The organism is Pseudomonas sp. PS01300 (assembly GCF_029960155.1).
Taxonomy (GTDB): domain Bacteria; phylum Pseudomonadota; class Gammaproteobacteria; order Pseudomonadales; family Pseudomonadaceae; genus Aquipseudomonas; species Aquipseudomonas palmensis.
Map to the genome: position 1 here is coordinate 1 of NZ_JASCPN010000017.1, position 84,475 is coordinate 84,475.

The window sequence follows — 84,475 nt, forward strand, 5'->3', positions numbered from 1 at the left end:
GGCAACAGTCGAGCGCAGCGTTTGGCCCATCGCGGGTTAAGCTCGCTCCCACAGTGTGTTCGCTGGCCCTTGTGGGAGCGGGCTTGACCCGCGATGGGGGCTTCAGGCCGGCAACAGAATCCCGAAGGTATTGGCCCCCGCCTGGCTGCGGGCAAACACGCTGCCGCCATGCATCAGCGCAATCGCCTTGACGATCGCCAGCCCCAGCCCATGGTTGCCCACGGCGCTGTTGCTGCGCGCGGCATCCACCCGGTAGAAGCGCTCGAACAGGCGAGGCAGGTGCACGGCCTCGATGGCCGGGCCCGGGTTGCTCACGGCAATGCATACCTGCTCGCCCTGACGCTCGATATGCACCTGGATCACCTGCTGGCGGGCCGTGTGCTGCACCGCATTGTTGAGCAGGTTGATCAGCGCCCGGCGCAACTGCGCCTTCTCGATGCGCGCCCGTGCATCGCCGCTGACCTGCACCCGTACCTGGGCGTCCTCGAGGATGTAGTCCAGGTAGTCCAGGGTGGTCGCCACTTCCTCGGCCAGCGAGCTGCTGGTCAGCGCGGTGGCCTTGTTGCCCTGGTCGGCACTGGCCAGGAACAGCATGTCGTTGACGATGCTGCGCAGCCGCTCCAGTTCCTCCAGGTTCGATTGCAGTACCTCGAAGTAATGTTCGGCGCTGCGACCGCGGGTCAGCGCCACCTGGGTCTGGCCGATCAGGTTGGTCAGGGGCGAGCGCAGCTCATGGGCCACGTCGGCATTGAACCCCTCCAGGCGTGAATAGGCCTGCTCGACCCGCTCCAGGGTGGCATTGAAGGTGCCGGCGAACTGTTGCAGCTCTGGCGGCAGGTCGGCCGCATACAGGCGTGCGCTCAGGTGCGGTGGCGCCAGTTGCTGGGCCTCGGCCGAGAGCGCCCGCAGCGGGCGCAGGCCGATACGCGCGGCCCAGTAGCCCAGGGCCGAGGCCAGCAGCACGCCGATCACCGCCAGGCTGATCAATGCCCCCAGCAGGGTGTGCTGGGTGTGCCAGAAGGTTTCGGTATCGATGCCGAGCAGAAAGCGCAGGGCAGGGCGCCGGTCCAGCGCCGGCAGCTCGCTCACCAGCACCTTGTACGGGTACGGCCGACCCTCCAGCTGCAGGTCGCGCATGCCCAGCGGGCCGGCGGCAAAGTCGCGTAGCGCGGCGTCGGGCTGGCCGTACTCGTAGTGCGCGTCGCCACTCACCACCCAGAAGCGGATACGCCGGTCTTCCTCGCTCAGCAGGTTGAGCTTGTTGGTGATCTTGGCCCAGTGCTCCCGGGTGCCATAGCGGGTCAGCGCCGATTCCAGCACGCTGTAGCGGGCGTCCAGCTCGGCCTCCGGCAGCAGGTCGAGGCTGCGGTCGACCTGTTTGTACAGGGCACCGCCGATCAACAGGAACACGCCCAGCGCCACCAGGCTGAACAGCAGGCTCAGGCGCAGGGCGATGGAGTTAGTGCGCACGGCTTTCCAGTACATAGCCCATGCCTCGGATGGTGTGCAGCAGCTTGGTCTCGAACGGGCCGTCGAGCTTGGCGCGCAGGCGCTTGATGGCGACTTCCACCACGTTGGCGTCGCTGTCGAAGTTGATGTCCCACACCAGCTCGGCAATCGCGGTCTTGGACAGGATCTCGCCCTGGCGGCGCGCCAGCACGTTGAGCAGCGAGAACTCCTTGGCGGTCAGTTCCAGGCGCTGGCCGGCGCGGCTGGCCTTGCGGCTGATCAGGTCCACCCACAGGTCCGCGACCTGGATCTGCACCGGCTCGTGCCCGCCGCTGCGGCGGGTCAGCGCCTGCAGGCGCGCCACCAGTTCGAGGAACGAGAACGGCTTGCCCAGGTAGTCGTCGGCGCCTTCGCGCAGGCCGCGGATGCGGTCTTCGACGCGCTCGCGGGCGGTGAGCATGATCACCGGCGTCTGCTTGCGTGCACGCAGGGCGCGCAGTACGCCGTAGCCATCCAGGCCCGGCAGCATCACGTCGAGCACGATCACCGAGTAGTCGCCCTCGAGGGCCAGGTGCAGGCCCTCGATGCCGTCCGGGGCGAGGTCCACGGTAAAGCCTTGTTCGGTGAGGCCGCGATGCAGGTAGTCGGCGGTCTTCTGTTCGTCTTCGATAATCAGCACGCGCATGGTCGGCTCTCAGTTCTCGATCGGCCGGGCCGCCGGCAGGTCGTTGCGGCGGCGGTGGAACAGGCGCTCCAGGGCCAAGTATATGACCGGCGTGGTGAACAGTGTCAGCGCCTGGCTGACCAGCAGCCCGCCCACCACCGCGATGCCCAGCGGCTGGCGCAGCTCGGCCCCGGCCCCGGCGCCGAGCATCAGTGGCACCGCGCCCAGCAGGGCGGCCAGGGTGGTCATGATGATCGGACGAAAGCGCGTCAGGCACGCCTCGTGGATCGCCGCCTCTGGCGCAAGCCCGCGCTGGCGCTGGGCTTCCAGGGCAAAGTCGATGAGCAGGATGCCGTTCTTCTTGACGATGCCGATCAGCAGCACCACGCCGATCAGGCCCATGATGGTGAAGTCCTGGCCCATCAGCCACAGCAGCGCCAGTGCGCCAAGGCCCGCCGAAGGCAGGGTGGAGATGATGGTCAGCGGGTGCACGAAGCTCTCGTAGAGCACCCCCAGAATGATGTACACCGCCACCAGCGCGGCCAGGATCAGCCACGGCTGGCTCGACAGCGAACTCTGGAAGGCCTGGGCCGCGCCCTGGAAGGTGCCGATGATCGAGGCCGGCATGCCCAGCTCGCGCTGGGTGCGTTCGAGGATGCTCACCGCATCGCCCAGGGCCACCCCCGGTGCCAGGTTGAACGACAGGTTGGCGGCCGGGAACAGCCCGTCGTGGCTGATCGACAGCGGCCCGGTGCTGGGCGCCGCGACCTTGGCCAGCGCTGCCAGCGGCACCATCTCGCCACTGAGGGGCGAGCGCAGGTAGAAGTAGGCCAGGCTCTCGGCCTTGCCACGCTGGCGTGCATCGATTTCCAGGATCACCTTGTACTGGTTGGTCTCGGTCTGGAACTCGCTGATCTGACGCTGGCCGAAGGCGTCGTACAGCGCCTGGTCGACGTCGGCGGTGGTCAGGCCGAAACGCGCGGCGGCCTGGCGGTCGATGTCGATGCGGGTCACGCTGGCGCCCAGCTGCAGGTCGTTGGACAGGTCGCGGAACGCCGGGTTGGCGTGCAGGCGTTCGGTCAGGCGCTGGGTCCACAGGTTGAGCGCCGGGCCGTCGTTGCTCTTGAGCACGTACTGGTACTGGCTGCGGCTGGGCCCAGAGCTGAGGTTGATGTCCTGCCCGGCCCGCAGGTACAGCACCAGGCCCGGCACCTGGGCGGCCTTGGGGCGCAGCCGGTCGATGAACTCACTGGCCGACACGTCGCGCTGGGCAGGGTCCTTGAGGGCGATCCAGAAGCGCCCGTTGGCGATGGTCTGGTTGCTGCCGGTAACCCCCACCGAGTGCGAGAACGCGCGTACCGCAGGGTCGGCCTCGATGATCTTCGCCAGCGCCTGGTGCTTGCGCACCATGTCCGGGTACGACACGTCGGCCGCGGCCTCGGTGGTGCCGAGGATGAAGCCGGTGTCCTGCACCGGAAAGAAGCCCTTGGGAATGGCCACGTAGCCGCCGATGGCCAGGGCCAGGGTCACGAAGAACAGCCCGAGCATCAGCCGCTGGTGCGCCAGGGCCCTGACCAGCAGCCGATCGTAACCGGCCACCAGGCGTTCGCCGAAGGTCGGCGCGGCGTGCTCGGGGTGTTGCGGGCGGCGCATGAACAGCGCGCACAGGGTCGGCGCCAGGGTCAGCGAGACCACCACCGAAATCAGGATGGTGGAGGTGGCGGTGAGGGCGAACTCCTTGAACAGCCGCCCCACCACGCCCCCCATGAACAGCAGCGGGATGAACGCGGCCACCAGCGAGAAGCTGATCGAGACCACGGTGAAGCCGATTTCGCCGGCGCCCTTGAGGGCAGCCGTGCGGCTGTCGTCGCCGGCCTCCAGGTGCCGGTGGATGTTTTCCACCACCACGATGGCATCGTCCACCACAAACCCCACGGCGATGACGATGGCCACCAGGGTCAGGTTGTTCAGGCTGAAGCCGAACAGGTACATCAGCGCGAAGCTGGCCACCAGCGATACCCCCAGCACGCTGGAGACGATCAGCGTGGCCGACCACTGGCGCAGGAACAGCGCCATGACCGCGATCACCAGCAGCACGGCGATCAGCAGGGTGATCTCCACCTCGTGCAGCGAGGCGCGGATGGTCTGGGTGCGGTCGCTGAGCACCGACACCTGCACCGATGCCGGGAGCATTTCCTCCAGGTGCGGCAGCGCCTGCATGACCCGGTCCACGGTGTCGACGATGTTGGCCCCGGGCTGGCGGAACACCACCAGGTTGAGGCCTTCCTGGTCGCCGGACCAGGCTTTGACATAGGCGTTTTCGGCGCCGTTGATGACCGTGGCCACGTCCTTGAGGTGCACCGGGGCGCCGTCGCGGTAGGCGACGATGAGCTGGGCGTATTCATCGGGGTGGAACAACTGGTCGTTGGTGGCCAGGGTCGACACGCTGCTGTCGCCGTACAGCGCGCCCTTGGCCAGGTTGAGGCTGGTCTGCTGGATGGCCTGGCGCAGGTCGGCCAGGGTCAGGCCGATGGCGGCGAGTTTTTCCGGCTGGGCCTGCACGCGAATCGCCGGGCGCTGCTGGCCGGTGATGTTGACCAGCCCGACCCCGTCGATCTGGCTCAGCTGGCGTGCCAGCAGGGTTTCGGCGTAGTCGCTCAGTTCGTTGGCCGGCATCTGCGCGGAGCTGACGGTCATGATCAGCACCGGGCTGTCGGCCGGGTTGACCTTGCGCCAGGTGGGCAGGCTCGGCATGTCCTGGGGCAGGCGCGAGGAGGCGGTGTTGATCGCGGCCTGGACTTCCTGGGCGGCGGTGTCGATGTTCTTGTCGAGGGTGAACTGCAGGATCAGGCTGGTGGAGCCCAGTGCGCTGCTGGAGGTCATCTGGGTCATGCCGGGGATGGCGCTGAACTGCACCTCCAGCGGGGTGGCCACCGACGAGGCCATGGTCTCGGGGCTGGCGCCGGGCAGCTGCGCGCTGACCTGAATGGTGGGGAAGTCCGCCTCGGGCAGCGGTGCCACCGGCAACTGCGGGAACGCCACCACGCCCAGCAGCACCAGGGCGAAGGTCAGCAGCAGGGTGGCCACCGGGCGGTCGATGCACCACGCACTGATCGAGCTGCGCCCGCTCATGGCTGCACACCGCTGCCGGCAACATCGTCGCCGACGGGCGCGGCGGGCGGGGCTGCCAGCACCTCGACCCGGGCGCCGGGCCTGAGCCGCGACTGCCCGTCGGCCACCAGCGTGTCGTTGACCGCTACGCCGCTGATCACGTTGAGGTTGCTGTCCTGATACAGCACCTTGACCGGCACCACCGCGACCTTGTCGCCCTCGACGCGGTACACGAAGTGCTGGTCGATGCCCCGCTGCACCACGCCGGGGGGCACCACCAGCGCATCGCGCTGGATGCTGGTCTGGATCTTCAGGCTCACCAGTTGCCCCGGCCACAGGCGGGCCTGGGCATTGTCGAACGCGGCCTTGGCGCGCAGGGTGCCGGTGTTGGCGGCGATCTGGTTGTCGATCAGGCTCAGGTGCCCTTCACCCAGCAGCAGGCCGCCGCTGTCGCCGTTGCCTTCGAGGTAGGCACGGATCGGCGCCGGGGGTTCGGCGGCCACCAGCCCCTGCAGGGTCGGCAGCCATTGCTGCGGCACGGCGAACTCCACCGCAATGGGGTCGATCTGGGTCACGCTGAACAGGCCCTGGGCGTCGCTGGTGCGCACCAGGTTGCCTTCGTCGATGTTGCGAATGCCCACCCGTCCGGTGACCGGCGAGCGGATCTGGGTGTACGACAACTGCACCTTGGCCGCTGCGATCGCTGCCTGGTTGCCGAGGATGCTTGCCTTGAGCTGGTTGACCAGCGCCTGCTGCTGGTCGAGGGTCTGGCGCGAGATGCCGTTGTCTTCGCTGAGCAGGCGGTAGCGCCTGAGGTCGACCTCGGCCACCTGCTGCTGGGCCTGGCTCTGGCCCAGTTGCGCCTGGGCCTGCTCGAGGCTGGCGCGGATGCTGCGGTCATCCAGGGTGGCCAGCAGGTCACCGGCCTGCACCGGCTGGCCCTCCTTGACCAGGATCCGGGTCAGCACGCCCTCCACCTGGGGGCGGATCTGCACGCTGTGCAGCGACTGCACCGCGCCGATGGCGCTGAGGTAGTGCGGCACATCCTGCTGCTGCACCTGGATCACACTGACCGGGGTGGCCACGGGCATGGCCGGTGGGCTGGCCGTGTGGCGACCGAAAGTCAGGTACAGCGCCAGGCCCAGCAGCAACGCTATCAGGCCGAAAAAAAACACTCGAGAGCTGGAAATTCGCATGCGTGCACGGCGCCAGGGCAGAAAAAGGAGGGCTGTCAGTAGGTTATAGCTGCTACTGGGGGTCAGCAGTGTGACGCCCACCTGTCAGCGCTGTCAGCTGGCAGATGGCCAAGTGCCAATAGTCTGCGCTGGATCAAGGTTTTACTAAATGTTGCCCCGTAGAGTCTCTCGCCCTGCCGCCCCTCCACCTATAAAAACGCGAGCGCTTTCGATGAAGAGCAATCTGCCTGTGACCGGCCGCAATGTAGATTACCCCGGTGACGCGAATATCCTTTCCACCACCGATCTGACCAGCGCCATTACCTATGCCAACGAGGATTTTCTCAAGGTCAGCGGGTTCGAGCGCGACGAGCTGATTGGCCAGTTGCACCATGTGGTACGCCATCCCGACATGCCTTCCCAGGCCTTTGCGCAGATGTGGCAGACCCTCAAGGCCGGCCGCTCGTGGATGGGGCTGGTGAAGAACCGCTGCAAGAATGGCGACCATTACTGGGTCAGCGCATTCGTGTCGCCGGTCACCAGCCAGGGCCAGACGGTGGAGTACCAGTCGGTGCGCACCAAGCCCACCCCGGCGCAGGTGGAGGCCGCCGAAAGTTGCTATGCACGCTTGCGCCAGCAGCGCCCGTTGCCCTGGTGGCAACGCCTGCCGCGCCCTGGCCTGGCGTTGCAGCTGGGGCTGGGCACAGGCCTGGTGCTGGCAGTGGTGCTGGGCACCAGCCGCCTGCTGTTGCCGGCGCTGCCGTGGCAGTGGCTGCTGGAGCTGGTGGCCGCCGGTGGGCTCAGTGCGCTGCTGGTGTCGGTGCTGCTGCGCCCACTGGAACAACTACGGGTGCGGGCGCAGTCGATTGCCGACAACCCGTTGAGCCAGCAGTTGTATACCGGCAAGGCGGGCGCCGTGGGGCAGATCGAGTTCGCCCTGCTGATGCTCGAGGCGCAGATCGGGGCGGTGGTGGGGCGCATTGGCGACACCTCGCAGCGCCTGGCCGGCCACACCGCAGAGCTGGCCCAGCACCTGCAGCACAGCCACACCACCACCCTGGGCCAGCAGGGCGAGGCCGATCAGGTGGCGGCGGCAATCAACCAGATGACCACCAGCGTGGCCGAGGTGGCCAGCAATGCCCAGCAGGCTTCGGAGGCCGCCGAGCATGCCGAGGATGCCACCCAGAATGGTCATCAGCTGGTGGACCGCAGCCGCAGCAGCATCCTCGAACTGGCCAGCGCACTGAGCGCTGCCACCGAGGTTATCCACACCCTGGAAGGCCACAGCATGGAAATTTCCGGGGTGCTGTCGGTTATCCACAGCATCGCCGAGCAGACCAACCTGCTGGCACTGAACGCGGCCATCGAGGCGGCGCGGGCGGGGGATCAGGGGCGTGGCTTTGCGGTGGTCGCCGATGAGGTGCGCGGCCTGGCCAAGCGCACGGCCGAGTCCACCGGCGAAATCCAGCGCATGATCAGCGCCTTGCAGCGCGGCACCCGCGATGCGGTGCAGGCCATGCACGAGAGCCGCGAGCATGCCGGGCAGAGCGTCGAGCAGGCGCAGCAGGCGGCGGTGGCGCTGGACGGCATCAGCCAGCAGGTCAACCAGATCAGCGAGATGAGCCTGCAGATTGCTGCGGCGGTGGAGCAGCAGAGCCTGGTCAGCGAAGACATCAACCGCAACATCATCAGCATTCGCCAGGCCAGCGAAGAGAGCGTGGTGGCCGGTCAGCACGGGCATGCCAACGCCAGCGACGTGGCCGGCCTGGCCGAAGACCTGCGGCGCCTGGCCGAGGAGTTCTGGCAGCGCCGTTAGGCGCCGCTCAGAAACCGATGAAGCTGTAGTGGCCAGCCGATGTGCTGCACACCCGGGCGCCAGCCTGATGCAGTTGCTCGACCAGTGCCGGGTTTTCCACGTGCAGGGTCCAGGGCGCCAGCGCGGCGTTGTCCGGGGCATGCAGGGCGGCGTGCAGCGCCCCGGTGTCGGGCAGGTAGGCGGTGAAGCCGTTGCCCTTGAGCGCGCTGGTGGTGATGCCCAGTTGCTGGCAGATCTGCACTTTGGCGTGGATATCGTCGCGGTCGGCCTGGCGCGAGCGCTCGATCAGCTCGGCCAGTTGGCGGTCCATCAACTGGCTGCCGTGGATCAGTACCGGGCCGCGTTGCCAGGCTTCGGTCGGGCAGTCCTTGGCGTCGGGGCGCAACGGGATGTGCGGGTTGATTTCCATCGGGTAGATGCGGCACACCAGCGGCCGGCGCTCATAGATGCGGCACAGGTTGTCGGCATCCAGATTGCGGCAGGCGCCGGGGTTGAACGCGGCGAAGGTGATGGCCACGTGTGCCTGGGTACTGCCGCAGGGCACGGCGCAGGCACGGCGGGTGGCGTGCTCGCGCTGGGCGTCGGGCAGGCCCAGGCCGTTGGCCAGAAAGGCTTCCACCAGCACGATGAGCTGGCCGCCATCTGCCACCCAGTGGCGCGCTTCGTCGAGGGTCAGGGGAACGTGGTGGCCATTGCAGCATTTGCCACAGCCGGTGCAGTCGAACTGGAGTGAGGTTGCAGCGCTGGTCACGGTTTGGCGGGGGTCCATTCGGTGATGAAGGCAGTCTTGCGCTGCTTGTCGAACAGGCACAGCTCGCTGCCTTTCTGGTTCTTCATGTGCTTTTGCGGGTAGTGGCCGCTGATCAGCAGGGCACTGTAGCCGACGCGGTCGTCGAACTCGGCCGGCTTGCTGGCGGGCCGGGCATCCTTGAACTGGCTGGCGGCGAGGCAGGCCCTGGTCAGGGCTTGTTCGTGGTCGGCCCAGGCCTGGTCGCTGGAGGCATGGGCGCCGAGGCTGAACAGGGCCAGCAGGGCGAAGGTGAGGGCTTTCATGATGGGCGGCTCATGAGGGGAGAGGCCGCTGATTATGCCAGAGCATCGGTTTTTGCAGGAGCAGGAGCGTTTCAGCGTTTGTCCTGGCCTCTTCGCCGGCAAGGGATCACGGCCCCTGTAGGCGCCGGCCTTGCCGGCGAAGGGGGCCGGCTCAGCGCTCGGCGAAAGCCACCGCCCGCGCTGCCACGATCAGGCAATCGGTGAGTTCCGGCGAGGAGAACTTGGTCAGCACCGCGTTCGCCCCTGCCAGCCGGGCTTTCTCGCTGTTCATCGCACTGTCCAGCGAGGTGTGCAGCAGTACGTAGAGGTGCTGGAAGTCAGGCGTTTCGCGCAGCGTGCGAGTGAAGGCGTAGCCGTCCATCTCGGACATCTCGATGTCCGAGACCACCACGTTGATCTCCCGGTCGGTACCCTGCAGCTCCAGCAGGGTGTCGATGGCATCCTTGGCGCTCTTGGCGGTGTGGCATTCCAGCCCCAGGCCGCGCAGGGTCAGCACCGACTGGTGGAGTGCCACATGGCTGTCATCGACCACCAGTATGTTGGTGGCCTGCAGAACGGCGGCGTCTTCGGGGTTCAGCTCGCTGCTGCTCACTTCACGCGGCGGCGGCGCAATGCCGTGAATGACCTTTTCGATGTCCAGCACCTGCACCAGCGTGCCGTCCACCTGGGTTACCCCGGTGATGAATGCCTTGCTGCTCGACCCGTAGGGCGGCGGCTTGATGTCGGTACTCAGGCAATGCACGATGCGGCTTACCGCCTGCACGTGCAGGCCCTGCTTGGAGCGGCTGATGTCGGTGACGATCAGGCAGCCGCCGTTGGGGTCTTCCAGCGGGCGCTCGCCGATGGCGCGCGACAGGTCGATGACCGACAGCGAGTTGCCCCGCAGGGTGGCCACGCCTTTGACGTGCGGGTGCGATTCCGGGAGCTTGGTCAGGGGCGGGCAAGGGATGATCTCGCTGACCTTGAGCAGGTTGATTGCCATCAGCTTGCCGCTGCGCAGGGTGAACAGCAGCAGCGACAGCGAGTCGGCGCGGGCATTTTGCGAGGCCATAGGCACCTTCAGGGCAAAGAGAATAAGGGATCTGCCGGGTTATCGACCCGAGCACGCCAGGCTTTAATCCGCCACTGCACTTCAGCGTAGCCCCAGTCGGCGGGCCAGGCGGCTGAGGTTGGCGCGGTCCAGGCCCAGCTCGCGCGCGGCACTGGCCCAGTTGTGCTGGTGGCGCTCCAGGCAGGCTTCGATCAGCTGGCGCTGGTACAGGTCCAGGGCCTGGCGCAGGTCGGTGCCGGGCGGCGGTGGCAGTGGCGCCGCCACGCTGGGCGCTGCGCCCGGGCCGGCGCTGGGCAGGTCGAAGTCGCGGGCCTCCAGGGTCAGGATCTTCGGCCGCTCGGGGTGCTGGCCCAGCGCCTTGAGCGACGAGCGGCCGATCAGGTGCTCCAGTTCGCGCACATTGCCCGGCCAGTCGTACGCCAGTAGCGCGGCCTGGGCATCGCTGCTCAGGCGCAGGCTGTTCAGGCCCATGCGCGAGCGGTTCTGCTCCAGGAAGTAGCCGCTGAGCAGCAGCACGTCGCGCCCGCGCTCGCGCAGCGCCGGCACCCGCAGCGGGTACACGCTCAGGCGGTGGTAGAAGTCGGCGCGGTAGCGCCCGGCACGCACTTCCTCGGCCAGGTCGCGGTTGGTGGCGGCAATCAGGCGTACATCCACCTGGTGCTCCTGGTCCGAGCCCAGGCGCTGCAGCTGTCCGCTTTGCAGCACGCGCAGCAACTTGGCCTGCACGGCCAGCGACAGTTCGCCCACTTCGTCGAGAAACAGTGTGCCGCCGTTGGCCAGCTCGAACTTGCCGCGTCGCTCGCCCACCGCGCCGGTGAAGGCGCCGCGCACATGGCCGAACAGCTCACTCTCGACCAGGGTGTCGGGCAAGGCGGCACAGTTGAGGCTGATCATCGGCTTGTCGGCACGCGCCGACTGCTGGTGGATGGCCTGGGCCACCAGCTCCTTGCCGACTCCGGTTTCACCGGTGACCAGTACGGTCAGGTCGCTGCCGGCGACCAGGCGGATCTCTTCGAGCAGGTGCTTGTGGGCCTTGCTCTGGCCGATCAGTTCCTGGTGCTGCTGGCCGCTGGCCTGGCGGTAGATCTCGGCGCGCTGGTGTTCGTCTTCGGCGCGCAGGGCCAGGCGTTCGATACGTTGCGCCACGTTGACCGTGGCGGCGGCCAGGCTGGCGAAGGCCTGCAGGGCGTCCAGCTCGACCTGCTGGAAGCGCTCCGGGGCCAGCGCATCGAGGGTGATCAGGCCCCAGGGCCGTTCGTCGACGAACAGCGGGCAGCCCATGCAGTCGTGTACCTCCAGGTGCTGGTGCAGGCCCTCGACCAGGCCGTCGTAGGGGTCGGGCAGTTGGCTGTCGCTGGCAAAGCGGGTCGGCTCGCTGCGGCTGAGCAGGGCGGCGAAGCGCGGGTGTTCGCTGACCTTGAAGCGCCGGCCCAGGGTGTCGGGGCTCAGGCCGTCCACCGCCAGGGGGACCAGCCATTCGCCATCCAGGCGCAGCAGCGCGGCGGCGTCGCATGGCAACAGGGCGCGCATGGCTTCGAGCAGGCGACGGTAGCGTTCGCGTTCGGGCAGCTCGCGAGACAGGTCGCTGACCAGGGGCAGCAGTGCGGTAAGCAGGGATTTTGCGGTCATGATGACTCCTTCGAGTCTTTATGACTCTAGCAGGGCTGTGGTCAATTTGACTCAAAAATATTCAAGCTATTGATTTATATGGATTTAATAGTTGGCACGAAAGCTGAAACAACCCGGGCAGATTATCCAGAAGCCATAAGGCCCGGGAGTTACCCATGCTCAATGCCCAAGATCGTGCCATCGTCAAAGCCACCGTTCCGCTGCTGGAAAGCGGCGGCGAGGCGCTGACCACGCATTTCTACAAACTGATGCTCAGCGAATACCCCGAGGTGCGTCCGTTGTTCAACCAGGCCAACCAGGCCAGCGGCGACCAGCCGCGGGCGCTGGCCAATGGCGTACTGATGTATGCACGCCATATCGACCAGCTCGAGCAACTGGGCGGCCTGGTGAACCAGATCATCAACAAGCACGTGGCGCTGCAGATCCTGCCCGAGCACTACCCGATCGTCGGCGCCTGCCTGTTGCGTGCCATCGAAGAGGTGCTCGGCAAGGAGATCGCCACCCCCGAGGTGATCGCGGCCTGGGGCGCGGCCTACCAGCAACTGGCCGATATCCTGATCGGCGCCGAAGAGGGCCTGTACCAGCAGAAGGCCCAGGCACCGGGTGGCTGGCGCGGTGCGCGGGCGTTCCGGCTGGCGGCGCGGGTGCAGGAGAGCAGCGAGATCGTCTCGTTTCACTTCGCCCCGCTCGATGGCGGCCCGGTTCTCAAGGGCGAGCCCGGTCAGTACCTGGGCCTGAAGGTGCAGATCGATGGCCAGGAGCACCGGCGCAACTATTCATTGTCGGCGCTGGGTGACGGCCGCGAGTACCGCATCAGCGTCAAGCGCGAGGCGGGCGGCAAGGTGTCCAACTACCTGCATGAGCACCTGCAGGTGGGCGATACCCTGGAGCTGTTCCCGCCGGCGGGCGAGTTCACCCTGAGCGCCAGCGACAAGCCGCTGGTGCTGATCAGCGGCGGGGTAGGGATCACCCCGACCCTGGCGATGCTCGACGCGGCCCTGGCCAGCGGTCGCCTGGTGCACTTCATTCATTGCGCGCGCAACGGTGCGGTGCATGCGTTTCGCGACTGGGTGGACGAACGCGCGGCGCGTCATCCGCAGCTCAAGCGCTTCTATTGCTACGCCGAGGATGACGGGGTGAGCCTGCCGGCCGACGCCGTGGGGCTGCTGAGCCAGGATCAACTGGCGCAGTGGCTGCCGGTCGAGCGTGACCTGGACGCGTACTTCCTGGGGCCCAAGGGCTTCATGGCGGCGATCAGGCGTCAGCTCAAGGCCCTGGGGGTGCCGGAGCAGCAGAGCCGCTACGAGTTCTTCGGGCCGGCGGCGGCACTCGAGTAAGGGCCGGGGCCTGTTCGCCGGCAATGCCGGCGCCTGCAGCTAAGCGTATGTGCTGCAGGCGCCGGCTAAGCTGCCGACCTTAATCTTCTTTTAATCGGTTTAACCTTCACTCCCTGTGGTCATGGTCGGCGTGTAGAATTGCGCCCAGGCTTGAGCCACCTATCTAGTGAAGGGAACGGGAATGAACGATCTAACGCAGCGCCTGAATCGGGAACGGCGCTTTCTGGTACTGCTGGGCGCCATCTGCCTGGCGCTGATCGGCGGTGCCCTGTACATGCAGATCGTGCTGGGCGAGGCACCGTGCCCACTGTGCATCCTGCAGCGCTATGCATTGCTGTTCATCGCCCTGTTCGCCTTCATCGGTGCGGCCATGCCCGGGCGGCGCAGCCTCACGCTGTTCGAGGCCCTGGTGGTGCTGAGCGCCATCGGCGGCATTGCTGCAGCGGGCAACCACGCCTACATTCTGGCCAACCCGGCCGTCAGCTGCGGCATCGACACACTGCAGCCGATCGTCGACGGCCTGCCGCTGGCCTCGGTGCTGCCGCTGGTGTTCCAGGTGGATGGTTTCTGCTCGACGCCGTACCCGCCGGTGCTGGGGCTGTCGCTGGCGCAATGGGCGCTGCTGGCCTTCGTGCTGACCGCCGTGCTGGTGCCGCTGGGCATCTACCGCAACCGTCGCCAGCGTTAGACAAAAGTCCCGTGTCGAGGCAAGTGCTCAGGGCTTGAGAATTTTCCGAAGAAGTCGCCTCCAGGTTGACCTGGATCAAGTCCCAACCCTTGCGGTACGGGCATTTCAGGGCTACAGCCAGGGGTGCGACAAACTGTCGCGAAATTGATTTTTGCTGCGCTATTGTTACGTTTTCTGTAAAGGACTGTTGCTCAATAAGTCATAGTCATGGCCATGTTACGTCACTACAATCGCCCCCAATTTCCGTTCGGCACCGCTTGCGAGTTGCAGGATTAAAGGAGCTCCGGCCCCTTTCGTGACTCTGACGAGCATCGCCTGCGGCGATGCCGGGCTGACCCCCCTCCCGTGATTTTCCGCACCAAATGGAATTGGTCTGTAAACAGGCCTGATTGCCTACGAAGTCAAAACAATAAGCACCGTTGCACACCGGTTCTGCCGAGCAGCCGCAGCTGAATTCCGGCGTGACCGTATTCGATCCCATAAATGCTGACGCTTGGCAGGACGAAGTGTTGGCGACCAAAACACAAATTGCATTGAAGCAAGCTGCTCTAGAGGTCGTGAGATGAGTAAAAAGCGTTACCCCAGACTGTTTGGCATTCTGCCCTTTTTAGGCATGCTTTTACTCAGTGGGTGCAACTGGACCCTGCTCGACCCGAAGGGCCAGGTCGGCATTGAGCAAAGGAACCTGATCCTGATCGCTACCGGCCTGATGTTGCTGGTGGTGATTCCTGTCATTTTCATGACGATCGCGTTCGCGTGGAAGTATCGCGCCTCCAACAAGGCTGCCACCTACACCCCTGACTGGTCGCACTCGACCAAGATCGAAGTGGCCGTATGGTCCATCCCGGTGCTGATCATCATCGCCCTGGGTTATGTCACCTACCTCTCCACCCACAAGCTGGACCCGTACCGTCCACTGGATTCCGACGTGAAGCCGGTGCAGATCGACGTGGTCGCGCTGGACTGGAAATGGCTGTTCATCTACCCGGAACAGGGTATTGCCACGGTCAACAAGATCGTCTTCCCGGCCAACACCCCGGTCAATTTCCGCGTGACCTCCGACGCCGTGATGAACTCGTTCTTCATCCCGGGCCTGGGCGGCCAGATCTACGCGATGGCGGGCATGACCACCAAGCTGCACCTGATTGCCAACCAGAACGCCGAGTTCGACGGGATCTCCGCCAACTACAGCGGTGCCGGCTTCACCGGCATGAAGTTCAAGGCGATCGCCACGTCCCAGGAAGATTTCGAGGCGTGGGTCAACGAGGTCAAGCAGTCGCCGCAACAACTGGACAAGGCCACCTACGAGGCTCTGGCCAAACCTAGCGAAAACAACCCGGTTGCGCTCTACAGCGTGGCCCCGGAAAACATGTTCCAGTCCATCGTCGACAAGTACGAGGGCATGAACCGTGGCAAGCCGGTGGTGCACGAGAAGAAAGAGCACAAAGAAGCGGCCGAAGCGATGGACGTGAGTATGCATTCAGCTGCTGGGGCAGAGGAGTAAAAGATGTTCGGTAAACTTAGTCTGGACGCGATCCCGTATCACGAGCCGATAGTCATGGTGACCCTCGCCATGATCGCGCTCGGCGGTCTCGCGTTGGTTGCTGCAATCACCTATTTCCGCAAGTGGACCTACTTGTGGACCGAGTGGCTGACGTCGGTCGACCACAAGAAGATCGGGGTGATGTACATCATCGTCGCGATGGTCATGCTGCTGCGCGGCTTTGCCGACGCCATCATGATGCGTACCCAGCTGGCCATGGCCACTGGCGGCGCCGAGGGCTATCTGCCTCCTGAACACTATGACCAGATCTTCACCGCTCACGGTGTGATCATGATCATCTTCATGGCGATGCCATTCTTCACCGGCCTGATGAACCTGGCCCTGCCTCTGCAGATCGGTGCACGTGACGTTGCCTTCCCGTTCCTCAACTCCCTGAGCTTCTGGCTGCTGGTGTCCGGCGTTGCGCTGGTCAACATCTCCCTGGGCGTGGGCGAGTTCGCCAAGACCGGCTGGGTGGCCTATCCACCGCTGGCGGGTATCCAGTACAGCCCTGGGGTCGGTGTCGACTACTACATCTGGGCGCTACAGATATCCGGATTGGGGACAACGCTGACCGGTGTCAACTTCCTGGCCACCGTGCTGAAAATGCGCGCCCCTGGCATGAAGCTGATGGACATGCCGATCTTCACCTGGACCTGCACCTGGGCCAACATCCTGATCGTGGCTTCGTTCCCGATCCTGACCGCGACCCTGGCACTGCTGACCGTTGACCGTTATCTGGACTTCCACATTTTCACCAACGAGCTTGGTGGGAACCCGATGATGTACGTCAACCTGTTCTGGGCATGGGGTCACCCTGAGGTGTACATCCTGATCCTGCCGGCGTTCGGCGTGTTCTCGGAAGTCATCTCGACCTTTACCGGCAAGCGCCTGTTCGGCCACAAGTCGATGATCTACGCCTCGGGTGCGATCTCGGTTCTGGGCTTCGGCGTATGGCTGCACCACTTCTTCACCATGGGTTCGGGCGCCAGCGTCAACACCTTCTTCGGTCTGGCGACCATGCTCATTTCGATCCCGACCGGGGTCAAGCTGTTCAACTGGCTGTTCACGATCTACCAGGGCCGTCTGCGCTTCACCGCGCCAGTGCTGTGGACCCTGGGCTTCATGGTGACCTTCTCGATCGGCGGCATGACCGGCGTACTGCTGGCCGTACCTGGTGCTGACTTCGTGCTGCACAACAGCCTGTTCGTGATCGCTCACTTCCACAACGTGATCATCGGTGGTGCGGTGTTCGGCTACATTGCCGGCTTCGCCTTCTGGTTCCCGAAAGCCTTCGGTTTCACCCTGAACGAGAAGTGGGGCAAGGCTGCCTTCTGGTTCTGGATCTCCGGTTTCTACGTGGCTTTCATGCCGCTGTACGCACTGGGCTTCATGGGCATGACCCGTCGTCTGAACCACTCGGACAACCCTGCCTGGGAACCGTACCTGTACGTGGCCGTGGTCGGTGCCGTGCTGATCCTGTTCGGTATCGCCTGCCAGCTGATCCAGCTGTACGTGTCGATCCGCGATCGCAAGGACAACATGGACGTCACTGGCGACCCATGGAATGCGCACACCCTGGAATGGTCGACCTCGTCGCCACCGCCGTTCTACAACTTCGCCACCATGCCGGAAAAAGTCGGCCTGGACGCATGGACCGAAGCCAAGCGCGCCGGTATCGCCTACAAGGCTCCGGCCCAGTACGCACCGATCCACATGCCGAACAACACCGCTACCGGTCTGTATATGGGCGCGCTGTTGACCGTCTTCGGTTTCGCCACCATCTGGCACATCTGGTGGTTGGCCGCGGTCGGCCTGATCGGCACCATCGCTGTCTTCGTTGCTCACGCTGCGCGTGACGACCAGGGCTACATGGTTCCTGCCGAGGAAGTGGCACGTATCGAAGGTGAGCGTCTGAAGCACCTCGGTCTGGCTACCGGCTCGCCAGTCGGTGCGCCTGTCGAATCGTTTGAACGGGTTTAATCAATGTCCAGTCATGTAATCAATGCTGATGCTGCTCATGGTCACGACCATGGGCACGAAGAACACCACGACTCGGGCCAGATGACCGTATTCGGTTTCTGGCTGTACCTGATGACCGACTGCATCCTGTTTGCGTCGATCTTCGCAGCCTACGCGGTGCTGTCCGGCAACTTTGCCGGCGGCCCGTCGGGTCACGACATCTTCGAACTGCCGTATGTACTGGCTGAAACCGCGCTGCTGCTGTTCTCCAGTATCACCTTCGGCTTCGCCATGCTGCAGATGTACAAGGGCAACAAGAACGGTGTACTGGCCTGGCTGGCAGTCACCTTCCTGCTCGGCCTTGGCTTCATCGTCATGGAAGTCAACGAGTTCCACCTGCTGATCAGCGAAGGCTTCGGCCCGCAGCGCAGCGGCTTCCTGTCGGGCTTCTTCGCCCTGGTCGGCACCCACGGTCTGCACGTGACCGGTGGTCTGATCTGGATGGCCGTGATGATGTACCAGATCCAGAAGAAGGGCATCACCGGTTCGGCCAAGACCCGCATGGGTTGCCTGAGCCTGTTCTGGCACTTCCTGGACGTGGTCTGGATCTGCGTATTCACCGTTGTCTATCTGCTGGGGGTTCTGTAAATGGCTAACGCACATAACGAGCACGCCGAGGGCAGCCACGGCAGCGTGAAGTCGTACGCAATCGGCTTCGTACTGTCGGTGATCCTGACGCTGATCCCGTTCGGTCTGGTGATGTACCCGACCTTGCCCAAAGACATGACCGTACTGATCGTGGTGGCCTTCGCGGTCATCCAGATCGTCGTGCACCTGTACTACTTCCTGCACCTGGACCGTTCGCCAGAGCAGCGTGAGAACGTCAGCGCCTTCCTGTTCACCGGGTTGGTCATTGCACTGTTGGTCGGCCTGTCGCTGTGGATCATGTTCAGCATCCACACCAGCATGATGGCGAAGTGAGGTAAGACGGCATGTCCTTTAAGCACTTTATCCAAATCACCAAACCGGGGATCATTTTCGGTAACGTGCTTTCTGTGGCAGGCGGTTTCTTCCTTGCCGCGCAAGGGCATGTGGACTTCATGCTGTTCCTGGCCACGGTGATCGGCACTTCGCTGGTGGTGGCGTCCGGTTGCGTGTTCAACAACTGCATCGACCGTGACATCGACATCAAGATGGAGCGCACCAAGAACCGTGTGATGGTTCAAGGGCAGGTCTCGCTGAAGATCGCGCTGGCCTACGCCACCCTGCTCGGGGTGGCCGGGCTTGGCCTGCTGTACGTGCAGGCCAATGCCCTGGCAGCGTTGTTCGGCCTGATCGGGTTCATCATCTACGTGGGTTTCTACAGCCTGTACCTGAAGCGCAAATCGGTGCACGGCACCCTGGTAGGCAGCCTGTCCGGTGCCATGCCTCCGGTGATCGGCTACTGCGCCGTGAGCAACAGCTTCGACCTGGCTGCGTTGACCCTGCTGGTGATGTTCAGCCTGTGGCAGATGCCGCATTCCTATGCGATCGCGATCTTCCGCTTCAACGACTACCTGGCGGCCTCGATTCCGGTACTGCCGGTCAAGCGTGGCATCCTGGTGGCCAAGAAACACATCCTTTGGTACATCGTGGCGTTCCTGGTAGCGACCCTGATGCTGACCATCGGTGGTTATGCCGGCATGAGCTACATGGCCGTGGCCGCGGCGATGGGCATGTACTGGTTGTACATGGCCTGGACCGGCTACAAGGCTGTGGATGATCGCCTGTGGGCGCGCAAGCTGTTCGTGTTTTCCATCTTCACCATCACTGCGTTGAGCGTGATGATGTCGTTGGACACCAAGGTGCCGACCGAACTGCTGCTGACCTACGCGCATTGATCTGATGTGTTGAAAGAGACCCCGGGCCGAAAGGTGCCGGGGTTTTTTTTGCCCTTCAGAAACGGCTTCGCTCCCGCTCCCGCTCCCGCTCTTGCTCTTGCTCTTGCTCTTGCTTTTGCTTTTGCTTTTGATCTTTCCGTCCTTCAGGAGGCCGAATGGAGCCCGCGTGTAGTGGGGTGTAGGGCCATGGATGGCCCGGAAAGTGCCGACGGGCAGGGACGCCCGTGCGGCGCGGCCCCACGGAGCGTGGGTGGAATGAGGGGACCCGTAGCGAAGCGTAGGGCCGGATGCTGGACGGAGCGGTTTTGCTTACTTTTTCCAAGAAAAAAGTAAGCCGCTGTAAGAGCGGAAGGGGCCCTAAGTGTCGATATCCATGCTGGATAAGCACATGATTGTCGATTTTCATGTCGGTGTGATTATCCGACATGGATAGCGCTGCGAGCGGCGCCTTCCGCTCTTACAGCGGGTCACTTTTGGCAAACGCCCCAAAAGTAACCAAAAAGGCTGGGCCCTGCATACGGCCCTACGCTTCGCTCCGGGTCCCCTCGCTCCGCACCTGCTCCGGGGGCCGCGCCGCACGGGCGTCCCTGCCCGTCGGCACTTTCCGGGCCATCCATGGCCCTACACCCCACTACGCAGGCGCTCCACTCGGCCTCCTGAAGGGCCAGAAGATCAAAAGCAGATCAAAAGCCTGAGCGCCTCTGGATCGGTGTATGCCAACGGCCGGCAATCCCTCCCACCCGGGCACCACTCCCCGCTGAACACGCAACCCCCGGCATTGCTAGCGTGACGGCTCCCCAACCCCAAGGAGCACACCGCCATGAGCATTCTGACCGTTTACTTCTGCGGCACCGGATCGCACCGTTTCGATGACCAGAACCCCAATTTCTGGAACGGCGAACTGGTCGCCACCCTTGCTTCCAACGACCAGGGCCGCGAGTTCGCCAACTGGATCGCCATCGACGGCCCGGGCAGCGGCAACCTGCAGGCCGATGACCTGTTCATCGAAAACAAGGAATACGGCCTCACCGGCACCCTGTTCGGCGCCGGCTGGGAGCAGAACGTGGCCCACGCCCTGCAGGTCATCAAGGGCTCCTGCACCTGGCAGCGCGAAAAACTCACCGAGCAGGACTACAACCGCCTGAAGTCAGCCGGCGTGCCGATCGAGGACGTGAAGAAGGAAGGTTCCTGGTTCTGGCGCCAGTACGACTATGGCGACCGCGGCGTGACCCCGCAGCAACTCCAGGAAGGCATCATCCGCATGCACCGCAAGGACGGCCTGATTCCCGATCAGGTCAACATCGTGGGCTGGAGCCGCGGCGGCATCAGTGCCCACATGCTCGCCAACGCCATGGCCGACGACCCGCAACTGGCCCACGTGCCGGTGAACATCTTTGCCATCGACCCCGTGCCCGGGATCAACAACCTGCAGCCACACCGCCTGCACCTGCGCACCAACGTGAAGGAGTACGTGGGTTTCTTTTCTCGCGACGAGCGCTCCAAGGGCTTCGCCTGCGTCATCCCGTCCACCTATCCCGATACCCGTGTCCACATCTTTCCGCTGCCAGGACGCCACGCCACGCTGGTGGGCAATGCCTCGGCCGATGGCGCCAGTGCCGGCAACGAGCTGCCCGACCCGGGCCTGATCGTGCGCCATTTTGCCGAAACCTGCCTGACCCGCTGGGGCGTGACGCTGCAAAAACGCCTTGAGCTGAGCGAAGGGCAGGTGGCCGACTACCTGGATGCCATGGACCGCGACGATGCCCGCTACAGGGCCATGCGCAAGCACTCCTACACGCTGCTGAGCGAGTCCGAAGGGGAGCATCGGCTGGTCCACCAGGGCGATATGCGCAAGGCTTTCAGCTTCGTGCGCGGGGCCCACATGGCGCCGGAGGAGGGCCTGGATGTGGGGAGCTGGCGCTCGCTGTCGTTCGAGCGTCTGTGCTGACACCCCGGCATCGGTCGCGGCCGCGCTGCGCGGCCCGCGATCGAATCCACTTTACAGCATTGCCTGCAGGCACTATCTTCTGCCTCGGCCACCGCAGTGGCCAACGTCGCTCGGACGGTTCCGGGCGCTTACGTCCTCGAGGTAACCATGGCTGACCAAGGTTCGCCGCGCCGCTTTGCGCGCATAGATCGTCTCCCCCCCTACGTATTCAACATCACCGCCGAACTCAAGATGGCCGCGCGCCGTCGTGGCGAAGACATCATCGACCTGAGCATGGGCAACCCCGACGGGGCCACGCCGCCGCACATCGTCGAGAAGCTGGTACAGGTCGCCCAGCGCGAAGACACCCACGGCTACTCCACCTCGCGCGGTATCCCGCGCCTGCGCCGGGCCATCTCGCACTGGTACAAGGACCGCTACGACGTCGAGATCGACCCCGAGTCCGAAGCCATTGTCACCATCGGCTCCAAGGAGGGCCTGGCCCACCTGATGCTGGCCACCCTGGACCACGGCGATACCGTGCTGGTGCCCAACCCCAGCTACCCGATCCACATCTACGGCGCGGTGATCGCCGGGGCCCAGGTGCGTTCGGTGCCGCTGGTGCCCGGCGTGGACTTCTTCAACGAGCTGGAGCGGGCGATCCGCGAGTCGATCCCCAAGCCCAAGATGATGATCCTGGGGTTCCCCTCCAACCCCACCGCGCAGTGCGTGGAGCTGGACTTCTTCGAGCGGGTGGTGGCACTGGCCAAGCAGTACGACGTGCTGGTGATCCACGACCTGGCCTATGCCGACATCGTCTACGACGGCTGGAAGGCCCCGTCGATCATGCAGGTGCCGGGTGCCAAGGACATCGCCGTGGAGTTCTTCACGCTGTCCAAGAGCTACAACATGGCCGGCTGGCGGATCGGCTTCATGGTCGGCAACCCGGAGCTGGTCAACGCCCTGGCGCGAATCAAGAGCTACCACGACTACGGCACCTTCACGCCGTTGCAGGTGGCGGCGATCGCGGCGCTCGAAGGCGACCAGCAGTGCGTGCGCGACATCGCCGAGCAGTACCGCCAGCGGCGCAACGTGCTGGTCAAGGGCCTGCACGAGACCGGCTGGATGGTCGAGAACCCCAAGGCCTCGATGTACGTGTGGGCCAAGATCCCCGAGCAGTACGCGCACCTGGGTTCGCTGGAGTTCGCCAAGAAGCTGCTGGCCGAAGCCAAGGTATGCGTGTCGCCGGGCATCGGCTTTGGCGACTATGGCGATGACCATGTGCGCTTTGCCCTGATCGAGAACCAGGACCGCATTCGCCAGGCGGTGCGCGGCATCCGCCAGATGTTCCGTGCCGATGGCATCGAGGCGCCGAAGGCGGCCAGGGCTTCACGCACGTCGTGATGCACCTCGCCGGCAAGGCCTGCTCCCGTAGGAGCCGGCCTTGCCGGCGAAGGGCGCGACACCGCCTTCCGTCGGCCGCCCATATTTCTTTCACTGCCCCCCTTTTCAACGCCACGCCGAAGCATAGAATGATCGTCGGGTTTCTCCCTCCAACGATACTTCTCCCCCCCTCCCAAATCATGTCCGAAAACAATCCTTGTTTGACTTGCGGTGCCTGCTGCGCGTATTTCCGTGTGTCCTTTTTCTGGGGTGAATGCACCTCGGCCGGGGGTGTCGTGCCTGATGAACTGGTGGTGCAGATCAACCCGACCCGGGTGGCGATGATCGGCACCGACGCCAAGCCGTGTCGCTGCATAGGGCTTGAAGGCGAGATCGGCAAGAGCGTCAGCTGTTCGCTCTATGCCCAGCGCTCCAGCCCCTGCCGCGAGTTCGATGCCGCCTGGGTCAATGGCCAGCCCAACGACGACTGCAACGCGGCGCGGGCCGCCCACGGCCTGCCCCCTCTGGAAGCCAACGAGCCGTTCTGGCCCGCCGAAGACCCGGAGGTGGCCTGACCATTCGTCGGTTGGCTGACGCTGTAAGTTTGACGAGGCCCTGTATTCACGGGGCCCATTGCCAAAGTATTAACACCATTTGACGTAACGCCTTTGCGCAAGGGCTCCGGGAAAGCGGCTACATATTCCAGCACTGGAATCGTAGTCGCCAAGGTCAGGCATTTCGACGTTAGTGTGTGTAGTTTCCACGGCTTACCCGTCGCACGCATTCAAGGAACGAACTGCCTGATCCACGAAGGAGTCGCCCGTGGACAGACGTGCCGTCAAGCTTGCCCCCGCCCGTATTCGCCCCTTGTCGCTGGCCGTGAGCCTGGCCACCGCGGGAATCGCTTTCGGCCTGTTCAGTGCAACGGCCAGTGCTGCCTGTACCCCGCTGATCCCCGGTGCGGGCGCGACGGTCACCTGCACCCCGGGGTTGAACGGCAACGTCAGTTCCTCCGCCAACAACCTGACCCTTAACCTGAGCAATGGCTCGCAGATCAACGCGCCGTTGCTCGGCACGGCAGTCAACCTGACTGGCAACAACGTCACCCTGAACAACTCGGGCACCATCGACCCCGCATTCCTCGGGATCCTGAGCGGGCTCAGCTCCGGGATCAAGGTTGGCAACTCGGCGGCCAGCACGGTCAGCATCACCAACTTCACCGGTGGCGTGATCAAGGGCACCACCGGTGTGCTCAGTGCCAGCCTGCTCAACCTCAACGGCCTGGCCCTGAGCGTGCAGAACGGCAACGGTGGCGTTACCACGCTGGTCAACGACGGCACCATCGGTTCATCGAACATTGTCGGCGTCAGCGTGCTGGCCCCAGACGCCCCGGTGGTGGCGGTGTATGGCGGCGGCAGCGTGAACATGACCAACACCGGCACCATCATCGGTCGCGTGGCGTTCCAGGCATCGGGCACTGCCACCGGCAATACCTTCACCAACAGTGGCGCGATCAGTGGCGGCGTGTCGATGGGGGCGAACTCCACCAACCGCTTCAACGCAATCACAGGTTCCAGTGTCAGTAGCGGGGGAGGTGTAGGCGTCGACCTGGGCATCGCCGGCATCAACCTGCTGTATGCGCCTAGCGGCAAGGTCGACGGCGGTGCCGGCGGCAGCAACACCCTTGCCCTGCAGAACGCCATCGGCGGGGGCACCGGTACCGGCGGCACGGGCACGCTTTCGGCCAGCAACTACATCAACTTCAACAACCTGCTCGTGCAGAGCGGCACCTGGACACTCTCCGGCGCGTTGCTCGGGGTCACCAGCACCAGCCTCAACGGCGGCTCGCTGGTGTTCGACGACGCCTCGACCTTCGGCACCGGCACCATCGCGGCCAACGGTGGCGCGCTGGGTGCGGGCGCGGCCAACCTGTCGCTGGCCAACGCCGTCACCCTCGGTGCCGGCGGGCTCGGCATCATCGGCGACAACAACCTGACCCTCACCGGCATCGTCAGCGGTAGCGGCGCCTTGACCAAGACAGGCGCCGGCACCCTGGGCCTGAGCGGGGCCAATGCCTATACCGGCGGCACCTTCCTCAATGCTGGCGTACTGTCGCTCGCCAACGCCGCGGCCCTGGGCACCGGCAGCCTGAGCGTTACCGGGGCCGGCAGCCTGCAGGGCTCGGTACCGCTGGTGCTGAGCAACGCCGTGCAGCTGTCGGCAGCGCTGAGCCTGCCCGGCAGCAATGCGCTGACCCTGGGCGGTGTGGTCAGCGGCACCGGTTCGCTGAACAAGACCGGCAGCGGCGACCTGACCCTGGCCGCCAGCAACACCTACAGCGGCGGTACCACGCTGGGCGCCGGCAAGCTGATTCTCGGCAATGCCGCCGCGCTGGGGGGCGGTGCATTGACTGCGGCCGCCGGCACCAGCCTGGACACCAGCAGTGCGATGACCCTGGCCAACGCCATCAGCCTGGGCGGTGCGCTGACCCTCACCGGCAGCAACAACCTGACCCTAGGCGGCGTCATCGGCGGCAACGGCAGCCTGGTCAAGAACGGCACCACCAACCTCAACCTCACGGGCACCAACACCTTCACCGGCGGCCTGCTGCTCAACGGCGGCAGCCTGACCGTAGGCAACGGAGCGGCGCTGGGTACCGGCGCGCTGACCCTGGGCGCCAATGCCAGCCTGGACGCCAGCAGCGCAGTCAACCTCAACAACGCCGTGGTGCTCGGCGCCAACACGCTGAGCCTGCTGGGCACCAGCGCGACCACCCTGGGGGGCGTGGTCAGCGGTACGGGCGGGCTGATCAAGAGCGGTGCGGCCGACCTCACCCTGGGCGCGGCCAATACCTTCGGCGGCGGGGTGCAGTTGCAGGCCGGCAAGCTGATCGTCGGCAACAATGCGGCGCTGGGTACCGGCACGCTGGCCGTGGCCGATGGCACCACACTGGACAGCACCACCTCGGTTGCACTGGCCAATGCCATCAGCCTGGGCGGCAACCTGACCCTGGCCGGCAGCAATGCCCTCACGCTCGGCGGCGTGGTGTCGGGCAGCGGCGGGCTGGTCAAGAACGGCGCCGCGTTGCTCACGCTCAACGGCAACAACAGCTTCCAGGGCGGTGTGACGCTCAATGCCGGCGGCCTGATGGTGGGCGCGGCCAACGCCCTGGGCAGCGGCGCCCTGAACACCACGGGCACCGCCAGCCTGGATGCGAGCGTGGCACTCACCCTGGCCAACGCGGTCAACCTTGGCGCCGACCTGACCGTCGGCGGCACGGCCAATCTTGGCCTGGGCGGCCCGATCAGTGGCGCGGGCGGCGTGATCAAGAACGGCGCAGCCGACCTGACCCTTGCCGGCAACAACACCTACGTGGGCAACACCCGGCTCAACGCCGGCAAGCTGGTGCTCGGCAGCAGCACGGCGCTGGGGCAGGGCGCACTGATCGCGGCGGACGGTACCCGCCTTGACGCCGCCCCGGGCGTGACCCTGGGCAACGCCCTCACGCTCAACGGCGCGCTGACCCTCGACGGTAGCAACGACCTGGCCTTGCAAGGCCTGATCAGCGGCAATGGCAGCCTGATCAAGAACGGCACCACCAACCTGACCCTCAGCGGCAACAACACCTTCCTCGGCGGTACCACCCTGAACGCCGGTACCCTGACCCTGGCCAGTGCCGCAGCGCTGGGCACCGGCGCCCTGACTGTCGGCGGCGCGGCGAGCCTTGCCAACAGTTCACCGCTGGTACTGGCCAATGCCGTGGTTCTCAATGGCGTGCTGACCCTGCCGGGCACCAGCAACCTGACCCTGAACGGCGTCATCAGCGGCGCCTCGGGCCTGAGCAAGAACGGCGCGGCCAACCTGACGCTGGGCGCTGCCAATACCTTCGGTGGCGGCGTGGCGCTCAATGCCGGCACGCTGATCCTGGGCAACAACACCGCACTGGGCACCGGCGCGCTGGCTGCTGCCGGCAACACCTCGCTGGACGCCACCAAAGCCCTGACGGTGGGCAATGCCGTGACCCTGGCCGGCAACCTCAACCTGCTGGGCAGCAACACCCTCAACCTCGGCGGCGTGATCAGCGGCGCAGGCGGCCTGACCAAGGCCGGCGGTGCCGACCTGACCCTGAGCGGTGCCAACACCTTCAGCGGCGCCACCAACCTGAACGCCGGCAAATTGATCGTCGGCAGCAACACCGCGCTGGGCACCGGCGTGCTGAACGCAGCCGGCAACACCCAACTGGAGGCCAGCACGGCGGTCAGCCTGGCCAACCTGGTCAACCTGGCCGGCAACCTGGGCATCGGCGGGGCCGCGAACCTGACGCTCAACGGCGTGGTGGGCGGCACCGGCAGCCTGACCAAGACGGGCACGGCCACCCTCGGCCTGAACGCGGCCAATACCTATCAAGGCGGTACCAACCTCAATGGCGGCGGCCTCAGCCTGGGCAACAACCAGGCACTGGGCAGCGGCGCACTGAACGTGGGCGGCGCTGCCACGCTCGACAACAGCGTGGCGCTCAACCTGGCCAACCAGGTGAACCTGAACGCCAACCTGAGCGTTGTCGGCAGCAATGACCTGACCCTGGGCGGTGTGATCGCCGGGGCCGGCCAATTGATCAAGAATGGTGCCGCCACCCTGACCCTCAATGGCCTCAACACCTTCACCGGCGGGACCTTGCTCAATGCTGGCGCGCTGGTGCTGGGCAATGCCTCGGCGCTGGGCAATGGCGCACTGAACGTGACCGGTGCGGCCAGCCTCGACAACAGCGCCAGCTTTGCCTTGGCCAACGCGATCAACCTGGGTGCCAACCTGACCCTGGCCGGCAGCAACGACCTGACCCTGGGCGGCGTGATCAGCGGCGCCGCCGGGCTGGTCAAGAACGGGGCGAGCAACCTGACGCTCAATGGCGTCAACACCTTCCAGGGCGGCACCGTGCTCAATGCCGGCGGCCTGACCCTGGGCAATGCCAATGCCCTGGGCACCGGCGCGTTGACCGTGGCCGGCAACGCCAGCCTGGACAACAGCGCCAGCTTCGCACTGGGCAACAACCTGGTGCTCAATGCCGACCTGAGCCTGGCGGGCAACAACGACCTGAGCCTGGGCGGGGTGATCAGCGGCACCGGTGGCCTGATCAAGAATGGCCTGGCCGACCTGACCCTGAGCGGCAACAACACCTTCAGCGGCGCGGTCAATGTGCTCAACGGCAGCCTGACCACGGTCGGTGCCGGCGCACTGGGCAATGCCTCGGCGGTGAACGTGGGGCTGGGCGCCAGCCTCAACCTGGGTAACAGCAGCAGCCTTGCCAGCCTCACCGGCAGCGGCAGCGTGAACCTGGGGGCCGGTACCAACCTGAGCGTGGGCGCGGGGGATGCCAGCAGCGTATTCACCGGCGGCCTGGCCGGGGCCGGTGGCCTGATCAAGGTCGGCGGCGGCAGCCTGGAACTGGCCGGCAACAACGGCCTGCTGAGCGGTACCACCCAGGTCAATGGCGGCACCCTGAACGTCACCGGTTCGCTGGGCAGCAACCTGGTGCAGGTCAATACCGGCGCCACCCTCACCAGTACCGGCACCGGCAGCGTGCTGGGCGCGGTGACCATCGCCGATGGCGGCCACCTGGCGGCCAACAGCGGCAGCAGCCTGACCCTGGGCTCGCTGGTGCTCAACGCCAACTCCAATCTCGACGTGGGCCTTGGTTCGCCGGCTACCGGCGGCAATGCGCTGATCAAGGTCAACGGCAACCTGACCCTGGACGGCACCCTCAATGTCAGCGACATCGGCGGCTTTGGCACCGGTATCTACAGCCTGATCAACTACACCGGCCAGCTCACCGACAACGGCCTGGTGATCGGCAGCATTCCCGGCAGCGTGCAGCTCGGCGACCTGCAGGTACAGACCTCGATCGGCAGCCAGGTCAACCTGCTGGTCGGTGGCGCCAATGGCAGCGTGCTGTTCTGGGACGGCACCGGCCTGGTCGGCAACGGCGTGATCCAGGGCGGCAACGGCACCTGGGATGCCCTGAGCACCAACTGGACCACGGTCAACGGCACCGGCAACCGTGACTGGAACAGCAACTTCGCGGTATTCCAGGGCGCCGCAGGCGACGTGCTGGTCAATGGCGCGCAGTCGATCACCGGCCTGCAGTTCGTCACCGATGGCTACCGCCTGCTCAATGGCGTGACCGGCCAGCTGAACCTGGTCAATGGCAGCAATGGCGCCATCACGGTGCGTGTCGATCCGGGTGTGACCGCCACGGTTGGTGTCGCCCTGGGCGGCAGCGGCCTGCTGAGCAAGGTCGACAGCGGCACGCTGGTGCTCAACGCCAGCAACAGCTACAGCGGCGGCACCGCCCTCAATGGCGGCACCCTGGTGGTGGGCAACAACCTGGCGCTGGGCAGCGGTGCGCTGACTGCTGCCAACGGCACCACGCTGGACAGCAACGCCAGCATCGCCCTGGGCAACAGCGTCAACCTGCTCGGCGGCCTGACGGTGGCCGGCAGCAACGATCTGGCCCTGAACGGCAGCATCAACGGCGCCGGCAACCTGACCAAGAACGGCGCTGCCACGCTCACCCTGGGCGGCGCCAACAGCTACACCGGCGGCACCACCGTGGCCGCTGGCCGGCTGCTGCTGGGCAATGACCTGGCCCTGGGCACAGGCGCGCTGCACGTGACCGCTGCCAGCAGCCTGGCAGGCACTACCACGACCAACCTGGCCAACGCCATCGACCTGGGCGCCAACCTGACCCTCGACGGCCTCAACGCCATGACCCTCAACGGCATCGTCAGCGGCAGCGGTGCCCTGAACAAGACCGGCACGGGCAACCTGACCCTCAATGGTGCCAACACCTACCAGGGCGGCACCAGCGTCGGCGGCGGCACCCTCACCCTGGGCAATGGTGCGGCACTGGGCAGTGGTGCGCTGAACGTCACCGGCGCGTCCAGCCTGGCGACCAGCACCCCGCTGAGCCTGGCCAACGCGATCAACCTGGGCGCCGACCTGACCCTGCCGGGCACCAGCAACCTGGTGCTCAATGGCGTGATCGGCGGCAGCAGCGGGCTGGTCAAGAACGGTTCGGCCAGCCTGACCCTCAATGGCAACAACACCTATCAGGGCAGCACCAGCCTCGCCGGCGGCACCCTGATCGTCGGCAGCAACACCGCACTGGGCACCAGCACGCTCACTGCACAGGCCGGCACGTCACTGGACGCCAACAGCGCCGTGACCCTGGGCAATGCCATCGGCCTGCTCGGCGGCCTGACGGTGGTCGGCAGCAACGACCTGACCCTTGCCGGCAACCTCACCGGCAGCGGCGGGCTAAGCAAGAATGGTGGCGCGACGCTCACCCTGTCGGGCAGCAACACCCACCTGGGCAACACCTTGCTCAATGGCGGCCGCCTGGTCCTGGGCAGTGACCAGGCGCTGGGCCTGGGTAACCTGGTGGCAGCAGGCGGCACCACGCTGGACAGCAGCCTGGATGTCACCGTGCTCAACGCCGTATCGCTGGCCGGCAACCTGACCGTTGGCGGCACCCACGACATCACCCTGGGCGGCCAGGTCAACGGTGCCGGCAGCCTCACCAAGAATGGCGCGGGCAACCTGACCCTGACCGGTGCCAACGCCTGGCAGGGCGGCACCACCCTGAACGCCGGCACCCTCACCGTGGGCAATGCGCTGGCGCTGGGCAACGGCGGCCTCAGCGTGGGCGGGGCGTCCACCCTGGCCAGCAGCGCTGCGGTGAACCTGGCCAACGCGGTCAACCTGGGCGCCAACCTGACGGTCGCCGGCAACACCGACCTGGGCCTGACGGGCGTGGTCAGCGGCACTGGCGGGCTGATCAAGACCGGTGGCGGCAACCTCGCCCTCACCGGTGCCAACACCTACAGCGGCGGCACCACCCTGAATGCCGGCACCCTCACCGTAGGCAACGCCACCGCACTGGGCAGCGGCGCGCTGACGGTCGGCGGCGCCTCCACCCTGGCCAGCAACACCGCGCTGAACCTGGGCAACGCCATCGGCCTGAATGCCGACCTGACCGTCGCCAACAGCGCCGGCCTGACCCTGGGCGGCGACATCAGCGGTGCGGGCGGCCTGATCAAGACCGGCACCGGGGTGCTGACCCTCGGCGGCAACAATACCTACCAGGGCGGTACCGCGCTCAATGCCGGCGGCTTGCTGCTGACCTCGGCCACGGCGCTGGGCAGTGGCACCCTGACCGCCGCCGGCGCCACCACGCTGGACACCAGCACCGCGCTGACCCTGGACAATGCCCTGGTACTGACCGGCAACCTGACCCTGCTCGGCGCGCAGAACCTGGCCCTGACGGGCGCGATCAGCGGCGCGGGCGGCCTGGTCAAGACCGGCGCCAGCGACCTGACCCTGAGCGGCGCCAACACCTACAGCGGCGACACCCTGCTGGGCGCCGGCCGCTTGATCGTGGGCAGCGACAGCGCACTGGGCGTCGGTACCCTGCGCACCAGCAACAACACCATCCTCGATGCCAGCACGGCGGTGACGCTGGGCAATGCGCTGAACATCGTCGGCAACCTGAACGTCGGCGGCAGCAACGACCTGACCCTGAACGGCGTGATCGACGGCCCCGGCGACCTGACCAAGAACGGCGCTGCGACCCTCACCCTCAACGGCAGCAACACCTACAGCGGCGAGACCATCCTCACCGCCGGCACCCTGGTGCTGGGCAACAACAATGCGCTGGGCACCGGGGTGCTGTCGGTCACCGGCAACTCGAGCCTGAGCAGCGGCAACAGCGCCGTGGTGGTGAACAACGGCATCGGCCTCAATGCCAACCTCACCGTCAACGGCAGCAACGACTTCGGCCTGGGCGGCGTGATCAGCGGCAACGGCCAACTGATCAAGACCGGTAGCGGCAACCTGACCCTGAGCGGCACCAACACCTATTCCGGTGGTACCAGCCTGGGCGGCGGCACCCTGACCGTCACCAATGGCGCTGCGCTGGGCAGCGGCGCACTGAGCGCCACGGGCACCAGCACCCTGGGCAATACCCAGGCTGTCACGCTGCTGAATGCCATCGCGGTCAATGGCGACCTGACCCTGGACACGGCCGCCAACCTGACCCTGGGTGGGGTTATCAGTGGCTCGGGCAACCTGATCAAGAGCGGCGCCCAGGAACTGGTGGTGTTCGGCAACAACACCTTCAGCGGCACACTCGATATCACCCAGGGCATGCTGACCACCTTGAATAGCAACGCCCTGGGCAATGTCGCCAGTGTCAATCTGGGCAGCGGCACCGACCTGAACCTGAACGGCAACACCAGCATCGGTGCACTCACCGGCAGCGGCACCACCAATATCGGCCTGGGCAGCACGCTGAGCCTGGGCAATACCAACCTGGACAGCGTCTTCGCCGGTGCCTTTGTCGGCAGCGGCGGCTTGAACAAGGTCGGCACCGGCGTGCTGGAACTTGCCGGCATCAGCAACCTGGGCGGCGCCAGCCAGGTCAGCGGCGGTACCTTGAGCGTGTCGGGCGCCCTGAACGGGGGGAACCTGACGGTCAATTCCGGTGCGACCCTGACCGGCAGCGGCAGCGTGGGCGGGCTGACCACCATCGTCAACGGCGGCCACCTGGCCGGCACCAGCGGCACCCAGCTCAGCTTCGGCTCGCTGGCGCTGGCGCCCAACGCCAGCATCGACGTCGCACTCGGCTCGCCCGTCACCGGCGGTACCTCGTTGTTCAATGTTGCCGGCAACCTGACCCTGGGTGGCACGCTCAACATCACCGATGACGGCGGCTTCGGCAATGGTATCTATCGCCTGTTCGATTACGGCTCGCTGACCAACAACGGGTTGGTGCTGGGCAGCCTGCCGGGCAGCGTCACGCCCGGCGAGCTGCAACTGCAAACCGCGATTACCGGCCAGGTCAACGTGCTGGTCAACTCGCCCAACCTGATCGTGCAGTTCTGGGATGGGGCGGGCACTGTCCCCGATGGCGTGGTGCAGGGCGGCAGCGGCACCTGGAACAGCACCACCACCAACTGGACCGACCTCAACGGCACAGTCAACGACGTCTGGCAGGGGCAGTTCGCGGTGTTCCAGGGCGCTGCGGGCGGCGTGGTCACGGTCGAAGGTGGTCAGGCCGTCAATGCCCTGCAGTTCATCACCGACGGCTACCAGCTGGTCGCCGGCAGTGGCGGCGTGCTCAACGCCGTCAACGGCAACAGTGGCAGCTTTGCGGTACGGGTCGACCCGAACGTGACCGCCACCCTGGACCTGCCGGTCAATGGCAGCGCGACCCTGGCCAAGCTCGACAGCGGCACGCTGGTGCTCAACGGCGCCAACGGCTACACCGGCGGCACGCAGCTCAATGGCGGCACCCTGGTGGTCGGCAATGACGGCGCGCTGGGCAGTGGCACGCTGACTGCGGCCAATGGCACCACCCTGGACAGCAACAAGGCGGTGAGCCTGGCCAACACCATTGGCCTGCTCGGCCAACTGAGCATTGCCGGCAGCAACGCACTGACGCTGGACGGTGACATCAGCGGCACCGGCGGCCTGCTCAAGGCGGGCGGCGCCAGCCTGACGCTCAACGGCGACAACAGCTACACCGGCCCTACCGCCCTGAATGCCGGCACGCTGGTACTGGGCAGTGACACCGCACTGGGCGTCGGCGCCCTCAACGCGGCCGCGGGCACGCAACTGGACAGCAGCAGCGCGCTGGCGCTGGCCAACACCTTCAACCTGAGCGGCAACCTGACGCTGCTCGGCAGCAACGACCTGACCCTCAATGGCCTGGTCAACGGCGCCGGCAGCCTCACCAAGCAGGGCAGCGGCAGCCTCACGCTCAACGGTGCCAACGGTTTCACGGGCGGTACCGTACTGCAGAGCGGCACCCTGAATGTCGGCAACGCCGGGGCGCTGGGCAGTGGCGCGCTCACCGTCAGTGGCGCCTCCAGCCTGGTCAATGGCAGTGCGCTGTCACTGGCCAATGCCATCGTGCTCAACGCCGGCCTGACCCTGCCGGGCAGCAACAACCTCACCCTGGGCGGTGTCATCAGTGGCACGGGCAGCCTGAACCACACCGGCAGCGGCGGCCTGACCCTCACCGGGGTGAACACCTACAGCGGTGGCACCCAGCTGGGTGCCGGCAACCTGACCCTGGGCAACGGCTCGGCGCTGGGCAGCGGTGCCCTGAGTGTCAGCGGCACCTCCACCCTGACCACCACCAGCGCCATGACCCTGGCCAACGCGGTGGATGTGGGCGGCACGCTCAACGTGGCGGGCACCAACAACCTGACCCTGGCCGGCGTGCTGAGCGGTGCGGGCACCCTGAACAAGAACGGTGCGGCCAACCTCACCCTCAGCGGCAACAACAGCTTCAGCGGCATCCTCAACATTCTTTCCGGCAGCCTCAGCACGGTGGGCAGCGGTGCACTCGGCAACCCGGCCGAGCTCAACCTGGGCAACGGCGCCAGCCTCAACCTGGGCGGCACCACCAACCTGGGCGAGCTCAGCGGCAGCGGCACCGTGAACGTAGGCGCCGGTACCGGCCTGCAAGTGGGCGAGGGCACGTTCGGCGGGGTGCTCAGCGGCACCGGTACGCTGGACAAGACCGGCACCGGCACGCTGACCCTGGGCGGTGGCAATACCCTGAGCGGGGCCACCACCGTCAGCGGCGGCAGCCTCATCGTCAATGGCAGCCTGGCCAGCAGCACCGTCACGGTGAACAGCGGCAGCACCCTGGGCGGCACCGGCAGCCTCGGCGGCGCGCTGACCGTCGCCGACGGCGGGCACCTGTCGCTGCGCAGCGGCGATACCCTGAGCGTCGGCTCGCTGGTACTGGGCGCGGACGCCAACCTGGATGCGGCCCTGGGCGCCCCTGTGGTGGGTACCCCGGCGCTGATCAACGTGGGCGGCAACCTGACCCTGGACGGCAAGCTCAATGTCACCGACCTGGGCGGGTTCGGTGCGGGCGTGTATCGCCTGATCGACTACAGCGGCGCGCTGACCAACAACGGCCTGGCCATCGGCAGCGTGCCCAATGGGGTCATCGCGGGCGATCTGGATGTGCAGACCGCCGTCAACAACCAGGTCAACCTGGTGGTGGGCGGCAGCAACAACAACGTGCTGTTCTGGGACGGCAGCCAGACCGTCGGCAATGGATCGGTCGACGGCGGCGCCGGTGTCTGGAGCGTCGGCGGCACCAACTGGACCGATGCCAACGGAGCGCTCAACCAGGCCTGGAACGGCACCTTCGCGGTGTTCCAGGGCACGGGCGGCGCGGTGACCGTCGATGGTGTGCAGACCGTCAACGGCCTGCAGTTCCTCGACAATGGCTACGTGCTGAGCGGTGACGCGCTGAACCTCACCAACGGTGCCCAGGGCACCGGCAACGTGCGTATCGGCAACGGCGTGAGCGCCACACTGAACGTGGACATCAACGGCAGCGGCACCCTGGCCAAGCTCGAAGGCGGCACCCTGGTGCTCAACGGCAACAACGGCTATACCGGCGGCACCCAGCTCAACGGCGGCACGTTGGTGGTGGGCAGCAACACCGCCCTGGGCAGCGGTGCGCTGACGGCTGCCGACGGCACCACGCTGGATGCCAACCAGGCCGTGACCCTGGGCAACGCCGTGACGCTCGGCGGTGCGCTGACCATCGCGGGCAGCAATGACCTTGATCTCACCAACCTCGTCAGCGGCAGCGGCAGCCTGGTGAAGAACGGTACGGCCGACCTGACCCTGGCCGGCGCCAACACCTACCAGGGCGGTACGCGCCTCAATGCCGGCAGCCTGACCCTGGGCGACAACGCTGCACTGGGCAGCGGCGCGCTCACGGTGGGTGGCACTGCGCAGCTGGACGGCACGCTTGACCTGCAACTGGGCAACGCCGTCAGCCTGGCCTCGCAACTGACCCTGGGCGGCAGCCACGACCTGACCCTGAACGGGGTGATCAGCGGCAACGGCAGCCTGGTGAAAAACGGCAATGGCGCACTGCTGCTGAGCGGTGCCAACACCTACAGCGGCGGCAGCACCTTCAACGCCGGCAGCGTGCAGGGCAATACCAGCAGCCTGCAGGGCGCGATCCTCAACAACGCCGCGCTGACCTTCGAACAGGCCAGCAACGGTACCTACACCGGCAACCTCACCGGCAGCGGCACGCTGATCAAGAACGGCAGCGGGCAACTGCTGATGACCGGCAACAGCGGCTTCACCGGCGCCACCACGGTCAACGCCGGCAGCCTGCTGGTCAACGGCAGCCTGGCCAGTGCCACGGTGCAGGTCAACAACGGGGCGACCCTGGGCGGCAGCGGCAACTACGCCGGCACGGTCAACCTGGCCAGCGGTGCGACCCTGGCGGCAGGCAGCGGCGCCACGCCACTCAAGGTCGGTGCGCTCAACCTGGATGCCGGCAGCAATGTCGACCTGGCGCTCGGGCAGGCATCGGCCTCGACCACCGTGGTCAAGGTGGCGGGCGACCTGACCCTTGATGGCACGCTCAACATCAGCAATGCCGGTGGCTTCGGCAGCGGCGTTTACCAGCTGTTCAGCTACGGAGGCAACCTGACCGACAACGGCCTGCTGTTCGGCCTGCTGCCAGGCGGCACCTTGCCAGGCCAACTGACCCTGCAGACGGCCATCGCCCAGCAGATCAACCTGGTGGTGCAGGGCGCCGGTGGCGCACTGCAGTTCTGGAACGGCGGCAAGACCAACGCCGACGGCACCATCGGTGGCGGTAGCGGCACCTGGGGCAACGGCACCAACTGGACCGACGTCAACGGCAACCTGAGCGAAACCTGGGATGCGCAGTTCGGCGTGTTCGGTGGCCAGGCGGGGACCGTCACCGTGGCCGGCAACCAGTCCTTCACTGGCCTGCAGTTCCTCAGCGGCGGCTACCAGCTGGTGGCCGGCAGCGGCGGCAGCCTGACACCGGTCAATGCAGCCAATGGCGACCTGGCCGCCGTGCGCGTGAACACCGGCGACAGCACGCAGATCTCGGCGCCGCTGGTGGGCGCGGGCGGTATCGAAAAACTCGACGCAGGCACGCTGATCCTGAGCGGCGCCAACACCTACACCGGCGGCACCAGGGTCAGCGGCGGTACGCTGGTGGGCAACACCACCAGCCTGCAAGGCAACATCGTCGACAACGCCAGCCTGGTGTTCCAGCAGGACACCGACGGCCGCTTCAACGGTGTGCTCAGCGGCACCGGCAACACCGTCAAGCAGGGTAGCGGCAGCCTGCTGCTGACCGGCAACCAGCCGTTCAGCGGCAACCTGGCGGTCAACCAGGGCCTGCTGCTGGTGGGCAATGCGGCCAACCCGGGCACGGTGCTCGGGGCCAAGGTCACGGTGGGGGCCGGTGCCGCACTGAGCGGCAACGGCAGCGTGGGCTCGCTGGTCAACAACGGTGTGGTGCAGCCTGACCCGGCCAGTGGGCTCAAGGTCGGCGGCAACTTCACCAACGCCCCGGGCGGCACCCTGCAGGTGGTGGTCGGCAACCCCGCCAGCAGCGGCCTGACCGTGGGCGGCACGGCCAACCTGGGCGGCAGCCTGGTGGTGCTGAACTCGGCACCGGCCTCGGGCAACGCGCAGTACACCGTGGTGACTGCCGGCGGCGGGGTGAACGGCACCTTCACCACCGTGCAGTTGCCGGATACGCCGTTCTACGACACCACGCTCAACTACGGCAGCAACCAGGTCGGCGTCACCATCAGCCGCAACGGCACCAGCCTCGGCGATGTGGCTGCGACCCCCAACCAGCAGGCCGTGGCCGGCGCACTGGGCAGCAGCGGGGCACCGGCGGCGGTGCTGGGCGCGGTCATGGCGCAGAACCGTGGTGGCGTTCAGGCGGCGCTGGACAGCCTGTCGGGCGAGATCCATGCCAGTACCGCCAGTGCGCTGATCGAAGACTCGCGCTACGTGCGCGAAGCGGTCAACGACCGCCTGCGCCAGCCAGGCTGCATGCGCGAGGAGGATCCGCGTCGGGCCCTGGCACCGAACGCCAACCAGCTCACCAGCGACGGTTGCCACGACGAGGCCGTGGGCTGGGCGCAGGCACTGGGCACCTGGGGCAAGATGGACGGCAACAGCAACAGCGCCAGCATCGACCGCAACGTGCAGGGCTTCCTGCTCGGGGTGGACCGCAGCCTGAACAGCGACTGGCGCGTGGGCGTGGCCGCCGGCTATACCCGCAGCGACCTGGATGCCAGCGGCCGCCGTTCCGATGCGAGCATCGACAGCTACCACCTGGCCACCTACCTGGGCTACCAGCTCGATGCCTTCTCGGCCCGCGTGGGTGCGGCGTACAGCTGGCACGACATCGAGAGCAAGCGTGACGTCGCCATCGGCAGCTACGACGACCGCCTCAAGGCCAAGTACAAGGCGCGCACCGCGCAGGTGTTCGGCGAGGTGAGCTACGCCATCGAGGCAGGCGGCGTGGCGCTGGAACCGTTCGCGGGCCTGGCCTACGTCAACTACGACAGCGACACTGCACGCGAGAAGGGCGGCGCGGCGCGGCTCAAGGCCAGTGCCGACCAGGACATCACCTTCTCCACCGTGGGCCTGCGGGCGGGCAAGGCGTTCAAGCTGGCCAACGGCAGTACCCTGACCCCGCGTGGCAGCCTGGGCTGGCGGCATGCCTACGGCGACACCAAGCCCGATGCCGACCTGCGCTTCATCGAGGGCGGCGCCGGCTTCACCACCCAGGGCGTGCCGATCGCCCGCGATGCGGCGGTGGTTGAGGCGGGGCTGGACCTGTCGATCGGGCAGGCCGGCAAACTGGGCCTGGGCTATTCGGGGCAGCTGTCCAGCGACACCCGCGACCATGCGGTAACGGTGAGTTTCAGCATGGGGTTCTAGGCGGCGAACGACGATCACGGCGCGTGAAGGCGGTGGCTTGAGCGCAGGTACCTCAAGTACCATCGCCCTCTGATTTGATGAGAGGGAAGTCGCTGATGATCGTCGGTATCGACCTGGGCACGACCCACAGCCTGGTGGCCGTGTGGCGCGATGGCGCCACTGAACTGGTGGCCAACGCACTCGGCCACACGCTCACCCCCAGCGTGGTGGGGCTCGACGACCAGGGCCGGGTGCTGGTCGGGCAGGCGGCGCGCGAGCGCCTGCACACCCATCCGCACCTGACCACCGCATTGTTCAAGCGCTACATGGGCAGCAACCAGCAGGTCACCTTGGGTGGGCGTGCCTACCGCCCCGAAGAACTCTCGGCACTGGTGCTCAAGAGCCTCAAGGAAGACGTCGAGCGTGCCTATGGCGAGCCGGTCACCGAGGCGGTCATCAGCGTGCCGGCCTACTTCAGCGATGCCCAGCGCAAGGCCACCCGCGTGGCCGGCGAACTGGCCGGGCTGCGCGTCGACAAACTGATCAACGAACCCACCGCCGCCGCACTCGCCTACGGCCTGCACCAGCGCGACAAGGAAACCTCGTTTCTGGTCTTCGACCTGGGTGGCGGCACCTTCGACGTGTCGATTCTGGAGCTGTTCGAAGGGGTGATGGAGGTGCGCGCCAGCGCCGGCGACAACTACCTGGGCGGTGAAGACTTCGACCAGTTGCTGCTGGAGCATTTCGTGCAGGCCCAGCAGGGCAACGACTTCCCCGGCGCGACCACGCTGCTGCAGCCGCTGCGCCGCGAGGCCGAGCGTGTACGCCGGCAGCTGGGTCAGGCCCAGCAGGCCGACTTCGTGGTACGCGTGGAGGGCCGCGAATGGCGCCACGTGTACACCCAGGACGCCCTGGCCGACCTGTTCGCACCGCTGCTGGCACGCCTGCGCACCCCCATCGAACGCGCCCTGCGCGATGCGCGCATCCGCGCCTCGGACCTGGACGAAGTGCTGCTGGTGGGCGGTACCACGCGCATGCCGCTGGTGCGCAAGCTGGCGGCTGGGCTGTTCGGGCGCTTCCCTTCGATCAGCCTCAACCCCGATGAAGTGGTGGCCCACGGCGCCGCCGTGCAGGCCGCGCTCAAGGCCCGGGATGCCGCGCTCGAAGAGGTGGTGCTGACCGACGTGTGCTCCTACACCCTGGGCATGGAAACCGTGCGCCAGGTCGGTGACCGCCACGAGAGCGGGCACTACCTGCCGATCATCGAGCGCAACAGCGTGGTGCCGGTGAGCCGGGTGCAGACGGTTTACACCGTCGGCGACCAGCAGGAGCAGGTGCTGGTCAAGGTGTTCCAGGGCGAGAGCCGCCTGGTGCGCGACAACGTGCTGCTGGGCGTGCTGGAGATTCCGGTGCCACGGCGCAAGGCCGGCGAGGTGGCCCTGGACGTGCGCTTCACCTACGACATCAACGGCATTCTCGAAGCCCAGGTGAGCATCCCGCTGACCGGCGAGCAGCATGCCCTGGTGATCGAGAACAACCCCGGCGTACTCAGCCCCGAAGAGGTACGCGAACGCCTGGCGGCGCTGGCCGAGCTCAAGACCCACCCGCGTGACCAGCAACCCAACACCCTGTTGCTGGCGCGCCTGGAGCGCCTGTATCAGGAAAGCCTGGGCGAGGTACGTGAGCTGATCGGGGCCTGGGCCGCGCAGTTCCAGCGCGTGCTGGAAACCCAGGACGAGCGCCAGATCCGCGAGGTGCGCCACGAGCTCGAACAGCGCGTGAATGAACTGGGCCAGGACAGCTGGCGCTGAAGGAGCGGCAATGAGTGACGTGATCGAAGACTGCTGGAGCGTGCTGGCCCTGGCCCCGGGCGCTGATGAACGCAGTATCAGGCGCCAGTATGCGCGCCTGCTCAAGGTGCACCGCCCCGACGAGGACCCCGAGGCCTTCCAGCGCCTGCGCGAGGCCTATGAACAGGCGCTGGCGCGCAGCCGCTGGGCACACGAGGACGATGCAGCGCCAGCGCTGGAATCGGCCGATGTGCCAGCCCCGCAGGCCGCGGCGGTGCACGTCGACATCGAACCCACACCCGCCAGGGAGCAACAGGCCCGCGCGCTGCTCGAAGGGCTGGACCCTGCGCAGCTCGACAACCTGTGGCGCCAGGCCGGTGAACTGGGGTGCGAGGCGGCCTTCGAGCAGCAGTTGCTGCAGCGCAGCCTGGATGACGAAACCCTGCGCCTGCCCATCCTGCACTGGGCGGTGCCGAGGCGTGGCTGGTTCACCCCCTGGCAGGCGGTGCCGATCGGCGCGTACCAGGGCGACGAACTGCTGGGCAGCCTCTGGCAAGCCTGCCACGCGCAGTTGCAGCACTATTTGCAGGCGGGCGACGAACAGGCGTTTTTCGCCAGCCTGCAGCACTGGGGCGGGCAGGCCTGGCTGGAGCCCTTCGACCGCCGCGAGCAGTTCCAGGCCATGCTGCTGGAGCTGCTTCACGATCACCCCGGCAGCAGCACCGCGCTGTTCGAACGCGTGTGCGGCTACTTCAACTGGAGCGACGATGACGGTGGCCCCCGGCCCGCGCACCTGTGGCAGGGCCTGAACGAGCGCTGCCGTCGCGATACCTGGTTCGCCCGCCAGCAGGCCCTGGCCGAGCAGTGGCACTGGCACACCAACCCCGAGGGCAATGCGGCCTACCTGCTGCTGCGCAACCTCGAGTTCAAGCAGCAGGTGGCGCTGGCCCAGGGCTTCAGCGAGGCCGACTGGGAAGCCTGTGAGCACCTGACGCAAACCCTGCTCTACCACTACCCCGAACTGCTCGACCAGGTGCCGCACCGAGACCTGTACTTCTGGCGCAGGCTGGCGCCGCGCCCGCTGCACCCGCGCAGCTACCTGCGGGTGATGAGCTGCATGGTGCTGGTGATCGTGCTGTGGCTGGCGGGGCCGGATTTCTTCGCGCACCCCTCCAATGTACTGATTGCCGCCGTGGTGGGCTCGCTGCTGACGGTGCAACTGTCGGCGGTGTTCATGCGCTTCTGGCTGTGGACCGCGCCGAGCCTGCTGGCGCTGGACCTGCGCCTGAGCGAATGGCTGATCCCGCGTCGGTTCAACCCCGATGGCGAGCGTCTGCTGCTGCGCCATGGCGTGCCGCGCCTGCTGCTGGCACTGCCGATCTACCCGATGCTGGCCGGTACCCACCCGTGGACCGGTATCGTCGCGCTGACGGGCTACTTCGCTGTCGGGCTGCTTGGCCTGTTGCCGTATCAGCCACCACAGGAAGGCGGCCCGGCGTGGCGCCAGCCGTGGGTGACGCTGCACCGGCTCTACGAATTCAACCTGGCCCAGGCCGCGGTCCTGCTGGTAACGGTGGGCGTGGTGGCGTGGTGGCAGGTTCACCCACCAGGAGTAATTTCATGAGTTTGCCTGAAGCTTTCGACACCGCGCTGTGCCTGAACGGGCCGCGCCTGCAACTGCGGCCCATGCAGGCCCGCGATGCCGAGCAGTGGCTGGGGATCATGGCCGACCCCGAGGTGATGCGTTACTGGCACCACGGGCCGTGGCAGACCTTGGACGAAGCCGAAGTGGCCTTGCTGGCCGACCGCGCCGCCTACCTGGCCGGGCGCAGCCTCAAGCTGGGTATCTACCCGCAGGGCAGCGACCTGCTGCTGGGCATGTGCCAGTTTTTCAACATCGACGCCGAGTCGCGCCGCGGCGAAATCGGCTACTGCCTGGCCAGCAGCGCCCAGGGCCAGGGCTACATGGGCGAGGCGCTGGAGCTGTTCGTCGAGTACCTTGCCATCGGCCTGAACATGCGCCGCCTCGAGGCCGAGATCGACCCGCGCAACGGTGCCTCGGCGCGCACCCTCGAACGCATGGGCTTCGAGCGTGAAGGGCTGCTGCGCGAGCGCTGGTGCATCGCCGGCGAGGTGTCGGATTCGGCGTTGTACGGGCTGCTGCTCGAATCGGCCTGAATGACTTGGACAGCGGGGCAGGCGATGGGCTATCGTCGCGCCCCGCTTCCCACCCGGCTGAATGGACTTACTGGTGCGCTTCGATTTCCGCTTGCTGAGCCTGCTGCTGTACCTCGCCTGCCTGTACCCGGAGGCCTGCGCCTGGGGGCACGATTCGGTGCTGCGCGGCATGCACGCGCTGTCGATGGGCTGGCTGGCCGGCGGCCTGTGGTTCGCCAACCCGCTGCTACTGGGCGCCTTCGCAACCCACCGCAAAGACCCCAAAACCGCTTACCGCCTGGGCTGGTGCGCACTGCTGCTGGCGGGCTCGGCCCTGGCGCTGGGCTGGACCGACTGGTCGCCGATCCCGCCGGCGCCCCACGGCGGGCCTGACGTGCGCACCGGCTACTACCTGTGGCTGGCTTCGATGCTGGCGTTCGTGATCGGCCAGCACCGCTACCGGCGCCAGCCCAGGCTTACCCAGCCAGCGTTGGGTTGGCTGCACTGGGTGCTGGTGGCGGGTATCGTGCTGACCATTCCACTGTCGTTCGTCAAGGCCACCGTCGCGCCGGCGCGACCGGTCTACATGAACCTCGGCGAGCCGCCAGCGGCCTGCGACGACTGCGAACTCGGGGTCAACTAGATGCTGGCACTGTTCAAGCGGCATTACGTGGTACTGAGCCTGGCGCTGTACCTGGGCAGCCTGTTTCTGGATGCCGTGCCGGTCAGCGAGGTGACCATGCGCGGCATGCATGTGCTGACCCTCGGCTGGCTGGGTGGCAGCGCCTGGTGGGCCAACCCGCTGCTGTGCCTGGCACTGATGCTGCGGCGCAACCGGCCGCTGCTGTCGCTGTTGGCGGCGGTCGCGGCACTGGTGCTGGCGGCGCAGTGGCTGCCAGTGATCGGCTGGGGCGACAGCGCGCTGGTGCCGCGCAAGGCCAATGGCCAGGCCAACCTGCTGGGCGCCTACTACCTGTGGTTGCTGGCGTTGGCGGCATACGTGGCCGGCCAGTTTCTCAACCGCCGGCAGGCGCCGGGCGGGCCGGGCCAGGGCTGGCTGGCCTGGGTGCTGGTGGCGGCGATCTATGCCACGGCGGCGTTCTCGTTCAGCGTGGGCAGCGGCGCCAATGTCACGCCCCCGGCCCCGGCAATACCCTCCAATTCCATCTGACCTGCGGACACTCCTGTGAAACGTCATTACCTCACGCTCAGCCTGGTGCTGTACGTGGCCTGCCTGTATTTCAATGCCTACTACACCGACAACGGTGCCCACATGAGTTCGGTATGGTTGCTGGTGTACGGGCTGTGGGGCATCCCGTTCCAGATCTATGGCTGGTTTGCCAACCCGGTCTTCGGCCTGGCGCTGCTGGCCCATCGCTGGTGGCCGCGGGTGGGGTTGGGCCTGTCGGTGCTGGCGCTGTTGCTGGGGCTGTCGTTCCTGGTGGTGAGCACGGTGCCGGACAACACGCCGCAGTCCTATGATTTCGTGCAACTCACCGCGCTGGGCGTGGGGTACTACCTGTGGATCGGCGCCTTCGTACTGATGACCCTGGGGCAGGCGCTGCACTGTCGTGACCGGCGCGAGGTGCGCCAGGTGCCGCGTCTGCGCGTTGTCGACTGGCTGCTGTTGCTGGTGGTGCTGGGGGTGATCCTGTTCAATGCGTTCCCCCAGCACGGCTACGTGTTCGAGCGCACCCACCCCTGGTGAGCCCTCAACGGTTGGCGCGGGTGCCCCATTGCACCACCAGCATGCCGACGATGATCAGCGCCACCCCGGCGATGCGCAGGCCGTTGACCGGGCGCGATGGCAGGCCCATCAGCCCCCACTGGTCGATGATCAGCGACGAGAGTACCTGGCCGGCGATCACGCACACGATGAAGCCGGCCGCGCCCAGGCGCGGGGTGAGGATCAGCGCCGCGGTGATGTAGGCCACCCCGGCCACGCCACCCAGCCACGCCCACCACGGCGCCTGACCGAGGTTGGCCAGTTGCGGCAGCGGTGCGCGCATCAGCAGCAGGGCTGGCAGCACCATCAGCACGCTCACCGCCAGCGAGATCAACGTGGCCCACAGCGGGTGCCCGAGCAGGCGCCCGAGCGCGGCGTTGGCACCGGCCTGGAACGGCACGGCGGCACCGGCCAGCAGGGCGACAAGCAGCGGTATGGCGACAGCGAGGTTGAGGTTCATGGTGGTTTCCTTCTGGCTATGGAGGGCTTGGTACAGTCTTGGTTATCTGTTTCACTGATGGAAATTCGAATTGTGCACAGGGGCTATTCGCCACATGGATGATCTGCGCCGTATCGACCTCAACCTGCTGCTGACCCTGCATGCGCTGCTGGCCGAGCAGCACGTCTCGCGCGCGGCCTTGCGACTGCACCGCAGCCAGCCGGCGGTGAGCCATGCGCTGGCGCAGTTGCGCGAGATCTTCCAGGACCCGCTGCTGGTGCGCCGTGCGGGCCGCCTGCAGCCCACGTTGCGTGCGCTGGAACTGGCGGCGCCGTTGCAGGATGCCCTGCAGCAACTGGATGCGCTGCTGGGCAGCCCCGGCTTCGAGCCGGCGCGGGCGCGGCGCAGCTTTCGCCTGGCGATGTCGGACTATGGCGCGCGGGTGGTGCTGCCGGGCCTGATGCGCTGCCTGCGCGAGACCGCACCGGGCATCGACCTGGTGGTCAGCCAGGGCAGCCGCGAGGCGATGCTCGGCCAGTTGCTCGATGGCGAGGTGGACCTGGCGCTGGGCGTATTCCCCACCCTGGCCGAGCCGTTGCAGGCCGCCACGCTGTTCGAGGAGGGGTTCGTGTGTGTGGCCGACCGCGCCACGCTGCCGGCCCGTGGCGGGCTGACATTGCCCGCCTGGCTGGCGCGCCCCCATGTGCTGGTGGCGATGCGACCCGGGGCCGACAACGAGATCGACCAGGCCCTGGCGGCGCTGGGGCAGCAGCGCCGGGTGGTGCTGGCGTTGCCGCACTGGGCGGCGGCCAGCGACGTGCTGGTGGGTACCGACCTGGTGCTGACCGTGGCGCGGCGCAGCGTGCAGAACATCAAGGCGCTGCGTGGGTTGCGCTGTTTCGAGCCGCCGCTGGCGATTCGCGCGTTCGCCTTTCAGCAGGTGTGGCACGAGCGACGCAAAAAGGAAGCGGCGCACCATTGGTTACGCGAGCAGGTCATGCGAGCCTGTGCGCCCTAGGCAGTCAGAACAGGAGAGGCAAGCCATGAGTATCAAGCGGATGATGGGGGTTGCGGTGCTGTCGCTGGCGGCAGTTGCGCCGCTGGCGCTGGCGCAGGACAAGACTTCGGTGGCGTACAAGGCCTGCATGGACACCGCGAACACCACGGTGAGCATGAACGAATGCAACAACGCCGAGATCGCCCGCCAGGACAAACGCCTGAACCAGGTCTACAAGAAGGCCATGGCCGCGTTTGGGCCGGTGCAGCAGGGCAAGCTCCGGGATGCGCAGCGGGCGTGGATCAAGTACATCGACAGCAACTGCGATTTCTACTTCACGCAGACCGGCGGCACCATGGACATCCTCAATGGTGGTGGCTGCCGCCTGCGCATGACCTCCGAACGCGCGGATGAGCTGGAGGCATTGCAGGCGCCTTGAACGCCCTTCGCCGGCAATGGCACGCGCTCGATGACAGGCGCGCGCCTTGCTGGCGAAGGCCGCGCCGCAACCCTCAGCGCAGAAACGGCAGCAGGTGCCCGACAAATGCCTCGGGCGCCTCTTCGGTCACAAAGTGCCCGCAGCCCTCGATGATCGCGCCCTGCAACGTGGCGGCGCGCCCCTCCAGGGTTACCCGCGGCGCATCATTGGTTGCCAGTTGCGCCCCGATCGCCAGCACCGGCATGCCCAGTGGCACCTGCCCGCGCTGCTGGTTCTGGCGAATCGTTTCGGGTATCGCGCGGTAGTAGGCAAACCCGCCACGCAAGCCCCCCGGCGCCGAGTACGCCTGCACATAGGTATCCACCGCCACCCGATCCAGGCGCACAGCCCATTTCTCGAACATGAACCTCAGGTACTGCGCTTCGCGCCCGGTAATCAGCGCCTCGGGCAGGTCCTGCAACTGGTTGAACATGAAGTGCCACAGGAAGATGTTCTGCTCCGGCGGCGCGAAGATCGACGGCGCCGGCGCCAGGCCCGGAATCACCGCTTCGCTCAGGCACAGCCGGTTCACCACCCCCGGAAAATCGCTGGCCAGGGCATACCCCACCCACATGCCCACATCGTGGCCCACCACGGCATAGCGTTCGTGCCCCAGTTGCCCCATCAGCGCGTGCAGGCGGGCGGCGCAGGTGCCGGTGTCGTAGCCGTCCAGCGGCTTGTCGGAAAGCCCCATGCCGGGAAGGTCCACGGCAATCGCCTGGTAACCGTTGTCGGCCAGGGCCGCCATGACGTGCCGCCAGGTGTACCAGGTCTGTGGCCAGCCGGGGATCAGCAGTACCGGTGCCCCTTCGCCCTGGGTGACGTAGTGCAGGCGCAGGCCGTGCACATGGGCGTAATGGTGAGTGTGCGTGCTCATCGTTGCAGCTCCCCGACAGGGTTGCCTTCAAGGCCGAGCATCCTGGCGATGACCGCCGGCGCCACCGGGGTACCGGCGAAGTCGTCGAACACCGTGTCGGTGACCTGGATGATGTGCCGGTTGATGAACGCCACGCCTTCACGTGCCCCATCGTGCTGGTTTTTCAGGCAGCACTCCCACTCCAGCGTGGCCCAGCCGCTGTAGTCGTATTCGGCCAGCTTGCTGAAGATGCCCTTGAAGTCGACCTGCCCGTCCCCCAGCGAACGGAAGCGTGCGGCGCGCTTGAGCCAGGGTTGATAACCGCCGAACAGGCCCTGCTTGCCGGTGGGCAGGAACTCGGCGTCCTTGACGTGGAACATGCGGATGTAGTCCCGGTAGTGGTCGATGAACGCCAGGTAGTCGAGTTGCTGCAGGATCAGGTGGCTGGGATCGAACAGCATCTTGCAGCGCGGGTGGTGGCCGACGTGTTCGAGAAACAGCTCGAAGCTTGCGCCGTCGTGCAGGTCTTCGGCGGGGTGAATTTCGAAGCACAGGTTGATGCCCTGTTCGGCGCAGGTATCGAGCACCGGCAGCCAGCGCCTGGCCAACTCGGCGAAGGCTGTTTCAACAAGGCCGTCGGGTCGTTGCGGGAAGGGAAAGACGTACGGCCACGCCAGTGCACCGGAAAAAGTCCCCATGTCGCTCAGGCCCAGGCGCCGCGACGCGATGGCCGCGCAGGTGAGCTGGTGCACCGCCCAGGCACTGCGGGCAGCCGGGTCGCCCTGCAGGTGGGCCGGTGCAAAACTGTCGCACAAGGCGTCGTATGCCGGGTGTACCGCCACCAGCTGGCCAAAGAGATGCGTGGTCAGCTCGCTGATCACCAGCCCGTGTTCGGCCAGCATGGCGGTGATGTCGTCGCAGTAGGCCTGGCTGCTTGCGGCTAGCTCGACATCGAACAGACGCTTGTCCCAGGCCGGTATCTGCAACGCCTTGAAGCCCATGTGCGCAGCCCACCGGGCGATGTTGGGCAGTGAGTCGAACGGTGCCTGTTCGGCACTGAATTGCGCCAGATGCAGGCTGGGGCCTTTCAACGTAATCATGTGGAACTCCTATTGTTTGTTGATCGACAAACAATAAGGATGCAGCCTGCGCGTCGTCAAGTATTCTTTGTCTTTCGACAAACAATTACGGATAATGCCGCCTTCATTCCTGGTTGGAGACTATCGAGATGGCAGGCCGACCACGCCAGTTCGACCGTGAAGCCGCGTTGCGCACCGCCCGGGATGTGTTCTGGGCGCGCGGTTTCGAAGCCACGTCCATGAGCGACCTGGTGGCTGCGCTGGGTATCGCTTCGGCGCGCATCTATGCCGCGTTCGGCTCCAAGGAGCGCTTGTTCAAGGAGGCCATCGAGCTGTATGAGCGCGAAGAGGGCGCATTTTCGACCCAGGCGCTGAGCGAGCAACCCACGGCCTACCAGGCCATCGAGCGGCTGTTGCTCGATGCCGTCGACCTGTACACCCGCCCAGCGGGTCCACTGGGCTGCATGGTGGTGTCGGCAGCCACCAACTGCTCGGCCGACAACGACGCCGTGCGTGAATGGCTGGCCGACCACCGCCGCGAAAAAACCTTGTCGATCATTCAGCGCTTGCAGCAGGCGGCCGAGGCGGGCGAGTTGAAACCCGAGGTCGATGTGCAATCGCTGGGCGATTTTTTTGCCACGCTGCTGCATGGGTTGTCGGTGCAGGCCCGCGACGGGATCGCACGTGAGCGCCTGCTCAAGGCAGTGGCGCCGGCCATGCAGATGCTGGCCCTGGCTACCGGTGGGCATGGACCATCGGCCGCCGATCAAATACCCTGACACCGTCATTTCCCAACCCCGTACCGACCATGATTGCCCACTTCGCGATTTTTCTCTGCACCCTGGTCGCCATGGAAGGTGTCGGTTATCTGGCGCACAGGTACGTGATGCACGGCTGGGGCTGGTTTCTGCATCGCTCGCACCACGAACCGCACCTGGGCACGCTGGAAACCAACGATATCTACCTGCTGATCCTGGCCCTGGCCGCGATCACCCTGATCGTGCTGGGCAATGCCGGCCACGACCCGTTGCAGTGGGTGGGCGCCGGGGTGGCGGGGTTCGGGCTGATCTACGTGTTGGTGCACGACGGCATCGTGCACCGCCACTGGCCCGCGCGCCCCAGGCCGCGCCACCCCTATCTGCGTCGGCTGTACCACGCACACCTGATGCACCACGCGGTGAAGGGGCGCAGGCACAGCGTGTCGTTCGGCTTCCTCTACGCACCGCCCCTGCATGTGCTCAGGCAGCAGCTGCGCGAGCGCCGTGTCAGGCCGGCTCGCTCAGCGCCGGGGCCTTGCTCGGCGGCTTTATCGAGCCAATGTACACCGCCAGCACCGTCACCAGCGCGCCGGTGATCTGCATGGCCGAACTGGCCTTGTCCAGAAACGCCACGTCGATGAAGTAGGTGATCACCGGCTCCAGCAGCAGGATCAGCCCTGCCAGCCCGAGGCTGATGGCACCAATCGAGCGGTTGACCAGCAACCAGCCGACGAACTGCACCAGCACGCCATAGATCACCAGCATGTAGAAGGTCTGCTGGTCGGCGATGGCCAGGCTCTCGCCCCGCAACAGCGCGTACCCCAGCATCACCCCGGCCGCCCACAGGCTCAGGTGCAGCATCTGCGCGATCTTGTCGCCGCCGCCCTGGGGCAGTTGGGTGGTGACTTTCAGGTAGTACACGCACACGGCATAGGCCAGCCCCGACAGCACGCCATAGACCACGCCCTGGATACCCAGCGCGCTGCCCATCTCCGGCAGCAGCAACAGGTACAGGCCGACGAAGGCCAGGCTGATCGAGGCGACGAAATACAGCGACGGTTTCTCTTTGAGCAGGCACAGCCCGAGCAAGGTCATGAAGAACACCTGGCAGTTGGTCAGGATCGAGCCGATGCCCGGCCCGACGATGTAGATGCTGTGGTGCCACAGGATCAGGTCGATGGCCAGGAACACGCCGGCCAGGGCGGTGTAGCGTCGAGCCCTGGGGTGGGCCAGGCGAGCAGGTTGCCTTCTCACCCGCAGCAGCAGGTAGAACAGCACCGAGGCGATCAGCATCCGGTAGAAACCCGCGCCCCCGGCGCCGATATGGGCGAAGGCCACCGCCAGCGCCGACAGGCTGAGCATCAGCCCGCCCAGTGTCAGTTCGACGATGGCCCGGTTGCTGGAGAGGGTGACCCCGTTGGATGACTGCATGGTTTTCTCTGGTCTGTTGCGAAGAAGTCGGGCAAATTTATCCACCCGCCTTGCGCGCGTATTGCACAAAACTGGACAGGCCATGGAGCAACAGGACTTCTCGCGCTTCTGGCGCGTCCCCGAAGGGGGCTGTGAATTGCTGGCGGCGCGCTACAGCGCACGGGCCTTCGGCCGCCATTCCCATGAGCGCTACGCGGTGGGGGTGATCGGCGCGGGCGTGGAGAAGCTCTTCTACCGTGGCACCCAGCACCTGGGCACCGCCGGCAGCATCGTCACCCTGACCCCGGGCGAGATGCACGACGGCGTGCCGGGCAGCGCCGAGGGTTGGAGCTACCGCATGCTCTACCTCGACCCGCAGTGGCTCAACCGTGCGGTGTTCGAGGGGCGTTTCGGTGACGGGCATATCCACCTGTTCCAGCAGGCGCTGACCCACGACATGGGCTTTGCCCAGGCCTTCCTGCACCAGCATCAGGTTATCGAGCAGTCGTGTTCGAGCCTTGAGCGCGAGAGCGTGCTGCTGCACCTGGTCAGCCAGCTGTTCGAGCGGTGCGGCGGGCCGCAGCCCCGGGCGGTGGCCGACGAACGCGAAGTGGTGCGACGGGTGCGGCAGATGCTCGACGAGCAGTACGCGCAGAACATCGCGCTGAACGACCTGGCGCAGTGGGTGGGGCTCGATCCGCTGTACCTGATACGGGTGTTCAAGAAGAGCGTGGGCGTATCGCCGCACAGCTATCAGATCCAGACGCGGGTGGCGCGGGTGCAGCAGTTGCTGCGCAGTGGCGTGGGCATCGCCGAGGCGTCGCTGCGTTGCGGGTTCTTCGACCAGAGCCACATGACCCGGGCCTTCAAGAAAGTGGTCGGCATCACCCCGGGCTGCTTCCAGCGCGGCTGAGCCGTGCAGGAGCCGGCCTTGCCGGCGAGGCGCCTGGCCCCGACAATGTGTTCCCGATGGATGCTCCACCAAGGAAGGACTTCACCGTGCACCGTATCGCCACGCTGTTGTGCTTGCTGCTCACCCTGGGCGGCTGTACCGAATACAAATGGGGTCATGACTGGAAGCCCGACCGCCTGGGCGGCTGGCAGGACCACACCGACCCCAAGCTGCGCTACGGCGCGTCGCTGGGCGCCACCTGCAACGCCAGCCCGTTGTGGCTCAAGGTGGTGGATCACGGTCAGTCGACCTACCAGTCGCTGTTGTTCATTCCGTTGTTCCCTGACCGCACAGGCGGCGATTACCCCCTGTGGATAACCGTCAACCATCCTGCCCTCAAGGCGTGCAGCTCATCGGCACCGAGCCCGCTGCGGGTGAAGATGGGCGATCAGGTGGTACAGGGCCTGCGCTTTCCCGAGCGGGCGCAGGAGGACGGCACCTGCGTGATCGAATTCGATGACGATCGCTACGCGGCCGATGAGATGTCGATCGAGATCGACCCGGCGGTGCTGCCTTGCACGATCGCCCCCGTGACCCTGAAAAAGGACCGCTACTTCTGCATTCGCAACATGCGCTGGGGCGGCTCGCCCAGTTGCCGCGAGTAGGGCACGGCTTGCAAATCCCAGGGCGAGGGATAAGAATGCGAACAATTACCATTAGTGTGCCCCTCGCATGTCCAACCCGCGCCCGTCCGCCCAGCACCCGTTGCACCTGCTGTACGCCGAACACCATCACTGGTTGCGCGGCTGGCTGGCCCGTCGGCTCAATTCCCACGCCGATGCCGCGGACCTCACCCACGACACCTTCCTGCGTACCCTGACTTCGCCGCACCTGGGCCAGCTGGACGAGCCGCGGGCGTTCCTGTGCATGGTCGCCAAGCGGGTGCTGTACACCTTCTGGCGTCGCGGCGAGCTGGAGCGCGCCTACCTTGAAGCGCTGGCCAACCTGCCCGAGCCGGTGGCGCCGTGCGAGGAAACCCTGGCGGTGCTGCGCGAGGCGCTGGAGGCGGTGGATGCCTTGCTGGCCGGGTTGCCGGCCAAGGTGCGCCATGCCTTTCTGCTCAACCGCCTGGAGGGCCTGACCCACCAGCAGATCGCCGACCAGATGCAGGTGTCGTTGAGCAGCGTCGAGCGCTGGGTGCGGCGCGCCGTGACCCATTGCTACCTGGCACAACTGGGCGCGGGCACGTGAGCGGCCGCAGCCTGGCAGCGCTGACCCCGGCGGTGCGCGAAGCCATCGAATGGAGCGTGCGCCTGGGCTCGGGGGCGGCGACGGCAGCCGACCGCGACGCCTTCGAGCAGTGGCAGGCGCTGGACGCAAGCCATCGCCAGGCCTGGCAGGCGGTTACCCAGGCCACCCACACACCCTTGAACCCCTTGCTGGAAGTGCCCGGCAGCGCCAGTGCGGCCACGCGCGCCCTGCGCAGCAGCGGGTTGTCGCTGCAGCGGCGCCGGTTGCTGCGCGGCGGCAGCGCCTTGCTGCTGATGCTGGGCCTGCCGGCGTTGTTGACGGTGCAACGGCGCATGCCACTGGACGCCGTGTTCAGCGACCACTACAGCGGCACCGGCGAGCGCAGGCGCATTCAACTGGCTGACGGCAGCGTGCTGCTGCTCAATGCGCGCACCACCGTGGAGGTGGCGTTCAGTGCCGAAGCCCGGGTGATCCATCTGCGCCACGGCGAGCTGAACATCCAGGTGGCCCGCGACCCGCACCGCCCCCTCGAGGTGGTCACTGCGCAAGGCCGGGTGCGGGCCCTGGGCACGCGCTTCAGTGTCGCCACGCTGGATCAGCGCAGTGCCGTCAGCGTGCAGCAGCACAGCGTGCAGGTGCGTAACCGCGCCGGGCAGAGCATCGTGGTGGACAGCGGGCAGACCCTGCGCTTTGCCGACGATGCACTCTCGCCCCTGGGCAATGAGCAAGGCCGCCTGGATGCCTGGATGGAAGGTCGCCTGGAGGTGGACGACGCGTCTCTGGGCAGCGTGATCGATGCCTTGCGCCCTTACCGCTACGGCGTGCTGCGGGTTTCCCCGGCGGCGGCGCAACTGCGCGTGTTCGGGGTGTTCCCGCTGGACGACAGCGACCGCGCCCTGCAATCGCTGGCGCAGGTGCTGCCGATCAGTGTCGAGGCGTTTGGGCCGATCACCCTGATCGACCTGCGCTGAAAAAACATTCCGCCAGGGTGAAGGCTTTTTTCGGCTCGCTGGACATAGCAGGAAACGCCCATTCACTTCCTGCGAGGAAAGCCCTTCACATGCGTCCCCAACTCCTGAGCCCCGCGCGCCTGGCACTGGCTGTCGCGGTTGCCGTTTCTGCCTGCTCCCTCGACCTGAACCGCGCCTGGGCGGACCCAGCCATGCAGCGCTATGCGTTGCCGGCGCAACCGCTGGACCAGGCCCTGCGCCAGATCGCCCGGCAAAGCGCCAGCACCCTGGTGGTGGACCCGGCGCTGCTGCGCGGGCGCCAGAGCGCGGCGGTGAACGGGCAACTGAGCGCCGAGGCAGCGGTGCGCCAGGCAGTGGCGGGCAGCGGCCTGCAACTGCGCGTGACCGACAACGGCACCCTGACCCTGGAGAAGGCCGACAGCAGTGATGCGCTGCAACTGGGTGCCACCAGCATCACCGGCAGTGCGCTGGGCGAGGTCACGGAAAACACTGGCTCCTACACCACCGCCAGCATGGCCACGGCCACCAAGTTCAAGGCCTCGGCCCGGGAAACCCCGCAGTCGGTGACCGTGGTCACCCGCCAGCGCATGGACGACCAGAACATGCAGACCCTGGACGACATCGCCAGTTACACGCCGGGGCTGACCCTGCGCAAGACCGGCGGCGAGCGCCCGCAGTTCTACTCGCGCGGTGCGGCCATCGACAACATCATGGTCGACGGCCTGCCCATCGCCTACGACAGCGACACCCTGGGCACCGCGACCCTGGCGATGTTCGACCGGGTGGAGGTGGTACGCGGGGCTTCCGGCCTGATGGTGGGCTCGGGCAACCCGTCGGGTACCCTCAATCTGGTGCGCAAGCGCCCCACGCTGGCGCCGCAGATCACCCTCACGGCGGCAGCCGGCAGCTGGGACAATTACCGTACCGAAATCGACGCCAGCAGCAGCCTCAATGATGCCGGTACCGTACGCGGGCGAGTGGTGGGCAGCTACCAGGACAAGAACAGCTTTACCGATGCCTACAGCAACCAGCGCCAGTTGCTGTACGGGATCACTGAATTCGACCTGTCGGACGCCACCACGCTGACCCTGGGCGGCTACTACAACCGCGAGGACAACCCCGGCGCGGACTGGAACGGCAGCCCGACCCATGCCGATGGCAGCTTCCTCGACATTTCCCGCTCGTCGCGCTTCAGCCCCGACTGGACCTACTGGGACAAGACCAACAAGAGCGTGTTCGCCGAGGTGGAACATCGCCTGGACAACGACTGGCGCCTGCGCCTGAGCGCCAGCTGGCTGAAGGCCAACCTCGAGATGCTGGGCAGCAGCTACTACCGGCTGGACCCGACCGCCGACGAGCTGCAACTGAATGTGGGGCGCTACTCCTACGAACATACGCAGAAGAGTATCGATGGTTATGCCAGCGGGCCGTTCAGCCTGTTCGGGCGTACCCATGAACTGGTGATGGGGGCGAGCTACCGCCGCGACGATACCGACGACGGCCCTGGCGGCGGCCCGGATGCGAGCTTCAACTATGTCGTGGACCCCAACAACTTCCACTACAAGGACGTGCCCCGGCCGGCCATCGACTACAACTGGTCGCGCAAGGGCAAGGTGGATCAGTCCAGTGCCTACACCGCCGTGCGTTTCAACCTGCGCGATGACCTGAAGCTGATCCTCGGCTCGCGCCTGGACTGGTATGAGTACCAGCAGCACACCGAGGTCGGGGCCTACGCCTTCGGCGCCGACTACAAGGCCACCCGCGAGGTCACCCCGTATGCGGGACTGATCTATGACCTGAACGACACCTACTCGGTCTACACCAGCTGGACGCGCATCTTCAAGCCGCAGGAATACCAGAATAGCAGCGGTGGCCTGCTGGCGCCGGTAACCGGCACCAACTACGAGGCCGGGCTCAAGGCCGAGTACTTCGGTGGCGCGTTGAACGCCAGTTTCGCGCTGTTCCAGCTCGACCAGGAGAACCTGGCCAAGTCGTTGCCGGCAGGTGATTGCCCGACCATGGATGCCTGCTACGAGGCGGCCGGCGAAATTCGTACCCGCGGCCTGGAACTGGAGCTGGGCGGCGAACTGGCGCCGGGCTGGCAGGCGTCGGCCGGCTATACCTATGCGGCGGCCGAGTATGTGAAGGCGACCGGCTCGGCGCAGAAGGGTGACCGCTTCGACAGTGATTCGCCGTACAACCTGTTCAAGCTGGCGACCAGCTACCAGTTGCCGGGCGACCTCGATCAATGGAGCGTGGGCGGGGCCTTTCGCACCCAGAGCCGCACCTATACCAGCTACAGCGTGAAGCAGGGCGGGTACAGCGTGGTCGACCTGATGACCCAGTACCGCGTGACGCCGGCGGTGACGTTGCAGACCAACCTCAACAACGTGGCGGACAAGCGTTACTACCAGAGCATCAGCAACCCGGCCGGGGCCAACATCTTCGGCGAGCCGCGCAATGTGATGTTCACCGTGAAGTGGTCGTTGTGAAGTCGCTGAAGGCGCGGAACAGGCGGGTGCCCACGTAGCTGCGCAGGTGCGGGTGGCGGCTGCGGTGGTAGCAGTCCCAGTAGCTGACCATGCGTGCGCGGGTCAGGCTGAAGTAGGCGGGGTTGTCGTTGAAGAAGCGGCCGTAGGCGCTGGCGTCCAGGGTCGACAGGTTGGCCTCGCACAGCGCCAGCAGCTCGATCACGTATTCGCCGGTGAGCTGGAACACGAACGGGATGACCCACGTCTCTGGTGCCCGAATGATCTGCTGCAGGTAACGCTCGCGCACGTGGCCGTCGGGGTGGCGGGTGAGCAGGCAGGCGTGGATCAGTGACCGGGCTGTATCGGCAGCCGGCAGGTGAAGGCGGTAGGGCAGGGTCAGGGGTTCGCCGTCGAGGGTGACGGCGATGCCCTGGTCACCGTTGGGCAGGTCGAGGTGCCGGGCCAGGTCCTGGACTTCGCGGGCCAGGTGGTGGGGGAAGGCGGCGGTGAGGGTGGTGGGCATGCACTGCTCCGGATTGTTGGGGTATGTGCTGGCGTCATCGCGGGTCAAGCCCGCTCCCACAAGGAACTGCGCCGAACCTGTGGGAGCGGGCTCGACCCGCGATGGGCGGCGCCGCCGCCCGCTTCAGCGCTGCGTCGCCCAGTACCCCTGCAACGCCCGCGCCGCGGGCTCGATGGCGGCCACGCGCTGGCGATGCAGCGCCACATCCAGGTCGGCGGGCAGTTCGAAGTTGTCCTGTGCGGCACAGGTCTCGATCACATCCAGTGCCACCTGCTGCTGCGCCGGCAAGGCCGGCCAGTTGGCCAGGCCTGCACCGCGCAGGTAGCCAAAGCACCACTCTTCGGCCAGCGTCAGCGGCTGGCCGTTGTGCTCGGTCTCTTCGAAGCGCGGCGAGAAACGCTCGGCCAGGTTGTTCGCGTGCAGGGTCACCAGCTCGACGAAGCGCTGGCAGTCTGCAGCGCTTTCCCATTCCGGCTGGCGACCACCGAAGATCCCCGGGAACCATTCGTCGATAGCCACAGGCGCCGGGCCGGACACCAGCGCGGTGAGGTAGCCGTCCAGTTCCGAGGCGTTGAGCACCGAATGGTCATCGCCATACTGCAGCAGGATGTCTTCGATGAACTCGAAGTCGGTGTCGTTGAGCGTCTGCATGAAAAAGGTCCTTCACATAACGGTGGGCGCAGCCAGGCTGCGCGTCAAAGGCGGGAAGGATGGCGCTTTCGCCGGTTTTTATCCAGCGTGCTGATCAGCGCTCAGAAGCGCTCGTCGAGCAGGGCCGGCAAGGTCAGCTCCTTGACGTAGCTGGCCGACGACAGGCTCAGCGCCATGCGCACCACCTGCACCACGTCGTGCACGGGGATCAGCTGGCCTTCGCCGCGTTGTTCGGCCACGTCGCGGGGCGTGCTGAGCGGGTCTTCGGTGTTGAGGTAACCCAGGTTCAGGCAGGTCACGGCCAGGCGCTGCTGGCGGTAGCCTTCGCGCAGCGCATCGGCGATGCCACGCAGGGCGAACTTGGAGGCGCCGAAGGCCACCTCGGGGCGCCCGCTCTGGGGCAGGCCGGAGGTGGAACCGGTGAGGATGATGCGCGGGGTGGCGCTGCGCAACAGGGTGGGCAGCAGGCGCTTGATCAGCAGCAGGGTGGCGGTGATGTTGCAACTGACGATGGCCTGTACCTGCGCGTCGCTGTCGCCGAGAAAGTCGTAGGCCGGGTCGAAGGCCAGCTCTTCCCAGATGCCGAGGTTGTAGATCAGCGTGTCGAGGCCGTGCTCTGCCACAGCCTGGGCGATGGCGTGCGCGGCGCTGGCCGGCTCGGCCAGGTTGGCTTCGACCCAGTTCAACTGCACGCCGGCCTTGGCGGCGATGCCGTCGGGGCGTGTGCGCGACACGCCGACCAGCGTGTCGCCCGCCTCGCCGAGGCCTTCGATCAGGGCCTTGCCCAGCCCTTTGCTGGCACCGACTACCAGGGTTTTCATGGGGTGATTTCCTTGTCTGCACGGGGAGAGAGCGCGGATGCAAACAGAGGGCGAGGGGAATGGCAAATGGCCGGATGTATCCAGATGTGAATCTACTTGAGCGCTTAGTCTGTAGCAGCCGGCTGCCGGCGATGGGCTGCGCAGCAGCCGCGAACTCGCCATAATGCGCGCCCCGCCAAGGAGAACGCTGTGAACAACCCCGTACAAGGAAGTCCCGTGACCACCCCTTACATCGCCAGCACCGCCGGCAAGCGCATCGGCCTCGCGCTGCTGGGTCTGCTGCTGTACTTCACCGCGCAGTTCGCCGGCGCCTTTCTGTTCGGCAGTGGCCTGGACTTCACCCTGGCTTTGTTCGGCGCCCACCTGGTGGCGTGTGCAGCCATCGGCGGGCTGTACCTGTTGCTGCGGCGCAACCCGCTGGCCGGGCATGCCTTCAGGGGGGCCAACTTCAGCTACAAGGCCCTCTGGCTTGGCCTGACCAGCGTGGTGGTGGTCTACCTGCTGGCCTACAACTACGCCGCCCTGGTCGACCAGCCCGCCGAGCCGTTCATGCTGCAGTTCATGACCCTGCTCGGTGCCGGTTCGCTGGCCGATCGCGTGCTGCTGACCAGCATGGTCATCGTGCTCGCCCCCCTGGGCGAAGAGCTGGCATTCCGGCATTTTCTGCTCAACCTGTTCCCGTTCCGCAAGCCGCTGTGGGCGGTGGTGGCGATCGTGGTCAGCGCCCTGGCGTTTGCCGCCATCCACCTGCAGTACACCTTCAGGTCGACCGTGGTGCTGTTGTTCATCCTCGCCCTGATGCTGGCCTATGCGCGGATCCGAACCGGCGGCCTGCTGGTGCCCATGGCGATGCATGCCTGCGCCTCGACCCTGGCGCTTGCGATGTACCCGCTGTTCTATCCGTGAGCCCGCACGGTGGCTGGTGACGGTATACTCGCGGCCTGTTCCGTCTATATCCGAGTATCGTCATGGGTCTTTCTCTCTCCGCGGCGCCTGAGCGCCGTCTCGGCGCGCCACTGGTTGCGCTGTCATTGCTGGTGGTCGGCGCCGTCTTTCTGAATGCCAGCGTGGGCATCAAACAGGTGCTGCTGCTGATCGTCGGCGCCGCCCTGGGCCTCACGCTGTACCACGCCGCGTTCGGCTTCACGTCCGCCTGGCGGGTGTTCATCAATGAGCGCCGTGGCGCCGGCCTGCGCGCGCAGATGGTGATGCTGGCTATCGCCGTGCTGCTGTTCTTTCCGGCCCTGGGCGCCGGCACGCTGTTCGGCCAGCCGGTGACCGGGCTGGTGGCGCCGGCCGGGGTGTCGGTGGTGTTCGGTGCGTTCATCTTCGGCATCGGCATGCAGATGGGCGGCGGCTGTGCCTCGGGCACCCTGTTCACGGTGGGCGGTGGCAACGCGCGCATGCTGGTGACGCTGCTGTTCTTCATCATCGGTTCGGTAACTGCAACCCACCACGCCGACTGGTGGTTCGCGCTGCCGTCGTTCCCGGCCACCTCCGTGGTGCAGACCTTTGGCGTGGCCCCCGCGCTGGTGCTTAACCTGGTGGTGTTCGGCCTGATCGCCTGGGGCACGGTGGTGCTGGAGAAGCGTCGCCACGGCGCCCTCGAGGCCCCGGCAGGCAGCCAGCATGAGGGCCTGCGTCGCTTCCTGCGTGGCCCGTGGCCGCTGGTGTGGGGCGCGATCGGCCTGGCGCTGCTGAACTACGCGACCCTGGCACTGGCGGGCCGGCCGTGGGGCATCACCTCGGCGTTCGCCCTGTGGGGCGCCAAGACCCTGAGCGGGCTGGGCGTGGACGTGGGCAGCTGGGCGTTCTGGCAGATGCCGGGCAACGCCAAGGCCCTGGCTGCACCGCTGTGGGAGGACGTGACCACGGTGATGGACATCGGCATCGTGCTGGGTGCGTTGCTGGCAGCAGGCCTGGCCGGGCGCTTCGCGCCGAGCCTGAGGATTCCGATGCGCTCGCTGCTGGCCGCGGTGATCGGCGGCCTGCTGCTGGGCTACGGCTCGCGGCTGGCGTATGGCTGCAACATCGGCGCGTACTTCAGCGGCATCGCCTCGGGCAGCGTGCATGGCTGGCTGTGGCTGGTGGCGGCGTATGCCGGCAACGTGGTGGGGGTGCGGATTCGCCCGCTGTTCTTCGTGGCTGAACGCAAGAGCGTGGCAGCCAGCGGCGGCTGAGGCTGGCGGTACTGCATGGGAACCGGCTCGCAGCAGCCGGTTTTTTCATGCCTGCCCGTTACTGCGAATAGGCGCGCGGTGTACGGGGAGCAACTGACCGCTGTCGTACTGTTGCACTGCGAACAGTTGGCCAACACTTTGTTGCCGTGCATCCAGCCATGTCGCTTTATGTTGTACGTAACTAATTGATTTATAGGTGAAATTCAAGTGGCATGGGTTGTGCTATCTCACGGGTGACTCTGTGTACTCATCGAGATAGACCATGACTGCCACCCCTGTTTCTGCCCACTACGACATCCGCCAGCCGGATGCCCACGTCATCCGTGACGATGCCGAAGCCATCGCCATTGCCCATCGGGTTGCCGCGCTGCTGCGCGAAGGCGCGTCCGAGCGCGACCGCAGCCGCCAGGTCCCGGCCGACGTGGTGGATGCGTTCTCCAACAGCGGCCTGTGGGGCATCACCGTACCGAAACAATACGGCGGGGCGCAGGTGTCCTTCGCCACCCTGGCCGAAGTGATCGCGATCATCTCCGCCGCCGACCCTTCGCTGGGGCAGATACCGCAGAACCACTACTGCCTGCTCGAAGACATCCGCCTGCAGGGTAGCGAAGAGCAGAAGCGCTTCTTCTTCGACCTGGTGCTGACCGGGCACCGCTTTGCCAATGCGCTGTCGGAAACCGGCGGCAAGAACGTCAAGGAGATCCAGACCCGCATCGTGCCCCATGCCGATGGCTACCGCATCGACGGGCGCAAGGGCTACTGCACCGGCTCGTTGTACGCGCACTGGCTGGGGGTGCTGGCGCTGGACGCGCAGGACCGCTCGCAACTGGCCTTCGTGCGCCGCGATACCCCGGGCCTGGTGATCGTCGATGACTGGGACAACATCGGCCAGCGCACCACCTCCAGCGGCACGGTGCTGGCGCAGGAGCTGATCGTGCCGGCGTTCAACCTGTTTCCCACCTACCGCTCGTACGAAACCCCGACCCTGGCCGGCCCCTTCGCGCAACTGACCACCGCCGCCATCGACGCCGGCATCGGCCGTGCGGCGCTGGACGACGCCATCACCTTCATCCGCGAGCAGGCCCGCCCGTGGATCGATGCGGGCGTGGAGCAGGCCAGCCAGGACCCGCTGACCATCGTGCAGATCGGCGCGCTGGAGATTCGCCAGGAAGCCGCCGAGGCCCTGCTGGAGCGCGCCGGCAAGGTGCTCGACCGGGCCAGCCTGGCCCCCGACGAGGACTCGGTGGCCCAGGCCTCGGTGGCCGTGGCCAAGGCCAAGGTGCTGACCACCGAAGCGGCGATCGAGGCCAGCAACCGCCTGTTCGAGCTGGGCGGCACGCGCTCCACCCAGGTGCGCCACAACCTCGACCGGCACTGGCGCAACGCCCGCGTGCACACCCTGCACGACCCGGTGCGCTGGAAGTACCACCTGGTGGGCAACTGGGCCTTGAACGGAGCCAAGCCACAGCGTCACGACTGGAACTAGGCCGCCACCATGCCCAAGCAGATACGCCTCAATGCCTTTGCCATGAACACCGTCGGCCACCTGTCGCCGGGCTTGTGGCGCCATCCGCGTGACCAGGCCACGCGCTACACCGACATCCACTACTGGACCGAGCTGGCCAGGACCCTGGAGCGCGGCAAGATCGACGGGTTGTTCATCGCCGATGTGCTGGGCGCCTACGACGTGTACGGCGGCAACGCCGACGAGGCGCTGCGTACGGCTGCGCAGGTGCCGGTCAACGACCCGCTGCAGCTGGTGCCGGCCATGGCCGCCGTCACCGAGCACCTGGGGTTTGGCGTGACCGCCTCGGTGTCGTTCGAGCACCCGTACCCGTTTGCCCGGCGCATGTCCACGCTCGACCACCTGACCCGTGGCCGCGCCGGCTGGAACATCGTCACCTCGTACCTGTCCAGCGGGGCGCGCAACCTTGACCAGCGCGAACAGCTGTCGCATGACCAGCGCTACGCCCTGGCCGAGGAGTACCTGCAGGTCTGCTACAAGCTGTGGGAGGCCAGCTGGGAAGACGACGCCGTGCGCGCCGACCGCGCCAGCGGGGTGTATGCCGACCCGGCCAAGGTGCACGGCATCGGCCACCAGGGCGAGTTCTTCCAGGTGCCGGGCTTTCACCTGTGCGAGCCTTCGCCCCAGCGCACCCCGGTGCTGTACCAGGCCGGTGCCTCGACGCGCGGCAGGGCGTTTGCGGCGGCCAACGCCGAGTGCGTGTTCGTTGCTGCGCCGAGCAAGACGGTGCTCAAGAACCAGGTGGCGCAGGTGCGCGCTGCGGCGGTGGCGGCCGGCCGCGCACCGGGCGATATCCTGGTGCTGGAGCAGCTTACGGTGATTGTCGCCCCCACCGATGAACAGGCCCTGGCGCGCCTGCGCGAGTACCGCGAGTACGCCAGCGCCAGCGGTGCGCTGACGCTGATGTCGGGCTGGACCGGCATCGACTTCGCCCAGTACCAGAGCGACCAGGTGCTGCGCGAAGTGCAGAGCGATGCGATCCAGTCGGCGGTGGAAGCCTTCACCCGTGCCGACCCCAGCCGCACTTGGACCACCGCCGAAATTGCCGACTATTGCGCCATCGGTGGCGACGGCCCGGTGCTGGTGGGCTCGGCGCAGACGGTGGCCGACCAGTTGCAGGAATGGGTGCAAGAGACCGACGTGGACGGCTTCAACCTGGCCAGCGTGGTGGCCCCGGAAACCTTCGAGGCGGTGGTCGACCTGCTGGTGCCCGAGCTGCAGGCCCGTGGCCTGTTCAAGCGCGATTACGCCCAGGGCACGCTGCGCAACAAGCTGTTCGACGCAGGTGACCGGCTGGGCGCGCCGCACCCGGCCGCCGCGCTGCGCAGGGGCGCTGGGCAATGAGCGAGCTGCTGGCCCATGTCAACTGGCCCGAGGTGGGCCAGGCCTGCCTCGACACCTTGAGCATGCTCGGCGTAGCGCTGGGTTTCACGGTGCTGATGGGGCTGCCGCTGGGGGTGCTGCTGTACCTCACCGGCCAGCGCCAGTTGCTGGCCTCGCCGCTGGTGTACCGCGTGCTGTCGGTGGTGGTGAACGTGCTGCGTTCGATGCCGTTCATCATCCTGCTGATTGTGCTGATCCCGCTCACCCAGGTGGTGGCCGGTACTTCGCTGGGCGTGCCCGGCGCCATACCTCCGCTGGTGATCGGCTGTACGCCGTTCTTTGCGCGGCTGGTGGAAATCGCCCTGCGCGAGGTCGACCGCGGCCTGGTGGAGGCCACCCAGTCGATGGGTGGCAGCACCTGGCAGATCGTGTGGCACACCGTGCTGCCCGAGGCGCGCACCGGCCTGATTGCGGCGGTGACGGTGACCGCCATCGTGCTGGTGGACTACACGGCGATGGCCGGCGTGGTCGGTGGCGGCGGCCTGGGCGACCTGGCGATCCGCTTCGGCTACCAGCGCTTTCAGACCGACGTGATGGTGGTGACCGTGCTGCTGCTGATCGTACTGGTGCAGGTGCTGCAGGTGAGTGGCGACCGGCTGGTGCGGCGCTTCACCCGGCGTTGAATTGTGTTTCCCGTCAGCGGCAGCCGGGTTTCGCTGCCGCCGGCCCACGTATCCCACGGCGGCCAATGTTCTACCTGTTCAGGAGCAAGCCCATGAAGAAGACCCTGGCCGTACTGGCCGCCGTGCTGTCGCTGTCGGCGCACGCCAACGAGAAACTGGTGGTGGGCGCCACCCCGGTGCCGCATGCCGAGATCCTCGAGTTCGTCAAACCGGCGCTGGCGGCCGAAGGCGTGGACCTGGACATCAAGGTGTTCAGCGATTTCATCCAGCCCAACCTGCAACTGGCCGAGAAGAACCTGGACGCCAACTACTACCAGTACCGGCCGTTCCTCGACGAATTCAACGCCACCCGCAAGACCGACCTGGTGCCGGTGGTGGGCGTGCACATCGAGCCTTTCGGTGCGTACTCCACCCGCATCAGGAGCATCGCCGAGCTCAAGGACGGTGCCAGCGTCGCCATCCCCAACGACCCGGTCAACGCCGGGCGTGCCCTGGTGCTGCTGCACGAAGCCGGGCTGATAACCCTCAAGGACCCGAGCAACACCCTGGCGACCCAGCGCGACATCGCGGCCAACCCAAGGCTCCTGAAGATTCGCGAACTCGAAGGCGCGCTGCTGGCCCGTGCGGTGAACCAGGTGGACCTGGCGTTCGTCTTCGCCAACTACGCGCTGGAGGCGGGCATCGATACCAGCAGCGCGCTGATCGTGGAGAAGGGCAAGGACCTGTACGTGGAGTACCTGGTCGCACGCCCCGACAACATCGATGACCCGCGCATCCAGAAGCTGGCCAAGGCGCTGAACTCGCCACAGGTGCGCGACTTCATCCTGACCCGCTACAAGGGCCAGATAGTGCCCGGCTTCTGAGCCCCGGTGGCCCGCGCTGGCGACAGCGCGGGCCTTGGTCGAATCGCATCCTTCGCAGGGCAGGCCTTGATCCATGGTCAGTTTCAATCAACAGCCGCTGGCAGGCGCCGTGCATATCCGCCTGGTGGGGCTCGGCAAGCAGTACCCGGGGCGCGAGCGCACTGTGCATGCGCTGCGTGACATCAACCTGGAGATACGCCGGGGCGAGGTGTTCGGCATCATCGGGCGCAGCGGCGCGGGCAAGTCGTCGCTGCTGCGTTCGCTCAACCGCCTGGAGCAACCCAGCAACGGCCAGGTGCTGATCGACGGCGAGGACATCGCCGGCTACGACACCGCGCAACTGGCCCGTCAGCGCCAGCGCACCGGCATGATCTTCCAGCACTTCAACCTGATGTCGGTGAAAACCGTCGGCGAGAACATCGGCCTGCCGCTCAAGCTGGCCGGCATTGGCCGCGCCGAGCGCGAGCGGCGGGTGAGCGAGATGCTGCAACTGGTGGGCCTGGAGGACAAGCGCGATGCCTTCCCCGCACAGCTGTCCGGTGGCCAGAAGCAGCGCGTCGGCATCGCCCGGGCGCTGGTGCTGCAGCCCGACCTGCTGCTGTGCGACGAGGCGACCTCGGCGCTGGACCCGCAAAGCACCCAGTCGATTCTGGCGCTGCTACGCGATATCAACCGGCGCCTGAACCTGACCATCGTGCTGATTACCCACGAGATGGAAGTGATCCGCGAGCTGTGCGACCGCGTGGTGGTGCTGGAGGCGGGCGAGGTGGTGGAGCAGGGCGAGGTGTGGCGGGTGTTCGGCTGCCCGTGCCACGAGGTGACCCGCACCCTGCTGCGCACCCTGCACCCTGGCGGCGCCCATGACCTGGCCCCAGCCAGCGCCGGCGACTGGCTGCTCGACCTGCATTACACCGGGGCCCGTGGCCAGGCGCCGGAGCTGAGCGCGATCAGCGCGGCACTGGGGTACCCGACCCACCTGGTGCAGGCCAATATCGAGCGTATCCAGGGGCGTATCCTTGGCCGTCTGCGCGTGCGCGTGGAGGCCCCTGAACAGGTGTGTGCGCAGGTGCTGCAGCAGGCCCGCACAGTGGCCGACAGCGTCGAGCGGGTGGCCGCACGGGCCTGAGCCGACCCGCCTGCACCGGGTAGCCCGGGCCCTGCCCGTTACTGGCTGGCGGCGGGCCTGGCCTGGCCGGCACGCACGTCGAAGGCGCCCCCGGTGAAGGCGCCATCCACCGTCACCTTGCTTTTGCCGGGCAGCAGCGGGAACACCAGTTCGGCGAAGCGGTAGGCTTCCTCCAGGTGCGGGTAGCCCGACAGCACGAAGCGGTCCACGCCCAGGGCGACGTACTCCTGCAGCCGTGCCGCCACAGTGGCCGGGTCGCCGACCAGTGCGGTGCCGGCGCCGCCACGCACCAGGCCGACCCCGGCCCACAGGTTGGGCGAGACTTCCAGTTGGTCGCGGCGCCCGCCGTGCAGCGCGGCCATGCGCCGCTGGCCTTCGGAATCCATGCTGGCGTAGTTGGCCTGTGCGGCGGCGATGGTGGCCTCGTCCAGGTGGCTGATCAGTTCCTCGGCCGCCGCCCAGGCCTGTTCACTGGTTTCACGCACGATCACATGCAGGCGCACGCCAAACTGCACCGTGCGCCCGTGGCGGGCGGCACGGGCGCGCACGTCGGCGATCTTTTCGGCCACCGCGGCGGGTGGCTCGCCCCAGGTCAGGTAGGCGTCCACATGCCTGGCCGCCAGCTCGTGCGCGGCGGCTGACGAGCCACCGAAGTACAGCGGCGGGTAGGGCGTCTGCACCGGCGCGAAGAAGTTCTGCGCGCCCTCCACCCGCAGGTGCTCGCCGTGAAAGTCGACCCGTTCGCCACTGAGCAGCTGGCGCCACACGGTGAGGAATTCGTCGGCGGCGTCGTAGCGCTGGTCGTGCGCGAGAAACACGCCATCGGCGGCCAGCTCGGTGGCATCGCCGCCGGGCACCACGTTGAGCAGCAGGCGTCCGCCGCTGGCCTGGTCGAGGGTGGCGGCCTGGCGCGCCGACGCGGTGGGGTTGCCCAGCGAGGTGCGCAGGGCCACCAGCAGCTTGAGGCGGTGGGTCACCGGCACCAGGCTGGCGGCGGTGACCCAGGGGTCGAGGCAGCTGCTGCCGGTGGGGATGAGAATGCCGTCATAGCCGAGGTTCTCGGCGGCCACGGCAATCTGGCGCATGTAGGCGTTGGTGGCCGGGCGCCCGCTGGCGGAGTGGCCGAGGTAGCGGGTGTCGCCGGAGGTGGGCAGAAACCAGAAGATATCGAGGCTCATGGTGGGGTGCTCGTTGCAGGAAGAATGGGCCACCGCCCCGGCCGGGACGGCGTGCAACGCAAGGTGGGTGAAGTCGCTGCTTGCTGGGGCAAGTCTGGGTCAGATCGACAGGTTGATGACGCGTGTGGCGTTCGGCTCCGGTGGCGGCTGGCGCTTGTTCACCACCAGTTCGCCGATGCGGATCAGCAGGGCACGGGTGACGTTGCGGCTCAGGCCGAGCAGGCGCGCGGTGTGCACCTGGTTGTAGTGGCAGAAGCGGTAGGCACTGCGCAGCAGCGCCTCCTCGACCTTTTCATGCAGCGCGCCGTGCTCTTCTTCGAACAGCTTCTGAAACGCGCGCTGCAACAGGGCGTTGGCGGATGTGTCCGGGGCGGGTGTGCCCTCGGGCCGCTCGATGCGCAGGTTGGACAGGCGCAGGTCGTCCTGCTGGATCACGCCGTCATGGCAGATCAGCAGGGTGTGGTGGATGACGTTTTCCAGCTCGCGGATGTTGCCCGGCCAGTCGTAGCTGGCCAGCTTGTGCTCGGCCTCGCTGCTCAACTGCACATCGCCATAGCCCAGGCGGGCGCTGTAGCTGGCCATGAAGTGGCGGGTCAGCGGCAGGATATCGCCGGGGCGCTCGCGCAGCGGGTACAACTGCAGGCTGACCACGTTGAGGCGGTAGAACAGGTCTTCGCGAAAGTGCCCGGCGTTGATCGCCTTTTCCAGCTGCACGTTGGTGGCGGCCAGCACGCGCACGTTGATCGGGATGCTCTTGCGCGACCCCAGGCGCACCACTTCGCGCTCCTGCAGCACACGCAGCAGCTTGACCTGGATGGCCATCGGCAGGTCGCCGATCTCGTCGAGAAACAGCGTGCCGCCGTCGGCTTCCTCGAACCAGCCGGCCTTGGACGCCAGGGCGCCGGTGAAGGCGCCCTTTTCGTGGCCGAACAGTTCGGCCTCGACCAGCGACTCGGAGAACGCCCCGCAGTTGACCGCCACGAACGGCCCGTGGTGGCGCCGGCTGAGGTTGTGGATATGTCGCGCCACCAGCTCCTTGCCCGTACCGGTTTCGCCAATGATCAGCACGCTGGCCTCACTCGGCGCGACCTGCTGCAGGTGGGCGAGCAGCGCCTGCGACCTCGGGTCTTCGAACACCTGTGCGGTGGCCCTGATCGAGGTGGCCAGGGTTGGCGATGGCGGGAGCGTCAACAGGTGCATGGGCAGCCCTCAGGAGTAGAAGGACGGGGCGGGCACCGTCCGGTTCAGGGCCCAGTCACCCAGCTCGTGGACCTTGTAGTCCACCGGGTCGTGCAGGGTCTGGGTGCGCAGGTTGCGCCAGTAGCGATCGAAGCGCAGCGAGGCATGCGTGGCGCGCGCGCCGGTCACTTCGAACAGGCGGTTGCACAGGTCCAGGCCGGTGCGGGTGGCCGCCACCTTGGCCGCGGCGATGGACAGCGCCAGTTGCCCGCGCTCGTCGCTGCTCAGCGTGGGGCCCTTGTGCCAGGCTTCGTCGAGCTGGTTGCAGGCGCGTTCGGCCAGCAGCCGAACGCCTTCCAGGCCCACCCAGAAGTCGCCGTAGTGGCGCAGGATGTACGGGTCTTCGCTGACATGCCGGGCGTTGGACTTGAACCACGGTCGCCCTTCCTTGAGCGTGTATTGGCGTGCCTCTTCCAGCGCACCTTCGGCGATGCCGAGGAAGATGTGCGCAAAGTGCAGTTGCGCGATCAGCGGGCGCAGGCAGGCGAACGGAGTGCTCAGCGGGCCGGGGTCGAGCAGCAGTTCGGATTCCTCGACGCGCACGCGCTCGAAGGTGGCGCTGCCGCTGTCGGTCTGGCGCTGGCCCATGTTGTTCCAGTCGCCATGCAGGGTGATGCCGGTACGTGCCGTGGGGATGGCGGCGATCAGCAACTTGCCGCCGGCGCTTTCATCCACCGCCGAGGCGATCAGCATTTCCGAGTCGCTGGCGCCGGAGCAGAAGCTCTTCTTGCCCGAGAATTCGCGCCAGCCGTCGTACTTCTTGACCACGGTGCGGGTGTCGAGCGGGTTCAGGGCATTGCCCCAGAACCAGTTCTTGCGGGCGGTCTGTTCGAACCAGGGCTGCCACTGGTCGGGGCTGGAGAACAGGCGCACGGTGGCCAGCATCAGGTGCTGGAAGCCGAACACGTGGGCGATGGAGCTGTCGACCCGAGCGAACTCGCGCACGATGTTCAGGGTTTCGCCCCAGCTGGCGCCCATGCCGCCGAACTGCGTGGGAATGCTCAGGGCCAAGAGGCCGCTGTGGCGAATGGCGTCACGCTCGGCCTTGGGTGTGCCGCCGCGCTCGTCGCGTTCGGCGGCGGTCAGTGCGAACTCGGCGGCCAGCGCGCGCGCGGCCTGCAGCGGGCTGAGCAGGGTGGGTTCCGGTTGCTTGGCACTCATGCGGTCTGCGCCTTGGGCAGCACATCGTTGGCGATCATTTCGCCGAACGGCCCGGTCAGGTTGGTGACGCCGCGCCCGGCCAGGCTGGCGTAGGGTTCTGGCAGCAGCGGGAACACCAGCTCGGCGAAGCGGTAGGCTTCCTCCAGGTGCGGGTAGCCGGAGAAGATGAAGCTTTCGATGCCCAGGTCGGCGTATTCCTTGATGCGCGCGGCCACCTGTTGCGGGTCGCCCACCAGCGCGGTGCCGGCGCCGCCCCGTACCAGGCCCACACCGGCCCACAGGTTGGGGGCGATCTCCAGCTGGTCGCGGCGACCGCCGTGCAGGGCAGCCATGCGCCGTTGGCCTTCGGAGTCGAAGCGCGCGAAGGACTGTTGCGCCGCGGCGATGGTGTCGTCGCTGATGTGCGCGATCAGGCGGTCGGCGGCCTGCCAGGCCTCTTCGGCGGTTTCGCGCACGATCACGTGCAGGCGGATGCCGAACCTCACCGTGCGCCCGTGCCTGGCGGCGCGGGCGCGCACATCGGCGATCTTCTCGGCAACGGCGGCGGGCGGCTCGCCCCAGGTGAGGTACACGTCCAGCTGTTCGGCGGCCAGGTCATGGGCGGCGTCGGACGAGCCACCGAAGTACAGCGGCGGGTAGGGCTTTTGTACCGGTGGGTAGAGCGCCTTGGCGTTCTCGACCTTGAAGTGCTTGCCCTCGAAATCCACCGACTCGCCTTGCAGTACGCGGCGCCAGATACGCAGGAACTCGTCGGTGACCTCGTAGCGTTCGCTGTGGCTGAGGTGGATGCCATCGCCGCGGTTCTCGTCGGGGTCGCCGCCGGTGACCACGTTGATCAGCAGGCGCCCGCCGGACAGGCGGTCGAGGGTGGCGGTCATGCGCGCCGACACGGTGGGCGAGATGATGCCGGGGCGTATCGCCACCAGATAGCGCAGGCGTTCGGTCAGCGGCGCCAGGGCCGAGGCGACCACCCAGGAGTCCTCGCACGAGCGGCCGGTGGGGATCAGCACGCCGTGGTAGCCCAGGCCATCGGCGGCCTGGGCGATCTGCTTGAGGTAGTTGAGGGTGACCGGGCGCGCGCCGTCGCTGGTGCCGAGGAAATGACCGTCGCCGTGGGTGGGCAGGAACCAGAACACGTTCATCGTTCGGCCCCGCTGGCGAGCTTGCGCTGGCTGTGGGCGTGGGCGGCGAAGAACGGTGCGGCACGCTCGGCGGCCAGGCTGACACGGGCTTGCAGCACCGGGCTGCTGACCTGGTAGTTCTGCAGGTCGCCTTCGCTGCCATACACGCCGATGGGCAGGGTCAGCGCCTGGAAGAAGCTGAACAGCGGGCGCAGCTGGTGGTCGATCACCAGCGCATGCAGCGGGCTGCCACCGGTGGCGGCCAGCAGCACCGGGGTGTCGATCAGGCTGTCCTGGCCCACCAGGTCGAACAGGTGCTTGAGCAGGCCGGGGTACGAGCCGCGGTAAACCGGCGAGGCAACGATCAGCAGGTCGGCATGCTCGATGGCCTGCAGCTGCTGTTCGACCGTGGCCGGCAGTTCGGCGCGCGACAGGGCGCCGCCTACCGGGCGGGCGATCTCGCTCAGCTCGATGAGCTGGGCGTCGATGTGCAGGTGCTTGCCCAGCTCGGCGACGATCGCCTCGGTCAGTGCCAGGGTGCGTGAGGGGCGATAGGCGCCGCCGGAAACGGCGACGACCTTGAGTGCTGCGGTCATGTGTGCGTCCTGTGGTGTGGCCCTGCGCTCAGAGCGTTACCCAGGCTTGAGCAAGAGCCGTACCACAGTCGCAGGCCCCGTTTTTGCTGGGCCTGGCGCGGTAGTGAGGTGGCAATGGTGTTGGTGCGGGAGGTTTTTGTTGGCTGGCTGTTGCTGGGGCAACAGTTGCTGGGCAGACAGTTGGCTATCTGTGTAGGCCTGGCGCGCTACTGCTTGGGTTGCAGCGAATCGTGTTGCATCAACTTGCCGCGTTGGCGAAGTACTGGCTGGGCGCCGCGCCCAGCACGCGCCGGAACACACTGGTGAACGCACTGGGGCTGCTGTAGCCAAGGTCCGTCGCCACCCGCGTGATCGCCTCGCCATTGCCCAGGCGCACCACCGCCGCCATCAGGCATGCCTGCTGTCGCCATGCCACGAAGCTGATGCCGGTGTGCTGGCGAAACAGCCGGGTGAAGGTGCGCCGGCTCATGCCCACCTGGCGGGCCATGTCATCGATCCCTGTATCCAGCGAGGGCTGTGCCAGCAAGTGCTGGCAGGCCCGGGCGAGCCTGGGTTCGCTGGGCAGCGGTGCATTCAGCGACAGCGCCGGCATGTCGGCAATCTCGTGCAGCAGCAGGTTCATCAGGTAGCCCTCGCGGCTGCCTTCGGCATACAGCGCCGGCACCTCCCGGGCGCGCAGCAGCAGTTGGCGCAGCAGCGTCGACACACCGAACACCTGGCAGTGTTCGGGCAGGCCGAGGCGGGTGGCGGCAGGCTGGCGCACATAGGTGTTCAGCATCGTCACCGGGCCGTTCATGCTCATCTCGTGGGGCACGCCTGCGGGCACCCAGATGGCCCGCTGCGGCGGCACCACCCAGTTGCCCTGGCGGGTGAACACCGTGATCACCCCGCAGGCAGCATAGGCGAACTGCCCACGCTGATGGGTATGCAAGGCAAAGTGCTGCCCGTCGTCATAGTCGTTGGCTGTGACCACGGCGTCGCGGGGGGTGTGTTCATAGGGGTCGATGTCGATTTCGCGCATGGCCCGAATTTAATGATCTATGACCTGATAGTGCAAGCGAGCCAGTGTGCTCATTGCGCATAGTGGCGCCCTGACTTTCGGGATAGGTACGCCATGCAAAAGAAACATCTGGCCCTGGCCGTGCTGGTGACGGCGGTGTGGGGGTTCAACTTTCCCATCACCAAGCTCGGCCTGGCCGCAATTGACCCGCTGCTGTTGACGGCGTTGCGATTCACCCTGGCGGCGTTGCCGTGGGTGTTCTTCATCCGGCGCCCGGCGGTCGGCCTGGGCTGGGTGGCCGCGTACGGGTTGATCTTTGGCGTGGCGATGTGGGCGTTGATCAACCTGGGAATCGAGCTGGGCGTGCCGCCGGGCACGGCGGCGTTGCTGGTGCAGTTCAGTGCGTTTTTCACCCTGGGTTGGGGCGTGTTGCTGTTTCGCGAACGCCTTGGCGTGGGGCAGGGCGTCGGGGTGGGGCTGGCAGTGCTGGGGCTGGTGTCCATCATCGATGGCAGGCCCGGCGATGGCTCGGTGGTGGGTTATGGCTTGTTGCTGGTGAGTGCGTTCAGCTGGAGTGTGGGCAATGTCATCATCAAGCGCTCGAAGGTGCGCGAGATGTTTGCCTTTGTGGTGTGGGCGAGCCTGTTCGCACCGCTGCCGCTGGTGCTGCTCACCTGGCTGATGCATGGCAACGCGCCGTTCACCGGGGTGGCTGCGCAGGTGGGGTGGGTGGCGGTGTTTTCGCTGGTGTTCCAGGTGTATGCGGCGACACACTTCTGTTACTGGGGTTGGAACCTGCTGCTGCGTGAGTACCCGGTGTCGAAGGTGGCGCCGTTGTCGTTGCTGATCCCGGTATTCGGGGTGGCAGGGTCGATGGTGCTGCTGGGGCACCGGGTGGATGCGCACGAGGCGGTTTCGATCGGGTTGATTCTGGCGGCGCTGGGGGCGGGGTTCGTGAAGTGGCCTTGGCGGGCGCATTCGACAGCAAGGCTGGCGCCTACAGGGGAGCGCGAGACGGTGTAGGCGCCAGCGTTGCTGCTGAAGGGGCAGGGCACTGATCGCTACTGCACCGGATCACTCACCGGCTTGGCAATGATCGCCTTGAGTTCACTGGTCATCGGGAACTCGAGGTTCAAGCCTTTTGGCGGGATCGGCTGCTCAAACCAGCGCTGGTAGATCCCGTTGATCTCCCCCGAGCTGTACAGCTCGCCCAGTGTCGAATTCACCAGTGCGAGGAATTGCGGATCGTCCTTGCGCACCATGCAGCTGTAGATTTCCCGAGACTGCTCCTCCCCAACCACTACCCACTTGTGCGGATCGCGAGCCTTGGCGCGCTCGCCGTAGAGCAACGCATCGTCCATGTAGAACGCCGCTGCCCGACCGGACTGCAACAGCTGGAAGGCTTCGCCGTGGTCCTTGGCGCTGATCACGAACATGTCGATCTTGTTATCGATGTTGTAGCTCTTCAGATAGCGCTCGTTGGTGGTGCCGGCGGTGGTCACCACGTTCTTGCCGCGCAGGTCGGCGAAGCTCTTGATCCCACTGTCGTTGGCGGTCAGCAACTGACCTTTTACGTAGATGAAGCCGTAGGAAAACGCCACCTGTTTTTGCCGCTCAGCGGTCACGCCGGTCGAGCCACATTCCAGGTCGACCGTGCCGTTCTGCACCAGCGGAATGCGGGTTTGCGAAGTCACCAGGTTGTACTTGACCTTGAGCTGGGGCGCCGCGAGCTTTTGCTGCACGCGCTCGACGATCTTGTTCGCCAGGTCCACCGAGTAACCCATCGGTTGACCCGAGTGATCGCCCACGTAGGAGAAGGGTACCGACGCATCGCGATAACCCAGGGTAATGCTGTTGGTACTGGCAATCTTGCTCAGGGTCGGCCCCAGCGAGGTTTCTTCAGCCTGCACTTGAGTGCCGAGCAATATGCCCAGGGTGCAGCCGAGCAACGTGATTTTTTGCATTGTTATTCTCCGTTGTGGGTGATGGATTGCTTAGCGGCGGGCCGCGATAACGCTGATTTCGACTCGCACCTGCGGGCGGGCCAGCTCGGCCTGCAAGGTCGTGCGACTCGGTGCCTGGCCAGGCGACAACCAGTCCGACCATACGTAGTTCATCGCCGCGAAATCCTCACCAATGTCCTTCAGGTAAATGGTCGCGCTGAGCAGGTGATCCTTGTCGCTGCCCGCCTCGGCCAACAGTGCGTCGATTTTTGCCAGCACCTGGCGAGTCTGGCCAGCGGCGTCGGTGGCATCACCCGGTACTTGGCCGGAGAGAAACACCAGGTCGCCAAAGGTCACGGCAGCGGACAAGCGTGGATTGGTCTGGATGCGGCTGATGGTCATCGGATAGTCCTTCTCTTGGGTAATTTCAGGCCACACGGGGCGCAAAGCCCTGCAGATCAATGGAGGGGCGGCGCTGGCCGATCAGCTCGCCGAGCAACTGCGCACTGCCGCAGGCCAGGGTGAAGCCCAGGGCACCATGGCCGAGGTTGAGCCACAGGTTGCGATACGCCGTTGCGCCCAGCAGCGGCACGCCGCTAGGGGTCGCCGGGCGCATACCGGCCCACTCGATGGCCTGCTCGTAGTCGCCGGCATTGGCGAAGGTGTCACGCGCCTGGCGCTTGATCAGGGCCAGCCGCTTGGGGTCCAGCGCCGGTTCAAAGCCGACGATGTCGACCATGGCCGCTACCCGCAGTTGCTCGCCGATGCGGGCGTAGACGATCTTGCGGTCATAGTCAGTGATGCTCAGATCCGGGGCCCGGTGGTGGGCGCCGATCGGCACGGTGAGGCTATAGCCCTTGAGCGGGTACAGGGGCAGGTGCACCCCTGGCAACGTCAGCAGTGGGCTGCGATGGCCGGCGGCAATCATCAGATGCTCCACTGGCAGCACTTCATCCCCCAGTTCAATTGCGCTCACCATGCCATTGGCCTGGCGAATACCGGTCACGGCCTGGCCCAGGCGGAACTCGCAACGGCCCGAGGCCCGCAAACGCGCCGCCAGTTGCTGGCAGAAGCCGTGGCAGTCACCGACCTCTTCATCGGGGGTGTAGATCGCGCCGATAAAGGGGGCATCGGCCAGCGCCGGGTCCAGGCGGGCGCAGTCGGCAGACGACAGCACCTGCTGTTGCTGGGGGGCGGCCAGCCTGTGGCGGGCGTGCTCGAAGCTCGCGGTGTTGCGAAAGGTCACCAGCTTGCCATTGCGCCGCCAGTGGAAACCGTCCAGGGCATCGTCTTCGCGCCAGGCCTGCAGGGTGGCCTGGCTGAACAACGCCAGGCGCAGCAGGTGGGCTGCATTAGTGCGGTTGACGGAGGAGCGACAGGCCCCCAGAAAGGACGCCATCCAGCGCCACTGCGCCGGGTCCAGGCGGGGGCGCAGCTTCAACGGTGAGTCACCGCGCAGCATCCAGCCGATGGCCTGCAATGGCACGCCGGCATCGGCCAGGGGCGCCACGTAGCGATAGGACAACTGGCCGCCATTGGCAAAACTGGTTTCACTGCCCAGCGAATCCCGCGCCTCGACCAGGGTCACCTCAATGCCATCGCGCACCAGTGCGTAAGCCGTTGCCAGGCCAATGACGCCGCCGCCGATGATGCATACACGCTGAGCCATGTCAGTCCTTAGCCGTGGTTGAGACGAGACCGAGGTTAGAGCCAGGTGACAGGCGCCGAACAATGAATAAAGATGGTCATCCCATAAACAAAGGTTATGGACTCGCCATGCGCCTTCGCCACATCGAGATCTTCCAGGCCATCCGCCAGACCGGGTCGGTCAGCGCTGCCGCGCAGTTACTGCACGTCTCCCAACCCGCCGTGACCAAAGTGCTGCAACACGCTGAGCAGCATCTGGGTTTCCCGTTGTTTCTACGGGTGCGCGGCAAACTCCAGGCCACCCCGGAAGCGCTGGAGCTGGAGCGTGAGGTCGACAAGGTCACCGAAAGCCTGCAAGGGGTGCGACGCCTGGCCCAGAGCCTGCGCCGCGAGCCGGGCCACAGCCTGCGGATCGGCGCGACCCCGGCACTGGCCCTGTCGTTGTTGCCGCCGGCCATTCATGAATGGACGCAACGCTATCCGGAGATCGCCTGCGAGCTGTCCAGTGCCCATAGCCGCGAGCTGGTGCAGAACCTGCTGATGCGCGAAATCGATGTCGCCCTGACCCTGCAACTACCCGATCACCCGGGGCTCAAGGCCCAGGCGCTGGCCAGTGGGGTGTTGGTGGCGTTGGCGCCGGCCGGTTACTGGCCCCAGGAGGAAGAAGGCAAGCCGCTGCCGCTGCAGGCCCTGGCCGACGCGCCGCTGATCGGGCTGTCCAGTGCCGATCCGCTGTCGGCCCGCCTCGACAGCTATCTCGAGGCGGTAGAGCCGCCGCCACGGGTGAGCATCGCGGTGCAAACCTATTCACTGGCCAGGGCGATGGTCGAATCCGGTGCAGGGCTGGCGGTGATCGATCCCTTCACCGCCCTCAGCGCGTCGCCTGGGGCCACCGCCATTCGCCCCCTGGCTCCAGCGTTGCCGATCACCCTGTACGCGGTGACCCGCGCTGCCGAACCGCCACCGCATACACTGGGCGAGCTGCTGACGATCTTCAGCACTCGTGCGCAGGGGCAATTGGATTGTTGGCGCTGAAGCGTTGACTTGCCAGGGAAGGGGATGAAACCCCAGAGACTAAAAAGCCCGCAGTCAGCGGGCTTTATGGGTGTTGCGTAGTCGTCGTTGGACGGCTATGTACATCGAAATAGTAATGGGTTTGGAAGCCATTCGGTAAGAACATCCAAAACAGAGTTGGGCTGTGATAAGCGATGTGTTTTCCACCGCATACGAAAAACCGTATTTGCTACATTAGAGCGTGCAGATGTAAAAAACCTTGTCATCATTTCATGGGTAGGTCATAAAGCAGAGGGTTTGTTGCGGATGACTGTTGACAGGTATTGCGAAGGAAAGCACTTGAAGAACTCGCATAAAAGTTCCAATCTTAAATATATTGCATCCCCGCGATGTTGGAATGCTGGCGTTTAACTATTGCTCAAATGGTGATAGCATTTTGCCTTGCCAGCAAGACTTGGCTCTCGCGATTCAACTGAATGGATAAGGAAAAGATGGAAAAAATTAAAAGCTTTGTGCTGGCATCGTTGGTTGCCGCTTTTGCGTGCACAGCATCAGCAGAAACCTTTGAACACGTCGAGCTTGATAAAGACAGAAGAAGCGTTGAGTATTCTGGACCTATCAATAAGACAATCAGTGCGATTAAAGAACGTAAATGGCTAGGACAAACCAAGGCTATGGATGGTGGGGTCGTGTTCACCCCTTATGTGAATCCCCAATTCGGTAAGAACAATACTGAATCCGGGGGTGCCATTATGGTGACTGCTACATTCTATCTCTATGACAAGCCAGTCAAAGAAGCGTTGATGGTTGCACGTCAAAGTCAAATTCCCGGTTTTGTTGAGTTTTATGGCTATGATTCAAGGGAGCTTCAAATGCATATAAGAATGGTTGGCGATGACACCTTTCAATCGTTCGCAAGTGATACGCAATATCGCTCTCCTGAAAAGCTGAATACTTACAAGAAAGTCGACAGTTTTAATAAGAGTAATTACAAGAGCGAGTTGAAGTCTGCCTTGGATGATGGCACTGTTTTTTGAAATGTGTAAACGACAATAAAGCACATCGGTGTTTTTGTTGATTTGAGGTCGATGAAGAGAAGATAGACCGCGTTCGTATAATGGTCGATAATTATCAGGCTGCCTTTCAAGGTGGCCTTTTCAATGCCTGCTATACAGTTGCCAAGCATTGTTGAATGCTTGATTTGTTCGGTCTTTTAATTTCGATGACAGTCAAATAATGGCTTAATGCAACGAAATATTGTGTCAATGGTAGATTGAAAATATATGTAGGGTTGGATGGTAGCTGTCAAAAATTAAAAGTTAGGGTTAGACCCGTGCTCAATTTTCATGCTTGAACACGTTCAACCACAAAAAACGACCTTGCCGGAGACGCGAAGGTTCTTGAATACCCATAAAATCTATTTCCTTTTGTGGGTTTGTATGATCTTGGCTTCGCGTGGTGTAACGCTTTGGGGCCGCATTTTCCGAGGGAAATGGGTTTGAGAAGAACAGATTTTCTGGATAGAAAAAGGGGTAGAAATTTCTTTCTACCCCTTCTCTAAGTCCTTGATTTACAAGGATTTGTATGGTGCCCCGAGGGAGACTCGAACTCCCACTCCTTTCGAAAACGGATTTTGAATCCGCCGCGTCTACCAATTCCGCCATCAGGGCTTGTGGCGGCGAAGTATAGTGAGGCGCCTACCGTTGGTCAATCAGCTTTCATGGTCAATTTTGCCGCTTTCCGCTAAACTTTGCGGCCCTGTCAAACCGATCACCATCATGCGCGTCGCCGATTTCTCCTTTGAGCTTCCAGATTCCCTGATCGCCCGCCATCCACTGGCTGAACGGCGCAGCAGCCGGCTGTTGACCCTCGACGGGCCTACCGGCGCGCTCGCGCATCGCCAGTTCACCGACCTGCTCGAGCACCTGCGCCCGGGCGATCTGATGTTGTTCAACAACACCCGGGTGATCCCGGCCCGACTGTTCGGCCAGAAGGCCTCCGGCGGCAAGCTGGAGATCCTCATCGAGCGCGTGCTCGACAGCCATCGCGTGCTCGCCCACGTGCGCTCTAGCAAGTCGCCCAAGCCAGGCACCCAGCTGCTGATCGACGGCGGCGGCGAAGCCGAGATGGTCGCGCGCCACGACGCGCTGTTCGAGCTGCGCTTCACCGAAGAGGTGCTGCCACTGCTCGACCGCGTCGGGCACATGCCGTTGCCTCCTTATATAGACCGCCCCGACGAAGGCGCCGACCGCGAGCGCTATCAGACGGTCTATGCGCAGCGCTCTGGCGCCGTGGCCGCGCCCACCGCCGGCCTGCACTTCGATGAAGAGCTGATGGGCAAGATCGCCGAAAAGGGCGTGAGCACCGCCTTCGTCACCCTGCACGTGGGCGCCGGCACCTTCCAGCCGGTGCGCGTGGAGCGCATCGAAGATCACCACATGCATAAAGAGTGGCTCGAAGTGGGCCAGGACGTGGTGGACGCCGTGGCCGAATGCCGGGCGCGCGGCGGGCGGGTGATCGCGGTCGGCACCACCAGCGTGCGCTCGCTGGAAAGCGCGGCGCGCGACGGTACGCTCAAGCCGTTCAGCGGCGATACCGACATCTTTATTTTCCCGGGCCGCCCGTTCCACGTGGTCGACGCCCTGGTGACCAACTTCCATTTGCCCGAATCCACGCTGCTGATGCTGGTTTCGGCCTTCGCCGGTTACCCCGAGACCATGGCTGCCTACGCCGCAGCGGTGGAAAACGGCTACCGCTTCTTCAGTTACGGTGATGCCATGTTCATCACCCGCAATCCGGCGCCACGCGGGCCCGAGGATCAAGCATGAGTCGCACCTGTCGTATGTCCTTCGAGTTGCTGGCCACCGACGGCAAGGCCCGTCGCGGCCGCCTGACATTCCCCCGGGGCGTGGTCGAAACCCCGGCCTTCATGCCGGTGGGCACCTATGGCACGGTCAAGGGCATGCTGCCGCGCGACATCGAGGCCATCGGCGCGCAGATGATCCTGGGCAACACCTTCCACCTGTGGCTGCGCCCGGGCACCGAGGTGATCAAGGCCCACGGCGACCTGCACGACTTCATGAAGTGGCAGGGCCCGATCCTCACCGACTCCGGCGGCTTCCAGGTGTTCAGCCTGGGCGCGATGCGCAAGATCAAGGAGGAGGGCGTGACCTTCGCCTCCCCGGTGGACGGCTCCAAGGTGTTCATGGGCCCGGAAGAGTCGATGCAGGTGCAGCGCGACCTGGGCTCGGACGTGGTGATGATTTTCGACGAGTGCACCCCGTACCCGGCCGATGAAGATGTGGCGCGCATCTCCATGGAGCTGTCGCTGCGCTGGGCCCAGCGCTCCAAGAACGCCCACGGCGACAGCACCGCGGCGCTGTTCGGCATCGTGCAGGGCGGCATGCACCGCAACCTGCGCGAGCGTTCGCTCGAGGGCCTGGACAAGATCGGCTTCGACGGCCTGGCCATTGGCGGGCTGTCGGTGGGCGAGCCCAAGCACGAGATGATCAAGGTGCTGGACTACCTGCCGGGCATGATGCCGGCTGACAAACCTCGTTACCTTATGGGGGTAGGCAAGCCGGAAGATCTCGTTGAGGGTGTGCGCCGCGGCGTCGACATGTTCGATTGCGTGATGCCCACGCGCAATGCGCGCAACGGTCATCTGTTTGTCGATACCGGCGTGCTTAAAATCCGTAACGCGTTCCATCGCCATGATGATTCGCCACTGGATCCGACCTGTGACTGCTACACCTGCCAGAACTTCTCCCGCGCTTATCTGCATCACCTGGATAAATGCGGCGAAATGTTGGGCAGCATGTTGAATACCATCCACAACTTGCGTCATTACCAGCGCCTGATGGCTGGTTTGCGCGAGGCTATTCAACAGGGTACATTGGCCGCCTTTGTCGATGCCTTTTACGCCAAGCGCGGGCTGCCTGTGCCGCCCTTGGATTGATGTTCTGTCGAACCTGACACACGTACAACAACTTGCAACTTGGAGTGCTAAATGAGCTTTCTGATTCCTGCCGCTTACGCGGACGCAGCAGCCCCGGCAGCTGCCGCCGGCCCAGCCGGTACCGGCTTCGAGTGGATTTTCCTGGTCGGCTTCCTGGTCATCTTCTACCTGATGATCTGGCGTCCACAGGCCAAGCGCGCCAAAGAGCAGAAGAACCTGCTGAGCAACCTGCAGAAAGGTGACGAAGTTGTCACCAACGGCGGTATTGCCGGCAAGATCGTCAAAGTGGCCGATGACTTCGTGGTGCTGGAAGTGTCCGACACCGTGGAACTGAAGTTCCAGAAGGGTGCTATTGCCGCGACCCTGCCCAAGGGCACGCTCAAAGCGATCTAAGTTTCAGATTTTCTACAATCGACGGGGCGCGCAAGGCGCCCCGCGTCTTGAACGGGCGGCGTGATGCTGAACAAATATCCTCTATGGAAATACGCACTGATCCTGGCGGTACTGGCGATCGGTTTTATTTATTCCGCTCCCAACCTCTACCCTGACGACGCGGCTATTCAGGTCAGTGGTGCCAGCACGGCGCTGCAGGTCAGCCAGGCCGACCTGGACCGTGCCACCAAGGCACTGGCCGACGCCGGTATCGCGGTCAAGGGTGCAAGCCTGGGCGAGAAGGGCAAGGGCGCACTGGTGCGTCTGGCCAAACAGGACGACCAACTGCCGGCCAAGGACGTTGTGCGCAAGGCGCTGGGTGACGACTACGTCGTTGCACTGAACCTGGCCCCGACCACTCCGCAATGGCTGCGCAACCTGGGTGCAAGCCCGATGAAGCTGGGCCTGGACCTGTCCGGTGGTGTGCACTTCCTGCTTGAAGTGGACATGGACAAGGCCATGGCGGCACGTCTGAAGGTGTACGAAGGCGAAGTCAAAAGCCTGCTGCGCAAGGAGCGTGTGCGCTACCGCAGCCTGCCGCAGCAAGATGGCGGCATTCAACTGGGCTTCTCCGATGACCAGTCCCGCGAACAGGCTCGCAGCCTGATCCGCAAGAATTTCAACGATTTCGAGCTGACCACCACCGAGCGTAACGGCCTGTCGGTGCTGCGTCTGGCGATTACCCCGGCCAAGGTCGCGGAAATCCGTGAATACTCGATCAAGCAGAACCTGACCACGGTACGTAACCGCGTCAACGAACTGGGTGTGGCCGAGCCACTGGTTCAGCGCCAGGGTGCCAACCGCATCGTGGTCGAGCTGCCAGGCGTGCAGGACACCGCCGAAGCCAAGCGTATCCTGGGCAAGACCGCGAACCTGGAGTTCCGTCTGGGTGCCGAGCCGGGTGCGTCCAAGGCTACTACCGAGACCTTCGAGTTCCGTGAGGGCGGTCGCCCACCGGCAGCGGTCGAGCGTGGCCTGATCATCACCGGTGACCAGGTCACCGACGCCCAGGCCAGCTTCGACGAGCAGGGTCGCCCGCAGGTGAACATCCGCCTGGATGGCCACGGCGGCGAGCTGATGAGCCGCGCCACGCGCAGCAACGTCGGGCGCAGCATGGCGGTGATCTTCATCGAACAGCGTCCGGTTACCCGCTACGTCAAGCAGATGGTCGACGGTGTCGAGAAAGACGTGCCGGTGCAGTCGTTCGTGGAAGAGAAGCGCATCATCAGCCTGGCGACCATCCAGTCGCCGCTGGGCAGCCAGTTCCGCATCACCGGCCTGAACGGCCAGGGTGAGTCGTCCGAACTGGCCCTGCTGCTGCGTGCCGGTGGTCTGGCGGCGCCGATGTACTTCGCCGAAGAACGTACCATTGGCCCAAGCCTGGGTGCCGACAACATCACCAAGGGTATCGATGCATCGCTGTGGGGCATGCTGTTCGTGTCGCTGTTCATCATGGCCATCTACCGTGCCTTCGGCCTGATCGCCACCATCGCCCTGGCGGGCAACATGGTGCTGCTGCTGGCGCTGATGTCGCTGCTGGGGGCTACGCTGACCCTGCCGGGCATTGCCGGTATCGTGCTGACCATGGGTATGGCGGTCGACGCCAACGTACTGATCTTCTCGCGCATACGTGAAGAACTGGCCAATGGCATGTCGGTGCAGCGCGCCATCCACGAAGGCTTCAACCGTGCCTACACCGCGATCGTCGATGCCAACCTGACCACCCTGCTGGTGGGCGGCATCCTGTTCGCCATGGGTACCGGTCCGGTCAAGGGCTTCGCGGTTACCATGTCCCTCGGGATTTTCACCTCGATGTTCACGGCCGTCATGGTCACCCGCGCAATGGTCAACCTGACCTGCGGTGGGCGGGATATCAAGAAGTTGTGGGTATAAGGGGCTGCCATGTTACGTACCATTAACTTCATGGGTGTGCGGAACGTCGCGTTCGGCGTCACCCTGCTGCTGACTGTGCTGGCACTGTTCAGCTGGTTCTACAAAGGGCTCAACTTCGGCCTGGACTTCACCGGCGGTACGCTCATCGAGCTGACCTACGAGCGCCCGGCCAACCTTGGCGAGGTTCGTGAAGAGCTGGTCAGGTCCGGCTTCCACGATGCCGTGGTGCAGAGCTTCGGTGCTACCACCGACCTGCTGGTGCGCATGCCGGGCGACGACCCGATGCTGGGCAACAAGGTGGCCGAGGCGCTGCAGAAGATCAGCACCGACAACCCGGCCACGGTCAAGCGTGTCGAGTTCGTCGGCCCGCAGGTGGGCGAGGAACTGCGTGACCAGGGCGGCCTGGGCATGCTGCTGGCGCTGGGCGGCATCCTGGTCTACCTGGCCTTCCGCTTCCAGTGGAAGTTTGCGGTGGGCGCCATCCTGTCGCTGGTGCACGACGTGATCGTGACCATGGGCATCCTGTCGTTCTTCCAGATCACCTTCGACCTGACGGTGCTGGCGGCGGTGCTGGCGATCATCGGCTACTCGCTCAACGACACCATCGTGGTGTTCGACCGGGTACGGGAAAACTTCCGCGTGATGCGCAAGGCTTCGCTGATCGAGAACATCAACGTCTCGACCACCCAGACCCTGCTGCGTACCGTGGCCACCTCGGTGTCCACCTTGCTGGCGATCGCGGCGCTGCTGTTCTTCGGTGGTGACAACCTGTGGGGCTTCTCGCTGGCACTGTTCATCGGTGTAATGGCCGGTACCTACTCGTCGATCTACATCGCCAACGTGGTGCTGATCTGGCTGAACCTGAACAGTGAAGACCTGATCCCGCCGGTGAAAACCGAGGGTGTGGACGAGCGTCCATAAGGCTTTTTGCCACTGTCCTGAGCGGTACAAGAAGGCGCGAGTATTGAACTCGCGCCTTTTTTTATGCTCCAAGGCTGGGAGAAGCGCGGGCGTGTTCCCGCAGGTAAATCAGGAGGTTCACGTGAACAAGTCAATGCTGGTGGGTGCGGTGCTGGGTGCTGTCGGTGTCACTGCCGGAGGTGCCGTGGCTACCTACAGCTTGGTCAAGGGCGGGCCGCAATACGCGCAGGTGACGTCGGTGCAGCCGGTCAAGCAGACCGTCAAGACGCCACGGGAAGTCTGCAAGGATGTCACGGTGACCCGTCAGGCGCCGGTGAAGGATCAGCACCAGATCGCCGGTACCGTGCTGGGCGCCGTGGCAGGTGGGTTGCTGGGTAACCAGATCGGCGGCGGCAATGGCAAGAAGATCGCGACCGTGGCCGGTGCCGTCGGTGGTGGCTATGCCGGCAACAAGGTGCAGGAAGGCATGCAGAACCGCGATACCTACACCACCACGCAAACCCGCTGCAACACGGTCAATGACCTGAGCGAGAAGGTGGTGGGGTACGATGTGAAGTATTCGATTGGCGACAAGGCCGGGCAGGTGCGCATGGAGCGCGACCCGGGTTCGCAGATCCCGCTGGACGAGAATGGCAAGCTGGTACTGACGCAGGCACAGCCTGGGCAGTGATGGCCCTTTCGCCGGCAAGGCGGGCTCCTACAAAGCCATGCGCAACCTGTAGGCGCCGGCCTTGCCGGCGAAGAGGCCCGAAAGCCAGCCACAAAAAAGCACCCCGAAGGGTGCTTTTTTATTGCCCGTGTCCCGTCCTGAATAAGGTTTACACCTCCCATCCCGAATTTCCGGAGAGTCAGATGGAGCAAGGTGTAAAGCGCACACAGCGTGATTACTCACTGTCTTTTAAATTGGCGGTGGTTGATCAGATT

At 65.7% G+C, this 84,475-nt stretch carries 67 protein-coding genes and 1 tRNA gene; 43 read left to right on the top strand and 25 right to left on the bottom strand.

Features of this window, described 5'->3' with window-relative positions; translation table 11 throughout:
* Positions 1 to 102 precede the first annotated feature (102 nt).
* Genes QMX96_RS11245 through QMX96_RS11260 form a run of 4 tightly spaced genes read right to left on the bottom strand, consistent with a single transcriptional unit; the run spans position 103 to position 6,420 of the window.
* Positions 103 to 1,485, bottom strand: coding sequence for a heavy metal sensor histidine kinase (locus tag QMX96_RS11245; RefSeq protein WP_104572934.1), 1,383 nt, complete (start codon positions 1,483 to 1,485; stop codon positions 103 to 105).
* The gene (locus QMX96_RS11250; RefSeq protein WP_282361798.1) at positions 1,460 to 2,134 is read right to left on the bottom strand and encodes a heavy metal response regulator transcription factor; all 675 of its coding nucleotides are present in this window, start codon (positions 2,132 to 2,134) and stop codon (positions 1,460 to 1,462) included. The genes QMX96_RS11245 and QMX96_RS11250 overlap by 26 nt, the downstream gene beginning before the upstream one ends.
* A gap of 9 nt (positions 2,135 to 2,143) precedes the next feature.
* A complete protein-coding gene (locus tag QMX96_RS11255; RefSeq protein WP_043864395.1) occupies positions 2,144 to 5,245 on the bottom strand; it encodes a multidrug efflux RND transporter permease subunit in 3,102 nt (1,033 codons plus the stop codon).
* Positions 5,242 to 6,420, bottom strand: a complete 1,179-nt coding sequence (locus QMX96_RS11260; RefSeq protein WP_282361800.1) for an efflux RND transporter periplasmic adaptor subunit — start codon at positions 6,418 to 6,420, stop codon at positions 5,242 to 5,244. Before QMX96_RS11260 ends, QMX96_RS11255 begins: the two co-directional genes overlap by 4 nt.
* Before the next feature lie 211 nt (positions 6,421 to 6,631).
* Here QMX96_RS11260 and QMX96_RS11265 point away from each other — a divergent pair, with 211 nt between their 5' ends.
* Positions 6,632 to 8,215: a PAS domain-containing methyl-accepting chemotaxis protein gene (locus tag QMX96_RS11265; RefSeq protein ID WP_282361801.1), complete on the top strand. Its 1,584-nt coding sequence runs from the start codon at positions 6,632 to 6,634 to the stop codon at positions 8,213 to 8,215.
* Between the two features lie 7 nt (positions 8,216 to 8,222).
* Here QMX96_RS11265 and QMX96_RS11270 read toward each other — a convergent pair whose 3' ends face one another.
* The 4 genes from QMX96_RS11270 to norR all read right to left on the bottom strand — a co-directional run bounded on the left by QMX96_RS11270 (position 8,223) and on the right by norR (position 11,948).
* Complete coding sequence (locus tag QMX96_RS11270) at positions 8,223 to 8,984, bottom strand: YkgJ family cysteine cluster protein (RefSeq protein ID WP_229589518.1); 762 nt, start codon at positions 8,982 to 8,984, stop codon at positions 8,223 to 8,225.
* On the bottom strand, positions 8,963 to 9,268 hold the full coding sequence (locus QMX96_RS11275; protein ID WP_043864399.1) for a hypothetical protein: 306 nt from the start codon (positions 9,266 to 9,268) through the stop codon (positions 8,963 to 8,965). The genes QMX96_RS11270 and QMX96_RS11275 overlap by 22 nt, the downstream gene beginning before the upstream one ends.
* Before the next feature lie 151 nt (positions 9,269 to 9,419).
* Positions 9,420 to 10,319 carry a chemotaxis protein gene (locus QMX96_RS11280; protein ID WP_043864400.1) on the bottom strand — a complete coding sequence of 300 codons (900 nt, stop codon included), beginning with the start codon at positions 10,317 to 10,319 and terminating at the stop codon, positions 9,420 to 9,422.
* 81 nt (positions 10,320 to 10,400) lie between these two features.
* Positions 10,401 to 11,948: a nitric oxide reductase transcriptional regulator NorR gene (norR, locus tag QMX96_RS11285; RefSeq protein WP_236177018.1), complete on the bottom strand. Its 1,548-nt coding sequence runs from the start codon at positions 11,946 to 11,948 to the stop codon at positions 10,401 to 10,403.
* A 155-nt stretch (positions 11,949 to 12,103) separates the two neighbouring features.
* Here norR and hmpA point away from each other — a divergent pair, with 155 nt between their 5' ends.
* The 17 genes from hmpA (at position 12,104) to QMX96_RS11370 (ending at position 44,133) form a co-directional block, all read left to right on the top strand.
* Positions 12,104 to 13,285 (top strand): NO-inducible flavohemoprotein, encoded by a 1,182-nt coding sequence (gene hmpA, locus QMX96_RS11290; RefSeq protein ID WP_088515291.1) that lies wholly within the window; start codon positions 12,104 to 12,106, stop codon positions 13,283 to 13,285.
* A gap of 181 nt (positions 13,286 to 13,466) precedes the next feature.
* The gene (locus tag QMX96_RS11295; RefSeq protein WP_043864403.1) at positions 13,467 to 13,973 is read left to right on the top strand and encodes a disulfide bond formation protein B; all 507 of its coding nucleotides are present in this window, start codon (positions 13,467 to 13,469) and stop codon (positions 13,971 to 13,973) included.
* A 562-nt stretch (positions 13,974 to 14,535) separates the two neighbouring features.
* Complete coding sequence (gene cyoA, locus QMX96_RS11300; RefSeq protein ID WP_043864404.1) at positions 14,536 to 15,477, top strand: ubiquinol oxidase subunit II; 942 nt, start codon at positions 14,536 to 14,538, stop codon at positions 15,475 to 15,477.
* Positions 15,478 to 15,480: 3 nt separating this feature from the next.
* Entirely contained in the window at positions 15,481 to 17,499 is a 2,019-nt protein-coding gene (cyoB, locus tag QMX96_RS11305; RefSeq protein ID WP_043864405.1) for a cytochrome o ubiquinol oxidase subunit I, read from the top strand.
* A gap of 3 nt (positions 17,500 to 17,502) precedes the next feature.
* The gene (gene cyoC / locus QMX96_RS11310; protein ID WP_043864406.1) at positions 17,503 to 18,126 is read left to right on the top strand and encodes a cytochrome o ubiquinol oxidase subunit III; all 624 of its coding nucleotides are present in this window, start codon (positions 17,503 to 17,505) and stop codon (positions 18,124 to 18,126) included.
* Entirely contained in the window at positions 18,127 to 18,459 is a 333-nt protein-coding gene (gene cyoD / locus QMX96_RS11315) for a cytochrome o ubiquinol oxidase subunit IV (protein WP_043864407.1), read from the top strand.
* An 11-nt stretch (positions 18,460 to 18,470) separates the two neighbouring features.
* Positions 18,471 to 19,358 carry a heme o synthase gene (cyoE, locus tag QMX96_RS11320; protein WP_213606946.1) on the top strand — a complete coding sequence of 296 codons (888 nt, stop codon included), beginning with the start codon at positions 18,471 to 18,473 and terminating at the stop codon, positions 19,356 to 19,358.
* A gap of 820 nt (positions 19,359 to 20,178) precedes the next feature.
* The gene (locus QMX96_RS11325; protein WP_196932711.1) at positions 20,179 to 21,306 is read left to right on the top strand and encodes a hypothetical protein; all 1,128 of its coding nucleotides are present in this window, start codon (positions 20,179 to 20,181) and stop codon (positions 21,304 to 21,306) included.
* A 147-nt stretch (positions 21,307 to 21,453) separates the two neighbouring features.
* Positions 21,454 to 22,689 (top strand): alanine transaminase, encoded by a 1,236-nt coding sequence (gene alaC, locus QMX96_RS11330; RefSeq protein WP_043864411.1) that lies wholly within the window; start codon positions 21,454 to 21,456, stop codon positions 22,687 to 22,689.
* 179 nt (positions 22,690 to 22,868) lie between these two features.
* Positions 22,869 to 23,243 carry a YkgJ family cysteine cluster protein gene (locus QMX96_RS11335; RefSeq protein ID WP_043864412.1) on the top strand — a complete coding sequence of 125 codons (375 nt, stop codon included), beginning with the start codon at positions 22,869 to 22,871 and terminating at the stop codon, positions 23,241 to 23,243.
* Positions 23,244 to 23,490: 247 nt separating this feature from the next.
* The gene (locus QMX96_RS11340; RefSeq protein ID WP_282361803.1) at positions 23,491 to 38,499 is read left to right on the top strand and encodes an autotransporter-associated beta strand repeat-containing protein; all 15,009 of its coding nucleotides are present in this window, start codon (positions 23,491 to 23,493) and stop codon (positions 38,497 to 38,499) included.
* A gap of 95 nt (positions 38,500 to 38,594) precedes the next feature.
* Positions 38,595 to 40,289: a molecular chaperone HscC gene (locus QMX96_RS11345; RefSeq protein WP_043864413.1), complete on the top strand. Its 1,695-nt coding sequence runs from the start codon at positions 38,595 to 38,597 to the stop codon at positions 40,287 to 40,289.
* A 10-nt stretch (positions 40,290 to 40,299) separates the two neighbouring features.
* Positions 40,300 to 41,892: a J domain-containing protein gene (locus QMX96_RS11350; protein WP_282361804.1), complete on the top strand. Its 1,593-nt coding sequence runs from the start codon at positions 40,300 to 40,302 to the stop codon at positions 41,890 to 41,892.
* Complete coding sequence (locus tag QMX96_RS11355) at positions 41,889 to 42,446, top strand: GNAT family protein (protein ID WP_043864414.1); 558 nt, start codon at positions 41,889 to 41,891, stop codon at positions 42,444 to 42,446. Before QMX96_RS11350 ends, QMX96_RS11355 begins: the two co-directional genes overlap by 4 nt.
* 73 nt (positions 42,447 to 42,519) lie before the next feature.
* Positions 42,520 to 43,068, top strand: coding sequence for a hypothetical protein (locus QMX96_RS11360; RefSeq protein WP_054916297.1), 549 nt, complete (start codon positions 42,520 to 42,522; stop codon positions 43,066 to 43,068).
* Positions 43,069 to 43,596, top strand: a complete 528-nt coding sequence (locus QMX96_RS11365; protein WP_078479916.1) for a hypothetical protein — start codon at positions 43,069 to 43,071, stop codon at positions 43,594 to 43,596.
* Between the two features lie 15 nt (positions 43,597 to 43,611).
* Positions 43,612 to 44,133, top strand: a complete 522-nt coding sequence (locus QMX96_RS11370; RefSeq protein WP_043864417.1) for a hypothetical protein — start codon at positions 43,612 to 43,614, stop codon at positions 44,131 to 44,133.
* A gap of 4 nt (positions 44,134 to 44,137) precedes the next feature.
* Here the strand turns inward: QMX96_RS11370 and QMX96_RS11375 are convergent, their stop codons facing one another.
* A complete protein-coding gene (locus tag QMX96_RS11375; RefSeq protein ID WP_054916300.1) occupies positions 44,138 to 44,611 on the bottom strand; it encodes a DMT family transporter in 474 nt (157 codons plus the stop codon).
* 94 nt (positions 44,612 to 44,705) lie between these two features.
* Here QMX96_RS11375 and QMX96_RS11380 point away from each other — a divergent pair, with 94 nt between their 5' ends.
* Positions 44,706 to 45,608, top strand: a complete 903-nt coding sequence (locus QMX96_RS11380; protein ID WP_100633007.1) for a LysR family transcriptional regulator — start codon at positions 44,706 to 44,708, stop codon at positions 45,606 to 45,608.
* Between the two features lie 25 nt (positions 45,609 to 45,633).
* Positions 45,634 to 46,026, top strand: coding sequence for a lysozyme inhibitor LprI family protein (locus tag QMX96_RS11385; protein ID WP_078479919.1), 393 nt, complete (start codon positions 45,634 to 45,636; stop codon positions 46,024 to 46,026).
* A gap of 73 nt (positions 46,027 to 46,099) precedes the next feature.
* On the opposite strand, the gene QMX96_RS11390 is transcribed toward QMX96_RS11385, so the two are convergent.
* Together QMX96_RS11390 and QMX96_RS11395 are read right to left on the bottom strand one after the other, a co-directional pair.
* Complete coding sequence (locus QMX96_RS11390) at positions 46,100 to 46,942, bottom strand: alpha/beta hydrolase (protein WP_116052872.1); 843 nt, start codon at positions 46,940 to 46,942, stop codon at positions 46,100 to 46,102.
* A complete protein-coding gene (locus QMX96_RS11395) occupies positions 46,939 to 48,021 on the bottom strand; it encodes a sugar phosphate isomerase/epimerase (protein ID WP_116052875.1) in 1,083 nt (360 codons plus the stop codon). The genes QMX96_RS11390 and QMX96_RS11395 overlap by 4 nt, the downstream gene beginning before the upstream one ends.
* Positions 48,022 to 48,149: 128 nt before the next feature.
* Here QMX96_RS11395 and QMX96_RS11400 point away from each other — a divergent pair, with 128 nt between their 5' ends.
* Positions 48,150 to 48,779, top strand: a complete 630-nt coding sequence (locus tag QMX96_RS11400) for a TetR/AcrR family transcriptional regulator (RefSeq protein ID WP_043864423.1) — start codon at positions 48,150 to 48,152, stop codon at positions 48,777 to 48,779.
* 29 nt (positions 48,780 to 48,808) lie between these two features.
* Positions 48,809 to 49,354, top strand: a complete 546-nt coding sequence (locus QMX96_RS11405; RefSeq protein WP_282361805.1) for a sterol desaturase family protein — start codon at positions 48,809 to 48,811, stop codon at positions 49,352 to 49,354.
* On the opposite strand, the gene QMX96_RS11410 is transcribed toward QMX96_RS11405, so the two are convergent.
* Positions 49,266 to 50,189, bottom strand: a complete 924-nt coding sequence (locus tag QMX96_RS11410) for a DMT family transporter (protein ID WP_054916306.1) — start codon at positions 50,187 to 50,189, stop codon at positions 49,266 to 49,268. The two genes, QMX96_RS11405 and QMX96_RS11410, sit on opposite strands and share 89 nt — an antisense overlap.
* Positions 50,190 to 50,271: 82 nt before the next feature.
* Between QMX96_RS11410 and QMX96_RS11415 the strand changes: the two genes are divergently transcribed.
* The 5 genes from QMX96_RS11415 to QMX96_RS11435 all read left to right on the top strand — a co-directional run bounded on the left by QMX96_RS11415 (position 50,272) and on the right by QMX96_RS11435 (position 55,774).
* Entirely contained in the window at positions 50,272 to 51,081 is an 810-nt protein-coding gene (locus tag QMX96_RS11415; RefSeq protein WP_058541391.1) for an AraC family transcriptional regulator, read from the top strand.
* Positions 51,082 to 51,137: 56 nt separating this feature from the next.
* Positions 51,138 to 51,725, top strand: coding sequence for a hypothetical protein (locus tag QMX96_RS11420; RefSeq protein WP_282361807.1), 588 nt, complete (start codon positions 51,138 to 51,140; stop codon positions 51,723 to 51,725).
* Between the two features lie 67 nt (positions 51,726 to 51,792).
* Positions 51,793 to 52,311 carry a sigma-70 family RNA polymerase sigma factor gene (locus QMX96_RS11425; RefSeq protein ID WP_043864428.1) on the top strand — a complete coding sequence of 173 codons (519 nt, stop codon included), beginning with the start codon at positions 51,793 to 51,795 and terminating at the stop codon, positions 52,309 to 52,311.
* Positions 52,308 to 53,282 carry a FecR domain-containing protein gene (locus QMX96_RS11430; protein ID WP_058541394.1) on the top strand — a complete coding sequence of 325 codons (975 nt, stop codon included), beginning with the start codon at positions 52,308 to 52,310 and terminating at the stop codon, positions 53,280 to 53,282. Before QMX96_RS11425 ends, QMX96_RS11430 begins: the two co-directional genes overlap by 4 nt.
* 89 nt (positions 53,283 to 53,371) lie before the next feature.
* A complete protein-coding gene (locus QMX96_RS11435) occupies positions 53,372 to 55,774 on the top strand; it encodes a TonB-dependent receptor (protein WP_282361808.1) in 2,403 nt (800 codons plus the stop codon).
* On the opposite strand, the gene QMX96_RS11440 is transcribed toward QMX96_RS11435, so the two are convergent.
* The 3 genes from QMX96_RS11440 to QMX96_RS11450 form a co-directional block, all read right to left on the bottom strand.
* A complete protein-coding gene (locus QMX96_RS11440) occupies positions 55,752 to 56,276 on the bottom strand; it encodes a hypothetical protein (protein ID WP_100633011.1) in 525 nt (174 codons plus the stop codon). The genes QMX96_RS11435 and QMX96_RS11440 overlap by 23 nt on opposite strands.
* 123 nt (positions 56,277 to 56,399) lie before the next feature.
* The gene (locus QMX96_RS11445; protein ID WP_282361809.1) at positions 56,400 to 56,927 is read right to left on the bottom strand and encodes a UPF0149 family protein; all 528 of its coding nucleotides are present in this window, start codon (positions 56,925 to 56,927) and stop codon (positions 56,400 to 56,402) included.
* A 101-nt stretch (positions 56,928 to 57,028) separates the two neighbouring features.
* Complete coding sequence (locus QMX96_RS11450) at positions 57,029 to 57,748, bottom strand: SDR family oxidoreductase (protein WP_282361810.1); 720 nt, start codon at positions 57,746 to 57,748, stop codon at positions 57,029 to 57,031.
* Positions 57,749 to 57,964: 216 nt separating this feature from the next.
* Here QMX96_RS11450 and QMX96_RS11455 point away from each other — a divergent pair, with 216 nt between their 5' ends.
* The 7 genes from QMX96_RS11455 (at position 57,965) to QMX96_RS11485 (ending at position 65,448) form a co-directional block, all read left to right on the top strand.
* Entirely contained in the window at positions 57,965 to 58,654 is a 690-nt protein-coding gene (locus QMX96_RS11455) for a type II CAAX endopeptidase family protein (RefSeq protein WP_052504326.1), read from the top strand.
* Between the two features lie 62 nt (positions 58,655 to 58,716).
* Complete coding sequence (locus tag QMX96_RS11460; RefSeq protein WP_054916313.1) at positions 58,717 to 59,928, top strand: YeeE/YedE family protein; 1,212 nt, start codon at positions 58,717 to 58,719, stop codon at positions 59,926 to 59,928.
* 262 nt (positions 59,929 to 60,190) lie between these two features.
* Positions 60,191 to 61,414: an SfnB family sulfur acquisition oxidoreductase gene (locus QMX96_RS11465; RefSeq protein WP_229589529.1), complete on the top strand. Its 1,224-nt coding sequence runs from the start codon at positions 60,191 to 60,193 to the stop codon at positions 61,412 to 61,414.
* A 9-nt stretch (positions 61,415 to 61,423) separates the two neighbouring features.
* Positions 61,424 to 62,797 carry an LLM class flavin-dependent oxidoreductase gene (locus tag QMX96_RS11470; protein ID WP_282361811.1) on the top strand — a complete coding sequence of 458 codons (1,374 nt, stop codon included), beginning with the start codon at positions 61,424 to 61,426 and terminating at the stop codon, positions 62,795 to 62,797.
* Positions 62,794 to 63,459, top strand: coding sequence for a methionine ABC transporter permease (locus QMX96_RS11475; RefSeq protein ID WP_054916316.1), 666 nt, complete (start codon positions 62,794 to 62,796; stop codon positions 63,457 to 63,459). Before QMX96_RS11470 ends, QMX96_RS11475 begins: the two co-directional genes overlap by 4 nt.
* Before the next feature lie 92 nt (positions 63,460 to 63,551).
* The gene (locus tag QMX96_RS11480; protein WP_282361812.1) at positions 63,552 to 64,322 is read left to right on the top strand and encodes a MetQ/NlpA family ABC transporter substrate-binding protein; all 771 of its coding nucleotides are present in this window, start codon (positions 63,552 to 63,554) and stop codon (positions 64,320 to 64,322) included.
* A gap of 73 nt (positions 64,323 to 64,395) precedes the next feature.
* On the top strand, positions 64,396 to 65,448 hold the full coding sequence (locus tag QMX96_RS11485; protein WP_058541401.1) for a methionine ABC transporter ATP-binding protein: 1,053 nt from the start codon (positions 64,396 to 64,398) through the stop codon (positions 65,446 to 65,448).
* 38 nt (positions 65,449 to 65,486) lie between these two features.
* On the opposite strand, the gene ssuD (QMX96_RS11490) is transcribed toward QMX96_RS11485, so the two are convergent.
* From ssuD (QMX96_RS11490) to QMX96_RS11515, 6 genes are all read right to left on the bottom strand, one after another.
* A complete protein-coding gene (ssuD, locus tag QMX96_RS11490) occupies positions 65,487 to 66,626 on the bottom strand; it encodes an FMNH2-dependent alkanesulfonate monooxygenase (protein WP_282361813.1) in 1,140 nt (379 codons plus the stop codon).
* A 99-nt stretch (positions 66,627 to 66,725) separates the two neighbouring features.
* Positions 66,726 to 67,826 (bottom strand): sigma-54 dependent transcriptional regulator, encoded by a 1,101-nt coding sequence (locus tag QMX96_RS11495; protein WP_043864440.1) that lies wholly within the window; start codon positions 67,824 to 67,826, stop codon positions 66,726 to 66,728.
* Between the two features lie 9 nt (positions 67,827 to 67,835).
* Positions 67,836 to 69,026, bottom strand: coding sequence for an acyl-CoA dehydrogenase family protein (locus QMX96_RS11500; protein ID WP_058541402.1), 1,191 nt, complete (start codon positions 69,024 to 69,026; stop codon positions 67,836 to 67,838).
* The gene (gene ssuD / locus QMX96_RS11505) at positions 69,023 to 70,168 is read right to left on the bottom strand and encodes an FMNH2-dependent alkanesulfonate monooxygenase (protein WP_275730624.1); all 1,146 of its coding nucleotides are present in this window, start codon (positions 70,166 to 70,168) and stop codon (positions 69,023 to 69,025) included. The genes QMX96_RS11500 and ssuD (QMX96_RS11505) overlap by 4 nt, the downstream gene beginning before the upstream one ends.
* Entirely contained in the window at positions 70,165 to 70,743 is a 579-nt protein-coding gene (msuE, locus tag QMX96_RS11510; RefSeq protein WP_043864443.1) for an FMN reductase, read from the bottom strand. The genes ssuD (QMX96_RS11505) and msuE overlap by 4 nt, the downstream gene beginning before the upstream one ends.
* 238 nt (positions 70,744 to 70,981) lie before the next feature.
* On the bottom strand, positions 70,982 to 71,764 hold the full coding sequence (locus tag QMX96_RS11515) for a helix-turn-helix transcriptional regulator (protein WP_282361814.1): 783 nt from the start codon (positions 71,762 to 71,764) through the stop codon (positions 70,982 to 70,984).
* A gap of 93 nt (positions 71,765 to 71,857) precedes the next feature.
* Between QMX96_RS11515 and QMX96_RS11520 the strand changes: the two genes are divergently transcribed.
* Positions 71,858 to 72,766 (top strand): EamA family transporter, encoded by a 909-nt coding sequence (locus tag QMX96_RS11520; protein WP_275730631.1) that lies wholly within the window; start codon positions 71,858 to 71,860, stop codon positions 72,764 to 72,766.
* A gap of 38 nt (positions 72,767 to 72,804) precedes the next feature.
* Here the strand turns inward: QMX96_RS11520 and QMX96_RS11525 are convergent, their stop codons facing one another.
* Genes QMX96_RS11525 through QMX96_RS11535 form a run of 3 tightly spaced genes read right to left on the bottom strand, consistent with a single transcriptional unit; the run spans position 72,805 to position 75,400 of the window.
* Positions 72,805 to 73,707: a transporter substrate-binding domain-containing protein gene (locus QMX96_RS11525; protein WP_054916324.1), complete on the bottom strand. Its 903-nt coding sequence runs from the start codon at positions 73,705 to 73,707 to the stop codon at positions 72,805 to 72,807.
* A gap of 30 nt (positions 73,708 to 73,737) precedes the next feature.
* Positions 73,738 to 74,088, bottom strand: a complete 351-nt coding sequence (locus QMX96_RS11530; protein ID WP_043864449.1) for a RidA family protein — start codon at positions 74,086 to 74,088, stop codon at positions 73,738 to 73,740.
* Positions 74,089 to 74,113: 25 nt separating this feature from the next.
* The gene (locus QMX96_RS11535) at positions 74,114 to 75,400 is read right to left on the bottom strand and encodes a D-amino acid dehydrogenase (protein ID WP_282361817.1); all 1,287 of its coding nucleotides are present in this window, start codon (positions 75,398 to 75,400) and stop codon (positions 74,114 to 74,116) included.
* 62 nt (positions 75,401 to 75,462) lie between these two features.
* On the opposite strand from QMX96_RS11535, the gene QMX96_RS11540 reads away from it, so the two are divergent.
* Complete coding sequence (locus tag QMX96_RS11540; RefSeq protein ID WP_275730638.1) at positions 75,463 to 76,368, top strand: LysR substrate-binding domain-containing protein; 906 nt, start codon at positions 75,463 to 75,465, stop codon at positions 76,366 to 76,368.
* 455 nt (positions 76,369 to 76,823) lie between these two features.
* Complete coding sequence (locus QMX96_RS11545) at positions 76,824 to 77,384, top strand: hypothetical protein (RefSeq protein WP_282361815.1); 561 nt, start codon at positions 76,824 to 76,826, stop codon at positions 77,382 to 77,384.
* 548 nt (positions 77,385 to 77,932) lie between these two features.
* Here the strand turns inward: QMX96_RS11545 and QMX96_RS11550 are convergent.
* Positions 77,933 to 78,017: transfer RNA gene (locus QMX96_RS11550), tRNA-Leu, on the bottom strand.
* Positions 78,018 to 78,125: 108 nt separating this feature from the next.
* On the opposite strand from QMX96_RS11550, the gene queA reads away from it, so the two are divergent.
* From queA to QMX96_RS11580, 6 genes are all read left to right on the top strand, one after another.
* On the top strand, positions 78,126 to 79,175 hold the full coding sequence (gene queA, locus QMX96_RS11555) for a tRNA preQ1(34) S-adenosylmethionine ribosyltransferase-isomerase QueA (protein ID WP_282361816.1): 1,050 nt from the start codon (positions 78,126 to 78,128) through the stop codon (positions 79,173 to 79,175).
* A 14-nt stretch (positions 79,176 to 79,189) separates the two neighbouring features.
* A complete protein-coding gene (gene tgt, locus QMX96_RS11560) occupies positions 79,190 to 80,305 on the top strand; it encodes a tRNA guanosine(34) transglycosylase Tgt (RefSeq protein WP_162484886.1) in 1,116 nt (371 codons plus the stop codon).
* Between the two features lie 51 nt (positions 80,306 to 80,356).
* Positions 80,357 to 80,698, top strand: a complete 342-nt coding sequence (gene yajC / locus QMX96_RS11565) for a preprotein translocase subunit YajC (RefSeq protein WP_043864455.1) — start codon at positions 80,357 to 80,359, stop codon at positions 80,696 to 80,698.
* A 63-nt stretch (positions 80,699 to 80,761) separates the two neighbouring features.
* Positions 80,762 to 82,630: a protein translocase subunit SecD gene (gene secD / locus QMX96_RS11570; RefSeq protein ID WP_054916607.1), complete on the top strand. Its 1,869-nt coding sequence runs from the start codon at positions 80,762 to 80,764 to the stop codon at positions 82,628 to 82,630.
* Positions 82,631 to 82,639: 9 nt separating this feature from the next.
* Positions 82,640 to 83,551 carry a protein translocase subunit SecF gene (gene secF, locus QMX96_RS11575; protein ID WP_043864457.1) on the top strand — a complete coding sequence of 304 codons (912 nt, stop codon included), beginning with the start codon at positions 82,640 to 82,642 and terminating at the stop codon, positions 83,549 to 83,551.
* Positions 83,552 to 83,672: 121 nt separating this feature from the next.
* The gene (locus QMX96_RS11580; protein ID WP_043864458.1) at positions 83,673 to 84,221 is read left to right on the top strand and encodes a glycine zipper 2TM domain-containing protein; all 549 of its coding nucleotides are present in this window, start codon (positions 83,673 to 83,675) and stop codon (positions 84,219 to 84,221) included.
* Positions 84,222 to 84,475 lie beyond the last annotated feature (254 nt).

Coding starts and splice junctions, on each gene's coding strand:
- QMX96_RS11255 (WP_043864395.1), bottom strand. CDS start 5,245: ATGAGCGGGCGCAGCTCGATCAGTGCGTGGTGCATCGACCGCCCGGTG.
- alaC (WP_043864411.1), top strand. CDS start 21,454: ATGGCTGACCAAGGTTCGCCGCGCCGCTTTGCGCGCATAGATCGTCTC.
- QMX96_RS11495 (WP_043864440.1), bottom strand. CDS start 67,826: ATGCACCTGTTGACGCTCCCGCCATCGCCAACCCTGGCCACCTCGATC.
- QMX96_RS11355 (WP_043864414.1), top strand. CDS start 41,889: ATGAGTTTGCCTGAAGCTTTCGACACCGCGCTGTGCCTGAACGGGCCG.
- QMX96_RS11500 (WP_058541402.1), bottom strand. CDS start 69,026: ATGAGTGCCAAGCAACCGGAACCCACCCTGCTCAGCCCGCTGCAGGCC.
- QMX96_RS11380 (WP_100633007.1), top strand. CDS start 44,706: ATGGATGATCTGCGCCGTATCGACCTCAACCTGCTGCTGACCCTGCAT.
- QMX96_RS11440 (WP_100633011.1), bottom strand. CDS start 56,276: ATGCCCACCACCCTCACCGCCGCCTTCCCCCACCACCTGGCCCGCGAA.
- QMX96_RS11520 (WP_275730631.1), top strand. CDS start 71,858: ATGCAAAAGAAACATCTGGCCCTGGCCGTGCTGGTGACGGCGGTGTGG.
- ssuD (WP_282361813.1), bottom strand. CDS start 66,626: ATGAGCCTCGATATCTTCTGGTTTCTGCCCACCTCCGGCGACACCCGC.
- QMX96_RS11250 (WP_282361798.1), bottom strand. CDS start 2,134: ATGCGCGTGCTGATTATCGAAGACGAACAGAAGACCGCCGACTACCTG.
- norR (WP_236177018.1), bottom strand. CDS start 11,948: ATGACCGCAAAATCCCTGCTTACCGCACTGCTGCCCCTGGTCAGCGAC.
- QMX96_RS11515 (WP_282361814.1), bottom strand. CDS start 71,764: ATGCGCGAAATCGACATCGACCCCTATGAACACACCCCCCGCGACGCC.
- QMX96_RS11450 (WP_282361810.1), bottom strand. CDS start 57,748: ATGAAAACCCTGGTAGTCGGTGCCAGCAAAGGGCTGGGCAAGGCCCTG.
- QMX96_RS11245 (WP_104572934.1), bottom strand. CDS start 1,485: ATGTACTGGAAAGCCGTGCGCACTAACTCCATCGCCCTGCGCCTGAGC.
- QMX96_RS11410 (WP_054916306.1), bottom strand. CDS start 50,189: ATGCAGTCATCCAACGGGGTCACCCTCTCCAGCAACCGGGCCATCGTC.
- cyoC (WP_043864406.1), top strand. CDS start 17,503: ATGTCCAGTCATGTAATCAATGCTGATGCTGCTCATGGTCACGACCAT.
- ssuD (WP_275730624.1), bottom strand. CDS start 70,168: ATGAACGTGTTCTGGTTCCTGCCCACCCACGGCGACGGTCATTTCCTC.
- QMX96_RS11435 (WP_282361808.1), top strand. CDS start 53,372: ATGCGTCCCCAACTCCTGAGCCCCGCGCGCCTGGCACTGGCTGTCGCG.
- QMX96_RS11345 (WP_043864413.1), top strand. CDS start 38,595: ATGATCGTCGGTATCGACCTGGGCACGACCCACAGCCTGGTGGCCGTG.
- QMX96_RS11470 (WP_282361811.1), top strand. CDS start 61,424: ATGCCCAAGCAGATACGCCTCAATGCCTTTGCCATGAACACCGTCGGC.
- QMX96_RS11445 (WP_282361809.1), bottom strand. CDS start 56,927: ATGCAGACGCTCAACGACACCGACTTCGAGTTCATCGAAGACATCCTG.
- QMX96_RS11350 (WP_282361804.1), top strand. CDS start 40,300: ATGAGTGACGTGATCGAAGACTGCTGGAGCGTGCTGGCCCTGGCCCCG.
- QMX96_RS11465 (WP_229589529.1), top strand. CDS start 60,191: ATGACTGCCACCCCTGTTTCTGCCCACTACGACATCCGCCAGCCGGAT.
- hmpA (WP_088515291.1), top strand. CDS start 12,104: ATGCTCAATGCCCAAGATCGTGCCATCGTCAAAGCCACCGTTCCGCTG.
- QMX96_RS11395 (WP_116052875.1), bottom strand. CDS start 48,021: ATGATTACGTTGAAAGGCCCCAGCCTGCATCTGGCGCAATTCAGTGCC.
- cyoD (WP_043864407.1), top strand. CDS start 18,127: ATGGCTAACGCACATAACGAGCACGCCGAGGGCAGCCACGGCAGCGTG.
- QMX96_RS11545 (WP_282361815.1), top strand. CDS start 76,824: ATGGATAAGGAAAAGATGGAAAAAATTAAAAGCTTTGTGCTGGCATCG.
- msuE (WP_043864443.1), bottom strand. CDS start 70,743: ATGACCGCAGCACTCAAGGTCGTCGCCGTTTCCGGCGGCGCCTATCGC.
- cyoE (WP_213606946.1), top strand. CDS start 18,471: ATGTCCTTTAAGCACTTTATCCAAATCACCAAACCGGGGATCATTTTC.
- tgt (WP_162484886.1), top strand. CDS start 79,190: ATGTCCTTCGAGTTGCTGGCCACCGACGGCAAGGCCCGTCGCGGCCGC.
- QMX96_RS11460 (WP_054916313.1), top strand. CDS start 58,717: ATGGGTCTTTCTCTCTCCGCGGCGCCTGAGCGCCGTCTCGGCGCGCCA.
- QMX96_RS11400 (WP_043864423.1), top strand. CDS start 48,150: ATGGCAGGCCGACCACGCCAGTTCGACCGTGAAGCCGCGTTGCGCACC.
- queA (WP_282361816.1), top strand. CDS start 78,126: ATGCGCGTCGCCGATTTCTCCTTTGAGCTTCCAGATTCCCTGATCGCC.
- QMX96_RS11265 (WP_282361801.1), top strand. CDS start 6,632: ATGAAGAGCAATCTGCCTGTGACCGGCCGCAATGTAGATTACCCCGGT.
- QMX96_RS11325 (WP_196932711.1), top strand. CDS start 20,179: ATGAGCATTCTGACCGTTTACTTCTGCGGCACCGGATCGCACCGTTTC.
- QMX96_RS11425 (WP_043864428.1), top strand. CDS start 51,793: ATGTCCAACCCGCGCCCGTCCGCCCAGCACCCGTTGCACCTGCTGTAC.
- QMX96_RS11540 (WP_275730638.1), top strand. CDS start 75,463: ATGCGCCTTCGCCACATCGAGATCTTCCAGGCCATCCGCCAGACCGGG.
- QMX96_RS11480 (WP_282361812.1), top strand. CDS start 63,552: ATGAAGAAGACCCTGGCCGTACTGGCCGCCGTGCTGTCGCTGTCGGCG.
- secD (WP_054916607.1), top strand. CDS start 80,762: ATGCTGAACAAATATCCTCTATGGAAATACGCACTGATCCTGGCGGTA.
- yajC (WP_043864455.1), top strand. CDS start 80,357: ATGAGCTTTCTGATTCCTGCCGCTTACGCGGACGCAGCAGCCCCGGCA.
- QMX96_RS11270 (WP_229589518.1), bottom strand. CDS start 8,984: ATGGACCCCCGCCAAACCGTGACCAGCGCTGCAACCTCACTCCAGTTC.
- QMX96_RS11260 (WP_282361800.1), bottom strand. CDS start 6,420: ATGCGAATTTCCAGCTCTCGAGTGTTTTTTTTCGGCCTGATAGCGTTG.
- QMX96_RS11375 (WP_054916300.1), bottom strand. CDS start 44,611: ATGAACCTCAACCTCGCTGTCGCCATACCGCTGCTTGTCGCCCTGCTG.
- QMX96_RS11415 (WP_058541391.1), top strand. CDS start 50,272: ATGGAGCAACAGGACTTCTCGCGCTTCTGGCGCGTCCCCGAAGGGGGC.
- QMX96_RS11275 (WP_043864399.1), bottom strand. CDS start 9,268: ATGAAAGCCCTCACCTTCGCCCTGCTGGCCCTGTTCAGCCTCGGCGCC.
- cyoA (WP_043864404.1), top strand. CDS start 14,536: ATGAGTAAAAAGCGTTACCCCAGACTGTTTGGCATTCTGCCCTTTTTA.
- QMX96_RS11485 (WP_058541401.1), top strand. CDS start 64,396: ATGGTCAGTTTCAATCAACAGCCGCTGGCAGGCGCCGTGCATATCCGC.
- QMX96_RS11420 (WP_282361807.1), top strand. CDS start 51,138: ATGGATGCTCCACCAAGGAAGGACTTCACCGTGCACCGTATCGCCACG.
- QMX96_RS11530 (WP_043864449.1), bottom strand. CDS start 74,088: ATGACCATCAGCCGCATCCAGACCAATCCACGCTTGTCCGCTGCCGTG.
- secF (WP_043864457.1), top strand. CDS start 82,640: ATGTTACGTACCATTAACTTCATGGGTGTGCGGAACGTCGCGTTCGGC.
- QMX96_RS11335 (WP_043864412.1), top strand. CDS start 22,869: ATGTCCGAAAACAATCCTTGTTTGACTTGCGGTGCCTGCTGCGCGTAT.
- QMX96_RS11385 (WP_078479919.1), top strand. CDS start 45,634: ATGAGTATCAAGCGGATGATGGGGGTTGCGGTGCTGTCGCTGGCGGCA.
- QMX96_RS11365 (WP_078479916.1), top strand. CDS start 43,069: ATGCTGGCACTGTTCAAGCGGCATTACGTGGTACTGAGCCTGGCGCTG.
- cyoB (WP_043864405.1), top strand. CDS start 15,481: ATGTTCGGTAAACTTAGTCTGGACGCGATCCCGTATCACGAGCCGATA.
- QMX96_RS11280 (WP_043864400.1), bottom strand. CDS start 10,319: ATGGCCTCGCAAAATGCCCGCGCCGACTCGCTGTCGCTGCTGCTGTTC.
- QMX96_RS11295 (WP_043864403.1), top strand. CDS start 13,467: ATGAACGATCTAACGCAGCGCCTGAATCGGGAACGGCGCTTTCTGGTA.
- QMX96_RS11475 (WP_054916316.1), top strand. CDS start 62,794: ATGAGCGAGCTGCTGGCCCATGTCAACTGGCCCGAGGTGGGCCAGGCC.
- QMX96_RS11525 (WP_054916324.1), bottom strand. CDS start 73,707: ATGCAAAAAATCACGTTGCTCGGCTGCACCCTGGGCATATTGCTCGGC.
- QMX96_RS11405 (WP_282361805.1), top strand. CDS start 48,809: ATGATTGCCCACTTCGCGATTTTTCTCTGCACCCTGGTCGCCATGGAA.
- QMX96_RS11390 (WP_116052872.1), bottom strand. CDS start 46,942: ATGAGCACGCACACTCACCATTACGCCCATGTGCACGGCCTGCGCCTG.